96 protein-coding genes, 7 tRNA genes and 1 other RNA gene are annotated in these 115343 nt (G+C 73.2%); 45 read left to right on the top strand and 59 right to left on the bottom strand.

The genetic code is table 11. The features are described 5' to 3' along the window. The first annotated feature begins 50 nt into the window (after positions 1–50). Together D4B81_RS10820 and D4B81_RS10815 are read left to right on the top strand one after the other, a co-directional pair. Positions 51–1355, top strand: coding sequence for a cation:proton antiporter (locus tag D4B81_RS10820; protein WP_122262652.1), 1305 nt, complete (start codon positions 51–53; stop codon positions 1353–1355). Positions 1356–1389: 34 nt separating this feature from the next. Further along, positions 1390–1462: transfer RNA gene (locus tag D4B81_RS10815), tRNA-Arg, on the top strand. Positions 1463–1537: 75 nt separating this feature from the next. On the opposite strand, the gene D4B81_RS10810 is transcribed toward D4B81_RS10815, so the two are convergent. Both D4B81_RS10810 and D4B81_RS10805 read right to left on the bottom strand, forming a co-directional pair. Further along, entirely contained in the window at positions 1538–2500 is a 963-nt protein-coding gene (locus D4B81_RS10810) for a 2-hydroxyacid dehydrogenase (RefSeq protein ID WP_122262757.1), read from the bottom strand. Beyond that, positions 2497–3696: a pyridoxal phosphate-dependent aminotransferase gene (locus tag D4B81_RS10805; protein WP_122262650.1), complete on the bottom strand. Its 1200-nt coding sequence runs from the start codon at positions 3694–3696 to the stop codon at positions 2497–2499. The genes D4B81_RS10810 and D4B81_RS10805 overlap by 4 nt, the downstream gene beginning before the upstream one ends. Positions 3697–3834: 138 nt before the next feature. Here D4B81_RS10805 and D4B81_RS10800 point away from each other — a divergent pair, with 138 nt between their 5' ends. After that, complete coding sequence (locus D4B81_RS10800; protein WP_122262648.1) at positions 3835–5259, top strand: sugar porter family MFS transporter; 1425 nt, start codon at positions 3835–3837, stop codon at positions 5257–5259. 44 nt (positions 5260–5303) lie between these two features. On the opposite strand, the gene D4B81_RS10795 is transcribed toward D4B81_RS10800, so the two are convergent. The 3 genes from D4B81_RS10795 to nirB are packed head-to-tail and all read right to left on the bottom strand — an operon-like array spanning position 5304 to position 10062. Beyond that, positions 5304–6410: a uroporphyrinogen-III synthase gene (locus D4B81_RS10795; RefSeq protein ID WP_122262646.1), complete on the bottom strand. Its 1107-nt coding sequence runs from the start codon at positions 6408–6410 to the stop codon at positions 5304–5306. After that, on the bottom strand, positions 6407–7444 hold the full coding sequence (gene cobA / locus D4B81_RS10790; RefSeq protein ID WP_122262644.1) for a uroporphyrinogen-III C-methyltransferase: 1038 nt from the start codon (positions 7442–7444) through the stop codon (positions 6407–6409). The genes D4B81_RS10795 and cobA overlap by 4 nt, the downstream gene beginning before the upstream one ends. After that, a complete protein-coding gene (nirB, locus tag D4B81_RS10785; protein WP_122262642.1) occupies positions 7444–10062 on the bottom strand; it encodes a nitrite reductase large subunit NirB in 2619 nt (872 codons plus the stop codon). The genes cobA and nirB overlap by 1 nt, the downstream gene beginning before the upstream one ends. 245 nt (positions 10063–10307) lie before the next feature. Between nirB and nirD the strand changes: the two genes are divergently transcribed. Genes nirD through D4B81_RS10765 form a run of 4 tightly spaced genes read left to right on the top strand, consistent with a single transcriptional unit; the run spans position 10308 to position 15964 of the window. Next, positions 10308–10697, top strand: a complete 390-nt coding sequence (nirD, locus tag D4B81_RS10780; RefSeq protein WP_229735270.1) for a nitrite reductase small subunit NirD — start codon at positions 10308–10310, stop codon at positions 10695–10697. 4 nt (positions 10698–10701) lie between these two features. Next, on the top strand, positions 10702–12129 hold the full coding sequence (locus D4B81_RS10775; protein WP_122262638.1) for an MFS transporter: 1428 nt from the start codon (positions 10702–10704) through the stop codon (positions 12127–12129). Between the two features lie 8 nt (positions 12130–12137). Beyond that, positions 12138–14303, top strand: coding sequence for a molybdopterin oxidoreductase family protein (locus tag D4B81_RS10770; RefSeq protein WP_237565943.1), 2166 nt, complete (start codon positions 12138–12140; stop codon positions 14301–14303). Beyond that, positions 14300–15964 (top strand): FAD-dependent oxidoreductase, encoded by a 1665-nt coding sequence (locus D4B81_RS10765; protein WP_237565942.1) that lies wholly within the window; start codon positions 14300–14302, stop codon positions 15962–15964. The genes D4B81_RS10770 and D4B81_RS10765 overlap by 4 nt, the downstream gene beginning before the upstream one ends. Before the next feature lie 24 nt (positions 15965–15988). Here the strand turns inward: D4B81_RS10765 and def are convergent, their stop codons facing one another. Further along, positions 15989–16558 carry a peptide deformylase gene (gene def, locus D4B81_RS10760; protein ID WP_122262636.1) on the bottom strand — a complete coding sequence of 190 codons (570 nt, stop codon included), beginning with the start codon at positions 16556–16558 and terminating at the stop codon, positions 15989–15991. A 10-nt stretch (positions 16559–16568) separates the two neighbouring features. Further along, the gene (locus D4B81_RS10755) at positions 16569–17108 is read right to left on the bottom strand and encodes a CDP-alcohol phosphatidyltransferase family protein (protein WP_161965123.1); all 540 of its coding nucleotides are present in this window, start codon (positions 17106–17108) and stop codon (positions 16569–16571) included. Between the two features lie 68 nt (positions 17109–17176). On the opposite strand from D4B81_RS10755, the gene D4B81_RS10750 reads away from it, so the two are divergent. Genes D4B81_RS10750 through D4B81_RS10730 form a run of 4 tightly spaced genes read left to right on the top strand, consistent with a single transcriptional unit; the run spans position 17177 to position 20509 of the window. Then, a complete protein-coding gene (locus D4B81_RS10750; RefSeq protein ID WP_122262633.1) occupies positions 17177–18145 on the top strand; it encodes a zinc-dependent alcohol dehydrogenase in 969 nt (322 codons plus the stop codon). A 17-nt stretch (positions 18146–18162) separates the two neighbouring features. Continuing rightward, positions 18163–18546, top strand: a complete 384-nt coding sequence (locus D4B81_RS10745) for a 6-pyruvoyl trahydropterin synthase family protein (RefSeq protein ID WP_122262631.1) — start codon at positions 18163–18165, stop codon at positions 18544–18546. Next, complete coding sequence (locus D4B81_RS18130) at positions 18543–19685, top strand: glycosyltransferase family 4 protein (RefSeq protein ID WP_161965122.1); 1143 nt, start codon at positions 18543–18545, stop codon at positions 19683–19685. Before D4B81_RS10745 ends, D4B81_RS18130 begins: the two co-directional genes overlap by 4 nt. Then, positions 19682–20509 (top strand): SAM-dependent methyltransferase, encoded by an 828-nt coding sequence (locus D4B81_RS10730; protein WP_122262629.1) that lies wholly within the window; start codon positions 19682–19684, stop codon positions 20507–20509. The genes D4B81_RS18130 and D4B81_RS10730 overlap by 4 nt, the downstream gene beginning before the upstream one ends. Here D4B81_RS10730 and ribA read toward each other — a convergent pair. The 5 genes from ribA to upp all read right to left on the bottom strand — a co-directional run bounded on the left by ribA (position 20453) and on the right by upp (position 24827). Beyond that, positions 20453–21862: a GTP cyclohydrolase II gene (gene ribA / locus D4B81_RS10725; protein WP_122262627.1), complete on the bottom strand. Its 1410-nt coding sequence runs from the start codon at positions 21860–21862 to the stop codon at positions 20453–20455. The genes D4B81_RS10730 and ribA overlap by 57 nt on opposite strands. Before the next feature lie 25 nt (positions 21863–21887). Continuing rightward, a complete protein-coding gene (locus D4B81_RS10720) occupies positions 21888–22724 on the bottom strand; it encodes a PH domain-containing protein (RefSeq protein ID WP_122262625.1) in 837 nt (278 codons plus the stop codon). Between the two features lie 11 nt (positions 22725–22735). Beyond that, positions 22736–22903, bottom strand: coding sequence for a hypothetical protein (locus tag D4B81_RS18525; protein ID WP_170955480.1), 168 nt, complete (start codon positions 22901–22903; stop codon positions 22736–22738). Positions 22904–22996: 93 nt separating this feature from the next. Next, positions 22997–24178 carry an aminotransferase class I/II-fold pyridoxal phosphate-dependent enzyme gene (locus D4B81_RS10715; protein WP_237565941.1) on the bottom strand — a complete coding sequence of 394 codons (1182 nt, stop codon included), beginning with the start codon at positions 24176–24178 and terminating at the stop codon, positions 22997–22999. A gap of 10 nt (positions 24179–24188) precedes the next feature. Then, positions 24189–24827, bottom strand: a complete 639-nt coding sequence (gene upp, locus D4B81_RS10710) for a uracil phosphoribosyltransferase (RefSeq protein WP_097188680.1) — start codon at positions 24825–24827, stop codon at positions 24189–24191. A 74-nt stretch (positions 24828–24901) separates the two neighbouring features. Here upp and D4B81_RS10705 point away from each other — a divergent pair, with 74 nt between their 5' ends. Both D4B81_RS10705 and D4B81_RS10700 read left to right on the top strand, forming a co-directional pair. Further along, positions 24902–25357 carry a nucleoside deaminase gene (locus D4B81_RS10705; protein WP_122262623.1) on the top strand — a complete coding sequence of 152 codons (456 nt, stop codon included), beginning with the start codon at positions 24902–24904 and terminating at the stop codon, positions 25355–25357. Between the two features lie 268 nt (positions 25358–25625). Beyond that, positions 25626–25712: transfer RNA gene (locus tag D4B81_RS10700), tRNA-Ser, on the top strand. 307 nt (positions 25713–26019) lie between these two features. Here D4B81_RS10700 and D4B81_RS18520 read toward each other — a convergent pair. From D4B81_RS18520 to D4B81_RS10670, 6 genes are all read right to left on the bottom strand, one after another. Further along, positions 26020–26469 carry a DUF4190 domain-containing protein gene (locus D4B81_RS18520; RefSeq protein WP_202613660.1) on the bottom strand — a complete coding sequence of 150 codons (450 nt, stop codon included), beginning with the start codon at positions 26467–26469 and terminating at the stop codon, positions 26020–26022. A gap of 83 nt (positions 26470–26552) precedes the next feature. Then, positions 26553–27719 (bottom strand): RNA polymerase sigma factor, encoded by a 1167-nt coding sequence (locus tag D4B81_RS10690; RefSeq protein ID WP_122262621.1) that lies wholly within the window; start codon positions 27717–27719, stop codon positions 26553–26555. Position 27720: 1 nt separating this feature from the next. After that, complete coding sequence (locus D4B81_RS10685; RefSeq protein ID WP_122262752.1) at positions 27721–28134, bottom strand: YciI family protein; 414 nt, start codon at positions 28132–28134, stop codon at positions 27721–27723. A gap of 115 nt (positions 28135–28249) precedes the next feature. After that, positions 28250–28732: an SRPBCC family protein gene (locus D4B81_RS10680; protein WP_122262619.1), complete on the bottom strand. Its 483-nt coding sequence runs from the start codon at positions 28730–28732 to the stop codon at positions 28250–28252. Position 28733: 1 nt separating this feature from the next. After that, entirely contained in the window at positions 28734–29255 is a 522-nt protein-coding gene (locus D4B81_RS10675) for a LytR C-terminal domain-containing protein (protein WP_161965121.1), read from the bottom strand. Positions 29256–29294: 39 nt separating this feature from the next. Next, a complete protein-coding gene (locus D4B81_RS10670) occupies positions 29295–29597 on the bottom strand; it encodes a type II toxin-antitoxin system VapB family antitoxin (RefSeq protein ID WP_097188955.1) in 303 nt (100 codons plus the stop codon). 18 nt (positions 29598–29615) lie between these two features. On the opposite strand from D4B81_RS10670, the gene D4B81_RS10665 reads away from it, so the two are divergent. Further along, positions 29616–31214, top strand: coding sequence for a helicase HerA-like domain-containing protein (locus D4B81_RS10665; protein ID WP_122262615.1), 1599 nt, complete (start codon positions 29616–29618; stop codon positions 31212–31214). 58 nt (positions 31215–31272) lie between these two features. On the opposite strand, the gene D4B81_RS10660 is transcribed toward D4B81_RS10665, so the two are convergent. Then, positions 31273–31360, bottom strand: a tRNA-Ser gene (locus D4B81_RS10660). Between the two features lie 144 nt (positions 31361–31504). Here D4B81_RS10660 and D4B81_RS10655 point away from each other — a divergent pair. The 3 genes from D4B81_RS10655 (at position 31505) to ffs (ending at position 33758) form a co-directional block, all read left to right on the top strand. After that, the gene (locus D4B81_RS10655) at positions 31505–32938 is read left to right on the top strand and encodes a selenium-binding protein SBP56-related protein (RefSeq protein WP_122262613.1); all 1434 of its coding nucleotides are present in this window, start codon (positions 31505–31507) and stop codon (positions 32936–32938) included. 2 nt (positions 32939–32940) lie between these two features. Continuing rightward, complete coding sequence (locus D4B81_RS10650) at positions 32941–33621, top strand: hypothetical protein (RefSeq protein ID WP_237565940.1); 681 nt, start codon at positions 32941–32943, stop codon at positions 33619–33621. 40 nt (positions 33622–33661) lie between these two features. After that, positions 33662–33758, top strand: an RNA gene (gene ffs, locus D4B81_RS10645) — signal recognition particle sRNA small type. 4 nt (positions 33759–33762) lie between these two features. Here the strand turns inward: ffs and D4B81_RS10640 are convergent. Further along, on the bottom strand, positions 33763–34812 hold the full coding sequence (locus tag D4B81_RS10640) for a zinc-dependent alcohol dehydrogenase family protein (RefSeq protein WP_122262611.1): 1050 nt from the start codon (positions 34810–34812) through the stop codon (positions 33763–33765). A 118-nt stretch (positions 34813–34930) separates the two neighbouring features. On the opposite strand from D4B81_RS10640, the gene D4B81_RS10635 reads away from it, so the two are divergent. The 3 genes from D4B81_RS10635 to D4B81_RS10625 all read left to right on the top strand — a co-directional run bounded on the left by D4B81_RS10635 (position 34931) and on the right by D4B81_RS10625 (position 37700). Then, positions 34931–36169, top strand: a complete 1239-nt coding sequence (locus D4B81_RS10635) for an arginine deiminase (protein ID WP_122262609.1) — start codon at positions 34931–34933, stop codon at positions 36167–36169. Next, a complete protein-coding gene (locus tag D4B81_RS10630; RefSeq protein WP_122262607.1) occupies positions 36170–36550 on the top strand; it encodes a sterol carrier family protein in 381 nt (126 codons plus the stop codon). A 175-nt stretch (positions 36551–36725) separates the two neighbouring features. Then, complete coding sequence (locus D4B81_RS10625) at positions 36726–37700, top strand: hypothetical protein (protein WP_122262605.1); 975 nt, start codon at positions 36726–36728, stop codon at positions 37698–37700. A 99-nt stretch (positions 37701–37799) separates the two neighbouring features. Here D4B81_RS10625 and D4B81_RS10620 read toward each other — a convergent pair whose 3' ends face one another. Beyond that, the gene (locus tag D4B81_RS10620; protein ID WP_122262603.1) at positions 37800–38414 is read right to left on the bottom strand and encodes a winged helix-turn-helix domain-containing protein; all 615 of its coding nucleotides are present in this window, start codon (positions 38412–38414) and stop codon (positions 37800–37802) included. Positions 38415–38485: 71 nt separating this feature from the next. Between D4B81_RS10620 and D4B81_RS10615 the strand changes: the two genes are divergently transcribed. Together D4B81_RS10615 and D4B81_RS18515 are read left to right on the top strand one after the other, a co-directional pair. After that, positions 38486–39823 (top strand): MFS transporter, encoded by a 1338-nt coding sequence (locus tag D4B81_RS10615; protein WP_122262601.1) that lies wholly within the window; start codon positions 38486–38488, stop codon positions 39821–39823. Between the two features lie 65 nt (positions 39824–39888). Next, the gene (locus D4B81_RS18515; protein ID WP_202613659.1) at positions 39889–40197 is read left to right on the top strand and encodes a hypothetical protein; all 309 of its coding nucleotides are present in this window, start codon (positions 39889–39891) and stop codon (positions 40195–40197) included. Positions 40198–40207: 10 nt separating this feature from the next. Here the strand turns inward: D4B81_RS18515 and D4B81_RS10605 are convergent, their stop codons facing one another. Beyond that, on the bottom strand, positions 40208–40939 hold the full coding sequence (locus D4B81_RS10605; RefSeq protein WP_122262600.1) for a DsbA family oxidoreductase: 732 nt from the start codon (positions 40937–40939) through the stop codon (positions 40208–40210). Positions 40940–41021: 82 nt separating this feature from the next. On the opposite strand from D4B81_RS10605, the gene purF reads away from it, so the two are divergent. The 3 genes from purF to purM all read left to right on the top strand — a co-directional run bounded on the left by purF (position 41022) and on the right by purM (position 44874). Next, a complete protein-coding gene (purF, locus tag D4B81_RS10600) occupies positions 41022–42602 on the top strand; it encodes an amidophosphoribosyltransferase (RefSeq protein ID WP_237565939.1) in 1581 nt (526 codons plus the stop codon). A 56-nt stretch (positions 42603–42658) separates the two neighbouring features. Then, on the top strand, positions 42659–43642 hold the full coding sequence (locus D4B81_RS10595; protein ID WP_122262596.1) for a GNAT family N-acetyltransferase: 984 nt from the start codon (positions 42659–42661) through the stop codon (positions 43640–43642). Positions 43643–43734: 92 nt separating this feature from the next. Further along, positions 43735–44874 (top strand): phosphoribosylformylglycinamidine cyclo-ligase, encoded by a 1140-nt coding sequence (gene purM / locus D4B81_RS10590; RefSeq protein WP_122262594.1) that lies wholly within the window; start codon positions 43735–43737, stop codon positions 44872–44874. Here the strand turns inward: purM and D4B81_RS10585 are convergent. The 4 genes from D4B81_RS10585 to D4B81_RS18125 form a co-directional block, all read right to left on the bottom strand. Next, entirely contained in the window at positions 44838–45374 is a 537-nt protein-coding gene (locus tag D4B81_RS10585; protein WP_122262592.1) for a hypothetical protein, read from the bottom strand. The genes purM and D4B81_RS10585 overlap by 37 nt on opposite strands. Beyond that, positions 45371–47137 carry an ABC transporter ATP-binding protein gene (locus tag D4B81_RS10580; protein WP_122262590.1) on the bottom strand — a complete coding sequence of 589 codons (1767 nt, stop codon included), beginning with the start codon at positions 47135–47137 and terminating at the stop codon, positions 45371–45373. The genes D4B81_RS10585 and D4B81_RS10580 overlap by 4 nt, the downstream gene beginning before the upstream one ends. A gap of 53 nt (positions 47138–47190) precedes the next feature. Beyond that, the gene (locus D4B81_RS10575) at positions 47191–47433 is read right to left on the bottom strand and encodes a DUF3073 domain-containing protein (protein ID WP_122262588.1); all 243 of its coding nucleotides are present in this window, start codon (positions 47431–47433) and stop codon (positions 47191–47193) included. 165 nt (positions 47434–47598) lie between these two features. After that, the gene (locus D4B81_RS18125; RefSeq protein WP_161965120.1) at positions 47599–48228 is read right to left on the bottom strand and encodes a copper resistance CopC family protein; all 630 of its coding nucleotides are present in this window, start codon (positions 48226–48228) and stop codon (positions 47599–47601) included. 30 nt (positions 48229–48258) lie between these two features. Between D4B81_RS18125 and D4B81_RS10560 the strand changes: the two genes are divergently transcribed. The 5 genes from D4B81_RS10560 (at position 48259) to D4B81_RS10540 (ending at position 53180) form a co-directional block, all read left to right on the top strand. After that, positions 48259–48900: an IMPACT family protein gene (locus tag D4B81_RS10560; RefSeq protein ID WP_122262750.1), complete on the top strand. Its 642-nt coding sequence runs from the start codon at positions 48259–48261 to the stop codon at positions 48898–48900. Positions 48901–48946: 46 nt separating this feature from the next. Further along, positions 48947–50215, top strand: a complete 1269-nt coding sequence (locus D4B81_RS10555) for a carboxylate--amine ligase (RefSeq protein WP_161965119.1) — start codon at positions 48947–48949, stop codon at positions 50213–50215. After that, the gene (locus D4B81_RS10550; protein WP_122262582.1) at positions 50212–50970 is read left to right on the top strand and encodes an aspartate/glutamate racemase family protein; all 759 of its coding nucleotides are present in this window, start codon (positions 50212–50214) and stop codon (positions 50968–50970) included. The genes D4B81_RS10555 and D4B81_RS10550 overlap by 4 nt, the downstream gene beginning before the upstream one ends. Positions 50971–51119: 149 nt before the next feature. After that, on the top strand, positions 51120–52553 hold the full coding sequence (locus D4B81_RS10545; protein ID WP_202613666.1) for a GntP family permease: 1434 nt from the start codon (positions 51120–51122) through the stop codon (positions 52551–52553). A gap of 99 nt (positions 52554–52652) precedes the next feature. Beyond that, entirely contained in the window at positions 52653–53180 is a 528-nt protein-coding gene (locus D4B81_RS10540; protein WP_122262578.1) for a gluconokinase, read from the top strand. Here the strand turns inward: D4B81_RS10540 and D4B81_RS10535 are convergent. Continuing rightward, on the bottom strand, positions 53177–54406 hold the full coding sequence (locus D4B81_RS10535) for an amidohydrolase family protein (RefSeq protein ID WP_122262576.1): 1230 nt from the start codon (positions 54404–54406) through the stop codon (positions 53177–53179). The genes D4B81_RS10540 and D4B81_RS10535 overlap by 4 nt on opposite strands. Positions 54407–54496: 90 nt before the next feature. On the opposite strand from D4B81_RS10535, the gene D4B81_RS10530 reads away from it, so the two are divergent. Then, positions 54497–56224, top strand: a complete 1728-nt coding sequence (locus tag D4B81_RS10530; RefSeq protein WP_122262574.1) for an alpha-glucosidase — start codon at positions 54497–54499, stop codon at positions 56222–56224. Between the two features lie 16 nt (positions 56225–56240). Here D4B81_RS10530 and D4B81_RS10525 read toward each other — a convergent pair whose 3' ends face one another. Then, positions 56241–57200, bottom strand: coding sequence for a TIGR03885 family FMN-dependent LLM class oxidoreductase (locus tag D4B81_RS10525; protein WP_122262749.1), 960 nt, complete (start codon positions 57198–57200; stop codon positions 56241–56243). Beyond that, on the bottom strand, positions 57197–58876 hold the full coding sequence (locus D4B81_RS10520; RefSeq protein ID WP_122262572.1) for an alpha-amylase family protein: 1680 nt from the start codon (positions 58874–58876) through the stop codon (positions 57197–57199). Before D4B81_RS10520 ends, D4B81_RS10525 begins: the two co-directional genes overlap by 4 nt. Positions 58877–58967: 91 nt before the next feature. On the opposite strand from D4B81_RS10520, the gene D4B81_RS10515 reads away from it, so the two are divergent. Beyond that, on the top strand, positions 58968–61637 hold the full coding sequence (locus tag D4B81_RS10515; protein WP_161965118.1) for an ATP-binding protein: 2670 nt from the start codon (positions 58968–58970) through the stop codon (positions 61635–61637). 182 nt (positions 61638–61819) lie between these two features. Here D4B81_RS10515 and D4B81_RS10510 read toward each other — a convergent pair whose 3' ends face one another. From D4B81_RS10510 to D4B81_RS10480, 7 genes are all read right to left on the bottom strand, one after another. Beyond that, positions 61820–63088 (bottom strand): SPFH domain-containing protein, encoded by a 1269-nt coding sequence (locus D4B81_RS10510; protein ID WP_122262568.1) that lies wholly within the window; start codon positions 63086–63088, stop codon positions 61820–61822. A gap of 77 nt (positions 63089–63165) precedes the next feature. After that, positions 63166–63663 carry an NfeD family protein gene (locus tag D4B81_RS10505; protein ID WP_122262566.1) on the bottom strand — a complete coding sequence of 166 codons (498 nt, stop codon included), beginning with the start codon at positions 63661–63663 and terminating at the stop codon, positions 63166–63168. Positions 63664–63740: 77 nt separating this feature from the next. Beyond that, complete coding sequence (locus tag D4B81_RS10500; RefSeq protein WP_122262564.1) at positions 63741–65189, bottom strand: M16 family metallopeptidase; 1449 nt, start codon at positions 65187–65189, stop codon at positions 63741–63743. Positions 65190–65229: 40 nt separating this feature from the next. Beyond that, positions 65230–66435, bottom strand: coding sequence for a YbfB/YjiJ family MFS transporter (locus D4B81_RS10495; RefSeq protein ID WP_161965117.1), 1206 nt, complete (start codon positions 66433–66435; stop codon positions 65230–65232). A 146-nt stretch (positions 66436–66581) separates the two neighbouring features. After that, complete coding sequence (metX, locus tag D4B81_RS10490) at positions 66582–67835, bottom strand: homoserine O-acetyltransferase MetX (protein WP_122262561.1); 1254 nt, start codon at positions 67833–67835, stop codon at positions 66582–66584. A gap of 2 nt (positions 67836–67837) precedes the next feature. Next, positions 67838–69172, bottom strand: coding sequence for a bifunctional o-acetylhomoserine/o-acetylserine sulfhydrylase (locus D4B81_RS10485; protein ID WP_122262559.1), 1335 nt, complete (start codon positions 69170–69172; stop codon positions 67838–67840). Positions 69173–69499: 327 nt separating this feature from the next. Beyond that, positions 69500–71533, bottom strand: a complete 2034-nt coding sequence (locus D4B81_RS10480; protein WP_122262557.1) for a beta-propeller domain-containing protein — start codon at positions 71531–71533, stop codon at positions 69500–69502. A gap of 130 nt (positions 71534–71663) precedes the next feature. Here D4B81_RS10480 and ald point away from each other — a divergent pair, with 130 nt between their 5' ends. Then, positions 71664–72779, top strand: a complete 1116-nt coding sequence (gene ald, locus D4B81_RS10475; protein ID WP_122262555.1) for an alanine dehydrogenase — start codon at positions 71664–71666, stop codon at positions 72777–72779. Between the two features lie 89 nt (positions 72780–72868). Here ald and D4B81_RS10470 read toward each other — a convergent pair whose 3' ends face one another. The 4 genes from D4B81_RS10470 to D4B81_RS18510 form a co-directional block, all read right to left on the bottom strand. Further along, on the bottom strand, positions 72869–73423 hold the full coding sequence (locus D4B81_RS10470) for a PspC domain-containing protein (protein ID WP_122262553.1): 555 nt from the start codon (positions 73421–73423) through the stop codon (positions 72869–72871). A gap of 160 nt (positions 73424–73583) precedes the next feature. Next, on the bottom strand, positions 73584–74867 hold the full coding sequence (locus tag D4B81_RS10465; protein WP_122262548.1) for a vWA domain-containing protein: 1284 nt from the start codon (positions 74865–74867) through the stop codon (positions 73584–73586). 419 nt (positions 74868–75286) lie between these two features. Further along, positions 75287–76681 carry a dihydrolipoyl dehydrogenase gene (gene lpdA / locus D4B81_RS10460; RefSeq protein WP_122262546.1) on the bottom strand — a complete coding sequence of 465 codons (1395 nt, stop codon included), beginning with the start codon at positions 76679–76681 and terminating at the stop codon, positions 75287–75289. A 92-nt stretch (positions 76682–76773) separates the two neighbouring features. After that, complete coding sequence (locus D4B81_RS18510) at positions 76774–77619, bottom strand: PadR family transcriptional regulator (RefSeq protein WP_202613658.1); 846 nt, start codon at positions 77617–77619, stop codon at positions 76774–76776. A gap of 349 nt (positions 77620–77968) precedes the next feature. Between D4B81_RS18510 and D4B81_RS10450 the strand changes: the two genes are divergently transcribed. The 4 genes from D4B81_RS10450 (at position 77969) to ilvD (ending at position 83084) form a co-directional block, all read left to right on the top strand. Continuing rightward, complete coding sequence (locus D4B81_RS10450) at positions 77969–79789, top strand: acetolactate synthase large subunit (RefSeq protein ID WP_122262544.1); 1821 nt, start codon at positions 77969–77971, stop codon at positions 79787–79789. Positions 79790–79914: 125 nt separating this feature from the next. Continuing rightward, complete coding sequence (gene ilvN / locus D4B81_RS10445) at positions 79915–80250, top strand: acetolactate synthase small subunit (RefSeq protein WP_097188965.1); 336 nt, start codon at positions 79915–79917, stop codon at positions 80248–80250. Positions 80251–80353: 103 nt separating this feature from the next. Beyond that, a complete protein-coding gene (gene ilvC, locus D4B81_RS10440; protein WP_122262542.1) occupies positions 80354–81391 on the top strand; it encodes a ketol-acid reductoisomerase in 1038 nt (345 codons plus the stop codon). Next, positions 81384–83084 (top strand): dihydroxy-acid dehydratase, encoded by a 1701-nt coding sequence (ilvD, locus tag D4B81_RS10435; protein WP_122262539.1) that lies wholly within the window; start codon positions 81384–81386, stop codon positions 83082–83084. The genes ilvC and ilvD overlap by 8 nt, the downstream gene beginning before the upstream one ends. 12 nt (positions 83085–83096) lie before the next feature. Here ilvD and D4B81_RS10430 read toward each other — a convergent pair whose 3' ends face one another. The 3 genes from D4B81_RS10430 to D4B81_RS10420 all read right to left on the bottom strand — a co-directional run bounded on the left by D4B81_RS10430 (position 83097) and on the right by D4B81_RS10420 (position 85592). After that, entirely contained in the window at positions 83097–84305 is a 1209-nt protein-coding gene (locus tag D4B81_RS10430) for an RNA polymerase sigma factor (protein WP_237565938.1), read from the bottom strand. Between the two features lie 26 nt (positions 84306–84331). Beyond that, positions 84332–84724 (bottom strand): YciI family protein, encoded by a 393-nt coding sequence (locus tag D4B81_RS10425; RefSeq protein WP_097188910.1) that lies wholly within the window; start codon positions 84722–84724, stop codon positions 84332–84334. Between the two features lie 103 nt (positions 84725–84827). Then, positions 84828–85592, bottom strand: coding sequence for an NAD-dependent epimerase/dehydratase family protein (locus tag D4B81_RS10420; protein WP_122262535.1), 765 nt, complete (start codon positions 85590–85592; stop codon positions 84828–84830). A gap of 95 nt (positions 85593–85687) precedes the next feature. On the opposite strand from D4B81_RS10420, the gene D4B81_RS10415 reads away from it, so the two are divergent. Beyond that, positions 85688–87574 (top strand): chorismate-binding protein, encoded by a 1887-nt coding sequence (locus D4B81_RS10415; RefSeq protein WP_122262533.1) that lies wholly within the window; start codon positions 85688–85690, stop codon positions 87572–87574. Positions 87575–87729: 155 nt separating this feature from the next. On the opposite strand, the gene D4B81_RS10410 is transcribed toward D4B81_RS10415, so the two are convergent. The 11 genes from D4B81_RS10410 to D4B81_RS10360 form a co-directional block, all read right to left on the bottom strand. Further along, positions 87730–88962, bottom strand: coding sequence for an ABC transporter ATP-binding protein (locus D4B81_RS10410; RefSeq protein ID WP_237565937.1), 1233 nt, complete (start codon positions 88960–88962; stop codon positions 87730–87732). Continuing rightward, positions 88959–90524 (bottom strand): ABC transporter permease, encoded by a 1566-nt coding sequence (locus D4B81_RS10405; RefSeq protein ID WP_237565936.1) that lies wholly within the window; start codon positions 90522–90524, stop codon positions 88959–88961. The genes D4B81_RS10410 and D4B81_RS10405 overlap by 4 nt, the downstream gene beginning before the upstream one ends. 53 nt (positions 90525–90577) lie before the next feature. Beyond that, positions 90578–91723 (bottom strand): iron ABC transporter substrate-binding protein, encoded by a 1146-nt coding sequence (locus D4B81_RS10400; RefSeq protein WP_122262529.1) that lies wholly within the window; start codon positions 91721–91723, stop codon positions 90578–90580. Between the two features lie 108 nt (positions 91724–91831). Next, positions 91832–92854: a glucose-6-phosphate dehydrogenase (coenzyme-F420) gene (fgd, locus tag D4B81_RS10395; RefSeq protein WP_122262527.1), complete on the bottom strand. Its 1023-nt coding sequence runs from the start codon at positions 92852–92854 to the stop codon at positions 91832–91834. A gap of 40 nt (positions 92855–92894) precedes the next feature. Continuing rightward, positions 92895–94082: an acyl-CoA dehydrogenase family protein gene (locus tag D4B81_RS10390; protein WP_122262747.1), complete on the bottom strand. Its 1188-nt coding sequence runs from the start codon at positions 94080–94082 to the stop codon at positions 92895–92897. A 78-nt stretch (positions 94083–94160) separates the two neighbouring features. Then, the gene (locus tag D4B81_RS10385) at positions 94161–95111 is read right to left on the bottom strand and encodes an acetoacetate decarboxylase family protein (RefSeq protein ID WP_122262525.1); all 951 of its coding nucleotides are present in this window, start codon (positions 95109–95111) and stop codon (positions 94161–94163) included. Positions 95112–95215: 104 nt separating this feature from the next. Beyond that, positions 95216–95289 (bottom strand) — tRNA-Phe (locus tag D4B81_RS10380). Between the two features lie 74 nt (positions 95290–95363). Next, entirely contained in the window at positions 95364–95714 is a 351-nt protein-coding gene (locus tag D4B81_RS10375; protein ID WP_122262523.1) for a hypothetical protein, read from the bottom strand. 85 nt (positions 95715–95799) lie between these two features. Beyond that, positions 95800–95873: transfer RNA gene (locus tag D4B81_RS10370), tRNA-Asp, on the bottom strand. Between the two features lie 24 nt (positions 95874–95897). After that, positions 95898–95970, bottom strand: a tRNA-Glu gene (locus D4B81_RS10365). Positions 95971–96089: 119 nt separating this feature from the next. Beyond that, a complete protein-coding gene (locus tag D4B81_RS10360; RefSeq protein ID WP_122262521.1) occupies positions 96090–97166 on the bottom strand; it encodes a PHP domain-containing protein in 1077 nt (358 codons plus the stop codon). Positions 97167–97177: 11 nt separating this feature from the next. Between D4B81_RS10360 and D4B81_RS10355 the strand changes: the two genes are divergently transcribed. Then, on the top strand, positions 97178–97609 hold the full coding sequence (locus D4B81_RS10355; protein WP_122262519.1) for a GNAT family N-acetyltransferase: 432 nt from the start codon (positions 97178–97180) through the stop codon (positions 97607–97609). 82 nt (positions 97610–97691) lie between these two features. Here D4B81_RS10355 and D4B81_RS10350 read toward each other — a convergent pair whose 3' ends face one another. After that, positions 97692–99146, bottom strand: a complete 1455-nt coding sequence (locus D4B81_RS10350) for an NAD(P)/FAD-dependent oxidoreductase (protein WP_122262517.1) — start codon at positions 99144–99146, stop codon at positions 97692–97694. An 84-nt stretch (positions 99147–99230) separates the two neighbouring features. Here D4B81_RS10350 and D4B81_RS10345 point away from each other — a divergent pair, with 84 nt between their 5' ends. Both D4B81_RS10345 and pabB read left to right on the top strand, forming a co-directional pair. After that, positions 99231–100226, top strand: a complete 996-nt coding sequence (locus tag D4B81_RS10345) for a pirin family protein (protein WP_122262515.1) — start codon at positions 99231–99233, stop codon at positions 100224–100226. A gap of 40 nt (positions 100227–100266) precedes the next feature. Continuing rightward, positions 100267–102390, top strand: a complete 2124-nt coding sequence (gene pabB / locus D4B81_RS10340) for an aminodeoxychorismate synthase component I (RefSeq protein ID WP_202613657.1) — start codon at positions 100267–100269, stop codon at positions 102388–102390. Here pabB and D4B81_RS10335 read toward each other — a convergent pair. Further along, on the bottom strand, positions 102387–102749 hold the full coding sequence (locus D4B81_RS10335; RefSeq protein ID WP_122262511.1) for a hypothetical protein: 363 nt from the start codon (positions 102747–102749) through the stop codon (positions 102387–102389). The two genes, pabB and D4B81_RS10335, sit on opposite strands and share 4 nt — an antisense overlap. Before the next feature lie 148 nt (positions 102750–102897). Continuing rightward, positions 102898–103440: a YceI family protein gene (locus D4B81_RS10330; RefSeq protein ID WP_122262509.1), complete on the bottom strand. Its 543-nt coding sequence runs from the start codon at positions 103438–103440 to the stop codon at positions 102898–102900. A 109-nt stretch (positions 103441–103549) separates the two neighbouring features. On the opposite strand from D4B81_RS10330, the gene D4B81_RS10325 reads away from it, so the two are divergent. From D4B81_RS10325 to D4B81_RS10315, 3 genes are all read left to right on the top strand, one after another. Next, a complete protein-coding gene (locus D4B81_RS10325; RefSeq protein WP_237565935.1) occupies positions 103550–104011 on the top strand; it encodes a MarR family winged helix-turn-helix transcriptional regulator in 462 nt (153 codons plus the stop codon). A gap of 96 nt (positions 104012–104107) precedes the next feature. Beyond that, on the top strand, positions 104108–107773 hold the full coding sequence (locus D4B81_RS10320; protein WP_122262507.1) for an ATP-binding protein: 3666 nt from the start codon (positions 104108–104110) through the stop codon (positions 107771–107773). 33 nt (positions 107774–107806) lie between these two features. Next, a tRNA-Lys gene (locus D4B81_RS10315) sits at positions 107807–107879 on the top strand. A gap of 93 nt (positions 107880–107972) precedes the next feature. Here D4B81_RS10315 and D4B81_RS10310 read toward each other — a convergent pair. Both D4B81_RS10310 and D4B81_RS18120 read right to left on the bottom strand, forming a co-directional pair. Beyond that, complete coding sequence (locus D4B81_RS10310; RefSeq protein ID WP_161965116.1) at positions 107973–109007, bottom strand: tyrosine-type recombinase/integrase; 1035 nt, start codon at positions 109005–109007, stop codon at positions 107973–107975. 44 nt (positions 109008–109051) lie between these two features. Beyond that, positions 109052–109225, bottom strand: a complete 174-nt coding sequence (locus D4B81_RS18120) for a helix-turn-helix domain-containing protein (protein WP_161965115.1) — start codon at positions 109223–109225, stop codon at positions 109052–109054. A 511-nt stretch (positions 109226–109736) separates the two neighbouring features. Between D4B81_RS18120 and mobF the strand changes: the two genes are divergently transcribed. After that, a complete protein-coding gene (gene mobF, locus D4B81_RS10305) occupies positions 109737–113567 on the top strand; it encodes a MobF family relaxase (RefSeq protein WP_161965114.1) in 3831 nt (1276 codons plus the stop codon). Positions 113568–115343 lie beyond the last annotated feature (1776 nt).

Here is a 115343-nt window from a genome sequence, read left to right as displayed (position 1 = left end):
CCTCCGGCGGCCCGTTCGTCGGGCCTGCCCGACGGGCCTACGCTTCAGCGGTGTCGTCCGAACTCGTCTACCTCGTCCTGGGCCTGGGTCTGCTCCTCGCCAGCATCCTGCCCCGGGTCGTGGAGGGGCGGGCGATGTCGGTGCCGATGGTCGTCCTCGGCTTCGGCTTCCTCGCCGGCCTGGTGATCCCGGGGCGCGACCCGATGAGCCCGCTGCTGGACGCGCGGGCCACCTCCCACCTCGCCGAGGCGACGGTGATCATCTCGCTCATGGGGGTCGGCCTCGCCCTGGAGCGGCCGCTGAACTGGCGCACGTGGTCGCCGACGTGGCGGATGATCCTCGTCGCGATGCCGCTGACGATCGCCGCCGTCGCGCTGCTGGGGTGGTGGGCGGTCGGGCTGTCGGTGCCGGCCGCGATCCTGCTGGGGGCGGTGCTCGCCCCGACCGACCCCGTGCTCGCCGACGAGGTGCAGGTGGGTGGGCCGGTGACCGAGGGTGCCGTCGAGGGTGCGCAGGACGGGGACGTCGAGAGCGAGGAGGACGAGGTCCGGTTCACCCTCACCAGCGAGGCGGGGCTCAACGACGCCGCGGCCTTCCCGTTCGTCTACCTCGGCCTGTTCCTCATGGGCCGCGGCGCCTGGCAGGAGTGGGGCCTGGAGTGGGTGCTGTGGACCCTGCTGGGCAAGATCGTGATCGGCTGCGTGGTCGGCTGGGTCGCGGGACGTGCGCTCGGCTCCCTCCTCTTCCGGGTCCGCCTCGGCGGCCGGCGGGTCGCCGAGATCGGGACGCCCCTGTTCGCGCTGGCGGTGACGTTCGCGGTCTACGGACTGACCGAGCTGATCCACGGCTACGGGTTCCTCGCCGTCTTCGTCGCGGCGCTCGCCCTGCGCTCGGCCGAGCGCAACCACGGCGTGCACACCGAGCTGCACACCTTCATCGAGCGCTCCGAGATGCTGCTCACGCTCGTCCTGCTCCTGATGATCGGCGCCGCGATGTCCGCCGGCCTGTTCGCCGGTCTGACCTGGGGCGGCGCGGCCCTCGGGCTGCTCCTGGTCCTCGTGGTGCGCCCGGTCGTCGGGTGGGTCTCGCTCCTGGGGTGCACCCAGGCCGACCGGGCCGAACGTGCGGCGATCGCCTGGTTCGGGGTCCGGGGGGTGGGCTCGATCTACTACCTTGCCTACGCGCTGAGCAGCGAGCACGTGGAGGAGGGGCTGGAGCTGTGGTCCGTCGTCGGCTTCACCATCACCGTCTCCGTGGTCATCCACGGCCTGCTGGCGACGCCGGTCATGCGCCGCCTGGACGAGCGCCGGCACCGGGAGACCGGGGCGGCGGCCGAGAGGCCCGCGATTTCGTGATCCCCGCGGCGATCCGATAAGGTTGACCTTCGTTGCGCCCGTAGCTCAACGGATAGAGCATCTGACTACGGATCAGAAGGTTAGGGGTTCGAATCCCTTCGGGCGCGCTCTGTGTTGAGACAGAGGAAGAAGGCCCCCTCCGCGGAGGGGGCCTTCTGCTGTCCCGGGGTATGCCGCCGCCCTCACCGGATCGGCGTCGGCGGTTCCCGCCCCGCGAGCACCGCCACGGCGTTGTCCGCGGCCAGCGTGGCCATCGCCGTCCTGGTCTCGATGGTGGCCGACCCGAGGTGGGGCACCAGCACGGCGTTCTCGCACTCGAGCAGGCCGGGGTGCACCGCCGGCTCGTCCTCGAAGACGTCGAGACCGGCACCGGCGATCTCCCCCGCCTTGAGCGCCTCGACCAGCGCCGCCTCGTCGACGACCGGCCCGCGCGCGGTGTTCACCACGTAGGCGGTCCGCTTCATCGCCGCGAACTCCTCGCTGGAGAGCAGGTGGTGGGTGCTCGAGGTGTACGGGCAGTGCAGGGAGATCACGTCGCTCGTCGCCAGCAGGGTGTCCATGTCGACCCGGTGCGCCCCGAGCTCGAGCTCCAGCTCCCGCGGGGCCTGCGACCGCGAGCTGTAGACGACGTTCATCCCGAACGCCCGGGCCCGCCGAGCGGTCGCCGCCCCGATGCCACCGAGTCCCACGACGCCCAGCGTCTTGTGCTGCAGCCCCGAGCCGAGCAGGTAGAACATCCCCCACTGCCACGGCGTCCCGCTGCGGATGACCCGCTCGCCCTCGCCGAGGCGCCGGCTCGCCATGAGGATGAGCGCCATCGCGATGTCGGCCGTCGCGTCGGTGAGGACCCCGGGGGTGTTGGTCACGACCACCCCGCGCTCACGGCATACCGGGACGTCGATGTTGTTGTGGCCGACCGCGACGTTGGCGACCACCTGCAGCTGCTCGCCCGCCGCGTCGAGCAGCTCCGCGTCCACCTGCTCGGTGAGCAGGGTGAGCAGGGCGTCGGCGCCGCGCACCTGCTCGAGGAGCTGCTCGCGAGGCTGTTGCTCCTCGCTGCCCCAGGCCACCACCTCGTGCCCGTCGCGACGCAGGATGTCCAGGCCCGGCTTGGGGATCCGACCCGTGACGACGACCCGGCTCACCGCGCCGCCTCGATCCACTGCCGCATCCCCGTGAGCCCCTCGCGGATCCGCTCCTGCGACAGCCCCGAGTAGGCGAACCGGATGTAACGGCGGTCCTCGCCCGGCTGCGGCCGGCCGAAGTGGTTGCGCGTGCAGAAGCTGACGCCGGTCTCGTGCAGCGCCCGCTGCGCGAAGTCCGCGAGGTCGCGAGCCCCGACGATCTCGATCGCCTCGGTGACGTCGGGGAAGAGGTAGAACGTCGACTTCGGCACCTCGACCGCCATGCCCGGGGTGCCGTTGACGATCTCGCAGGCCGTGTCCCGGCGCCCCCGCAGGGTGTCGAGCATCTCGCGCACCGGCTCCTGGGTGCCCTGCAGCGCCGCGATGCCGGCCCACTGCACGTAGTGGGTGGTGCACGACTCGTCGTTGGTGTTCATGGTGCCGAAGACCTTGCCCAGCTCCGGCGGCGCGACCGCGCAGCCCAGGCGCGAACCGGTCATCGCGAACTTCTTCGAGAACGTGTAGAGGATCACGGTCCGCTCGGCCATCCCCGGGAGGGTGGCGATCGAGGTCGACTCCCCCTCGTAGCGCATCTCGAAGTAGGCCTCGTCGGAGAGCACCCAGAGGTCGTGCTCGACCGCCAGCTGCGCGACGGCCTCCCGCTCGGCGTCGGTCGACTCCGCCGAGATCGGGTTCTGGAGGTCGTTGTAGATGATCGCGACCGTCCGGTCGGTGATGAGGCTGGCGACCTGGTCGAGGTCGATGGCGAAGCCGGAGTCGGTGGGAAGGTAGCGGTAGGCCTTCCCGACGCCGCCGTGGTACTCGATCTGGGACTCGTAGATCGGGAAGCCGGGGTTGGGGTAGAGCACCTCGTCACCGGGGTTCATCACCGCCTGCACGAACTTGGTGATCACCGGCTTGCCGCCGGTCATCACCGTCACGTTCTCCGGCGTGTATGCCGTGCCGCGACGGCTGCCGATGTCCTCGGCGAGGGCGGCCCGCAGCTCGGGGATGCCGGGGCCGGGGCAGTAGCCGGTGCGGCCGTCGGCGATCGCCCGGTCCATCGCCTCGACGATGTGCGGGGCGAGCGCGAAGTCGAGGTCGCCGAGGTGGAAGGGGTAGACGTCGTTCCCGCGCGCCTTCCAGTCGGCGGCCGCTGCCGCGACCGCGAAGGCGGTCTCCGTCCCGAGGTCATCCAGCCTGCTCGCCAGCCGCATGCGCACCACGTCCTTGTGTCTCGCCGAGAAGGGTCCGCCCCAGGCTAGACCAGCCGCCGGATCGGTGGCGGCGACGCAGGCTCGGGTGCAGACTGTCGGCACGCGGCGACGACGCCGCCCCCTCGGGAGGAGACGGACATGACGGACGACCGGACCCACGTCCAGGTGGGCGAGAAGGACTACGTCCTGAGCCAGGCCATCCTGCTCGCCTCGGTGGCGGCCCTCGGTGGCTTCCTCTTCGGCTTCGACACCGCGGTCATCAACGGCGCGGTCAACGCGATGCGCGAGGACTTCGGGATGGGCTCGGCGCTCACCGGCTTCGTGGTGAGCTCCGCGCTCCTGGGGTGCGTCGCGGGCGCCTACATCGCCGGCCGGCTGGCCGAGCGGATCGGCCGGATCCGGGTCATGGTGCTGGCCTCGGTCCTGTTCACGATCTCGGCGATCGGCTCCGGGCTGGCCTTCGGCGCCTGGGACATGATCTTCTGGCGTGTCGTCGGCGGCATGGGCGTCGGCGCCGCGTCGGTGATCGCCCCGGCCTACATCGCCGAGATCTCGCCGGCCTCGATCCGCGGCCGGCTCGGCTCGCTGCAGCAGATGGCGATCGTCACCGGCATCTTCATCGCGCTCCTGTCCGACTACTTCCTCGCCAGCGTGGCCGGGGGGTCGGGCGAGCCGCTGTGGGGGAGCACCGCGTGGCGCTGGATGTTCTGGGCCGAGATCATCCCGGCGGTCGCCTACGGCGTGCTCGCCCTCACCATCCCCGAGTCACCGCGCTACCTCGTCACCCTGGGCAAGCTGGACGAGGCGAGGCAGGTCCTCGGCCGGGTGATGCTGCGCGGCATACCCGAGCGGATCGCGGAGATCCAGCGCACGGTGCGCACGGAGGCACGGACCTCCCTCAACGACCTGCGCGGCGCCGGCGGCAAGGTGCTGCCGATCGTCTGGATCGGCATCGGGCTGTCGGTCTTCCAGCAGTTCGTCGGGATCAACGTCATCTTCTACTACTCCTCCACGCTGTGGCAGGCCGTCGGCTTCACCGAGGAGGACGCGCTCACCCAGACGGTCATCACCTCGGTGACCAACATCGTGGTGACGATCGTGGCCATCGCGCTGATCGACCGGATCGGTCGCCGGCGGCTGCTGATGATCGGCTCGGCGGGGATGTTCCTGTCCCTGGGGACGATGGCGTGGATCTTCGCGACCGCCGACCGGGTGGCGAACGCGGCCGGCGACATGGTGCCGGTCCTGTCCGACCAGCAGGGCCCGATCGCGCTGGTCGCGGCCAACGCCTTCGTCGTCTTCTTCGGTATGTCGTGGGGCCCGGGCGTCTGGGTGCTCCTGGGCGAGATGTTCAACAACCGGATCCGGGCCACGGCCCTCGGGATCGCGGCGGCCGCCCAGTGGCTGGCCAACTTCGCGATCTCGACCAGCTTCCCGGTCATGGCCGACGTCGGGCTGGGCTTCGCCTACGGCTTCTACACGCTGTGCGCGCTGCTCTCCCTCGGCTTCGTCATCAAGTGGGTGCCGGAGACCAAGGGTCGCGAGCTGGAGGACATGGACTGACGCGAGCCCGCGGTGGTGCGGCGTGAGGTGGGCGCCCACCCACCTCACAGGACCGGCACCCGGTAGCCCCGCTTGACGACGGTCCGGATGAGGCCGGGGGCTGGCAGCGCGCGCCGGACCCGGCTGACGGCCATCTCGACCGCGTGCGCGTCGAGCGGGCTGGGCAGGGCCTGGCCGAGCTCGACCTGGCTCAGCGTGCGTCCCTGTGCCTCGAGCAGCACCCGGAAGAGCGCCACCTGGTTGGGCGTCAGGGTGGCCCCGGTCCCGTCCACGCTGACGTGGCGCCCCCGCAGCTCCACCGCACCCTCGGCGGTGCGGGCGTGCACGACGCGCGCCTCGACCAGGTGCTCGCACAGCAATTTGATGAGCGCGCCGGTCCGGTAGCGCTCGGGGACGAGCGGGTCGACGCCGGCCTCCTGCAGCGGGGCGGCGGTCACCGGACCGACGCAGGCGGTGACGACGTCGCCGCGCAGCGCCTCGAGCAGGGTCTCGACCAGCCCGTGGCGCGCGGCGACGGCGAAGAAGGCCTCGACCGCCGGCGCGCTGGTGAACGTCAACGCGTCCACCGTGCGCGCACAGACCGCCTCGACGAGCCGCAGCACGGCCGCCACGTCCTCGTGGTGCCGCCAGCGGTAGGGCGAGACCGCCAGCACGGTCGCGCCCGCCCGGCGGAGGCGACCGGTGGCCTCCTCGTCGAGGTAGCCGGCGTGCTGGACGACGACGACCGCGTCGCGCACGTCGTGCTGCAGCACCCGGTCGACGAGGGAGGTCATCGTCTCGTGCTCACCCATGCCCTGGTCCTCGAGGCCGACGGCGCGGACCGCACCGCGTGCCTTGGGTCCGCGGACGAGGATGCGGGTCGCCGCCAGCGTGGAGAGCAACGGCTCCAGCAGCCCCTCCTCGTCGGAGAGCTCGAGCCAGCGCCTCATGCCGTAGCCGGTGCTGGCCAGCAGGATGTCGGGTCGGGCCGCGAGCACGGCCCGCGTCTCCGCGACCACGGCGGGGTCGTCCCCGGTGCCGGTCCGGATGGTGGGGGCGTGCAGGACCTCGGCACCGCGGCGCTCGAAGGCGTCGATGTACTCCTGCGAGCGCCGGTCGTTCGTCAGGCCCACCCGGAAGCCGGCCAGCGACGGGGTGGACGGGCGCGTCATACGCAGGCCCCCACGGCGACCGCGAGCTCGGCGACACCGTCGGGCCCGGCGAGCCGCACGACCTCGCCGACGACGACCACGGCCGGTGAGGAGACGCCCGGGGGCCCGCCCCGCGAGCAGACGGCGCCCACGGTCGTGATCCTCGTGCGCTGCCCGGGCAGGAAGCCGCGCTCCACCACCGCCAGGGGCATCGCCGCGTCCATGCCGGCGCGCACGAGGCCCGCCGCGACCTGGGTGAGGGTGTTCACGCCCATGAGGACGACGAGCGTGCCGCCGACGCCGCGCAGGTGCGCATACTCCTCCTCGTCGAAGGGGACGTGACCGGACACGACGGTGAACGACCGGCTCAGCCCCCGGTGCGTGACCGGGATCCCGGCGGCGCCGGGGACCGCCACGGCACTGGTGACCCCGGGTATGACGTGCACGTCCACCCCGGCGGCCCGGCAGGCGGCCACCTCCTCCGACCCCCGGCCGAACACGAACGGGTCGCCGCCCTTGAGCCGCACGACGTGGGCGCCGGCGAGGGCGTGCCCGACCAGGAGCCGCTCGATCTCGCGCTGCGGCACGGCGTGGTGCCCCGGCGTCTTGCCGACGTCGACGAGCTCGGCACCGGGGGCCAGCTCGGCGAGCCGGTCGTGCGGGCCGAGCCGGTCGTAGAGGACGACGTCGGCGGCGGCCAGCGCGTCCCGTCCCGCGACGGTGAGCAGGTCCGCGTGCCCCGGCCCGCCCCCGACCAGCGTGACGCGTCCCCGGTCGCCAGCCGGCGGTGCGGTCGTCACCGGGACCCGCGCCGACCGGGCGGACGACCGGACCAGCTCGCGGTCACGCTCGGGTCCCTCGACCCAGACGACGAGGTCGGCGGCGGGACCGGCAGGGGGCTCGGCAGAGGGACGCAGGAGCGTGACCGCCTCGCTGGCCGGGAGGACGAGGGCGGTGCCGCCGGCGGCCTCGACGCCCGCGCGCACCCGTCGCGTCGCGGCCGGTCCGCCGACGACGAGCACGGTCCGGCCGGCGAGGTCGAGGTCGACGCGCATCAGCGGCCCCCCGGCAGGTCGTCCGCGGGGCGGACGGGGATCGCCGTGCCGGCGATAAGCGTCGCCCGCTCCTGCGGTGTCGCGGGCCGGCGCTGACCGCGCTCGGGGACCAGGACCACCTCCGGGTCGGGCTGGTCGGGGGCGTTGACGAACGAGCGGAAGCGGGCCAGGCGCACCGGGTCGCGCAGAGTCGCGGCCCACTCGTCCTCGTAGCCGGCGACGTGCTGCTCCATCGCCTCCTCCAGCTCGGCGGCCAGCCCCAGGGAGTCCTCGCAGACCACCTCGCGGACGTGGTCGAGGCCGCCGGGCAGCTCCTGCTGCCACCGGGACGTGCGCTGGAGACGGTCCGCGGTGCGCGCGTAGTACATCAGGTAGCGGTCGACGTAGCGGACGAGCGTCTCGTCGTCGAGGTCGGTGGCGAGCAGCTCGGCGTGGGCGGGCTGGAAGCCGCCGTTGCCCCCCACGTAGAGGTTCCAGCCCTGCTCGGTGGCGATGACGCCGACGTCCTTGGACCGGGCCTCCGCGCACTCCCGGGCACAGCCGGAGACCCCCAGCTTGATCTTGTGGGGCGAGCGCAGCCCCCGGTAGCGCTCCTCGAGCAGGATCGCCATCGCGACGGAGTCCTGGACCCCGTAGCGGCACCACGACGACCCGACGCAGGACTTCACCGTGCGCAGGCTCTTGCCGTAGGCCTGCCCCGACTCCATGCCGGCGTCGACGAGCCGCCGCCAGATCTGGGGCAGCTGCTCCAGCCGCGCTCCGAGCAGGTCGATGCGCTGACCTCCGGTGATCTTGGTGTAGAGCCCGAAGTCCCGCGCCACCTCGGCGATGACCATGAGCTTGTCCGGGGTGATCTCGCCGCCGGGGACCCGCGGGACGACCGAGTAGGTCCCGTCCTTCTGCAGGTTGGCCAGGGCCCGGTCGTTGGTGTCCTGCAGGGGGCCGGCGCCGTCGTCGAGGATGTAGTCCCCGGTCTGGGTGGCAAGCACCGAGGCGACGACCGGCTTGCAGATGTCGCAGCCCAGCCCGGTCACGAAGCGGCGCATGACCTCCTCGGCCGTGCGCAGCCCCAGGACCCGCACCGCCTCGAACAGCTCGGCGCGGCTGAGCTCCACGTGCTCGCACAACGCCCGGGAGATGGCCACCCCGGTGCGGGTCAGCTCGGCCTCGAGGGTCCGCTTGACCAGAGGTGTGCACGAGCCGCACTGCGTCCCGGCGCGCGAGCACGCCTTGAGGCTGCCCAGGTCGGTGCACGCCGGGCCCTGCTCGCCCCGGATCCAGCTCGTGATGCACCCGGCGGTCACGTTGTTGCACGAACAGACGATCGCGTCGTCCGGGAGCTCGGCGTCCGGGGGCGCCTGACCGCCGGCGGACAGGTAGGCCGCGGGCTCGGCGTCGAGGGGCCGCCCGACCAGCGGGCGCAGGGCCGAGTAGGGGGAGGCGTCGCCGACGAACATGCCGCCGAGGAGGGTGCGTGCGTCGGGGCTGACGACGACCTTCTGGTACAGGCCGCGGGCGGGGTCGGCGTAGACGACCTCCAGGGACCCCTCCGTGCGGGCGAAGGCGTCGCCGAAGCTCGCCACGTCGATCCCGGCGAGCTTGAGCCGCGTCGCGTCGTCGACGCCGGGGAAGACCGCGCTCCCTCCCCAGATCCGGTCCGCGACGACCTCGGCCATCGCGTTGGCGGGTGCCACCAGTCCGATGCAGCGGCCGTCGACGGCGGCCACCTCCCCGACCGCCCAGACGTGCGCGACGCTCGTCGCGCACGTGCCGTCGACGAGCACGCCCCCGCGCTCGCCGAGCGACAGGCCGGCGGCGCGGGCCAGCTCGTCCCGGGGCCGGATGCCGACGGAGAGCACGACGACGTCGGCGGCGACGACCGTGCCGTCGCCCAGGCGGGCGCCGCGCACGACACCGCCCTCGGTGAGGACCTCCTCGGGCGGCGAGCCGAGGTGCAGCGAGATCCCGGCGTCGCGCACGAGACGGCCCAGCGCCTGGCCGGCACCCTCGTCGAGCTGCGTGCTCATGAGCCACCGGCCGAGGTCGACGACCGCGGCCTCGGCACCGAGCTGAGCCGCACCCCCGGCGGCCTCGAGGCCGAGCAGCCCGCCCCCGACGACGAGCACCCGGGCGGGCCGGCCCTCGCGTGCCGCGATCTCGGCGATCTCCGCGGCCAGGGTGTCCACGTCCTCGAGCGTGCGGTAGACGCGCGCGGCCGAGGCGTTCGTCACGGGAGGCACGAAGGGGAAGGACCCCGTGGCGAGGACCAGCTCGTCGTACCCCACCTCCTCCCCGGAGGCGAGGACGACCGTGCCTGCGGCGGTGTCGATCCCGGCCACGGCCGTCCCGGTCCGCAGCGTGACGGCGGCGTGGTCCCAGACGTCGGGCGCCAGGGTGAGGTCGACCGGACCGGCCAGCCGCCGGGACAGGGCCACGCGGTCGTAGGGCCGGTGCGGCTCCTCGGCGAGGACGCTGACGACCAACGGGCTTTCGACCGCCGGGAGCCGGGAGACGAGCGCCTCGGTGAGCCGGTGGGCCGCGGGGCCGCCGCCCACGACGACGACGCGCCGGGGGTCGTCCTGGCCGGGGCCGGGACGAGAGTTCTGGTCGGGGGTCATGGACTGCTCCTCGGGGGAGGGTGCGCTGACCGTCCGGACGCTAACGGGGTTGCGTGTCCACCGTGTTTCCCCCTCGTAACGCCGCATGACGCAGCGCTCACGGTGGGTCCCCGGAGGCGTGGGCGAGCCGTAACGAGCCGGAACCACGACGGGCGACCGACCGAAACACGACCCGCCTAGCGTCGGCCTCACCGGACGTCACCCGCCTCCACCGGGCGACGTCACACCGACGGAAAGGACCCATCGTGCCGTCCACCACGACGACCTCCCACCACGTCTGGACCACCGTGTGCCGCGCCGCCGACCTCGCCCCGTGCTGGGGCGAGGCGGCGCTGGTCGGCGACGCCCAGGTCGCGATCTTCCTCGTCCCCGAGGACGGCGACCTCCAGGTCCGGGCCGTGTCCAACATCGACCCCGCCACGGGGGCCGCGGTGATGTCCCGCGGGATCGTCGGCTCCCGGGCGGGCCGACCCACCGTCGCCTCGCCGCTGCACAAGGACGTCTACGACCTGGTGACCGGCGAGTGCTACACCACCCCCGCCCTGCACCTGCCGGTCTGGCAGGTCCGCCAGCAGGACGGCGTCGTCGCCGTGGCGCCGCTGGCCCTCGCCGCCGACGCCGCCGCGGCCGGGTGAGACCATGACGACCCTCGTCTCCCCGCCGGGCGGACCGTCCGCCCGCACGCTCGTCCCCCCGGGCCCGCCAGCGGCCGCCCCCGGGCTCACCTCCCTGCCGCGCCGCTGGGTCGACGGCTGGGACCCCGAGGACCCGGCGCAGTGGACCGGTGGCGGCAAGCAGGTCGCCGACCGCAACCTGCGGTGGTCGATCTTCGCCGAGTTCCTCGGGTTCTGCGTCTGGCAGCTGTGGTCGATCGTCGTGGTGTCGCTGCCCGCGGCCGGCTTCGACCTCACCACCGGTCAGCTGTTCTGGCTGATCTCGATGCCGGCGCTCGTCGGCGCGACGTTGCGCATCCCCTACACCTTCGCGGTGTCCCGCTTCGGCGGGCGCAACTGGACCATCGTCTCGACCGGGCTCCTGCTCGTGCCGACGACCGGCCTGGCGCTCGTCGTCCAGCGGCCGGACACCTCCTTCGGCGTGCTGCTGGTCGTCGCGGCCCTCGCGGGCGTCGGCGGCGGCAACTTCGCCAGCTCGATGGCCAACATCACCTTCTTCTACCCCCAGCGCGACAAGGGCTGGGCCCTGGGCCTCAACGCGGCCGGCGGCAACCTCGGGGCGGCCGTCGCCCAGCTGGTCGTGCCGATCGTCATCACCGTCGGCGCGGGCACGGCCCTGGCCCTGCCGCTGGCCGGCTGGGTCTGGGTGCCGCTGATCCTCGTGGCGATGGTCGGCGCCGCCGTCCGCATGGACAACCTCACCACGGCGCGCGCCGACGTCTGGGCCGTGCTCGCGGTCCTGCGCGAGCCGCACCTGTGGGTGATGTCGCTGCTGTACGTGGCCACGTTCGGGTCCTTCATCGGCTTCGCCGGGGTGTTCCCCAAGCTCGTCGCCGACCAGTTCCCCCAGTTCTCGGCGTTCCAGGTCGGGTCGGCGAGCCTGTCGCTGGCCTTCCTGGGCGCTCTCGTCGGCTCGCTCTCGCGTCCGTTCGGCGGCCGTCTGGCGGACCGGTTCGGGGGCACGGTGGTGACCATGGGCTCGCTCTCGGTCCTCGCGCTCGGCGCGCTCGCCGTGAGCCGCACGATCGAGCTGGCCACCTTCCCCGTCTTCCTCGGTCTCTTCCTCGTGATCTTCGCGGCGGCGGGGATCGGCAACGGCTCGACCTACCGGATGGTCCCGACGATCTTCGCCCTGCGGGCGGGCGAGCGTGAGGCCCACCACCGACCCGGTGACGTCGGGGCCCAGCGGGCCGCCTCGGCGGCGCTCGGCCTCATCTCGGCGGTCGGCGCCTACGGCGGCTTCCTCATCCCCCAGGCGCTCGGTCGCTCGCAGACCGTCTACGGCACCTACGAGGTGGGACTGCTCTGGTTCGTCGCGGCGTATGCCGTGATCCTCGCCGTGACCGGCGGGGTCTACCTGCGGATGAGCCGGCGCACCGGTGTCCGGATCTGACGAGAGACATGACCATCACCTCCGCGACCATCACCTCCGCGACCGACACCCACTGCCCCTACTGCGCCCTGCAGTGCGGCATGCGTCTCACCCCTGCGGGGCGCACGGTCGAGGTGGCCCCGCGCGAGTTCCCCACCAACCGGGGCGGGCTGTGCCGCAAGGGGTGGACCGCCGCCGAGGTGCTCACCGTCGGCGACCGGGTCACCCGCCCGCTCGTCCGTGACGCCGACGGCGACCTGGTCGCGGCCACGTGGGAGCGCGCGCTGGCGGTGGTCGCCGACGGCCTGCGGGACGTGCGCCGGCGCCACGGCGCGGACGCGGTCGGTGTCTTCGGCGGCGGCGGACTGACCAACGAGAAGGCCTACCACCTGGGCAAGTTCGCCCGGGTCGCCCTCGGCACCTCCCGCATCGACTACAACGGCCGCTTCTGCATGTCGTCGGCAGCGGCGGCGGCCAACCGGGCGCTGGGTGTGGACCGGGGTCTCCCCTTCCCGGTCACCGACCTCGACGCCGCCTCGACGATCCTGCTCCTCGGTTCCAACCCCGCCGCCACGATGCCGCCGCTGCTCTCGCACCTGCAGGGGGCACGCGAGCGCGGTGGTCTCGTCGTGGTCGACCCCCGCCGGTCGCAGACGGCCGAGCTCACCGCCGAGGGCGGGGGCACGCACCTGGCCCCCGCGCCGGGCACCGACCTCGTCCTGCTCCTCGGGCTCACGCACGTGGTGCTGGCCGAGGGGCTGGCCGACGAGGCCTACCTGGGGGAGCGGACCGAGGGGCTGCGCGAGCTGCGGCTCAGCGTCAACGCGTGGTGGCCCGAGCGCGTCCAGCAGGTCACGGGGGTGCCGGTCGGCCGGATCCGCGACGTCGCCCGACGGCTGGCGGCCGGGAACGGCGTCTACGTCATCACCGGGCGCGGCGTCGAGCAGCACGTCGACGGCACGGACACCGCCACCGCGGCGATCAACCTGGCGCTCGTCCTCGGGCTGGTCGGCCGGCCCGGCTCCGGCTACGGCACCCTCACCGGGCAGGGCAACGGGCAGGGGGGTCGCGAGCACGGCCAGAAGTGCGACCAGCTGCCCGGCTACCGCTCGATCTCCGACCCGGCCGCCCGCAAGCACATGGCCGGCGTGTGGGGCGTCGCCGCCGACGAGCTGCCCGGCCCGGGACTGCCCGCCGTCGAGCTGCTGGCCTCGATGGGCAGACCCGGCGGCGTGCGGGCCCTGCTCGTCCACGGCTCCAACGTCGTCGTCAGCGCTCCCGACGCGGGCGCGGTCCGCGCGGGTCTGGGCGGGCTCGACCTGCTCGTCGTCTGCGACTTCGTCCTCTCCGAGACCGCCGAGCTGGCCGACGTCGTCCTCCCGGTGACCCAGTGGGCCGAGGAGGAGGGGACGACGACCTCGCTGGAGGGGCGGGTGCTGCGCCGCCGGGCCGCCGTGCCGCCACCCGGTGAGGCGCGCAGCGACCTGTGGGTGCTCGCCGAGCTGGCCCGCCTCCTCGACGCCCCGGGGGCGTGGCCCACGGAGCCCGCCCAGGTCTTCGACGAGCTCGCGCGCGCCAGCGCCGGCGGCCCCGCGGACTACTCCGGGCTCTCGCACCGCCTGCTCGACACCGGGGTGGCGGCCTACTGGCCCTGCCCGGCCCACGTCATACCCGAGCCTGGGAGCCGGGTGACGGTGGAGGGTGACGTCGTCGGGACCCCCCGGCTCTTCGCGGACCGCTTCCCGCGGCCGGGCGGGCGGGCCAGGCTGGTGCCGGTCACGCCCGTCGTGCGCGAGCCCCTGGGGCAGCGCGGGGGCCAGCTGACGATGATCACCGGACGGCTGCTCGAGCACTACCAGTCCGGGGCGCAGACCCGTCGGGTGCCCGAGCTGCTCGCCGCGCAGCCGCGGCTCACGGCCGAGCTGCACCCGGCGACCGCGTCCCGGCTGCGGCTGGTCGAGGGGGATGAGGTGTCGGTGCGCAGCCCCCGCGGCAGCGTGCGGGCCCGGCTCCGGCTCAGCCCCGGGATGCGCCTCGACACCGTGTTCCTGCCCTTCCACTACGCCGGGGCCGAGTGCACCAACCTGCTCACCGAGGCGGCGGTGGACCCCGTCTCGCGGATGCCCGAGTTCAAGCGCACCCTCGTCGTCGTCGGGCCTCCCGACGACGAGGCCGACCAGGAGGACCTCCCGTGAACCAGCCCGTCCGGCCCCCGGCGCCCGCCGCCGCCCGCCCCTCGCGCGTCGTCCTCGTCGGCTACGGCCCCGTGGGTGCCCGGTTCGTCGAGGGTCTCCTGCCGGCCGTCGCGGCCGGGTCGATGACCCTGACCGTCCTCGGGGCCGAGGCGGAGGACGCCTACAACCGCGTGCTGGTGGGGGAGTATGCCGTCGGCCGCACCGACCGGCAGCGGCTGGAGATCACCGACACGGCCGCCGCCCGCGCGGCGGGGGTGACGATCCGCACGGCCGAGGCGGCGGTCGCGGTGGACCGCTACCGGCAGAGGGTGCGCACGGGAGCGGGGGACCACGTCCCGTACGACCGGCTGGTGCTCGCCACCGGCTCACGCGCCAACGTGCCCCGGCTGGGCGGTCTCGAGGGGGTCGGCCGCGTCCCCTCGGCCCCGCCCGACGCGACGGGCGACCTCGACCGGGGTCGGGCCGTGCGCCCGCGTGGCGTGGTGACGCTGCGCGACCTGCGCGACGCCGAGACGGTGCGCGAGGTCGTGGGGACCCGCGGTCGGGTCGTGGTCCTGGGCGCCGGCGTCCTCGGGATGGAGATCGCGCTCGCCGTGCGCGACGTGGGCGCGGAGGTGAGCGTCGTCCACACCGGGGAGACCCCGATGGCGGGCACCCTGGACCGGGACGGCGGGCGCATGCTCGCCCGTGCTGCCCGACGGGCCGGGGTCGAGGTGCACGCGCACGCCGTGGCCGAGTCGGTGAGCCTGCGGCAGACCGGCTCGGGGGCGCAGTTCCGGGGGCTGGTGTGCGCCGACGGCACGTTCGTCGGCGGAGACCTGCTCCTCCTCTCCTGCGGGGTGCGGCCGCGCACCGAGCTGGCTGAGGCGGCAGGGCTGGACACGGAGTTCGGCATCCTGGTCGAGCCGGACCTGCGCTGCTGGGGCGACCCTGACGTGTTCGCCGTCGGTGACTGCGCCCAGGTCGCGGCCCCGGGTGACCGGGGTCCCGACGGGCGGGTCGGGGGTGCCCCCTCCGGGCTGCTCGCACCCGGGTGGCGGCAGGCCGAGGCGCTCGCGTCCCGGCTCGTCGCCGAGGCCGAGGGGCGGTCGCCGGTCGACCGCGGGCCCGCCCCCCGCCGCCCGCACGTCGTCATGGTCAAGGCCAGCGGAGTCGACGTCGTCGCCGGCGGCACCGTCGACGTCGACCCGTGGGACGAGGCGGTCGACGGTGCCCGCGAGGTGTCCCAGTGGCTGGACCCGGCCCGCGGTCGCTACGTCAGGACGGTCGCCCGGGACGGCGTGCTCGACGGTTTCGTCGCCGTGGGGGCTCCCCGGGCCGGTGCCGAGCTGACGCTCCTCCTCGAGCGGGGTGCCGAGCTGCCCGAGGACCCGGGCGTCGTGCTGCGTCTCGACTCCGCGCACGAGGCGACGGTCAGCTCCGGGCCGGACGACCCGGCGGCCACCGTGTGCTGGTGCAACGGGGTCCCCGCGGGGACCGTGACCGAGGCTGCTGCCGCCGGTGCGGTGACCGTCGAGGACGTCGGCCGCGCGACCCGCGCCGGCACCGGGTGCGGTGGCTGCCGGGGACGGATCGCCGAGCTGCTGTCGTGCGCGGCCGGCGCGCAGGCCGGCACCACCCACGGGCACGACCACCCGGACCCGGTCCTGGCCCCCGCGTGAGGGACGCCCGGGGCCCAGGGCGGCTCAGACCTTGTCGGCGGTGGTGGTCGACGGGTCCCACTTCAGGACGCCGTCCGCCGCCCAGCCACGGTCCTTGACCGCCTCGCGGGCCTCGGCCTTGACCGGGCCGGTGAGGCGGTCGACGTAGAGGTAGCCGTCGAGGTGGTCGGTCTCGTGCTGGAGGCAGCGGGCGAGCAGACCCTCGCCCTCGATGACGATCTCGTTGCCGTCGAGGTCGGTGCCGGTCACGCGGGCCCGAGGGTGGCGGGCGAGGGGGAACCACTCCCCGGGCACCGACAGGCAACCCTCCCCGTGCTCCTCCTCCTCGAGCGGCGGCGGGGTGCCGAGCCGCTCGAGCACCGGGTTGACGACCACGCCGCGGACGTTCGGCCCGTCCGGCACCGGGCAGTCGTAGACGAAGACCCGCAGCCGCGACCCCACCTGGTTGGCGGCCAGACCGACGCCGTCCGCCGCCTCCATCGTGTCGTACATGTCCGCGACGAGCGTGCGGAGCTCGTCGGTGACCTCCTTGACCTTCTTGGTCGGGGAGTGGAGAGCCTTGTGGCCGATGACGGTGATGGGACGGACTGCCATGGCGCAGATTCTAGGTGCGCTCCAACCACAGGCCGTCCACGAGGAACGACCACGCCACCCAGGCCACGGCGACCACCACCGCGACCTGCACCGCCGCCTCGGGCCAGAACGGCGCCGCGCCGAGGACGAGCGTCCCGGTCAGCGTGCCGCCCGCGACCTTGCGCCACGCCCGGTGCGGCAGCGTCCGCCGCCACGCGGGCCGCCATGCCTGGACCAGGAGGAAGACCGGGTACAGCAGCCCGCCGACCAGGGCCCACGGCGCGACCCCCGCCACGGCCACGGAGGCCACGAGCACCAGGGCACCGTCGACGCCCGAGTCGAGCACCGCACCCCGGTCGGTCACGGTGCCGGTGCGGCGAGCGACATACCCGTCGACGCCGTCCAGCGCCCAGGCGAGGACCCCCACCCCGACCACCACCCAGGTGCGGGTCGGGTCGCCCGCGAGCAGCGAGCGCGCCACGAGCACCGCCAGCGCCACCACGAGCACGCCGCGGCCCAGCGTGACGCGGTCGCCCGGGGGCAGTGCGGGGCGTCGAAGGGCAGGGTCCACGGTCGTCACCCTAGGAGTACGGACCGCACAGGCCTGCGGATGTCGGTCCCAGGCGCCAGAATGGCGCGATGGAGGCCCGCGCGTACTGGACCGAGGCTCCCGGCCGTGGCGTCCTGCGCGCCGAGCGCCTGGAGCCGCCCGGCCCCGGTGAGGCCCTCGTGCGGGCCACCCTCTCGGCCGTGAGCCGCGGCACCGAGCTGCTCGTCCACCGGGGCGGCGTCCCGCCGTCCGTCGCCGCGCGGATGCGGGCCCCGTTCCAGGTCGGCGACCTGCCGGGGCCGGTCAAGTACGGCTACCTCTCCGTCGGTGTCGTGGAGGCGGGGGAGGCGGAGTGGGTGGGTCGGCGCGTCTTCTGCCTGCACCCCCACCAGGACCGGTATGTCGTGCCCGTCACCGCGCTCACGGAGCTGCCCGACGACGTGCCCGACCGGCGCGGCGTCCTCCTCGGCACGCTCGAGACGGCCGTGAATGCCCTGTGGGACGCCCGTCCCCTCTACGGCGACCGGGTGAGCGTCGTCGGCGGCGGCATGGTCGGGCTGTGCGTCACCGCCCTGCTCGGCCGGATGCCCCTGGAGCGGCTCGAGCTCGTCGACCCCGACCCAGCCCGGCGGGCGCTCGCCGCCGGCCTCGGCGCCCACGGGGTGTCCCCCGAGGAGGCGTCGGAGGACCGCGACCTCGTGCTGCACGCGTCGGCGAGCGCCGCCGGCCTGCGGCGCGCCATCGAGCTGCTCGGCGACGAGGGCGAGGTCGTCGAGCTCTCCTGGTACGGCGACGAGGCCGTCACCCTCGACCTGGGGGGCGCCTTCCACGCCCGGAGGCTGTCCGTGCGGGCCAGCCAGGTGAGCACGCTCAGCCCGCACCGCGCCGCGCGACGGGACGCCGCGGGCCGTCGGGCGCTCGCCGTCCGGGCCGCCGCGGACCCCGCGCTCGACGCGCTGCTCGCCGGCCCCACACGCTTCGAGGACCTGCCCGGGCTCATGACCCGGCTGGCCGACGGCGCGCCCGGTGCCTGCCACCTCGTCACCTACGCCCCCTGACCCCGGAGGAGGACATCGTGTTCACGCTCACCGTCCGCGACCACATGATGGTCGCCCACTCGCTGCCCGACCCGTTCTTCGGCCCCGCCCAGGCCCTGCACGGCGCGACCTACGTCGTGGAGGCCGGCTTCGAGCGCGCCGAGCTGGACGAGCACGGGGTGGTGCTGGACATCGGCGCGGCCGGCACGGCCCTGGCCGAGGTGCTCGGGCAGCTGACCTACCGCAACCTCGACGAGGTCGGGGCGTTCGACGGTCGGCTCACGACCACCGAGTTCCTCGCCCGGTGGGTCGCCGAGCGCCTCGCCGAGCGCTTCGAGCGGGAGGACCTGGCCGCGATCACCGTCGTCCTGCGCGAGCACCCCGACGCCTGGGCCTCCTACCGCCTGCGGCTGCGCTGGTGAGGCTGCTCCTCGTCGTGCCCGACCGGCCCTCCGAGGCACCCAGCGGCGGGGACCGGTATGACGTCGCCCTCGCCTCCGCGCTGCGCGGGCGCGGGGTCGACGTCCGCGTCGTCCGGGTGCCCGGCCGGTGGCCGTGGCCGACGCCGGGGGAGCGGCGCGGTCTCGCGGCCGTCCTCGCCGGGGGCCGGGAGCCGGTGCTCGTCGACGGGCTGGTGGCGGCGGCCGCGCCGGGGGAGACGGCTGCCTGCGCGGCGGCGCGGCCCACCGGGGTGCTGCTGCACTCGCGGCTGTCCTCGGGGGCGGGGGCCTCGGGGGCGGAGGCGGCCGAGCTGGACCGCCGGGAGGCGGCGGCGCTGCACGCCGTCGGGCTGGTCGTCGTGCCGAGCCGGTTCGCCGGGCGTGAGCTGGCCGAGGCCTACGGGGTGACCGAGGTGGTCGTGGCGCAACCCGGGACGGACCCGGCCCCGGTGGCCACCGGGTCCGCGGGCCAGGGGCCGCCGCAGCTGCTGACCCTGGGTGCCGTGACACCCGTGAAGAACCACGCGGTCCTCCTCGACGCGCTGGCGCTGGTGCGCGACCTTCCCTGGACCGCCGTCTGCGCCGGTCCGGTGCCCGACCCGGCGCACCTGGCCGAGCTGCGCCGACGGACCGCCACCGCCGGCCTGGCCGACCGGGTGAGCTGGCCGGGACCGCTCTCCGGAGCGGACCTGGCCCGCCTCTGGGAGGGCACCGACCTGCTGGTCCACCCCTCCCGCAGCGAGACCTACGGGCTCGTCGTCGCCGAGGCGCACGCGCGCGGCATACCCACCGTCGTCGGGCGCGGGACCGGCGCGGAGGAGACATTGTCCGGACCCGCCATCCCGGCGGGCCTCCCGGCCGTATCACCTGACATGGACGCCGAGACCCCCGAGGCGAGCCGGTCGGCCTACCCCTCCGCCGAGCTGCCCGGGGACGCGGTCGCCACCGACCGGCCGGAGGTGCTGGCCGAGACCCTGCGAGGGTGGCTGACCGACCCCGCGCTGCGCCGGCGCTGGAGGGACACAGCGCTGGCGCGGCGTGGGGGGCTCCAGGGGTGGGACCGCACCGCCGACACGGTGGCGGACGCCCTGGAGCGGCTCGCGTCCCCGGCCCGGGCGTGACGGAGGTCGGGCGGCCCGGGGCCGCACCCGGGCGGGCCGCACCCGACTGGCTCGCGCTCCGCGGTCCGGCCGACACCGCGGCCCGTGACGAGGGGGCGGGGCACCTCCTCACGGGGCTCGTCGACCACCTGGACGGTCGCGGGGTCAGCACGCTCGAGGTCGTCGACGTCGGAGCGGGACGAGGGGCGAACGAGCGCTACCTACGACCGCGCCTGCCGTTCCGGCAGCGGTGGGTCGTGGTCGACCACGACGCCGAGCACCTGCGGGACCCGGTCCACCGGGACGCGGTCCGGGTGGCCGCCCGGGTCCGTGACCTGCCGACCCGGCTCGCCGGTCTGCCCGCAGCAGCCGAGGCGCGGCTCGTGACCTGTGCCGCGCTGCTCGACGTCCTCCACGAGGAGGACCTCGTGGCCCTGGCACGGTGCGTCCGGGAGGCGGGCGGCCTCGCGCTCCTGGCGCTCTCCGTCGACGGCCCGGTGGTGTGGGACCCGCCCGAGGAGGAGGACGCGGTCGTCCGCGCCGCCTTCGACGGGCACCAGCGCAGGTCGGGACGGCCTGGCCCCGAGGCGCCACGGATCCTCACCGGGCTGCTGCGCGGGACCGGGCTGGAGGTGCGTCCCGCACCGACCCCGTGGCGGCTCGGCCCGGAGGACGACGCACTGCTGGCCCGGTGGCTCGACGAGCGGGTCGCGGCGGTGCTCGAGCACGACCCGGGGCTGCGGCCGGTGGTGGACGGCTGGCACGCCCGCCGGGTGGCGCAGGCGGCCTCAGGCCGGTTGCGCGTGGTCGTCTCCCACGTCGACCTGCTCGTCCTGCCGCGCTGAGGGCGCCGGCCGGAGCACGAGCTCGGTGACGACGTCCTCCCCGGCGAGCCAGCGTCGTGCGGTCGGTCGCAGCGCGTCGGCCATCCGGTCCTGACCACCCACCCGGATGCCCGGGACCCCGTCGCCCACGAGCACCGGCGCCGTCGTCAGGTAGAGCCGGTCGACGACGCCCGCGGTGACGAACGCGGAGACCAGCCGGCCGCCGCCCTCGACGAGGACGCGGTGCAGGCCGTGGTCGGCGAGCAGGCTGAGGACGAGCGCCGGCTCCATCACCCCCTCCGCCGGCCACGTCACCACCCGCACGTGCGGCGCGGGGGGCGGCACCGGGTGCACGCCGGGACCGACCACCCAGGTCGTCGGCGCGGTCCCGTCGGTGAGCAGCGCCGCGTCGGGGGGAAGGGTGCGGCGGGGATCGAGCACGACGCGGACGGGATGGGGTCCGGGGACGTCCCGGACGGTCAGCCGGCAGTCGTCGGCCCGCGCCGTCGCGGCGCCGACGACCACCGCGTCCACGAGCGCCCGCAGCCGGTGCAGGTGCTCGCGGTCCTGGGGGCCGGTGACGAAGCGGGCGTCGCCGGTGCGGCTCGCGATGAACCCGTCCAGGCTCTGGCCCAGCTGGGCCAGGACCAGCGGACCCCGGTGCCGCACGAGATCGCCGTACCGCAGGGACAGCTGGCCCCTGCCGGGCACCTCGCCCGCGAGGAGCGCGGGCCACTCGTCCTCGACGAGCGGATGGTCGTGCCCCATCCGCGCCCGCTTCGTCGCGAGGTAGCGGGCGTTCTCGGGGCGGGTGCGCACGGCGATGCCCTCGCGCCCGACGACGGTGATGCCGAGGTCGCGGAGGGCGCGCTCCTTGGCCGGGTTGGCCGAGAGCAGCCGGACCCGGTGCAGGCCGAGGTCGTGCAGGATCGCCGCGGCGGCGTCGTACCCGCGCGCGTCCGCGGGGTGGCCCAGCGCCAGGTTGGCGTCGACGGTGTCGAGCCCGGTGTCCTGCAGCGCGTAGGCGCGCAGCTTCTCCACCAGACCGATGCCGCGCCCCTCGTGGCCGCGCAGGTAGACCAGCGTCCCGTGCCCCGACGCCGCGATGGTGCGGAGCGCGTGCTGCAGCTGCTCCCCGCAGTCGCACCGGTAGGAGCCCAGGGCGTCGCCGGTGAGGCACTCCGAGTGCAGCCGGACCAGGGGGGTGGCGCCGGGGCGATGGTCGTCGGTGACGCCGACGCTCAGCGCCACGTGCTCGGTGCCCGCCGTGTCCCGGTAAGCCGTCAGGCGGAAGATGCCGTGCCGGGTGGGCAGCGTCGTGTCCGCGCAGCGCTCCACCCCGGTGCGACCGTGGGGCTGGGGCAGCGTCGACATGCCTGCGAGTATCCCGCCTGGCGGGTCAGCGGTGGGGCGTCGGGTCCGGGTCGACGGCGACGGTGCGGCTGCGGGTGGCCGCCCGGGCCCGGCGCGCCTCGTTCTCCACCCACTCCCAGTCCGGGGGGAGCTCGGAGCGCTCCACCGGCTCCCAGCGCCGCTGGTCCTGCCGCGCTCGGCGCAGCGGGTGGACCCGCACGACGTCCGGGTCGAACCGGTCGGTGAACCCGGGCCGCTCGTCCGCGACCTGGGAGGTCTCGAACGGGTCGTGCGAGCGGACGCGGTCGTCGAAGGCCTCCTCCACCGCCAGCTGCCGCCGGTCGTCGCCCCGGCGGTCGTCGCCCCGGTGGTCGTCGCGGAAGAGGATGGCGCAGATGCGGCGGTACTTCTCGTCGGGGTCGGGCAGGAAGTCGATCTCGCGCATCGCCTGGTCCTGCCCCGCCGACTCCAGGACGAACCGGCCGTAGCCGAGCAGCCGGCCCATGATCGACCGGCCGTAGTTCATGTCGGTGACCTTGTTGAGCGGCATCATCGCCACCCGCTGCGTGAAGAGTCCGTAGACCAGCAGCATCCGGCGGTCGGTGGCCACGAACCAGTCGTTCTTCCACTGCATCAGCCGCCACACGGCCCGTCCGAGCACGACGAACCACCCGACCCAGAGCACCGTGCCGAGGCCGGCGGCGCGGGCGTCGAGGTGGGCGCTCACGGCCGCGACCGCAAGGAGGGCGACCAGCAGCGTGGCGAACGGCTCGACGAGCCGGGCCCAGTGCTGCCGGGTCGCCACCACCGGCGTCTCGTCCTCGAGGAGGTAGCGGTCGAGGATGCGGCGGCTGATCCGCAGACTGGGAGCCGGCTCGGGCACGGGAGGACCCGTCAGGAGATCAGCTGGTTGAAGAACCGGCCGATGTTGAGGACGCCCTGGCTGAGGATGTCCCAGACGGCCCGCACGATGTCCGCGGCGCGGTCGGGGTTGGTGATGACCGCGTAGATCAGGAACCCCCACACCAACCAGTGCAGGACCTTCTTGACCGTGGGTGGCATGGGATCCTCCGGGGTGGCGGGCACAGGTCTGTGGCCAGTGTGACAGATGGGACGAGGTATGCCGAGCCTCGCCCGGGCGTGTCCGGGAGGGGCTCATCCCCTCCCGCGCAGGAGCGGGCTGGCCGCCATCCGGTCGAGCGCCTCGGCGACCTCGGCGGTCGACCCGGCGAAGGAGAGACGGACCTTGGTGTGCCCCTGCGCCGTGTCGAAGTCGACGCCCGGGGTGATCGCCACGCCGCAGTCGTCCAGCAGGTCGCGGCACCAGGTCACCGAGTCGTCGGTCAGGTGCCCGACGTCGCACCAGGCGTAGAACGCGCCGTCCGGCGGGGCGTAGTCGCGCAGCCCGACCTCGGGGAGGCGACGGATGAGGAGGTCGCGCGTGGCGGCATACCGGTCGCGGTGCCCGTCCAGCTCGACCCGTGCCTGCTCGGTGAACGCGCCGAGCGCGGCGTGCTGGGAGATGGCCGGCGCGCAGATGTTGAGGTTGCCGGTGAGGACCTCGAGCGGTCGGCGCAGCGCCGCGGGGGCGAGCAGCCAGCCGAGGCGCCAGCCGGTCATCGAGAAGTACTTGCTCACCGACCCGACGACGACCGCCTCGCGGGAGGTCTCCCACGCCGACGCGGTGGGACGGCCGTAGGACAGGCCGTGGTAGATCTCGTCGCTGATCAGCAGCGTCCCGTGCTCCTCGCACCACTCGGTCAGCCCGGCAAGGACAGGGCTGTCGATGATCGTGCCGGTCGGGTTGGCGGGCGAGGCGACGATCAGCCCGGCGGGCGGCTCCGGCAGCGCGTCGAGCATGGCCACCGTGGGCTGGTAGCGGGTGGCCGCGCCGCAGTCCAGCTCCAGCACGCGGCAGCCGAGCGCCTGCAGTGTGTTGCGGTAGGCGGGGTAGCCGGGGCGGGTCATCACCACCGTGTCCCCGACGTCGAACGCCGCCAGGAAGAGGGCGGTGAACGCCCCGGACGAGCCGGGGAAGACGACCACGTCCTCGGGCGACACGTCGACGCCCGCGCTCCGGCGGTGGTGGCGGGCGATCGCCTCGCGCAGCGGGAGGATGCCCGTCGACTCGGTGTAGCCGAGCACCTCGGCGTCGACCACCTCCACCGCGCGCGACCGGGCGGCGGCCGGTGCGGGCGTCGAGGGTTGGCCGGCGCACAGCATGAGGACGTCGCCGTGCGTGCGCTGCCGCTGCGCCGCCGCCTTGAGCACCTCCATCACGTGGAACGGCTCGACCCCCGACCGGCGAGAGGGGCTCATGGAGGTGCGCGGCGGCATACCCGGCACGTCAGACCACGCCGTAGAGCCGGTCGCCCGCGTCCCCCAGACCCGGGACGATGTAGCCCTTGTCGTTGAGCCGCTCGTCGATGGCGCCGGTGACGATGGTGACCGGCGGTGCGATGTCGGACAGCTCGGCCTGCAGCCGCTCGACGCCCTCCGGCGCGGCGAGCAGGGTGATCGCGGTGATGTCGTCCGCGCCCAGCTCGACGAGGAAGCGGATCGCCGCGGCCAGGGTGCCACCGGTGGCCAGCATCGGGTCGAGGACGTAGCACTGCCGCCGCTGCAGGTCCTCCGGCAGCCGGTTGGCGTAGGTGTGCGCCTCGAGCGTCTCCTCGTTGCGGACCATCCCGAGGAAGCCGACCTCGGCCGTCGGGAGCATCCGCATCATGCCGTCGAGCATGCCCAGGCCGGCGCGCAGGATCGGCACGACGAGCGGCTTGGGGCTGGCGAGGTGGATGCCGGTCGTGGGGGCCACGGGTGTCTCGATGTCGAACGGCGCGACGCGCACGTCGCGGGTCGCCTCGTAGGCGAGGAGCGTGACCAGCTCGTCGGTGAGCCGGCGGAAGGTCGGCGTGTCGGTGCGCCGGTCCCGCAGGTAGGTCAGCTTGTGGGCGATCAGCGGGTGGTCGGCAACGTGGACGCGCATGGGACAGACTCTAGGTCGTGAGCCAACCGCGCGACAGGCGCCCCGGCTGGGGCCAGGAGGGGTATGCCGCGTGGATGGGTCTGGCGCTGGACGAGGCCCGGGCGGTGGGGGCCTCCGGCGACGTGCCGGTCGGGGCTGTGGTCGTCAGGGCTGACGGCGAGGTGGTCGGGCGGGGGCGCAACGTGCGGGAGGCGACGGCCGACCCGACCGGGCACGCGGAGGTCGTGGCGCTGCGCGACGCCGGGGCGAGGCTGGGGGAGTGGCGGCTGACCGGCTGCACCCTGGTGGTGACCCTGGAGCCGTGCGCCATGTGCGCGGGCGCGGCGGTGCTCGCGCGCGTCGACCGGGTGGTGCTCGGGGCGTGGGACGCGAAGGCGGGTGCGTGCGGCTCCGTCTGGGACCTGCCGCGGGACCGGCGGGCGCTGCACCGGCCGGAGGTCGTCGGCGGCGTCCGGGAGGAGGAGTGCGCCCAGCTGCTGCTGGACTTCTTCGGGCGGCGGCGCGAGGGCGGGCGCGAGCCACCCGGGTGAGTGGGTGGTGCACGCGCATCCGGCGGCGGGCGGGCAGCGCGCACCCAGGTGAGTGGGTCGTGCCCGTGGGCGGGCAGTGCGCACCCAGGTGAGTGGGTCGTGCACGCGCATCCGGCGGCGGGCGGGCAGCGCGCACCCAGGTGAGTGGGTGGTGCACGCACATCCGGCGGCGGGCGGGCAGCGTGCACCCAGGTGAGTGGGTGGAGCACGCTCTGCGCCCGCTCGCCGGATTTCGGGGGGTCCCGCACGGTCGGGTAACCTGTCCGGCGGTGGCGTGTCCGAGCGGCCTAAGGAGCACGCCTCGAAAGCGTGTGAGGGCGCAAGTCCTCCGTGGGTTCAAATCCCACCGCCACCGCCCTGTGATGTCTCAGGACATCGGAGACAGCCGGACCTGCACTGTGTGGGTCCGGCTGTCTTGGTTGTGTCGTCCGGGACCGTCGTAGGTGCGTGCGGGGTCGAGGGTGAGCTCGCGCAGGAGCTCGCGGCTCGGCGCGCCGTTCGCCGTGCACGTGGTGCGGGCCTGCACCTGCGGTCCACGACGAAGTCCGGTATGCCGACCACGTCCGGCCGGGTGCGCACCTGCTCGCACGAGAGATGGCGTAGCGGTGCATCGCGGAGCGGGGATCCGGTGTCCGTCGGCCAGGTGCTCCCTCGGCGCGGGCTCAGACCACCGGCGCGGCCGACATCGTCACGATCGCGAAGAAGAAGACGACGAAGGTCAGCGTCCCCAGGACCAGCAGCACGGTGCCGATGATCCCCATCACCATGCCGGCGACGAGGGAGGAGCGGTTGCTCACCGGCTGCGGCGAGGCGTCCGCCTCCCTGAGCGCGCTCCGGCCCATCACCCACGCGACCGGTCCGAGGAGGGGCAGGAGGACGAGGCTGAGGATGCCCAGCACCAGGACCGTGGTGCCCCGGGGATGGTTGTTCAGCGCCGGGGTCCCCCAGGCGGCCTGCGGCGCGGCGCCGTAGTCGTACCCGTAGGCCTGCGACGGGGCGCCGTAGCCCGGGGCCTGCGGGGTGGAGGAGCTGGACGGCGTGGCGTAGGGGTCCGTCGGTTCACCGGCGGTCCGGTGCTCGCCCGGCAGGGGCGGCGGCTCGAAACGGTGCATACCTCCAGGGTATGCCGTACCGGCTCCGCGCGACAGGGGGTGCGGCAGGCCTGTGGACGAACGTCCGTCGACCCTCGCTGACCTCAGGATCCTGCCCCGAGCGCGGCGGCGCGGCGGGTGAGGTGGTCGCGCTCGGGGGCGCTCGTGGCGCGGCGCGCGGCCAGGATGAAGAGCTCGCGCGCCCGCTGCCGTTCCCCCGCCCGCTCCCGCAGGTGCGCCTCCACGGCGGCATGCCGGTGGACGTCCTCGGGCACGTCGGCGAGCGCCCGCAGCCCTGCCTGCGGGCCGTCGGCCTCGCCGACGGCGACGGCGCGGTTGAGCCTGGCCACGGGCGTGTCGGAGAGGGCGACCAGCTCGTCGTACCAGGTGACGACCTGCGGCCAGTCCGTCTCCCGGGCGCTCGGGGCGTCGGCGTGCAGCGCCGCTATCGCGGCCTCCGCCTGGTAGGGCCCCAGGCGGTCGAGCGCGAGCGCCCCCTGGAGGACCCCGACCCCCTCTGCGATCAGGGCCGTGTCCCACCGCGCGCGGTCCTGGGAGTCCAGGGGCACGAGGGTCCCGTCCGGGTCGAAGCGGGACGCTCGACGGGCGTGGTGCAGAAGCATCAGGGACAGCAGCCCCTGCGCCTCCGGATCCTCCGTGGTCCGCACGAGCTGACGGCACAGCCGGATCGCCTCGGTGGACAGGTCGGCCGTCCCCGAGTGGCCCTCGTTGAAGATGAGGTAGAGGACGTGGAGGACGCCGCCCAGGTCGCCGGACCGGGTCAGCCGCTCCCCGGCGATCGTGCGCCTCGCCCGGCTGATCCGCTGCGCCATCGTCGTGACCGGGACCATGTAGGCGCGCGCGATCTGGTCGGTGGTGAGCCCGCCCACGGCCCGCAGGGTCAGCGCCACCGCCGAGGGCCGGCTCAGCGACGGGTGGCAGCACATGAGCAGAAGGAGCAGCGTGTCGTCGGACTGCTCCGTGGGCCCGGGGTCCGGCGCGGCGGCGACGCGGACCTCCCGCCGGCGGCGGGCGGCGTCCGTGCGCACGGCGTCGAGGTGCTTGCGCCAGGCCACCGTGACGAGCCAGCCGCGCGGGTCCGCGGGCTGCGCCCCGTCCTCGGCCCAGCGGCGGACGGCCTCCAGCAGCGCCTCCTGGACGGCGTCCTCCGCCGCCGCGAACGGGGCGCCGCGGCGGAGGAGGACGCCGAGGACCTGCGGGGCGAGCTCCTTGAGCAGCTCCTCCGCGGTGGGCCCGGACGCTGCCGCCACGTCAGTCCGTCACCGTGGGCGGCTCGGTGAGGAAGGGCCGCACCTCGATCCACTCGTTGATCGCGCGACCGCCCGGCCCCGGCGCGGAGGAGAGGAAGGCCGCCGCCTCGTGGGCCCGCTCCTCGCTCTCGACGTCGATCACCATCCAGCCGGCGACCAGGTCCTTCGTCTCGGCGAACGGGCCGTCGGTCACCGGCCGCCCCGCCTCCCCGCCGGCCCGGACGAACGTCCCCTCTGGCGACAGCGCCTGGGCGTCGACGAACTCGCCTCGCTCGCGAAGGTCGTCGGCGACCTGGTTCATGAACGCGATGTGGTCCGAGACCTCCTGCGCGGTCCACTCGCCCATCGGCACGGAGCCCTCGGGGGTCGGCTGCGGACCTCCGCGGTAGTGCTTGAGCAGCAGGTACCTGGCCATGTCGGTCTCCTTCGGTGTCGTGGTGACCCTCGTGGCCACCATCACCCCGGAGACGGAGCGGGCGCAAGGTTCTCGACATCCGCGCCCGTGCATCCACGCGCGGGAGAACCTCCGGTCAGCCGCGGTGCAGGGCCTCCGCGGCGGCCGCGATGTCGTCGAGCTCGGTCCGCAGCGACTTCTCGGTGAGCTTGAGGCCGAGCGGTCCCACGACCCGCAGGGCCAGGCGCTGCAGACGGTTGGGGTCGGCGACGTCGGCGGAGAACCGCACCGAGAGCAGGGTCGCCCCCGCCTCCTCGAGCGGCTCCAGCAGCAGCGTGGTGCGGTAGCGCGTGCCGCCGTCGACCGCCTCGGTGGTCGTGCTGCGCAGCGGGTCGTTCTCGACGACGGTCATCTCCTGCGTGTCGGAGGCACCCATCATCCTGCGCGTCTCGCGCCAGCGGGTGCCCAGGGCGTAGGGACCGTCGGTGATGACGTGCAGGTGGGTGACCTGCGAGAGCCGCTCCTGGGCGCGGTCGAGGTCGGTGAGCACCTCCCACACCGCCGCCGGCGGTGCCTGGATGCGGCGGGAGAGCTCGACGCGGTGCTGCGGCTGGTCCATGTCAGCCTTCCTCGGTCTGGGCGGAGTCGTCCGGCGCGGGCAGGTCCTGCCACTGGTCACCGAGCACCAGGTCGACGGTGTCGGACTCGCTGGTCACGGGCACCAGCTCGACCCCGTCGGGCAGGGCGTCCGCCAGCACCTGCGCCGCCGCCGCACCCTCCGCGCCGTGGCGGATGATCGCGACGCCGGGGACGTCGGCGCCCTCCGGGTCGTTGGCCACTCCGTCGACGAGGAAGCCCCGCGCCCGCAGCGCGTCACCGGCCCTGCTGGCCAGCCCGGCGGTGTCGGTGGCGTTGAAGACGTTGACCGACACGTCGGAGGCCTGGAGCGGCGGCGGTGCGACGGTCGCGCTGGCGACCTCCTCGTCCCCGCCGCCCCCGCTCCCGGGCAGGCTGATCCAGCCCTGCACCGAGGCCAGGGCCAGCGCGAAGATCAGCAGCAGCCCGACGAGCAGGCTGGCGATGACCAGGGCGGCGCGACGACGCGCCCGGCGGGCGGCGGTCGACATCCCGGCAGTGCGCACGTATCCCACGTCGGTCGGTCTCCTTTCGGGGGGTCGAGGCTAGCGACCGGCGCCGGCGTCCAGGTCCAGGACACGCCCGTGCACGACCGGACGCCCCTGCAGGGCCGCGCGCAGCGCACGGTGCAGGCCGTCCTCGAGGTAGAGCTGATCATCCCACTTCACCACGTGGCAGAAGATGTCGCCGTAGAAGGTGGAGTCCGGGGAGAGCAGCACGTGCAGGTCGAGCTCGGCGCGCGTGGTCACCAGCTCGTCGAGCCGGATCATCCGCGGGGGGAGGTGGGACCAGTCCTCGAGGTCGTGGGCGGGATAGGGCTTGCCGTCGCCCACGCCCTTGAAGATCATGCGCCGCAGTCTATTGTCATGCTCGTGAGCGAGCAGACCGGGAGCACCCAGATCGACCTCGTCCGCGAGGGGTACACCTTCACCGAGCCCAGCATCGTCCTCGGCGGTGCCGTGGACGGCGAGGAGGTGGTCGCCGACGCCGTCGTCCGGCTGCCCCTGGGGTCGATGAACCGGCACGGCCTCGTCGCCGGCGCCACCGGCACGGGCAAGACGGTCACCCTGCAGGTGCTGGCCGAGCAGCTCTCCGACGCGGGGGTCCCCGTCTTCCTCGCCGACATCAAGGGCGACCTCACGGGTATGGCGACGCCGTCACCCGGCGGGGGGAAGGTCGACGAGCGGATGGGCGCGCTCGCGCAGGAGTGGACCGGCACGGCATACCCGCTCGAGCTGCTGAACCTGGGCGGCCACGGCGTCGGGTCCCCGGTGCGCGCCACGATCACCGACTTCGGTCCCACGCTCCTCTCGAAGGTGCTGCGGCTCAACAAGACCCAGGAGTCCAGCCTGGCGCTGGTCTTCCACTGGGCCGACCGTCAGGGGCTGGCGCTGCTCGACCTCAAGGATCTCCAGTCGGTCATCCAGCACCTGATCTCCGACGAGGGCAAGGACGACCTGAAGAGCCTCGGGGGTCTGGCCACGTCGACCGCGGGTGTCATCCTGCGCGAGCTCGTCGCCCTCTCGGCGGGGGGTGGTGACGACTTCTTCGGCGAGCCCGCGTTCGACACCGCCGACCTCCTGCGGACGACCTCGGACGGGAAGGGGGTCATCACCTGCCTGGAGCTGCCGGGCGTGCAGGACAAGCCGGTCCTCTTCTCGACCTTCCTCATGTGGCTGCTCGCCGACCTGTTCCAGGACCTCCCGGAGGTCGGCAACCCGGACAAGCCCAAGCTGGTCTTCTTCTTCGACGAGGCGCACCTGCTCTTCGACGACGCCTCCGACGCCTTCCTGGACTCTGTCGAGCAGGCCGTGCGACTCATCCGGTCCAAGGGCGTGGGCGTCTTCTTCGTGACGCAGACACCCAAGGACGTGCCGGACGGCGTGCTGGCCCAGCTCGGCAACCGGGTGCAGCACGCGCTGCGTGCGCACACGCCCAACGACGCGAAGGCGCTCAAGGCGACGGTGTCGACCTTCCCGACGAGCGAGTACGACCTCGCCGAGGTGCTGACCTCGCTGCGCACAGGCGAGGCCGTGGTGACCGTGCTGTCGGAGAAGGGGGCGCCCACGCCCGTCGCCCGCACCATGCTGCGCGCGCCGCAGGGTCAGATCGGGCCGTCCGGCCAGCCGGTGCTCGACGGTCTCGTCTCCGCCTCGCCGCTGCGGGCGAAGTATGCCGAGGCCCTGGACCGCGAGTCCGCCTACGAGCTGCTGACCGCGAAGCTGCAGGCGGTCGAGGCGGAGCGCACCGAGGCGCAGGAGCGGGAGCGGATCGAGGCGGAGGAGAAGGCCAGGGTCGAGGCGGAACTGCCGCGCGGGCGGGGCCGGGCGCGTGCCGAGGACAAGGGTGTGGTCGAGCAGGTCGTCGGGTCCAGCGCCTTCCGGTCCATGCTCCGCTCGGCCGGCACGGTCATCGGCCGGGAGATCACCCGGTCGGTCCTCGGGACCGGACGTCGGCGCCGCTGACGCCCCCGAGCAGGATCACGACGAAGCCCCCGGCCGCGTGGACGGGGGCTTCGTGGTGTGGCGGAGGATGGGGGATTTGAACCCCCGAGGGTTTTATCCCAACACGATTTCCAATCGTGCGCACTAGGCCACTATGCGAATCCTCCGCCGGAGACGATACCTGAGGGGGCGTGCTGTCTGGAAATCGCTGGACCGGGGGGAGGGGGGTGCGCCGGCGGGGCGGGCGGTGGCACGATAAGAGTTGCTTTGGAGGACCATAAGCAACCCCGCACGGCACAGAGGAGCGCGACGTGGCGACGACGACCTGGAGACCCGACCCCACCTTCTACCCCTCACCCACGCTGGCCGCGGAGGCGCCCCAGGAGCGGTACGCCTACGTCGCGACGTTCTGGCGCGGGGAGGGGGAGCCGCAGAAGGACGCGCTCGCCGTGGTCTCGGCGGACCCGGCGGCCGAGGACTTCGGCCAGGTGGTGGGGTGGACCGAGATGCCCAACGTCGGCGACGAGCTGCACCACCACGGGTGGAACGCCTGCTCCTCGGCCCTGTGCCCGGGCAGCCCCCACCCGCACGTCGAGCGGCGCTACCTGCTGCTGATGGGGCTGCGCAGCTCCCGCATCCACTTCGTCGACGTCAAGGACGACCCCCGCAACCCGACGGTCGCCAAGGTCATCGAGCCCGAGGAGTACAAGGCCCGCAGCGGCTACTCCCGCCCGCACACCGCCCACTGCGGCCCCGAGGGCATCTACGTCACCAACCTCGGCTCGGCAGAGGGCGACGAGGGCCCCGGCGGGATCGCCCTGCTCGACCACGACACCTTCGAGGTCAAGGGGACCTGGGAGAAGGACCGCGGCGACCAGTACCTCGCGTACGACTTCTGGTGGCACCTCAACCACGACCGGATGATCACCAGCGAGTGGGGCACCCCCCGACAGGTGGAGGACGGTCTGCTGCCCGAGGACCTGCTGGCCGGGAGGTACGGCAACAAGCTGCACGTCTTCGACCTCGTGCGTCGGACCCACCTGCAGACCCTCGAGCTCGGTCCGCAGTACCAGATGGCCCTGGAGCTGCGCCCCGCCCACGACCCCGCGAAGCAGTACGGCTTCGTGGGCGTCGTCATCAGCATCGAGGACCTCTCCGGCTCGATCTGGTGCTGGCAGCGCGACGGCGACGACGGCGACTTCACCATCACCAAGGTCTTCGACATCCCCGCCGAGCCGGTGGGCGACGAGGACGTCGAGAGGCTGCCGGAGATGCTGCGTCCGTTCAGGGCCGTCCCTCCCCTGATCACCGACATCGACCTCTCGGTGGACGACCGCTTCCTCTACGTCTCCTGCTTCGGCACCGGTCAGGCGATCCAGCTGGACGTCACCGACCCGCTCCACCCGAAGCAGGTCGGTGAGATCCGGCTCGGCGGGATCATCACCCGCGCCGCGCACCCCGCCGCCCCTGACGTCGCGCTCGCGGGGGCGCCGCAGATGGTCGAGATCAGCCGGGACGGCCGCCGCGTCTACTGGACCAACTCCCTCTACGGCGCCTGGGACGACCAGTTCTACCCCGACGGCGTCGGCGCCTGGATGGCGAAGGCCGACATCGACCCGGACACCGGGCGGATGACGCTCGACGAGCGCTTCTTCCCGCACGGCGAGGACTTCCGCGGCAACCGGGTGCACCAGACGCACCTCGAGGGTGGCGACGCCTCGAGCGACAGCTACTGCTTCAGCTGAGCGTGCTCCTCGCGCACACCGGTCACGGCGCGGGCGGAGGCGGCGGGCTCGACACCGCCGCGCTGCTCGCCGCGGTCGGGCTGGGGCTGTTCCACGGCGTCAACCCGGCGATGGGCTGGCTCTTCGCGCTGTCCTTCGGGCTCCAGGAGAGGAGCCGGCGCGCCCTGCTGCGCTCCCTCGCCTGGATCGTGCTCGGCCACGAGGCCTCGGTGCTGCCCTCCGCGCTGGTCATCACGCTGTTCGCCAGCCAGGTGTCGCGGGGCGTGGCCATGGCCGTCGTCGCCTCGACCCTCCTCGTCTTCGGGGTGGTCCTCCTGCTGCGGACCCGCCACTTCCGCTGGGTGGGGATGCGCCTCAAACCGTGGCAGCTCGCCTGGTGGTCCTTCCTCATGTCCACCGCCACCGGGGCGGGCCTGATGCTCGCACCGGTGCTGCTGCATACCACCAGCTCCCACGAGCACGCCGTCTCCGGCGCGCTCGCCGGTGACCTGGGCGCCGCCGTCGTCGTCTCCCTCGTCCACGCGGCGGGTATGGCGTCCGCCGCCGGGGCGGTGGCGCTCGTCGTCTACCAGGTGGTGGGTCTGCGGATCCTGCGGACCCACTGGGTGAACCTGGACCGGGTGTGGGCGCTGGCGTTCCTGGTGGCCGGTCTCGGGGTGGCGCTGGCCTGGTGGCGCGGCTGAGCGGCTTGGAGGTCGCGGGGCGCTCGGCCTAGGATGGTCCCCGGACCCCTCGTGCGGTGGTACCTCACTGAACTCCCCCAGGGCAGGAATGCAGCAAGGGCAGGTGAGCTCTTCCAGGTGCGCGAGGGGTTCTTCGTGCCCTCAGGGCCGCAGCATCACCTTGATGGCCCGGCGCTCGTCCATCGCGGCGTAGGCCTCCGCCACCTCCGCGAGCGGCATCGTCACGTCGAAGACGCGGCCGGGGTCGATCTCGCCGGCGAGCACGTCGTCGCGCAGCTGCTCGAGGTAGTGGCGCACCGGCGCCACCCCGCCGGCCAGCCGGACGTTGTGGCGGAAGATCGTCCCGATCGGCACCTCCACGTCGTGCGGCACGCCGACGAACCCGACGGTCCCGCCCGGCCGCACCGAGGCGAAGGCCTGGTCCATCGAGCCGCCCGTGCCCACGCACTCCAGCACCCGGTCCGCGCCGACGCCGTCGGTCATCTCCTTCACCCGCTCCGCGCCCTCGTCGCCGCGCTCGGCCACGACGTCGGTGGCGCCGAACTCCCGTGCCACCGCCTGCCGCGACGCGTGGCGCGACATCGCGACGACGCGACCGGCACCGAGGCGCACCGCCGACAGCACCGCTGACAGACCGACCGCCCCGTCACCCACGACCACGACGGTCTCGCCCTCCTGCACGCCGGCGGACACCGCGCAGTGCCACCCGGTCGCCATCACGTCCGAGAGCGCCAGCATCGAGGCGAGCTGGTCCTCCCCCGGCACCTCCGGCGTGGCGACGAGGGTGCCGTCGGCGTACGGCACGCGGACGACCTCGCCCTGGCAGGCCGGCGTCCACTCGCCGTCGCCGTCCCGGCCGCCCCAGCCCTGGCCGCCCTTGGCGCAGGAGGTCTGCACGCCATACCGGCAGTGCGCGCACTCCCCGCAGGAGTAGCGGAAGGGGGCGATCACGAACTGCCCGGGCCGCACCGTGCGCACCTCGGCGCCGACCTCCTCGACGATGCCGACGAACTCGTGCCCGATCCGCGTGGGCTTGTCGATCTCGTTGATCCCGCGGTAGGGCCACAGGTCGGACCCGCAGACGCAGCTGGCGGTGACGCGGACGATCGCGTCGGTCGGCCGGAGGAGCACCGGGTCGGCGACGTCCTCGAGGCGGACGTCGAAGGGGGCGTGGAGGATGGTCGCGCGCATGCGGCCATCCTGTCAGCGCAGGGCACGGCGGGCCTACCCGGAGTCGTGCGACGATGGGGCACGCTCGGCCGGGCGCCGGACCGGCGGGTCGCCCGACACCCCCCGAAAGGACCCCCGTATGCCGTTCAACGTCGGCTCCGAGGTGGGCCGCCTGCGCCAGGTCATCGTGCACCGGCCCGGCCTGGAGATGCACCGGCTGACGCCGGACAACAAGGAGATGTACCTCTTCGACGAGATCCTGTGGGTCGAGAAGGCGCAGCAGGAGCACGACCACTTCGTCCAGGTGATGCGGGACCGCGGCGTCGTCGTCCACCACTTCGACCAGCTGCTGCGCGAGACCCTGGCCGTCCCCGAGGCCCGCCGTCAGATCCTCGACAACTCCCTCGACGAGCGGCACGTCGGGCCGCTCGGCGCCGAGGAGCTGCGGGCGATGTTCGAGACGATGGACGACGCGGAGCTGGCGCGGCACCTCATCGGCGGCATCACCAAGACCGAGGTGCTCGACCGCATCGAGCACCCCCAGTCGCTGACGATCGAGCAGCTCGACCCGCACGACTCCGTGCTGGCACCGCTGCCCAACCACCTGTTCACGCGCGACACCTCCGCCTGGGTCTACGGCGGCGTCGCCGTCAACGCGATGCACAAGAAGGCACGCCGTCGCGAGACCGTGCACTACGCGGCGATCTACCGCCACCACCCGCTCTTCGCCGGCGCCGGGATGAACTGGTGGACGCAGGGCGTCGACGACGGCCCAGCGACCGCGGAGGGCGGCGACATCCTCGTCCTCGGCGGCGGGGTCGTGCTCGTGGGCCTCTCCGAGCGCACGACCGCCATGGGGGTCGAGCGCCTCGCCCGCGCGATGCTCGCCTCCGGGGAGGTGTCGACCGTCGTGGCGCTGGACATGCCGAAGGCGCGCGCGGTCATGCACCTGGACACGGTGATGACGATGATCGACCGGGAGACGTTCACCCGCTACCTCGGCCTGCCGGACCTGCCGTCGTGGACGATGACCGCCGGGGACGAGCGGGACGGGCGGCTCGAGGTCGTCATCGAGCGGCACGCCCCAGAGGACATGATGAAGGTCATCGGGCACGCGCTGGGCGTCCCGCGGCTGCGCGTCCTGGCCGCCGACCAGGACCCCCGCGCCGCGGCCCGGGAGCAGTGGGACGACGGCTGCAACGTCCTCGCCCTCGAGCCGGGTGTGGTGGTCGGCTACGAGCGCAACACGGTGACCAACGACTACCTGCGCTCCCAGGGGGTCGACGTGCTCGAGATCTCGGGGTCCGAGCTCGGCCGGGGCCGCGGTGGCCCCCGCTGCATGTCCTGCCCCGTCGAGCGCGACCCGCTGGAGGGCTGAGTGCCGCCGCGCCGTCGGGTCGACGTCGCCGCCGGTGAGGAGGCGCTGGGGGTATGGCGTGCGGCCGGCCCGGGCGAGGACGTCCCCCGGGCGACGGTCGCCACCGCGGTCCGCTACTCCCTGGAGGAGCTCGCGACGCTGGCGCCGGGGCGGTCGGTCGAGGTCCGGGTGCCGCCCTACGGCGCGGTGCAGTGCATCGAGGGTCCGCGGCACACCCGCGGCACCCCGACCAACGTCGTGGAGACCGACGCCCGCACGTGGCTGGCACTGGTCACCGGGTCGCTCGCCTGGGCCGAGGCGGAGGCGAGCGGCGCCGTCCGCAGCTCCGGCATCCGCGCCGACCTCGCGGCACACCTGCCCCTGGGGTCAGTCTGCGGCTGAGCGGCCGACCGCGGGATTCGACCGCTTCTCGGAGCGCCATGGCATGCAGGACAGCGGTCGAACTCGGGCGGTCGAATCGGGGTGGTGGCCAGGACGGGGAGTCGCGTAGGCCGTCGAGCCGCCGTGCCTGGGGATAACGTCGGGCGCGGACATCCTGGCGCGGCAGGATCGGGGCATGGTGGGGAACGGGGCGGTCGGGCCGCGCGCGCAGCGGGCGGCTGCGTCGAAGCTGGAGCGGACACGGCGGCACCGGATCGCCCGGCAGCTCGCGCTGGACCACGGCGGCGTCGTGACGCACGGGATGCTCCTCGGGGCGGGGCTGACGCGAGGACAGGTCCAGGTCGAGGTCCAGCACGGCGTGTGGGTCCCCGCCGGCCGCCACACCCTGTGCATCAGCACGACGGAGCCGGTGGGGGAGGGGCTCTGGTGGTGGGCCCTGTGGGAGTCCGGGCAGCGGTCGGTGCTCGACGGCCCCACGGCGTTGCTGGTTGCGGGCCTCACGGGATGGTCGGAGCGGGTCGTGCACGTCAGCGTGCCGAACAACGCGCACGTGCGCAGCCTCCCAGGCGTGCTCCACCACCGGCTGCGGCGGTCCGGAGACATCGTCGAGACGGGTCTGAGACGGACGAAGCCGCACGTCGCAGCGATCCGGGCGGCCCAGTGGGCGGTGTCCGACCGTCAGGCGGCGACGGTCCTCGCGATGACGGTGCAGCAGCGACTCACGACGCCGGAGGCGCTGCTCGCGTGCTGGGAGAGCGTGGGCTACTCGTCCCGACGGCGGGTTCTCGACGAGGTCGTGCGCGACGTCTGCGACGGGGCCCACTCCCTGGGGGAGCTCGACTTCACGGGCGAGTGTCGCCGCCGGGGGATACCGGTGCCTAGCCGGCAGGTGCTGCGGACCGGTCCGCGCGGCCGTGTCTACCTCGACGTCTTCTGGGACGAGCTCGGGGTGCACGTGGAGATCCAGGGAGCGCAGCACTTCCAGGGGACGGCCCAGATCGACGACGCGCTGCGCCTGAACCACGTGGGGATGTCGCGGCGTGACCTCGTGACGCTGCAGATCCCGGTGCTCGGCCTCCGCACGTGCCCCGACGCGTTCATGGACCAGGTGGCACGGGCCCTGGGGACGGCACGTCGCAGGTCGGGTTGAGCGCGGGGCGGTCGGGGTGACCGCTCCTTTTCGACCGCTGCTCTTCGACCGCTGATCGGCACGCCATGGCAGGCCGACGGGCGGTCGAAAAGGCGGGGGTCAGGTGGCGGGTGGAAGGGGGACGGCGTCGACGTACACGCGCACCCGCCGCTCACCCTCGCGCGCGGGCAGGTGCCCCGCCGGCGGGCCTGCTGCCTCGCGACGCTCCTTGGACGCCGTGGTGTGGCGGTCGACGACCTCGAGGAGTTCCTCGGTGAGGGCGGCGAGCTCCTCGCTCGTCATCCAGGTCCCGGTGCTCGACATCGTGCTCGCCTCGCGCCACTCCGGCGACTCCTCGGCCCAGCGCTGCACCACCGCGTCCAGCGTGGCGGCGTGGCTGTCCGTGAGCCAGCGCCCGAAGGTGCGCGTCACCGGGTCGTCGGGCTCGCCGGGCACGTCGTAGGAGAAGCCGAGCGGGCGCCACCAGCGCTCGCGGGACGTGCCCGCGTCGGCGACCTCCTCGACGAAGCCGTACCTCGCGAGCTGGCGCAGGTGGTAGCTCGTCTGCCCGGTGCTCTCGCCCGTCTCCCGGGCGAGGCCGCTCGCCGTGGCCTGTCCGAGGTCGCCGAGGAGGCGGTAGAGCTGCATCCGCAGGGGGTGCGCGAAAGCCTTCATCTCCGAGGCCGTCGCCGGCCGTCCGCGGTGCGCCGGGTTGGGGGGCTTGCGCTCGCTCATGATGCAGAGATACCTTTGCAGAGAGTTCTTTGCATAACTTCTTCTGCACCCAGTCTAGAGGAGAGCTGTCGATGGCCGTCGTCCCCGCCGCGAAGTCAGACGCCGGCCCCGCTGCCGGAACCCCTGCCGCCGCCCATGCCGCCCCCGGCGCAGGACCGGACGCCGCTAACGGGCCGCGCCCCCTCGGCCGTCGCTTCGCGGCCCACCTCTCCGCCGTCGGCCTGGCCAACCTCGCCGACGGCGTCGTCGCGACCGGGGTGCCGCTCGTCGCCATCACGATGACCCGCTCGCCGGAGCTCATCGGCCTGCTCACCGCGGCCGTCTGGCTGCCCTGGCTGCTCCTCGGCATCCCGGCGGGCGTCCTGGTCGACCGCTGGGACCGCCGCCGCACCATGACGGTGGCTCTGAGCGCCCGGGGGCTCCTGCTGCTGGGCGCCGCCGCTCTGGCCGTCGCGGGGGAGCTGTCCATCTGGTGGCTCATCGCGATGGCGCTGGCCTACGGCGTCACCGAGGTCTTCACCGACCTCGCCGCCTCCGCCCAGGTCCCCGCCCTCGTGGGCAGGGACGCGACGGACCTGCGCCGGGCGACCTCCCGCCTCCTCGGGGTCGAGCACGTGGCCAACGGGTTCGTCGGCCCGCCCCTGGCCGGTCTGCTCGTCGCGGTCGGCGCCGCCTGGGTCGTCGGCGTCCCTGCCGTGGTCGTCCTGCTCGCCGCGCTGGTCCTCACCGTGGCACTGCGGGGCAGGTATGTCGCGCCGCACCGCGCGGTACCACCCGTCGGCTCCACCCTGGGCCGGCTGGGGGAGGGGATGACCACCCTGTGGCGGCACCCGGTGCTGCGGCCGCTGATCCTCGGCGGGGGTCTGTGGAACTTCGCCTCGACGGCCTTCGCCGCGGTGATCGTGCTCTGGATGGTCGGCCCCGGGTCGGCGGGCGGCCTCACCCCCCAGGTGTGGGCGCTCGTCGCGGTGGCCATGCCGGTGGGGGCCGTCGTCGGGAGCGCGCTGGCGTCCCGGGTGCTGAACCGGTGGAGCGAGATGCGGGTCCTGGTCGTCTGCTGGGGTGTCGTCGGTGTCCTCAACCTGCTGCCCCTCCTGTGGCCGAACGCCCTCGGGCTGGCGACCTTCCTGCTGCTCGTGGCGCCGCTCGGGGTCATCGGCAACGTGGTGAGCGGCTCCCTCCGGCCCCGCCTCGTGCCCGAGCACCTGCTGGGCAAGGTCGGCGGGGCAGCCCGCGTCATCGGCTACGGCGCGATGCCGCTCGGCGCCGTCGTGGGCGGGCAGGTGGCTGCGCTGCTCGGCATCCCGGTGGTCCTGGCCGGGGTCGCGGCCGTGATGGTGCTCGCGACCGTCTACGTCGCGCTGAGCGTCCCGCAGTCGCTGGTCGACGAGCACCAGCTGGCCCCCTGAGCGGGGTCGGGCCGGGCCCGGCCGTCAGGCGGGCGGACACCGGGGCGTGGGGGATACTGGGGGGCGTGCCCCGCGACGACCACGATCCCCGCGACGCCCGCGACGACCGCGACGCCCGCGACGCCCGCGACGCCCGCGACGACGACCTTGACCTGGTGCCGGTGCGCCGTCGTCCCGACCTCGTCCGCTTCCTCGTCACCGGCGCGGTGATCGGCGGCGTGCTGGGCGGGCTGATCGGCTTCCTCGGCCCTGACGCCCCCAGCAGCTCGCTGCTGCAGGAGATCATCCTGCTCGCCAGCACCGGCGCGATCGTCGTCGGGCTGCTGGCCGCGGTCCTCTACCTGCTGGTCGACCGCCGCAGCCTGGGCAGCTGAACCGCCCGGGTCAGCCGGGCACCTCGCACCCGTCAGGCCCGCACACCCCGCCGTCGGCGCCGGTGTCCCCCGCTCCGGCCACCGTCGTCAGCGCCGGGTGGCTCTCACCCCACGCCTGCTCGATCGCGCCCGCGAAGACCTCCGTGGGCTGCGCGCCGGAGATCCCGTACCGCCCGTCCACCACGAAGAACGGCACCCCGTTCGCCCCGTAGGCGCGCGCCTGCCGCACGTCCGCGGACACCGCGTCGTCGTACTCGTCCGAGCCGAGCACCCGGTCCACCGCCGCCGCGTCGAGGCCCACCCCGCCCGCGAGGCGCCCGAGCACCTCCCGGTCGGTGACGTCGAGGGCCTGCACGAAGTAGGCGTCCAGCAGCGACTCCTTCAGCCGGTCCTGCAGCGCGGGGCCGCCGGTGTCCAGGGCCAGGTGCAGGAGACGGTGCCCGTCGCGGGTGTTGAGGTGCAGGGTCTCCTCGAGGCGGTAGTCGAGCCCCTCCTGCGCCGCGAGCTCGCTCACCCGCTGCTGCATCTGCGAGATCTGCTCCGGACCTCCGCCGTACTTCCTCGCCAACGACACGCTCGACCGCTCCACGGGCGGCACCGGGGCCGAGGGGTCGAGCTCGAAGCTGTGCCACACCACCTCGACGTCGTCGGCGTGCTCGAAGGCCTCGAGAGCCGACTCGAGGCGGCGCTTGCCGATGTAGCACCACGGGCAGGCGATGTCTGACCAGACGTCGATACGCATACCCGCGACAACACTAGGTGACGCGTCCCGCATTCCCGGCGGGACGGCATACCCGCGGGCGGGCCTGTGGGATGATCGGCTCGTGGCACGACCTGACGGACGGCTCTCGCACGACCTCCTGCCCGACGAGCGCCTGCCCCAGGACGCGTGCGGCGTCTTCGGGGTGTGGGCGCCCGGCGAGGAGGTCGCCAAGCTCACCTACTTCGGGCTCTACGCGCTCCAGCACCGCGGTCAGGAGGCCGCCGGGATCGCCACCAGCGACGGTCAGCGGCTGGTCGTCTACAAGGACGTCGGGCTGGTCAGCCAGGTCTTCGACGAGTCCGCCCTGAGCTCGCTGCGGGGGCACCTGTCCGTCGGCCACTGCCGCTACTCCACCACCGGTCGCAACTCCTGGGAGAACGCGCAGCCCACCCTCGGCGGGACCGCCGACGGCACCGTCGCGCTCACCCACAACGGCAACCTCATCAACACCGCCGAGCTGCGCGACCTCCTCGAGGAGGCGCACGGCGGCGACCTGTCCACCTCGCGCGGCGAGGTCGGCCGCGGCAACACCACCGACACGGCGCTCATCACCGGCCTGCTGACCGCGGACGAGGACGTGCCGGTCGAGGCCGCGGCGATGCGGGTGCTGCCGCTGCTGCGCGGCGCCTTCAGCCTGGTCTTCTGCGACGAGACCACCCTGTATGCCGCGCGCGACCCCCAGGGGGTGAGGCCCCTCGTCCTCGGTCGGCTCGAGCGGGGGTGGGTGGTGGCCTCGGAGACCGCCGCGCTCGACATCGTCGGCGCCGCGGTCGTGCGCGAGGTCGAGCCCGGGGAGCTCATCGCCATCGACGAGGACGGCCTGCGCTCGCGCCGCTTCGCCGCCGCCGAGCCGAAGCGGTGCGTCTTCGAGTGGGTCTACCTCGCGCGTCCCGACACGACGATCGCCGGTCAGGAGGTCTACGACGCCCGGGTGGAGATGGGCCGGCGCCTGGCGCGCGAGCACCCCGTCGAGGCCGACCTCGTCATGCCCACCCCGGAGTCCGGCACGCCCGCGGCGATCGGGTATGCCGAGGCCTCCGGCATCCCGTTCGGCCACGGGCTGGTGAAGAACGCCTACGTCGGCCGCACCTTCATCGCGCCGAGCCAGACCATCCGCCAGCTGGGGATCCGGCTCAAGCTCAACCCGCTGCGGGACGTCATCAAGGGCAAGCGCCTCGTCGTCGTCGACGACTCGATCGTGCGCGGCAACACCCAGCGCGCACTGGTGCGGATGCTGCGCGAGGCGGGGGCGGCCGAGGTGCACGTGCGCATCTCCTCGCCGCCGGTGCGCTGGCCGTGCTTCTACGGCATCGACTTCGCCACCCGTGCCGAGCTCATCGCCACCGGCCTGGAGGTCGACTCGATCCGCCACTCGATCGGTGCGGACTCCCTCGGCTACATCAGCGAGGAAGGCATGGTGGAGTCGACCTCCCAGCCGCCCTCGTCGCTGTGCACCGCGTGCTTCACCGGCGTCTACCCGATCGAGCTCCCCGCCGAGGACCGCCTCGGCAAGGACGTGCTCGAGCTGCAGTTCCCGGTGGTGGCCGACGGCGTGGACGTCACCGACGTCGGCACCCTCGACGTCGAGGGGGTCGTGGTGACCGCCGGGGTCGGCGGCGCGGAGGCCGTGCGCCGCCCCTGACGGCAGCCCCGGAAAAGCCGTGGCGGGGCGGGTCGCGGAGGAGGATCGTCGGTGGCATGGAGATCGTGCGGGTCGGTCCGGACAGTGAGCTGGTCGAGGGGCTGGTGGCGTTCGGCCGCGCCGTCGTGGCGGTCGACTCGCCGTGGGCGCACCCGGCGACGCCGGCCCGGTTGCGCGGCCTGCTGGCCCACGGGTGGGACGGTGAGCCCCCGTCCTCCTGGGTGGGCCTCGAGGACGGCGAGGTGGTGGCCGCCGGGGGGCTGTGGGCGAGCAGCTACGACAACCTGCAATCGGGGTGGCTGGACCTGGCGGTCCTCCCCGGGCACCGGCGGCGGGGTCTGGGGAGCGCCCTCCTGCGTCACCTCGAGCAGGAGGCGGCGAGCCGGGGGCGCACCGTCCTCGGCACGAACTTCTGGGAGTCGGCGGCGTGGCACTCCTTCGTGACGGCGGCCGGGTACGTGCAGGGGTCCACGTCGGCGGTGCGTCGGCAGCGGCTCGACCGGCTTCCCGAGGGCTGGCGGGACCGCGTCGCGCAGGCCCGCTCCGGGCCGGCGGCGGCCTACGACCTGGTCCGGGTGCGGGGCGCCGTCCCTGAGGACATGATCGAGGCGTTCGCCGAGCTGTGGGCAGCCATCAACGACGCGCCGAACGACGACCTCGTCGTCGAGGACGAGGTCTTCCCGGTCGAGCGGATCCGGGGCTACGAGCGGGCGCAGCTGCCGACGAGCCGGCTCTACCACCTCATCGCCGTCCACCGCCCCGACGGACAGCTGGCCGGTCACACGATCGTCGCCGTCGACACCGAGCGCCCGTCGCTCGGCTCGCAGCACGACACGACGGTGGCCCCCGCCCACCGCGGCCACCGCCTGGGCCTCGTCCTCAAGGGCGAGATGATGTCGTGGCTGCTCGCCGACGAGCCGGCCCTGCGCGAGGTCGAGACGCAGAACGCCGAGTCCAACGCCCACATGATCGCGGTGAACGACGCCCTGGGCTACGAGGTGGTCGGCCGGCGGCCGGAGTACCAGAAGATCGTCCGGTAGCACCTCCCCCTGACCCGCGCCCCGGCGCACCGGCCGGCGCCGGTGCGCCACGGCATACCCTGGTGCCACCCCGCCCCCGACGAGAGGTCCGCATGTCCACGCCCCGCAGCGAGCCGATCACCTACGCCGGAGCCGGTGTCGACGTCCACGCCGGCGACCGGGCCGTGGAGCTGATGAAGGACGCGGTGCGACGGGCGCAGCGACCGGAGGTGCTGGGCGGGCTGGGCGGGTTCGCCGGGATGTTCGACGCCTCCGCGCTGACGGGGATGCGCCGGCCCGTGCTGGCCACCTCCACCGACGGCGTCGGCACCAAGGTCGCGATCGCGCAGGCGATGGACGTGCACGACACGATCGGGCAGGACCTCGTCGGGATGGTCGTCGACGACATCGTCGTCAGCGGCGCCGAGCCGCTGTTCATGACCGACTACATCGCCTGCGGCCGGGTCGTCCCCGAGCGCATCGCGGCGATCGTCTCCGGGATCGCACGCGGCTGCGAGCTCGCGGGCGTCGCGCTGGTCGGCGGGGAGACCGCCGAGCACCCCGGGCTCCTCGACCCGGACGAGTATGACGTCGCCGGCGCCGCCACGGGGGTGGTCGAGCACGACCAGATCCTCGGGCCGCACCGGGTGGAGCGCGGGGACGTGGTGCTGGCGCTGCCGTCCTCCGGGCTGCACTCCAACGGCTACTCCCTCGTCCGCCGGGTCGTCGCCGCCGCCGGGTGGGCATGGGACCGGCACGTCGACGAGCTCGGCCGCACCCTCGGGGAGGAGTGCCTGGAGCCGACGCGCATCTACACCCGCTCCCTGCTCGAGGTCGTCCGGGCCGACCTCGGGCTGCACGCGCTGTCGCACGTCACGGGCGGCGGCCTGGCCGCCAACCTCGCCCGCGTCCTGCCCACCGGGGAGCTGGCCGTCATCGAGCGGGTGTGGTCACCGCCGCCGGTCTTCGGGCTGGTCCAGCGGCTCGGGCGGGTGCCGCTGGACGATCTCGAGCAGACGCTCAACATGGGGGTGGGCTTCGTCGCCGTCGTCGCGGCGGGGACGGCCTCCCGCGTGCAGGAGGTGCTCGCGGCCCGGGGGACGGACTCCTGGGTGGTCGGCGTCGTCGCCGACCCCTCCACGGCTCGGCAGCACGGCGTCCCGGTCGTGCAGGGCGCCAAGGGTGTCGACGGTGGTGCGGTCCAGCTGGTCGGGGACTACCCCGTCTCGGCCGGGGTGACCAGGACCCAGTAGCTCACGGGGCCCCGGGACCCGACGTTGGCGGTCCAGCGGCGCTCCGAGGCGTCGCCGGTGAGCGCACGCCGCACCTGCTCGTTCGTCGGCTCGGCGAGGACCACCGAGCGGGCCGGCGTCCGCAGGTCGACCTGGACCCCGGTCGCGGAGGTGTTCACGGGGACGTCCTCGAAGGTCCACGACGTCCGGTCGGTGCTGTCGGGCTCCTGCTGGTCGCCACCCGCCCAGAGGGTCACGGCGGTCCCGGCGGCCGGGGCGGCCTGGCAGCCTGCCGCCTCCACCTCGGTCCAGGTCGATGCGGCGGAGAGAGGCCGGTCGCACACCCGCAGCTCGTAGGTGACGTCCGCGACGCCCATCATCCGGCTCCAGGACACGGTCGCGACCACGACGACGAGCGCGAACATCAGGGCCAGCACCCACGCGCGGTTGCGGCGGACCCTCCCCTTGACCGAGGACTCCGGGTGGGTCCAGGCCGCCTCCATGCGGTGGCGTGAGGTCATGCGCCCGTCCTCTCGGTCGTGAGGTCGCCGGTCTGCACGGCCCACAGGTCGGCGTAGGGGCCGGGCCGGTCCACGAGCTCGTCGTGGGTGCCGGCGTCGACGACGCGGCCGGCGTCCAGGACCCAGATGCGGTCGGCGTGCCGGACGGTGGAGAGCCGGTGGGCGACCATCACCGTGGTCCGGCCGCGGCTGACCTCGGCCAGCGAGCGCTGGATGGCCGCCTCGGTCTCGTTGTCGACGGCCGAGGTCGCCTCGTCGAGGATGAGGACCGCGGGGTCGCGCAGGATGGCGCGCGCCAGCGCCAGCCGCTGCCGCTGCCCGCCGGAGAGGGTCACCCCGCGCTCGCCGACGTGGGTGTCGTAGCCGTCCGCCATCGCCTCCACGAACGAGGACGCCTCGGCCTGGCGGGCGGCCAGCTCGATCTCCTCCCGGGAGGCGGTCGGCCGGCCGTAGGCGATGTTCTCGGCCACCGACCCCTCGAAGAGGAAGACGTCCTGGGCGACGTAGCCGACGCGGCCGCGCAGCGCCTCCCAGGTCAGCTCGCGCAGGTCCACGTCGTCGACGAGCACCCGCCCGGAACGGGGGTCGGCGAAGCGGAGGAGCAGCCGGAGCAGGGTCGACTTGCCGGCCCCGGTCGGTCCGACGATCGCGTGCACCTCACCCGCCGGCACGACGAGCGACACGTCGTGCAGGACGTCGGGCCCGTCGGCGTACCCCGCGCGCACCGCCCGCAGCTCCAGGCGACCCTGGACCGCCGGCAACGACCGCGTCCCGGGCAGGGTGACCGGCCGCTCGTCCAGCAGGGCGAGGATCCGCCGCACCGAGGCCATCGCGCGCTGGTAGAGGTCGAGCACCTCGCCGACGGAGGTGAGCGGCCACAGCAGGCGCTGCGTCATGAAGACGAGCACCGAGTAGAGGCCGACCTCGAGCGTGCCGTCCAGCGCCATCCACCCGCCCAGCAGCAGCGTCATCGTGAAGCCGGCGAGGATCGCCATCCGGATCAGCGGGACGAAGGCGGCCGAGGCGCGGATGGCGTCGGCGTTGGCCACCCGGTAGGCCTCCGAGGCCGCTCCCACCCGCACGAGCTCGCGGTCCTCGGCGGTGAAGGACTTGATCGTCGCCATACCGCCGAGGTTGGCCGCGACCAGCCCGCTGATCCGGCCCACCGCCTGGCGCACCACGGTGTAGCGGGGCTGCAGCCGCCGCTGGAACCACAGCGAGCCGACGACGATCACCGGGATCGGCAGGAAGGCCAGCAGGGTGAGCGTCCAGGAGCTCGCCGCGAAGACGGCGCCGACGAGCACGATGTTCAGCGCGAGCGTCCACAGCTTGTCGACGCCGGTGTCCAGGAACCGCTCGAGCTGGTTGACGTCGTCGTTGACCACCGACAGGGTGGCCCCGGTCGGGCGGGACTCGTGCCAGGCCATGTCCAGCCCCTGCACGTGCGCGTAGGCCTCGACCCGCAGGTCGTGCTCGACCTGCTGGGCGAGGTTGCGCCACGCGAGCGAGGACAGGTAGTCGAACGTCGACTCGAGCACCCAGACGACGGCGTTGATGACCGCGAGCCAGATGAGCTGGTCACGGCGGTCGGGCACGTCCAGGACGCTCGCGACGAAGGAGTCCGCACCGCGGACCACGACGTCGATGGCAGCCCCGATGAGCAGCTCCGGCACGACGTCCATGACCTTGCGGACGGTGGAGAGCACGAAGGCCATCACGACGCGGGCGCGGTACTGCCGGTACCGCGCCCAGAGCTGGACCATCGGGTGGGAGCGAGGTGCGGGACCGGCCGGAGCGGCGTCCGCGTCGGCGGGTCTCAGCGTGGGGCGCTCCCGGCCCAGGACCCGTAGTCGTCCTCGTCGTCCGCCGCCGCGTAGGCGGCGTAGGGGTCGTCGTCGTCCTCGTCCTCGTCGTCGTCCTCAGCGGTGAGGTCGTCGTCGACGACGCTCGACCCGTGAAGCTCCTTCTCGAGAGCGGTGAGGTCGGTGCTCGGTCCGCTGTTGTACTTCAGCTTCCGGGCAACCTTGATCTGCTTTGCCTTGGCTCGGCCGCGCCCCATGGCGTGACCCCCTTGTGTCGAGTCTGCCGGACGGCATCGCTGGCTGACAGGTCAGGTCGCGGAGCCGCACCGGGAATTGTGTGCTTTCGTGCGTCTCAGGCTACATGAGGCCGGGCCGTGCTCCCGCATCGACGCGGGCCACCTGCGGGTATGCCCCCGGAGGGGTCACGCCCTCCCGCGGGCCCAGGTCCGACCCAGGAGGGCGAGCAGCCCGAGCACGCCCAGCGCGAGCACGACCCACGCCCACACCGGCAGGCCGGCCCCGTCGTCGAGGCCCTCCGACGTCGTGCCGGTCGCGGGTGCCGGGGTCGAGGAGGTGGTGGGCTCGGGGGTCGCGGCAGCGCTCGTCGGGGCAGGCGTCGCCGCGGTGGTCGCCTCCTCCGGGGCCGTGGCGGGAGCCCCCGAGGAGGTGCCGTCCGGGGAGTCGTCGTCGTCCTCGGTGACCGTGAAGGACAGTTCCCCGGAGATCGGGTGACCGTCCTCGCTGGTGACGCGCCACAGCACGGTGTAGGCGCCCGCGGCGAGGTCCGCCAGGTCCTGCTCGACCTCCTCCCCGTCCACCCGGGGCCCGCCGTCGACCAGCGACGCCCCGGTCGCGTCCTGGAGCGCGACCTGGGCACCCAGCTCGGAGATCCGCCCGCTGAAGGTGAGCACGATCTCGTCGGGCGCGTCGTCGAGGGTGGCCCCGTCCTGGGGGTCGGAGGCGATGAGCTCGTCGTGGGCCTGTGCCGCCGGCGTCGCGAGGAGGAACAGGGACAGGAGGGCCAGCACGGCCACGCGCAGGAGACGGCTCACCCCTCGAGTGTAGGAAGCGATACTCGACCCATGGCCCCCGGACCCACCACCTACCGCACCGTGGCAGGCCCCGTGGTCGCCTCGGTGGAGGAGCGGCGCTCGGTCTTCGAGGCCTGGCTCCGTCGCGCCGACGACGAGGCCGCGGCTCGCGCCGTCGTGGAGGAGGCGCGCGCCACCCACCACGACGCCGGGCACCACTGCTCCGCGTTCGTGCTCGGCCCGTCCGGCGCGACCGTGCGCAGCAACGACGACGGGGAGCCGGCCGGGACCGCGGGTGCGCCCATGCTGGAGGCGTTGACCTCCGCCGGGCTCACCGACGTCGTCGCGGTCGTGACCAGGTGGTTCGGCGGCACCCTGCTGGGCACCGGAGGGCTGGCGCGCGCGTACGCCGACGCGGTCCGCACCGCGGTCACCCGGGCCCGGGTCCTGACCCGGGTGCTGGTCGAGGAGACCGACGTGAGGGTCGAGCACGTCCTGGCCGGTCGGCTGGAGCACGACCTCCGGGCGCGCGGGCTGACCCTCTCCGACGTCCGGTATGCCGAGCACGTCACCCTGCGCGTGCAGGTCCCCGTGGCCGGCGGCCCGGACCTCGAGGCGCTGCTCGGCGAGCTGAGCGGCGGTCGCGCCGCGCTCGTGCCCGGCTCGGTGGCCCGCACCTGGCGCGACGCCTGAGCAGCGTCCCGGGGCCGGGGCAGGCCCGGCTGGTACCTTGCGCGACATGTCGATGCCGGTCCCCCCGCACGCCTCCACGACCCCGTTCGTGCCGGTGGTGCTCGGGGGTGACCTGCCGACCTACACCCTCGCGCGCGCCTTCCACGAGGAGCTCGGAGCCCGCACCACGGTGCTGAGCCGCGGCATACCCGCCGCCGTGCGGGGGTCCTCGATCGTCGACAACCTGGTCGTGCCCGGCCTCGACGACCCGGACGAGGTGGTCCGCGCGGTGCACGGCGTCGCCGACGCCAACCCGGGCGCCACGGTCCTCCTCCTCGGGACCATGGACTGGTGGATCGAGCGGATCGGTAGCCTCCGCCACCGCCTCGACGAGCGGGTCGCGGTGCCCTACCCCGAGCTGGGGCTGATCGAGCGGATGAGCGACAAGGAGCAGTTCGCGGCGCTCTGCGCCGAGCTGCGGGTGGCCCACCCCCGCACCGTGGTCCTGGGGCCGGACGTCGCGGAGCCTGAGGTCGGTGGCCTGCTGACGGACCTCCGCCCGCCCTACGTCGTCAAGGCCGCCGACCCGCCAGCCTTCCACAACCTCATCTACCCGGGCAAGCAGAAGGTCGGGTTCGCCGCCGACCTCCCCGAGCTGCTGCGGCTGCGCCGCACCATGAGCGGGGCCGGGTATGCCGGTGCGCTCGTCGTGCAGGAGCGCATCCCCGGCGGCGACGAGCAGATGCGGCTCCTCACGACCTACTCGGACCGGACCGGGAAGGTGCGCTGGGGGCGGGTCGGGCACGTCCTGCTCGAGGACCACGACCCTGCCTGGATCGGCAACCCGCTGGCCGTCATGCACGGCACGAGCGCGACGGCCCTGGCCGAGGCCACCCGGCTGCTCGAGCACGTGGGGTGGACCGGCTACGCCAACTTCGACCTCAAGGTCGACCCGCGCGACGGGCGGGAGCACTTCTTCGAGCTCAACCCCCGTCTCGGGCGTTCGCACGGCTACCTCACCGCGGCCGGTCACCCGGTCGTCACGCCGTACGTCCGCGAGCACGTCGAGGGGCGCGACCCCTACGACGACGTCACCACGGGCGCCGAGACCGACGACTGGCTCTACGCCATCGTCCCGGTGCCGCTGCTGCGCCGCTACGTCACCGACCCGGCGACCCGGGAGCGTCTGAGCCGGGTCCGCCGCGAGGGACGGGTGATGCGGCCCTTCGTCTACCCGCCGGACCGGGGGCGCCACCGGCGGCTCGCGCAGCTGAAGAACGACGTCCTGTTCGTCAAGGACTTCGCGACCCACTACCGACGACCGGCGACCTCGTGAGCGCCGGGCGGCTCCTGCCGGACACCTGGCGACGGCCGGTCCTCGGTGTCCTCGGCGGGATGGGCCCGGCGGCCACCGTGTCCTTCCTGGACGCCCTCACCCGGGCCACCCCCGCGGGCCGCGACCAGGAGCACATCGACGCGGTCGTCCTCAACCACGTGTCCACCCCCGACCGCACCGCCCGGCTGCGCGACCCCGCCCAGCCCGACCCCACGCCATACCTGACCGGGGACCTGGAGCTGCTGGCCCGCCTGGGGGTCGACCTCGCGGTGATCGTCTGCAACACCTCGCACGCGTTCCTCGACCTCGACGCGGTGCCGGTGCGGCTGCTCAGCATCGTCGAGGTCGGGGCGGAGGCCGCGGTCGCGCGCGCCCGGCAGGTCGGGGAGGAAGCCGGGGGCGGGTGCGTCGTGACCCTGCTCGCCACCGACGGCACCCTCGGCAGCGGGCTCTACCAGGACGCGCTGGCGCGGCGCGGCGCCACGGTCCGGGTGCCGGCGCCGCACGACCAGCGACGGGTCATGGGGGTCATCTACGAGGGCGTGAAGGCCGGTGTCCCCGTCCCCACGGCCGACTTCGCGGCCCTGGTGGAGGAGCTCAGGGGCGGCGCCGGCACGGTCCTGCTCGGGTGCACCGAGCTGTCCGTGCTCTTCGACCACGCCGCGACCGAGGGGACGGCCCTGCCCGGGTATGTCGTCGACGCGCAGGACGAGCTCGTGGGCCGGGTGGTGGCCGAGCTGGCGCCCCGCGGCTGAGGCTCGCCCGCCAGCCGCCAGCCGCCAGCCGCCAGCCGCCAGCCGCCAGCCGCCGCCTCAGCCGGGCGCGCGGCGCGTGGCGACGCGACGGACGGGCCGGTCCGGTCTACGTTGGGCGGACCCGAACCAGGAGGTCCGTCGTGGAACCCATGGAGCCGGTGCACTCAGCGGGAGTGCTCCTCCTCATCGCCGCCGTCGCCGTCGCGGTGCTGCTCTTCCTCATCATCAAGCTGCGGTGGCACGCGTTCGTCGCGCTGCTGGTCATCAGCCTGCTCACCGGCATCGCGGCGGGGATCCCGCTCGGTGAGCTCGCAGGCGTCGCGACGGGATTCTTCGGGACCACCCTGGGCTCGGTCGCGCTGCTCGTCGGTCTCGGCGCGATGATCGGCCGCCTGCTCGAGGTCACGGGCGGTGCGCAGGTGCTCGCCGACACGCTCATCAACAGGTTCGGGGAGAAGCGGGCCGGGTTCGCGCTCGGGATCGCGGCGCTGCTCTTCGGGCTGCCGATCTTCTTCGACGCCGGCCTCGTCGTCTTCCTGCCCATCATCTTCTCGGTGGCCCGCAGGTTCGGCGGCTCGGTGCTGATCTACGCCATCCCCGCGGCCGGGGCGTTCGCGGCGATGCACGCCATCGTCCCGCCGCACCCCGGTCCGGTCACCGCCGCGACCGAGCTGCAGGGGTCGGTCGGCCTGACGATGCTCGTGGGCATCCCGGTCGCCTTCGCGTCCTGGTACGTCGGCGTCTACCTCTTCACCCAGGTCTACGCGGGCAAGGTGATGGTGCCGATCAACGACAGCTTCCTGCGTGGTGGGGTCTCCGGCGAGCCGTCCGACCTCGACGACCCGGACGACGACGCCCGCGCCGAGCGGATCCGGCGGCGCGAGGAGGAGGTCACGCCCCCCGCCTTCGGCCTGGTGCTCGGGCTGCTCCTGCTCCCGCTGCTGCTCATCGCCTTCAACACGGGCATCTCCACGCTGCGTCAGGCGGGGGTGGCCCCGGAGGACAACCTGGTCCTCGACGCGCTGGTGTTCATCGGGCAGACCCCGGTCGCGCTGCTCATCACCCTCCTCGTCGCGATCTACACCCTGGGGATGCGGGCGGGCTCGCCGGCCACGATCGAGACCATCCTCAACGACGCCCTCGGCCCGATCTGCGCGATCATCCTCATCACCGGCGCGGGCGGCATGTTCGGCGGCGTGCTGCGCTACTCCGGCATCGGCGCCGCCCTCTCCGACGGCCTCGCCGACCTGGGCCTGCCGCTCATCGTCAGCGCCTTCGTCATCTCCACGCTGCTGCGGGTCGCGCAGGGGTCGGCGACGGTGGCGCTGACGACCACGGCGGGCCTGCTGTCCACCGCCGTCATCGCGGCCGACCTGTCCGACCTCAAGGTGGTCTGCCTGGTGCTCGCCATCGCCGCGGGTGCGACGGTGCTCTCCCACGTCAACGACTCCGGCTTCTGGCTGGTGAGCCGGTTCTTCGGGATGGACGTCAAGACCACGCTGCGGACCTGGACGGTGATGGAGACCACACTGGGCCTGGCGATCTTCGTCATCGCCGTCCTGCTGTGGTTCGTCTTCCCCTGACCCGTCGGGCCGGCCGCAACACCTGGCAACCGGGTCCCCGGTGTGGCGGGGCTGCCTAGGCTGGGGTGGAACCGCCCGTCCCGCTCGAGAGGAGACCGCGTGAGCCCGGTCGTCGACCCCGTCGCCGGGGTGCCGCTGCACCTCATCGTCATGGGGGTGTCGGGCACCGGGAAGAGCACCATCGCCCGGGCCCTCAACGACCGGCTGGGCTGGGAGTTCGCCGAGGGCGACGACTACCACCCGCAGGCCAACGTGGAGAAGATGGCGAGCGGCCGGCCGCTCGTGGACGAGGACCGCTGGCCGTGGCTGCGCACGCTCACCGCCTGGACGGCGGAGCGCGACGCCCGCGGCGAGAGCACGGTGCTCACCTGCTCGGCGCTCAAGCACACCTACCGCGAGCTGCTCCGCGAGGGCGGGGCCGGCACCTACTTCGTCCACCTGGTCGGTGACAAGGGCCTGCTCCTGGAGCGCATGGGCTCGCGTGAGCACTTCATGCCGTCCTCGCTGCTGGAGTCGCAGCTGGACACCCTGGAGGACCTCGACGCCGACGAGCGCGGCATGACCGTGGACGTGGCCAACCCGCCGGAGCGCATCGCGCGGATGGTGCTCGCGCAGCTCGACCTCTAGACCAGCTCCAGACCCTCGGCGACGACCCGCCCCCGGTGCAGGACCGTGCGGTCCGGAGACCGGTCCATCACCGCCGCCGTGGGTGTCTCGCCGGCGAGCAGCACCAGGTCCGCACGGTCGCCGACCGCCACCCCCGGGCGGTCGCCCACGCCGTCCAGCCGCCCGAGCGACCGGTCCATGATGGTGGCGCCGCCCCGGGTGGCCACGGCCAGGCAGTGCTCGACGAGCTCGTCGCGGCGGAAACCGTGCGTGAACGCCAGCTGCCAGGTGCGGTCGAGCATGTCGGCGTTGCCGTAGGGTGACCAGTAGTCCCGCTGCCCGTCCTCGCCGAGGCCCACCCGCACCCCCTGCCCGGCGAGCAGCTCCAGCGGGAGGGTCTGCCGACCGCCGGGGGCCACGGTGGCGGTCGCGACGTCCGCCTCGGCGAGCCGCTCGACGAGGTCCCGGGTCTGACGCTCCGTCCCGTCCCACAACCCGTACCCGTGCGAGATCAGCACGTTGCCCTGCATGCCCAGCGCGACCGTGCGCTCCAGGACGAGGTCGGCGGAGAACCGTCCCAGCTCGCCGGGCTCGTGCAGGTGCACGTCCACGGGCACGCCATACCGCTCCGCGAGGCCGAAGACGATGTCGAGGTGCCGGACCGGGTCGCGGTCCAGGCTGCACGGGTCGATGCCGCCGACGACGTCGGCGCCCGCGCGGAGGGCGTCCTCGAGCACCTGTGCCGATCCCTCCTCGCGGAGCAGCCCGGCCTGCGGGAAGGCGATGACCTGCACCTCCGCGCGCTCGCGGTGGGCCTCGCGCGCCGCGAGCACGGCCTCGAGGCGCTCCAGCCCGGCATCGACGTCCACCTGGGCGAAGGAGCGCACGCGGGTGGTGCCACGGGCCACCATCAGACCGAGGGTGCGCTCGACCCGCTCGACGATGCCGACCTCGGCCGTGCGCCAGTGCGCCCGGTCGTTCAGCATCAGCTCCCAGACCCCCGTGCCACCGGTGTGCGGCCGGAACGGCAGCCCCAGACGGGTCGAGTCCAGGTGGACGTGCACGTCCGCGAACGCCGGGAGCAGCAGACGGCCCCGTCCCCGCAGGTCGGCGGTATGCCGTTCCGCCACCTCGGCGGAGGCGCTGCCGGTCCCCCCGGCGGCCGGGCGGACCTCGGCCACCACCTCTCCCTCGAGCCGCACGTCGGACAGGTCGCCGCCCCAGGGGCGCACGTCACGGATCCACATGCCCCCACCCTAGGAACGGGCGGGCCCGGTGCCGTGGCCGGGTGGCCGCCACCTACGGGTGACGGGCGCGCACCGCATACCCTGCTGGGCATGCTCTCCGACGACCTGCCCCGGGACTGGTGGAAGCGCGCCGTCGTCTACCACGTCTACCCCCGCAGCTTCTCCGACAGCGACGGTGACGGCGTGGGAGACCTGCGCGGCGTGATCTCGCGGCTCGCCCACCTGCAGCGCCTTGGCGTGGACGTCCTGTGGCTGGGGCCGGTCTACCGCTCCCCGCAGGACGACAACGGCTACGACATCAGCGACTACCAGGACGTGGACCCGCTCTTCGGCACGCTCGCGGACCTGGACGAGCTGATCGCCCGGGCGCACGAGCACGGGATCCGGGTGCTCATGGACCTCGTCGTCAACCACACCTCCGACGAGCACGCGTGGTTCGTCGACTCGCGTTCGTCGCGCACCAGCGACCGCCGCGACTGGTACGTCTGGCGCCCCCCGCGGGAGGGGCACGTCGGCGGCGAGCCCGGGGCCGAACCCAACAACTGGGGCTCGTTCTTCTCGGGCTCGGCCTGGGAGTGGGACGCGGCGACGGGGGAGTACTACCTGCACCTGTTCAGCCGCAAGCAGCCGGACCTCGACTGGGAGAACCCGTCCGTGCGCGAGGCGGTCTTCACGATGATGCGCTGGTGGCTGGACCGGGGTGTCGACGGCTTCCGGATGGACGTCATCAACCTCATCGACAAGCCGGAGGGGTTGCCCGACGGCGAGCTGCGGCCCGGCGACCTGTGGGGGCAGATGTTCCCGCTCGTCGCCACCGGACCGCGGGTGCACGACCACCTGCAGCAGATGCACCGGGAGGTCTTCGCCGACCACCCCCGGGCCTTCCTCACCGTCGGCGAGATGCCCGGGGTGACGGCCGAGGAGGCGCGCCTGTTCACCGACCCGGCGCGGGACGAGGTGGACATGGTGTTCCAGTTCGAGCACGTGGACCTCGGCGGGGGACCGGGCGGGAAGTTCGACAGGGTCCCCATGGGGATGCCGCAGCTGAGGGAGAACCTCATGCACTGGCAGGTCGAGCTGGCCGAGGTCGGGTGGAACTCCCTGTACTGGAACAACCACGACCAGCCTCGCGTCGTGTCGCGCTTCGGCGACGACGACCCCGCGTGGCGGGAGCGCTCGGCCAGGACTCTGGCCACCGTGCTGCACACGCTGCGCGGGACGCCCTACGTCTACCAGGGGGAGGAGCTGGGTATGACGAACGTCCCCTTCTCCTCGCCCGCCGACTTCCGCGACATCGAGTCGCTCAACTACGTCCGCGAGCAGACGGCGGCCGGGGTGCCGTTCGAGGACCTGCTGCCCGGGCTGCGGGCGGTGGGCCGCGACAACGCGCGCACCCCGGTGCAGTGGAGCGGTGCGCCGCACGCCGGTTTCACGACGGGGGAGCCGTGGATCCCGGTGGCGCCCGGACACGCGGAGGTCAACGCCGAGTCGCAGGTCGGCGTCGAGGGGTCGGTCCTGGAGCACTACCGGGCGCTCATCGCCCTGCGGCACGACGAGCGCGCCGTGTCGCACGGCACGGTCACCCCGCTGGCCATGGACCACCCTGACCTGTGGGCGTTCGCACGCGGGCACGAGGGCACGCGCCTGCTCACCCTGGCGTCCTTCACCCGGGAACCGGTACGGGTGCCGGCCGACCTGCTCGCGGGCTGGCAGGACGCCGAGGTCCTCGTGCCGACCTCGCAGGAGGCGGCGCGGTCGGTGCTCGCCGACGGCGTGCTGCCTGGCTGGGAGTCGGTCGTGCTGCGTCTGCGCGGCTGAGCGCGCACGGCACACCTCAGCCGCGCAGCGCCGGCAGCACCTGCTCCCCGAAGGCGTCGATGAACCGCTCCTGCTCCTGACCGACGTGGTGCAGGTAGATGTCGTCGAAGCCCAGGTCGGCGTACTCCTGGATCCACGCCCGGTGCTGCCCGAGGTCGGCGGAGACGCGGACCACCTCGCGCACCGCCTCGGCACTGACGTGCTCGGCCATCAGGTCGAAGGCCCCCGGGACGGGGGTGTCCCAGTTGACCGGCTCGCCGAACACCCCGGCGCGCCACTGGTCGTGCGCGACCGCCTCGGCCTCCTCGTCGGTCGGTGCCCAGGACAGGTGCACCTGCAGCGCCGCGCGGCCGGTCCCGCCGGCGTCCCGGTATGCCGCGAGCAGCTCGCGCAGGGTGTCGTGCGGCTGGTTGAGGGTGACCAGGCCGTCCGCCCAGCGGGCCACCCGGGCCGCCGACTCGACGGACGCGGCGGGCCCGACGAGCAGGGGCACCGGGTCGGCCCGCTCCCAGACGCGGGCGCGGTCGAGCGTGACGAGCCCGTCGTGGGTGACCTCCTCGCCCTCGAGGAGCCGCCGGATGACGTCGACGCACTCCTCCAGGCGGCGGGTACGGACCTCCTTGACCGGCCAGCGGTCACCGGTGACGTGCTCGTTCATGTCCTCACCGCTGCCGAGCGCCACCCAGAAGCGGCCGGGGAACATCTGGCCGAGGGTGGCGATCTTCTGGGCGTGGACCGCCGGGTGGTAGCGCTGGCCGGGGGCCGACACGCAGCCGAGGTCGAGGTCGGTGGTGGCCAGGGCCGCCCCGAGCCAGGACCAGGTGTAGCCGGAGTGCCCCTGGCTCGTCGTCCAGGGCGAGAGGTGGTCGGAGCACATGGCCATGTCGAAACCGGCGCGCTCCGCGTGCTGGACGTCGAGGAGCAGCTGCCGGGGCGAGATCTGCTCGTGCGAGGCGTGGAAGCCGAGGCGCATCACGGCACCGCCAGGTCGCCGGCGCGGCGGACGCGGAGCCATCGCACGCCATACCCCTCGAGGGGGGAGACGATCTCCGGCGCCGGGTCGACCACCTCGTGGGTGCGCAGGTCCACGACCCGCGGGTCGTCGCCGAAGCCCTCGCAGGAGACGGTCACGGTGACCGGGTCCGGGCCGAGGTTGTGCAGCGCGATCACCGCCGTCTGCTCCAGGGAGAGCCGGTGCGCGAGCACCGCCGGGCCGCCGTCGTGCTCGAGGACGGTGAGGTCGCCCCAGCCGAGCTCGGGGCAGGCGTGCCGGATCTTGATCAGCTCACGGACCCAGGACAGGAGCGAGGACGGGTCGTGGAGCTGGTCCATGACGTTGACGTGCTCGGGCCCGTAGCCGTCGCCGACGACGGCCTGGACGAGCCGGGAGGGGGCGGCCGAGGAGAAGCCGCCGTTCTTCGTCGCGCTCCACTGCATGGGCGTGCGGACCGCCATCCGGCCCTCGGCCGCGAGGTCCTCGCCCATCCCGATCTCCTCGCCGTAGAAGAGCGTGGGGGTCCCGGGGAGGGAGAACAGGAGCGAGTAGGCCATCCGGACCCGTCTCGGGTCACCGCCCATCATCGTCGGGAGCCGGCGCTTGAGGCCGCGCCCGTAGACCTGCATCTCCTTCTCGGGGCCGAACGCGTCGAAGACCTCCTGGCGCTCGGCGTCGCTGAGCTTGTCCAGGGTGAGCTCGTCGTGGTTGCGCAGGAACGTCGCCCACTGGTTCGTGCGGTGCAGCACCGGACGTTCCTGCAGGGCGGTGACGAGCGGCCCGGCGTCCTGGCGGGCCATCGACAGGTAGGTCGCCTGCATCCCGATGAAGTCGAACTGCATGTGGAACTCGTCGGCGGACTCCCCGCCGAAGAACGCCAGCTGGTCCTGGTGCGCCAGGTTGACCTCCCCGAGCGTCATCGCGTCGCCGCGCCGCAGCTGGATGAAGTCGCGCAGCGTGCGCATGAAGGCGTGCGGGTCGACCGCGTCCTCCGCGCCCTCCTTGGCGGGCTCCTGGGCGAAGAACGGCACGCCGTCCACCCGGAAGCCGTCGAAGCCGAGCTCCAACCAGAAGCCGACCGCCCGGAGCAGCTCGGCCACCACCTCGGGGTGGTCGAGGTTGAGGTCGGGCTGGTGCTTGTAGAAGTGGTGGAGGTACCACTCGCCGGTCTTGTCGTCCTTGGTCCAGATCGCGTCCTCCTTGTCGGGGAAGACAACCTGGTCGGTGGTGTCGCCGGGCTCGTCGGCCCGCCACACGTAGTAGTCCCGGTAGGGGTTCTTGGCCGGGTCCTGCTCCGCGCGCGACCGGCGGAACCAGGGGTGCCGGTCGCTGGTGTGGTTGACCACGAGGTCGGCGACGACCCGCATCCCGCGGTCGTGCGCGAGGCGCAGCAGCTCGACCATCCGGCCCAGGTCACCGAGCCGCTCGTCGACGCCCAGGTAGTCCTGGACGTCGTAGCCGTCGTCCCGGTCGGGGCTGGGGTAGAAGGGCATGAGCCACAGGCAGGTGATGCCCAGGTCGGCCAGGTAGTCGATGCGCTGGGCCAGTCCCTCGAGGTCGCCGACCCCGTCGCCGTCGGCGTCGAGGAAGGTCTCGACGTCGAGGCAGTAGATGACCGCGCTCTTCCACCACAGGTCGCTGGTGTCGGTGATCCGCATGGACCCACCCTTTCCGATGCGCCTTCCGTTCACAACCGCAGGATCAGCCGGACGGCTGCCCACGGGGGTGGTGGTGGCCTATCGTGGGGCGATGGGGACAGCGTCCTCCTCGCCGGCCGGCGGTCGGCTCCCGGAAGGTGTCGTGACCTTCCTGTTCACCGACATCGAGGGGTCGACGCTGCTGCTCCGTCGGCTGGGTGACGACTACGCCGGCGTGCTCGGGACGCACCAGCACCTGCTGCGCGAGGTGTTCGAACGGCACCACGGGGTGGAGATCGACACCCAGGGCGACTCGTTCTTCGTCGTCTTCCCCTCGGCCCGGGAGTCCGTCACCGCGGCGCGGGAGGCGCAGGAGTCGCTGCACCGCCAGGCCTGGCCCGAGGGGGTGGTCGTCCGCGTGCGGATGGGGCTGCACACCGGCGAGCCGCTGGTCGTCGACGGCCAGTACGTCGGCATCGACGTCCACCGTGCCGCCCGGATCGCCGCCGCGGGGCACGGCGGTCAGGTGCTCCTCTCGGCCCGCACCGTGGAGCTCTCGGGGGCGGCCCCGGTCAAGGACCTCGGCGAGCACCGGCTCAAGGACCTGGACGGGCCCGAGCACCTCTACCAGCTCCGGATCGACGGGCTTGCGGACACCTTCCCCCCGCTGGCGTCCCTGGGTACCCCCACGAACGTCCCGCACCATCTCGGCGGTCTCGTCGGGAGGGTCGGCGAGCGGCGCGAGCTGCACGCGATGCTCGGGGACCCGGCCGTCCGGCTGGTCACGCTGACCGGGACGGGCGGTGTCGGCAAGACCAGGCTGGCGGCGGCCGTCGCGCTGGAGACGTCCGAGCTGTTCCCCGACGGCAGCTACCTGGTGGACCTCACGTCGCTGAGCGCGGCCGAGCAGCTGCCCGCGGCGATCGCGACCGCGCTGGAGCTGCCCGCCGAGCCGGGCGCGGCGATGGGGACCAGGCTTCAGCACCACCTGGCCCACCGCCGGATGCTGCTGCTGCTCGACAACTTCGAACGGGTCCTCCCGGCGGCCGTGACCGTGTCGCACCTGCTCGAGGCCAGCACCCTGCTCACGGTGCTGGTGACCAGCCGGGTGAGCCTCGGCGTCCACGGTGAGTACGAGTTCCCTGTCGACACGCTCTCGCTGCCGTCGGGGACGTCCCTCGCCGAGGTGAGGGAGAGCGAGGCCGTGACGCTCTTCGTGCGACGCGCGACCCAGGCCCGACCCGCGTTCGAGCTGACCCAGGAGAACGCCGCCGCGGTGGCCGAGGTGTGCCGCCTGCTCGACGGTCTGCCCCTGGCCATCGAGCTCGCCGCCGCCCGGACCAAGCTGTTCACCCCCCAGGCGCTGGTGCGGCGTCTCGACGACCGGCTGTCGGTGCTCAGCGGTGGCGCCGCCGACGCACCCTCGCGGCACCGGACCCTGAGGGCGGCGATCGACTGGAGCTTCGAGCTGCTGTCCCCCGACGAGCGTGGCTTCTTCTCCGACCTGTCGGTCTTCGTCGCCGGTGCGGGTCTCGAGGCGATCGAGGCGGTGGCGCCGGTGACGGACGGCGATCCCGCCCAGCTGCTGGAGTCCCTGGTCAACCACAGCCTCGTCCGGCAACGCGAGGTGCACGGCGAGGTCCGCTTCACGATGCTGGACGTGCTGCGCCAGTACGCCCTGGAGGTCGCGGGCGCCGACCCGCATCGGCTGCGCTCGGTCCGGGTCAGGCATGCGGACTACTTCCTCGACCTCATCACGAGGGTCGGGCACGCCGACCAGGGCGGTCTCACGCAGGAGGAGCGCGTGCTCGGCGAGGAGCGCGACAACCTGCGCTCGGCGCTGCAGTTCTGCCTCGACGAGGCGGCCCGCGGCGACAGCTCCGCGGGGGACCGGGCCGTCGCCCTGGCGGGGAGGATGGCCCGGCACTGGTACGTGCACGGTCAGGCCCGTGAGGGCATCAGGCTGCTGGACGAGGCGCTGGCCTCCGCACCCCACCCGCCCGCCGAGGACGAGGCACGGGCCCTGCACATGCTGGGCGTGCTCCTCCAGCACGCCGGTCAGGCCGACCGGGCGGTGCAGGTGCTGGACCGGGCGCTGGACCTCTTCCGTGCCACCGGGGACCGGGAGCGGGAGGCGTCCAGCCTGAACAGCCTGGGCGCCGCGCTCCGCTGCGTGTGCCGTCCCCGCGAGGCGGAGGAGCGGCTGCGCGAGTCGGCGGTGCTCCAGCGGGAGCTGGACCGCCCGGGCGGGCTGATCAACGTCAACAACAACCTGGGGATCCTGCTCGTGGACCAGGGCCGCACCGACCAGGCGCGCAGGCTGTTCGCCGACAACCTGGTCCTGGACCGCGGACGTGACGACGTGTGGGGTGCGGCGTGCTCGATGCTCAACCTCGCCCTGACGTACGTCCTGGACGGCGACGTGGGGACGGCCGGCCCACTGCTCGACGAGGCCCTCCGCTCCTTCCTCGCGGAGGACGACCCCGACGGGGCTGCCGAGACCATCGAGACGTGCGTGGGCGTGGCGGTCACGCGGGGGCTGTGGGCCGCGGGAGTGCGTCTCGCCGCGGTCGCCGACGCCGCGCGGCGTCGCGAGGGACTCGTCAGCGACGGGCCCGACCGGGTGTTCATCGACCGGTGGACCGACCGCTGCCGGGAGGAGCTCACGCCCCAGGCGTTCGCCCGGGCCTGGGCGGAGGGCTCGCAGATGACCCTGGCGCAGGCGGCCGCCTTCGCCCGGCGCACGGTCCTGCCACACCCGACGGGGCCGCCACCCACGTGAGTGGCGCGTGCGCGCCATACCGGGGGGACGGCGTGCGCGGCCACCCAGGTGAGTGGCGCGTGCACGCCATACCGACAGGGTCGTGCCGATGCCACCCACGTGAGTGGCGCGCGCACCGCGCTCGGGACAAGGACGGGCACGCCCCACCCGGCTGGGTGAGGCGTGCCCGGAGCGTGCGGTGGTCAGCCCTGGCGGTTGGGGCGGTTGTGCTCCCAGGAGGAGGTCTCGCCCTCGGCCCGCTGCCAGGAGTGCTGCGGGTCGTACGGGGCGGCCTCGGGAGCGGACTCGGTCTCGGGCAGCGGCTCGAGCCCGGTCTGCTGGCCGGCCTCGCCCTGGTGCTGGGCGGCCCGGGCCTTCTGGGCCGCCGCGTCGACGGCCGCCGAGGAGTCCTGGCGGCCACGGGTGGAGGACTCGGCGTCGCGGGTGGCGTCCTCGGCCTCGGCCCTCGCGCGGCGCAGCGCCTCGCGGGGGTCCTCCAGGGTGGGGGTGTCCATGTCGTCGTAGGTCACCTGGCCGGCATCGGCGCGCAGCCCGATGGAGGGCCCGTCGAGCCCGCTCTCGACGTTGCTGCCGCCGCCGAGCGCCTTGCCGATGCCCGAGAGCGCGGCGGTGAGCTCGGTGGGGACGACCCACATCTGGTTGGACTCGCCCTTGGCGATCTCCGGCAGCATCTGGAGGTACTGGTAGGCCAGCAGCTTGCTGTCGGGGTTGCCCTTGTGGATGGCGTCGAAGACCTGCAGGATCGCGCGGGCCTCACCCTGCGCCTCGAGGATGGCCGACTGGGCCGTACCCTCGGCGCGCAGGATCTGGGCCTGCTTGTCACCCTCGGCGGTGAGGATCTGCGACTGCTTGACGCCCTCCGCGTTGAGGATGGTCGCGCGACGGTCGCGCTCGGCGCGCATCTGCTTCTCCATCGAGTCCTGCACGGAGGCGGGCGGGTCGATGGCCTTGAGCTCGACGCGGTTGACGCGGATGCCCCAGCGGCCGGTGGCCTCGTCGAGGACGCCGCGCAGCTGGCCGTTGATCATGTCGCGGCTGGTCAGCGTCTGCTCGAGGTCGAGGGAGCCGATGACGTTGCGCAGCGTGGTGACGGTGAGCTGCTCGATGCCCTGGATGTAGTTGGCGATCTCGTACGTCGCGGCCCGGGGGTCGGTCGGCTGGAAGTAGATGACGGTGTCGATGGAGACGACCAGGTTGTCGCTGGTGATCACCGGCTGCGGCGGGAAGCTGACGACCTGCTCGCGCAGGTCGACCACCGAGCGGGGCCGGTCGATGAAGGGGATCAGGAAGTGCAGACCGGCGTCGAGCGTCCGGTCGTACTTGCCCAGCCGCTCCACGATGACGCTCGTGGCCTGCGGCACGATGCGGATCGCGCGGGCGATGGCGGTGATGATGAACAGCGCCACGAGGGCGACGACGAACCAGACGATCAGGCTCACGGGATCTGGCATTGAGATCTCTCCTTCAGTTGGGCAGTCAGGTCAGGTGCGGGTATGACGCGGGCCGGGTCGGATCGGCTGCACGCGCGTCAGCGGGGGGCGGGGGGCTCCGTGTCGAAGGGCTTGTCCTCGGGGGTGGCCGCGGCGACGACGGCGGTGGCCCCGTCGATCTTGACCACCGTGACGAGGTCGCCGGGGGAGAACTGCTGACCCTCGAGCTCGGCCCTGGCGGTCCACTGCTCGCCGCGCAGCTTGACCAGCCCCGCGCGGTCGGTGACCGGCTCCAGGACCGTGGCGGTCTGACCGATGTGACCCTCGATGCCCATCGGGGCGCCGCGACCCTCGAGGTGCATGTACTTCATGGCCACGGGGCGCAGGGCGAAGACGAACAGGCCGGCGGCGACCGCGAAGACCAGCACCTGGACGACGAGCGGCAGGCCGGCTCCCGCGACGACGGCGGCGACGAGGGCGCCCAGCGCGAGCATGAGGAAGATGAGGTCGAGGGTGGTCATCTCGACGATGCCGAGCGCGAGCGCAGCGCCGACCCACCACAGCCACTGCGGGCTGTTCGCCAACCAGTCGGGCATCCGTGCCCTCCTTCCCCTCGAGGTCCCCCGATCCTACGTGGTGGGTCTGACACCCGGCTGGGCGCACCTGGTACCCGTCAGTGCAGGCTGTCCTCCGGGACCTGGAAGGAGACGTCGGCGGTCCGCTCGTCCAGCACGTCGAAGAGCGCAGCCGTGTCCTTCAGATGGCGGTCGCACAGGTGGAACGAGCGACCGTCACGCAGGTGCACCTCCCGGTCCCGGCTCGTGCGGGCCACCGCGACCACGTCCTCCCAGGCGGCGGCCCAGGTGTAGGCCCTCGCCGTGAGCGAGATGCCGTCGGGGCCCACCACCGCCCGCAGGTCTGACGGCGCGAGGAGGGCGACGGCGCGGCGCCGGAACGCGCGGCCCTCGACCGGGCTGTCCGACGGCGGGTCGGGAACGACCGGCAGACCGGGCAGCGACTCGGGCGTCGCCTCCGGCCCCTCCGTCGGCATGAGCATCAGCGACCCCTCCACCGCGACCCCGGCCCACCGCCGCACCTGGTCCGGGGTGACGCCCCGCAGGTCGTCGAGGACGTCCTCTGGGGCCTGCGGCGTCTCGCCGACAAGGAGCGCCGACGCAGCGGTGAGAAGGTGGTCGGGAACGGCGCGGGGGTCGTGCACGGCCTCGGCGAAGGCACCCACCGCGTGCTCCAGCTCCTCCTCCGACGGGCCGTGGTCCGCAAGTTCCCGCAGGCTGGCCCAGAGCTGCTCGGCCAGTGCCCGTTCCTGTCCCTCCCGGCCGTCCGGCATGTGGGCGACGAGCACACGGTCCCCCAGGTGCAGGACGTCGCCCTCCACGGAGTAGGACATCCCGCGCCGGTGCCGGAGCTCCTGCGTGACGCGGTCCTCCAGGATGGCGCCGAGGAGCCAGGCACGGTCGTCCCGGGGTAGGACGTAGGACAGGATCGGGAACGGCGCCGGGCTGCCGACCACACCGGGCAGCTCGAGCTGCAGAGGCTCGGGGACGACGCGCACGTTGCGGGTGCCGGCGGGCAGCCGGACGTCGAGGTTGCCAGGAACCTCCCCCGAGAAGACCAGCACGGCGTTGTCACGCGAGACGTGACGAGAGGCGTACTCCCGGAGATGCTGCTCGGTGAGGGTGGTCACCGGCGCCGGGCCGCCACCGATCAGGCCGGGACCCTGGGAGCCGAACCGCACGCCGGCGCTCAGACCGATCGCAGGGTGCGCGGACACCCCCGCCTCGACGTCGACGACGTCGAGCTCCCTGGCCAGGTGCTCCAGGGGCAGGTCCCGGAGCGCCTCCGCGATCGCGTTGAGGTGATCGGCCACCGCCCCGGGACGTCCGGTGGCGTGGAAGACGGTGGTGCTGGGAGTCACGGTCGCGTTGTGGTCCAGATGGGTCCGCGGCAGCCGGGTGTGCGCCAGGTGTTCGAGGACGTGGCTGATCTGCGTGGTCCGGGCGGTCTCGTCGAGGGCACCGGCACGGATCATCAGGGCGCCGAAGAGGGGAGCCGCTCCGTCCATCGTCAGGACCGGGATGCCGTGGTGCTCGCTGCGTCGCATGGGGCGGAACTGTAGTCGGGCCGTGACGGAGGACCTCGGGTCAGGCGGCGGCACGCCCCGTGGGCGGCTCCCGCTGGGGCAGGGCCACGACCGCGCCGACGACGAGCAGGGCGGCCGAGAGGACGAGCCCGGCGCCGAGGCTGCCGACCACGTCGGAGAACCATCCCGTCAGCCAGGGCCCGACGGTCTGCCCCACGCCGAAGGCCACCGTCGCGAAGGCCAGGCCCGACGTCCACAGCACCGGCGGCAGCACCCGCCGCACGCCGACGGTCATCGCGGTGACGACCGACAGGAACGTCCCGCCCACCACCGCGGCGGAGAGGAAGAACGCCCAGGTCTGCGGGACGAGCACGGGCAGCACGGTCCCGGCGGCGAGGACGACCATGAGCAGCTGCATGGACCGGACCCCCCCGAGCCGCCCGATCACCGGTCCCCAGACGAACCACCCGGCCGATGCGGCCACGCCCACCACCACCCAGAAGGCAGCAACCGTGCGCAGCCCCACGCCCTGCTCCTGGAGGAAGGCGATGACGAAGGTGAGGTAGGCGATGTAGCCCAGACCGAAGAAGGTGTAGCCGGCGGACAGCCAGCCGACGCGCCCCCTCTCCCAGGTGCGGTGCTCCTCCGCCTCAGGGGGCGCGGGGTCGACGGTGGCGCGCACCGTCACCGCCGCGACCAGCGTCGCCAGCGTTCCCAGGACGGCGAGCGCGACCCAGCCGAGCTGCCAGGCCTGCATCCCGGCAGCGCCCTCGGGTGCTCGGTCGAGGAGCCAGGGCACGAGCAGCCCGGCGACCGTCATCCCGCCTCCCGCCCCGCCGTAGTACAGGCCGAGCAGGAGGGCCGAGCGGGACGGCGCCCCGGCCTCACCCGCGGCCGCGACGAGGGCGGCGCCGAGGAGGAAGGCCCAGGCGCCCCCCACGCCGGCGGCGGTCCGCGCGAGCAGCAGCACGGCATACTCCTCGGTCAGCGCGGTGAGCAGGAGCGCAGCGGTGCACACCCACGCCCCCAGCACGAAGCTGCGGGCGGTGCCGACGCGCCGGGCCATCGGCGCGGTGACGAGGGCACCGACGAGGTAGCCGGCGGCGTTCGCGGTGTTCAGGGCGCCCGCCTGCGACCACGTCCAGCCGAGGTCGGCGCGCATCTCCGGCAGCAGCAGCGCGTAGGCGAAGCGCGCCAGACCCAGCGACAGCAGCGGCCCGGCCGAGAGCGCCAGCGCGACGAGGAGACGGTCGGCGCGGCTGCTCACCCGGTCAGTGTGCACCGCCGCATGCCCCCGTGCCCGGCCGGACCTGTGCACGCCATCCGGGCTTGAGCGCGGGACATATCGCGCGCCCATGTCGCCGTGCCGTGCACAGGTCGCCCCCGGGTGCACGGGTCGGGCGAGGGGCGGGGTCAGTATGCCGCCGCTGTCGGCCGGATCTGGCGCACCGTCCCCGTGCGCGCCGCGGTGCGCGGCTGCGGGTGAGCCGACGGTGGTCGGGGCGGCTGGTTCCCCCGCGGGACGGGCGACGAGTCGAGCGCGCGCCGGATGATCGCGAACACCTGATCGGTCTCGATGAGGAAGGCGTCGTGCCCGTAGGGGGACTCGATGACCGCCAGCTCGCGACAGGCGGGCGAGGACGCCACGACCGCGCCGTCGGCGGGCGGGAACAGCCGGTCGCTCGACACCACGCCGACCGTCAGCTCGGCGGTGATCCGGCGCAGCGCCGCCTCGACCCCGCCGCGACCCCGCCCGACGTCGTGGGAGTTCATCGCCTCGGTGAGCGCGAGGTAGGAGTTGGCGTCGAAGCGCCGCACCAGCTTGCTGCCGTGGTGCTCGAGGTAGGACTGCACGGCATACCTGCCCCCGCGCAGCGGGTCCTCGCCCTCCTGGCCGCCCCGGCCGAACCGCAGGCACAGCTCCTCCGCGGACCGGTAGGTGGCGTGCGCGATCTGCCGGGCGATCGCCAGGCCCTGCCGCGGCCCCGGCCCCGGGTAGTAGTCGCCGCCGTGGAAGGCGGGGTCGAGCCGGATGGCGTGCAGCTGCGGCACCGACCACCCGATCTGGTCGGCGGTGGCGGCCGCGCCCGCGGCGAGCACCACGCACCGGCGCACCCTTCCGGGGAAGGTCACCGCCCACTCGAGCGACCGCATACCCCCGACCGAGCCGCCGACCACGAGCGCGAAGCTGTGGATGCCGAGCCGGTCCGCGAGCAGCGCCTCCGCGCGGACCTGGTCCCGGACGGTGATCGCCGGGAAGGAGGACCCGTAGGGCCGTCCGTCCGGCGCCGGGGAGGAGGGGCCGGTGGTCCCGCCGCAGCCGCCGAGGACCGAGGGCGCGACGACGAACCACCGGTCCGTGTCCAGGGGCCGGCCCGGACCGACGAGACCCGGCCACCACCCGGGGGTCGGGTGGTCCGGCCCGCGCTCGCCGACGACGTGGCTGTCACCGGTGAGCGCGTGCAGGACGAGCACCGCGTTGTCCCCGGCCTCGTTGAGCCGGCCCCAGGTCTGGTAGCCGACGCGCACCCCCTCGAGGAGCTGACCCGACTCCAGGACGAGGTCACCGACCGCCTGGCTGCGGCGGCGCGACGGCGGCGGGGTATGCCGTGCGGGCCGGTCGCCGCCGCCGACCTGCGGCTCCGGACAGGCGGGCTGGACGGCCATGCTCAGGCCGCCTCGGTCTCGGCGGTGACCTGCGCGGCCGCCGCGAAGCCGGTGCCCAGGTCGGCGAGGATGTCCTCGACCCCCTCGATCCCGACGGCGAGCCGCACCAGTCCCGGCGTCACGCCCGCCGCCCGCTGCGCCTCCTCGGTCAGCTGGCTGTGCGTCGTCGAGGCCGGGTGGATGACGAGCGAGCGCACGTCGCCGATGTTGGCGACGTGGCTGTGCAGCTCCAGCGCCGAGACGAAGGCCTTGCCGGCCTCCAGGCCGCCCGCGATCTCGAAGGCGAGGACGGCTCCGGCCCCGCCGGGCAGGTACTTCTGTGCCAGCGCGTGCGAGGGGTGGTCGGGCAGGCCGGCGTAGACGACCCTCTCGACCTGGTCGTGCGCGGCGAGCCACTCCGCGACCCTGCCCGCGTTCGCGACGTGCCGCTCGATGCGCAGCGACAGCGTCTCGATGCCCTGGGCCACGAGGAAGGCGTTGAAGGGGGAGATGGCCGGGCCGAGGTCGCGCAGCAGCTGCACGCGCGCCTTGAGGATGTAGGAGAGGTTGACGCCGAAGATCCCGTCCTTGCCGAGCGCCTCCGCGTAGACGAGGCCGTTGTAGCTGGGGTCGGGCTCGGTGAAGCCGGGGAACCGGTCGTTCTGGCCGTAGTCGAAGTTGCCGCTGTCGACGATCACGCCGGCGATCGCGGTGCCGTGGCCGCCGAGGTACTTCGTCGCCGAGTGCACGACCACGTCCGCGCCGTGCTCGATCGGGCGGGTCAGGTAGGGGGTCGGGATGGTGTTGTCGACGATGAGCGGGACGCCGATCTCGTGCGCGACCGCTGCCACCGCCTCGGTGTCGAGCACCTCGCTGCTGGGGTTGGCGAGGGACTCGCCGAAGAAGGCCTTGGTGTTCTCCCGTGCCGCGGCCCGCCAGGACTGCGGGTCGGTCGGGTCCTCCACGAAGGTCACCTCGATGCCGAGCCGCGGCAGGGTGTGCGCGAAGAGGTTCTGGGTGCCCCCGTAGAGGCTCGGGCTGGCGACGATCTGGTCGCCCGCCCCCGCGAGGTTGAGGATGGCGAGCGTGATGGCGGAGGAACCGGACGCGACGAGCAGCGCTCCGACCCCGCCCTCGAGGTCGGCGATCCGGTTCTCCACGACCTCCTGGGTCGGGTTGGTGATGCGCGTGTAGATGGGGCCGAGCTCGGCGAGCGCGAACCGGTTGGCGGCCTGGTCGGCGTCGTCGAAGACGTAGGAGGTGGTCTGGTAGATCGGCAGCGCCCGGGCGCCGGTGTGCGTGTCGGGGGTCTGGCCGGCGTGGATCTGGCGGGTGGTGAAGTCGGTGTAGGTGCTCATGGCTGCGCGTCCTTCGAGGGAGGGCTGGTGGGGTCTGCAGGGGAGGTGTTCCTCTGCTGAGCCCGCCTCGGCAGCGCAGGTATTGGGGATCCGGTCACCCGGGTGCGTCGCGTCGTCGCGAGAGCAGCTGCGAGGGAGGGCTCAGCAGCTGCGCATTCGGCGACGAGCGGTGGTCATGGGGAAGTTCTAGCAGCGCTCGATGGTCGAAGTCAATTCGGCTGGATGGGCCAGGGGGTACCTGATATCGAAGAATCGACGTCATCGCGCAGGTTCGACCGCAGGTTCATCCTCACGCACGGCGATCCGTCCCGCGATCGGCGGCCAGGGTCACGGCAGGTCGACGACCCACCCGCCCTCGAGCGTCGCCAGGTCGAAGCGGGACAGCCCCTGCCAGCCGAGCGTCCACAGGTCCTCGCCGATGACTATCGTGCGCATCGGTCCCTCGGTCCAGTCGGGTTGCTCCTTGGGCCCGGTGGGGACCCGGCCGCTCTCGCGGAGGGTGCCCTCGCCGACGTCCAGCGCCACCACGCCGCCGAAGGCGCCCGACTCGGCGGGGTCGATCCCGTCCCAGGCGACGTCGGACCACATGGTCAGCGGGAGGAAGACCTGCCCGGTCGCGGGCCAGGAGGTGAACGCGCGGTGGTCGTTCTCCACCGGCGAGTAGCCGTTCGGCCAGGTCAGCACCGCCGTCTGGCGCGGAGCCCCCAGGTCGCGGATGTCGAAGAGCGAGGCCTGCAGGCCCTTGGTCTGCCCGGTGCTCTCGTCGGCGTCCTGCCCGACGCCGAGCAACCAGCCCTCACCGACGGGGTGCAGGTAGGCCGAGTAGCCGGGGATCTTCAGCTCGCCGGCCACCGCCGGGGCGGCGGGGTCGCTGGTGTCGACGAGGTAGAGCGGGTCGGTCTGCCGGAAGGTCACGACCGCGGCGAGGTCGGGGGAGAGGTAGCGGACCGCCCGGATCTGCTCGGTGACCCCGAGACCGTCGACCCGGCCCGTCTCGACCAGCTCGTCATCCTCCTCGCGGAGCATGACGAGCGCGCTCTCGGACTGCTGGGAGGCCCCGGGGGGGTCCATGGTCGTCGCCACCCGCAGGACCCCGTCCTGCTCGTCCAGCGCCCACTGGCTGAGCAGGTGTCCCTCGACGCTGCCCGAGGCGACGTAGGTCGTGGCGCCGGGGTCGGAGATGTCGAAGGTGTGCAGGTCGGTCCGGTTGACCGGCTCGGTGGGCCAGATGGCGTCGACCGCCGGACCCACCCAGCGCCACAGGTCCCACCCGCTCGTCGCCACGACCACCCGGTCGGAGGACGCGTAGACCGTGTCCCCGGAGGCGACGAGACCGCTGCCCGAGGTGGGCCTCGGCGACCCCGAGGCGACGTCGAAGCTCAGGACCGACATCGTCGACAGGCCTGCGGGGTCGCGAGGCCTGGAGATCTCGTCGCAGGCGAGGAGCTGCTCGGTGGAGAGCACCCCGCCGTCGGCGTCGAGGACCTGCACATGGGGCACCCAGTCGTCGATGGTCGTCGAGCGGACGAGGTCACGGTTGGCCTCCTCCGCCGCGGACTCCGCGCCCAGCGAGTTGTCCCGCGGCGTCGTCTGCTCCACCCCCACCGGCTCGGTCACCATGACCATCCGCACCGTGTCGCCGACCATCCGGGCCGACCGGTAGGACCCCTCGATGCGGACCGAGCCCAGGGTCCGGGGCGAGCTCGGGTCGGAGAGGTCGACGGTCATCACGACCGTCCGGGCGGCACCGAACGGGAGGAACCGCCCGTCCACCGGTTGCGCGGAGCCCCACTCCTGACCGAGCACGACGAGCGTGCTCCCGTGCAGGAGCAGCTCGGAGGGCGAGACCTGGTCGCGGCGGCCGGGCATCTGCACCTCGGAGACCACCGCCTCGGTGTCGACGTCGACGACGCGCACGCGCCCCCCGGTCGTGGTGACGATGATCCGGCCGTCGGTCTTCACGAGGTCGGCCTCGTCGATCCCCTCCTCCTGGACGTTGGTGCTCGAGTGCTCCCGGGGCACCGGCGAGTCACCACCGGCCGCCTCGCCCCCGCTGTCCCCACCGCCGGAGTTGTCCTCGACGGCCACTCCCGACCCGTCCCGGCCCATCCCGAAGCCGCCGATCCCGTAGGGAGTCACCAGCTCCAGGGCGTTGGCCTGGTAGTAGGTGAGCAGCCCGCCGCAGTCGTCGAAGTCCGCCAGGTAGCCCACCGGCAGTGCGGTCACCGCGGCCCGCGCGGCCGAGGAGTCCCACGGCCCGGTCGTCACCCCGCCCCCCGGCGGCTCCGGTGTGGCCGAGCATCCGCCGAGCGCGAGGGCTGCGGAGAGCGGGACGAGGACGAGGCTGGTGGAACGAGGCATCAGGGCCTCCTGCCGTGCGGGTGGACGACGTTGTCCGCGGTGTGACGTCCCGGGGGACGCCTCCGTTCCCTCACGGTATAGCGTCGGACGGTCCTCACACCGGGGTGAGGCATGGACGAGGGAGTCTGCGGTGAAGGTCGGCGTTCCACGCGAGGTCAAGGTCCACGAGTACCGGGTGGCGCTCACGCCGCTCGGCGTCCACGAGCTCGTCGAGCACGGTCACGAGGTAGTCGTCGAGGCGGGCGCCGGGGAGGGTTCGCAGGTGGCCGACGAGGAGTATGTCGCGGCCGGCGCCACGATCCTGCCGACCGCCGACGAGGTGTGGGGCGCGGCCGACATGGTGCTCAAGGTCAAGGAACCGGTGGCCGAGGAGTACCACCGGATGCGCGAGGGGCTCACCCTGTTCACCTTCCTCCACCTGGCGGCGGACCGGCCGCTCACCGAGGCCCTCCTGTCCACGAAGGTCACCGCGCTGGCCTACGAGACCGTGCAGCTGCCCTCGGGCGGGCTCCCCCTGCTCTACCCCATGTCGGAGGTCGCCGGCTGCCTGGCGCCGCAGGTCGGGGCGCACGCGCTGATGCGGGCGCAGGGCGGGCGTGGCGTCCTCATGGGTGGCGTCGGCGGGGTGGCGAACGCCAAGGTCGTCATCCTCGGTGCCGGTGTCTCCGGCCAGAACGCCGCCAACATCGCGCTCGGCATGGGGGCGGACGTGACGTTGCTCGACACCGACCTCGACAAGCTCCGGATGTCGTTCTGGCGCTACGACAACCGGGTGCAGGGGCTGGCCTCCTCACGGCTGGCGATCCAGCAGCAGGTCAGCGAGGCAGATCTCGTCATCGGCGCCGTCCTCGTGCCCGGGGCGGCGGCCCCCAGGCTGGTGAGCAACGACCTCGTCTCGATGATGAAGCCCGGTTCGGTCGTCGTGGACATCGCCGTCGACCAGGGCGGGTGCTTCGAGGACACGAGACCCACGACGCACGCGGACCCGACGTACGAGGTGCACGACACCATCTTCTACTGCGTGGCCAACATGCCCGGCGCGGTGCCGCGGACCTCGACCTACGCGCTCACCAACGCCACCATGCCCTACGTCGTGGCGCTGGCCGACCGCGGCTGGGCCGACGCCTGCCGGGCGGACCGGAGCCTCGCGCTCGGGCTGAGCAGCCACGACGGGAAGCTCACCAACGGTCCCGTCGGTGCCGCGCACGACCTGCCGGTCACGGACCTCGAGGAGGTCCTGGCCTGAGACGCACGAGACGCACGACGGCGCCGGTGGGCCCACCCCGTGCGGGGGGTCCACCGGCGCCGGACGGTCGCGGCCCGGGGCCGCGTCCGTCAGCCGTGGGTGTGGGTGGAGAAGTGTCCCTTCTTCTTCAGCACCACGAAGGCCACGACGGCCGTGAGGATCATGAGGGGCCAGCTGTCGAAGACCCAGCTGACGATGCCGAGGGCGGCGAACAGGCCCAGCGCGAGGATGACGAGGGAGCGGGGTCGGCCACCCCTGACGGCCTGCTCGGCGTGGGTGCGTCCACCCTGGTCGGGCAGGACGGCCCAGGCGAGCAGGTAGGCGCCGATGCCGACCCCGAAGAACAGGGCCAGCGCGACCGCGGCCACCCGGACCGCGGTGGGGGAGACGTCGAGCCTCCGGGCGACGCCCGCGCAGACGCCGCCGACGACGCCGTTGACGGAGTCGCGGCGCAGGGGGGCCTTCTGCAGGACGGCGAAGCCGCGGTCCAGGGTCGAGGATCCACCGGGTCCGGCGGGGCCGACGGGGTTCCCGGTCGGCGTGGGGCCGACGGTGGGAGTCGGGCCGAGGACGGGTGGGCGCTGGACGCCCCAGACGTCGTCGACGGTGCCGGGGGCGGTGGTGGGGGGCGTGTGCTCGTTCATGTCTCTACTGTCCTCCCGGGAGGGGGTGGCCGGGCAGCCAGCGGGCTCCCGGACCGGGGCGGGGGACAACCCCCGTCCGGGGCGGTGGGACGGCCCCGAACCCGTCCCACCGCCGGCCGCCCCGACCGGGTGCCGGTCGGGGCGGTCGTCGACGTGCCCCTCAGTTCGGCGGCACCTCGCACAGGACCTCCGCCGTGTTGCCCGCGGCGTCGGTCACCGTCATCATCGCGTCACCCTTGAGCCGCAGCTTCCGGTCGACGGCCCCGGTGAAGGGCACGGCCTGCGGAGTGGCACCGGGCGCTTGGGTGATCTTGAACGTCGTCCCGGAGGGGTAGCCCCCGAAGACCTCTGACGACCCGGTGTCGTGGGCGAAGATGTCCACCGACGGGTCGACGTTGTCGCTCGCGAAGACCTGGAAGAAGCCGTCCGGGTTGCCGCCCTGGGGCATCCGTCCGGCCGGGTTCGGCCCCTGCCCGCAGGAGACGGTGGGCGGGGTGACGTCGTTGACGTCGATCGACACGGTCTGGGTGAAGCCGTCGCCGCCCGGTTCGCCGTTGAGCGTGAAGGCCACCTCGCAGGAGAGCGTCTCGCCCTGCGGGGCGTCGGCAGCGAGCGTCAGCGTCTCCTGGAACTCGGCGTCGGTGCCGCTCGTGACCGTCTGGGTCGCCGGCTCGAGCGTGGCGGTGAGGCCGGGGTCGCAGGTGGCCGTGGCGCCGACCTCGACCGGCAGCGCCGAGAGGCCGTCGAGGATCGCCTGGGAGAGCTGGTCGGCGCTGACTCCGGTGGTGAGGGCCCCACCGGTGGTGCCGGTGATCCGGGTGGCCTGCCCGGTGAGGTCGAGGCGGTTGGCCCCGACGCTGACGGCGAGCACCCTGGCCCCGACGTCCGCGAGCGAGGCGGTGGCGTCGGCCTCGGTGTGGCCGCCGCTCGGGTCGTGGCCCGGCGCGTCACCGAACCACACGACGATGCGCGAGGAGCCGTCCCGGAATGACACCGCGTCACCCCCGTCGCCGATCTCCCACAGCGCGTTGAGCTGCGCCTCCGGCTCGTCGCCGCCACCGCACAGGCCGATGCCGTTCACGGCCGCCACCGTCGTCGCCGTGCTGGCGCTCAGGTCGCTGTGCAGGACGAACGGGTCGGGCTCCGGGAAGTCGCAGTAGCTCGCCACGGCCCACTGGGCGTCGGGCTGCGCCGCCGCGACGGTGCCGATGATGGCCGCCATGTTGGTCTTGACGTTGTCGATGGCACCGAACATGCTGCCGGTGCGGTCGACCATGAGCACGATGTCGGGTCTGGGCGGGATCTCCGGGGTGGTGACGGTCTTGGTGATGGTGACCGAGGCGCCCGGGTCGAGGGCGTCGGTGTAGCTGATCGGGGTCGACGTCGGCGGAGGCCGCGCTCGTCCCGAGGGCGAATGTCGCCGCGGTCGCGACGGCGACCGCACGCAGGGACAGGTTCATGGTTCTCCTTGCTGAGCGGCACGGCCGCAGGCCGCGCCGGATGAGGTGCTTCTCCCGAGACGCCTGGCCCGCAGACCGGCGGAACGTCCGCCCCTCGCGCGCACGTCCCCGAGCTGTTCCCCTGTCGTGGCGCGCGTCCCTTCCGGGCGGCAACGGCACGACTGTAGACCCGCACGGTGCTTCCTGACCAGGGTCCACGTGCGAGGGCTCGACCTCTCACGCAGCTCACCCGCAGGTCGCTGACCTGCGACGATGGCTGCATGGATACCGCCTGGCGGATCCGGTGTCAAGAGGCACAACTACGGGGGCCAGGCTGGCGCGCGCGAGGTGAGGCGCGGCATACCCCGGACGACGAAGGACCCCCGCGCCCTCGGGGAGGGGGCGGGGGTCCGGACCGTCCGGCTCAGTAGTTGATCATGTGCCCGGCGATGCCGTGGACCGCTTCCTTGACGGCCTCGCCCAGCGTCGGGTGGGCGAAGACCACTCGCGAGAGCTCGTCGGCGGTGAGGTCCCAGGTCTGGGCGACGTTGATCGCCGGCAGGAGCTCGGTGACGTCCGGCCCGATGAGGTGGGCGCCGAGGATCTCGTTGTGCTCCGCGTCGGCGACGATCTTGGCGAACCCGACCGCGTCGCCGAGGCCCTGGGCCTTGCCGTTGGCCGTGAACGGGAAGGTGGCGACCTTGACCTCGTGCCCGGCGTCCTTGGCCTGCTGCTCGCTCAGACCCATGGAGCCGATCTGCGGGTGGCAGTAGGTGGCGCGGGGGATGAATCGGTAGTCGATCGGCATCGTCTCGGCACCGGCCAGCGTCTCGGCCGCGACGATGCCCATCGCCTCGGCGACGTGCGCGAGCATCAGCTTGGCGGTGACGTCGCCGATGGCGTAGACGCCGTCCACGTTGGTACGCATGTAGTCGTCGATGGCGATCGCGCCACGGTCGGTCAGCTCGACGCCGGTCGTCTCCAGGCCGAAGCCCTCGACGCGGGGTGCGAAGCCGATCGCCGAGAGCAGCCGGTCGGCCTCCAGCACCTCGGTCGTGCCGTCCTTGCTGACGGTGACCTTCACCCCCGACCCGGTGTCCTCGACGGACTCCACCTTCGTGCCGGTGCGCACCGCGACGCCGAACTTCTTGTAGTGCTTGGCGAGCTCCTTGGAGATGTCGGCGTCCTCGGCGGGGACCATGCGGTCCATGAACTCCACGATGGTGACGTCGACGCCGAAGTTGGCCATGACGTAGGCGAACTCGACGCCGATCGCGCCGGAGCCGGCGATGATGATCGAGCCGGGGAGCTCCTCGTCGAGGATCTGCTCCTCGTAGGTCACGACGTTCTTGCTGACCTCCACCCCGGGGAGCATCCGGGTCACCGAGCCGGTGGCGAGGATGAGGTTGTCGAACTCCAGCTGCTGGGTCTTGCCGTCGTTGAGGGCCACGTCCATCGAGGTGGGGCCGGTGAGGGTGCCCCAGCCGTCGATCTCGGTGATCTTGTTCTTCTTCATGAGGAAGTGGACGCCCTTGACGATGCCGGCCGAGACCTGGCGGCTGCGCGCGAAGGTGGGGCCGTAGGACATGGTCGCGTCGCCCTCGATGCCGTACTTCTTCTTCTCGTGCGTCAGCGTGTGGGCGAGCTCGGCGTTCTTCAGCAGCGCCTTGCTGGGGATGCAGCCGACGTTGAGGCAGACACCGCCCCAGTACTTCTTCTCGACGACGGCCACCTTCTTGCCCAGCTGGCTCGCGCGGATCGCCGCGACATACCCGCCGGGTCCGGCGCCCAGGACAACAACGTCATAGTGATCGGCCATAGGGGCCAGTATTGCCGACCCGCGGGGGCTCCGCCCCGGTGGACCCCCACGGGTCGGCAGCTGGTCCCGGCTGAAGCCGGTATGGCGTGGGCTCAGTCCTCGACGATCTCGCCGTCGGTGATCTCCTCGCCCTCCTCACCGGTCCAGCCGGTGGCCTCGTCCTCGTCCTTGGCGACCTCGGCCTCGGCGAGCATCCGGTAGAGGTCGCGACGGGCACGGTCGAGAACCTGGGCGGCCTCGGCGGTGAGCTCGTCGTCACCGGCCTGACCGACGGCCTGGGTGGCCATGGCCACCCCGCCGAGGGCCTTCCACAGGGTGCCACCGGTGCGACGGGAGCCGCCGCCGTGGCGCCCCGGCCCGCCGAAGCCGCGCCCGGGCCCGCCGTGGTGGGCGTGCCCGCGCGCTCCGCGCCGCTCGGCGCGGTCCGACCACGGGTCCTCCGGCTCCTGGCCCGTCTGCCCGCCCCACAGCAGGGAGGGGCCGTTGCCGGCAGCCTCGCGACCCGCGTCGGTCAGCTGGTAGGCCTTGCGGCCCTCCGTCTCCACCTGCTCGACCAGGCCCTCGTCCTCCAGCTGGGCCAGGGCGGGGTAGATGGCGCCCGAGCTGGGCGTCCACGCCCCGTCGGTGGCCTCGGCGATGCCCTGCATGAGCTGGTAGCCGTTGGAGGGGCCGCGCTCGGCGAGCAGCTCGAGGATCGCGCTGCGCACGTCTCCGCGGCGTGCGCGACGACCTCCCGGTCGCGGACCTCGCCGCTCTCCGGACCAGCCCGGTCCGGAGCTGCCCAGGTTGAACCCGCCCACGCCGGGCCAGCCGCCGCTGGTCCCGAACGGACCCTGCGGCCCGAAGATGCCTCCGGGACCGAGGGGGCCCCGGGGACCGAACGGACCTTCCGGCCCGAAGAACTGCTCGGGGTCGAAGCCCCTGCCGCGCTGCGTCATGTGTCTCTCCTTCGATGGTGCGGCACAGACCGTCCCGGTGCCGCGATGAAGTCAAGACTGACATGATGTGTAGCGATACGTCAACGATATATCGACAAGCGCATAGTTGTGCGCTTCCTCACATATTCATGCAATTCTTCCCGAAGGGGTTGACGTCGGGGCCACCGTCGGCCAGAGTGACGTCCATGCAGCACCTCGCCCTCGTACTTATTACCCCGGGACGCGCCACGGCCTAAGTCCACGCCGAGACGCGTCCTCCCCTCGTTTGCCCCACCGGGCCGAGGGGTTTTTTGTTGCCCGACCCTCACCAAGCCTCCCCACCACCCCCCCACACGGCAGGACCACACACATGACCGCCACCCACGTCAGCAGCGAGAGCATCGCCGACGGCGCCACGACCGTCGCACCGGGGACCACCGGCGGCGTCGTGGTCGGCGCCGACCGCAGGACGGGCGCCCAGGCGCTCGTCGGAACCCTCGAGCGGCTCGGGGTCGAGCACATCTTCGGCCTGCCCGGGGGCGCCGTCCTCCCGCTCTACGACGCGCTCTACAGCTCTGACCGGATCCGCCACATCCTGGTGCGGCACGAGCAGGGGGGCGGGCACGCCGCCCAGGGGTACGCAGCAGCGACGGGCAGGGTGGGCGTGTGCATGGCCACCTCCGGGCCGGGAGCCACCAACCTCGTCACCCCGCTCGCCGACGCCAACATGGACTCGGTGCCGATCGTCGCCATCACCGGCAACGTCGCGAGCACGGCCATGGGCTCCGACGCCTTCCAGGAGGCCGACATCCGGTCGATCTCCATGCCGGTCACCAAGCACTCCTTCCTCGTGACCAACCCCGACGAGATCGCGGCGACCATCGCCTCCGCCTTCCACCTGGCCGCCACGGGCCGCCCCGGTCCGGTGCTCGTCGACGTGACCAAGGACGCGCTCACCGCGCTCGCCGACGAGTCGCTGCTCCAGCTCCCGATGCCCGGTTTCCGTCCGCACAGCACCCCCGCCCCGCAGGCGGTCAGGGACGCGGTCGAGCTGATGATGAAGGCCCGCCGGCCGGTGCTCTACGTCGGCGGCGGCTGCCTGAGGGCGAACGCCTCGGAGGAGGTGCTGCGCCTGGCCGAGCTGACCGGCATACCCGTCGTCACGACGCTCATGGCCCGCGGCGTCTTCCCCGACAGCCACCCGCAGCACATGGGGATGCCGGGCATGCACGGCAGCGTCGCCGGCGTCGCCACGCTGCAGAAGTCGGACCTCATCATCAGCCTGGGCGCGCGCTTCGACGACCGGGTGACCGGTGCCAAGCACACCTTCGCCCCCGGGGCCACGATCATCCACGCCGACATCGACCCGGCCGAGATCGGCAAGAACTTCCCCACCGAGGTCGGGCTGGTCGGCGACGCCCGGGACACCATCCGGCAGCTGGTCCTCGAGTGGACGCACCGCACGGCCGCCGGGGCCATGCCCGACTACGACGCCTGGGTCGAGCGCTGCCTCGGCTGGAAGCGGCGCTACCCGCTGGGCTACGAGACGCCCTCGGACGGTGCGCTCGCCCCGCAGCTGGTCATCGAGCGGCTCGGGAAGATCTCCGGGCCGGACACCGTCTTCGCCGCGGGCGTCGGGCAGCACCAGATGTGGGCCAGCCAGTTCATCACCTACGACCGTCCGCGCCACTGGCTCAACTCCGGCGGGCTGGGGACGATGGGGTATGCGGTGCCCGCCGCCATGGGCGCCAAGGTCGCCCTGCCGGACACCACCGTCTGGGCGATCGACGGCGACGGCTGCTTCCAGATGACCAACCAGGAGCTGGCGACCTGCTCGGTCGAGGGCATCCCCATCAAGGTCGCCATCATCAACAACGCCGCCCTCGGCATGGTCCGCCAGTGGCAGGCGCTCTTCTACGCCGAGCGCTTCAGCGCCTCCCAGCTGCCCTCGATGCAGATCCCGGACTTCGCCACCCTCGCCCAGGCCTACGGCTGCGTCGGCCTGCGCTGCGACCGGCCCGAGGACGTCGACCGGACCATCGAGGCCGCGATGGAGGTGGACGACCAGCCCGTCGTCGTCGACTTCCGGGTGAGCAAGGACGCGATGGTCTGGCCGATGGTCCCCGCCGGCACCAGCAACGACGACATCCAGCACGCGCGGGACGTCCGCCCGGAGTACGGGGAGGACTGATGACCCTGCTCTCCCCCTATCCCCCGCCGGCGCCGGAGGTACCCACCCCGCCCACGGCATACCGGTCCAGCACCCGACCCACCACCCGACCCACCGCCGCAGACCCAGCACAGAGAGGCACCACCATGACCACTCCCTCACCCGGCCGCCAGGCCCTGTCCGTCCTCGTCGAGAACAACCCGGGCGTCCTCGCCCGCGTCTCGGTCCTCTTCGCCCGCCGCAACTTCAACATCGACCACCTCGTCGTCGGCCCGACCGAGGACAGCAAGGTCTCCCGGATGACGATCGTCGTCAACGTCAGCGCCGAGCAGCTGCACAAGGTCACCAGCCAGCTCGACAAGCTCGTCGAGGTCATCCACATCGAGGAGCTGGCCGACGCGGACGCCATCCGGACGCGCCTGTGGGCGATCAACGACAACGGCCCCCGGCCGGTCGGGGCGATGGCCGCCGCCGCCTTCTAGACCCGCTCGAGGGGCTCCGCCCCCCGAGTTCCCCCCCGAACGGGGCTGCGCCCCGGAGCGCCCCCCGAGTCCTGACACGAACGAACGAGCACAGGAGTTGCCCATGGCCACGATGTACTACGACGACGACGCCGACCTGTCCCTCATCCAGCAGCGCACGGTCGCGGTGCTCGGCTACGGCAGCCAGGGGCACGCGCACGCGCTGTCGCTGCGCGACTCGGGGGTGGACGTGCGCGTCGGGCTCGCCGAGGGGTCGCAGAGCCGGGCCAGGGCGGAGGCGGAGGGCCTGCGCGTGGTGACCCCCGCCGAGGCGTGCGCCGAGGCGGACGTCATCATGATGCTCGTCCCGGACCACGTGCAGCGCCACGTCTACGCCGAGGCCGTCGAGCCGCACCTGTCGGCCGGCAAGGCGCTGTTCTTCAGCCACGGGTTCAACATCCGGTTCGGCTACATCACGCCCCCGGCCGACGTCGACGTGTGCATGGTGGCGCCGAAGGGCCCCGGTCACCTCGTCCGGCGCGAGTACGTCGACGGCCGCGGCGTGCCGGTGCTCGTCGCGGTGGAGCAGGACGCGACCGGCCACGCCAAGGCGCTGGCGCTGTCCTACGCCTCGGCCATCGGCGGCCTGCGCGCCGGCGGGATCGAGACGACGTTCACCGAGGAGACCGAGACCGACCTGTTCGGCGAGCAGGCCGTGCTGTGCGGCGGCATGAGCCAGCTGGTGCAGTACGGGTTCGAGACCCTCACCGAGGCCGGCTACCAGCCCGAGGTCGCCTACTTCGAGTGTCTGCACGAGCTCAAGCTCATCGTGGACCTCATGTACGAGGGCGGGATCGCCAAGCAGCGCTGGTCGGTCTCGGACACCGCGGAGTACGGCGACTACGTCTCCGGCCCGCGCGTCATCGACGAGCGCGTCAAGGACAACATGCGGGCCGTCCTGGAGGACGTGCGCAACGGCGCCTTCGCACGTCGCTTCATCGAGGACCAGGACGCCGGGGCACCGGAGTTCACCGCGCTCCGCGAGAAGGGGGCGGCTCACCCGATCGAGGCCACCGGAAAGGAGCTGCGCGGGATGATGGCCTGGGTCAAGGGTCACGAGGCCGACAGCGACTACGTCGAGGGGTCGGCCGCCCGTGGCTGAGATCGACGTCAAGCCGCGCTCCCGCGACGTCACCGACGGGCTGGAGAAGACCGCGGCGCGCGGGATGCTGCGCGCGGTCGGCATGGGCGACGACGACTGGGTCAAGCCCCAGATCGGGGTGGCGAGCAGCTGGAACGAGATCACCCCCTGCAACCTGTCCCTCGACCGGCTGGCCAAGGCCGTCAAGGACGGGGTGCACGCCGCCGGGGGCTACCCCCTGGAGTTCGGCACGATCTCGGTCTCCGACGGCATCTCGATGGGCCACGAGGGCATGCACTACTCCCTCGTGAGCCGGGAGATCATCGCCGACTCGGTCGAGACGGTCATGTCGGCCGAACGCCTCGACGGGTCGGTGCTGCTCGCCGGCTGCGACAAGTCGCTGCCCGGGATGCTCATGGCGGCGGCCCGTCTGGACCTGGCCTCGGTCTTCGTCTACGCCGGCTCGATCCTGCCCGGACGCGCCCGGCTCTCCGACGGCTCCGAGCGCGAGGTGACGATCATCGACGCCTTCGAGGCCGTCGGCGCGTGCGCCGCCGGGCTGATGTCGCGCGAGGACGTCGACGCCATCGAGCGGGCGATCTGCCCGGGCGAGGGGGCCTGCGGGGGGTTCTACACCGCCAACACGATGGCGGCCGCGGCCGAGGCGCTGGGTATGTCGTTGCCCGGCTCCGCGGCGCCACCCGCCACCGACCGGCGCCGGGACGGGCATGCCCGCAAGTCCGGCGAGGCCGTCGTGCGGATGCTCGAGCAGGGCATCACCGCCCGACAGATCCTCACCCGGGAGGCGTTCGAGAACGCCATCGCGGTGACGATGGCCTTCGGCGGCTCGACCAACGCGGTGCTGCACCTGCTGGCGATCGCCCGCGAGGCCGAGGTGCCGCTGACCCTGGACGACTTCCGGCGGATCGGTCGGAAGGTGCCGCACCTGGCGGACGTCAAGCCGTTCGGCCGCCACGTCATGGTCGACATCGAACGGATCGGCGGCATCCCGGTCGTCATGCAGGCGCTGCTGGACGCTGACCTGCTGCACGGTGACGTGCTCACGGTGACCGGCCGCACCCTGCGCGAGAACCTGGCCGACCTCGGCGCCCCGCCGCTGGACGGCACCGTGCTGCGCACCCTGGACAACCCCATCCACGCCACGGGCGGCCTGACGATCCTCGAGGGCAGCCTCGCCCCCGGCGGGGCGGTGGTGAAGTCCGCGGGCTTCGACTCCGAGGTGTTCCGCGGGACCGCCCGGGTCTTCGACGGCGAGCGCGGGGCCATGGACGCCCTCGAGGACGGGACGATCGGGGCGGGCGACGTGGTCGTCATCCGCTACGAGGGCCCCAAGGGCGGACCCGGGATGCGCGAGATGCTCGCGATCACGGGGGCCATCAAGGGCGCCGGCCTGGGCAAGGAGGTCCTCCTCGTCACCGACGGCCGCTTCTCCGGCGGCACCACCGGGTTGTGCGTGGGCCACGTCGCCCCGGAGGCGACCGAAGGCGGCCCTGTCGCGCTCGTCCAGGACGGGGACGCGATCGTGCTCGACGTGGCGAACGGCCGGCTGGACCTCGAGGTGGACGAGGCCGAGCTGACCCGCCGTCGGGAGGCCTGGTCCCCGCCCGAGCCCCCGGCGCGGGCCCGCCGCGGCGTGCTGGCCAAGTACGTCCGCCTCGTCGGTCCGGCGTCGGAGGGCGCGGTCACGTCCTGAGCGGCGGACGCCTCAGAGGTCGGCGGCGAGCCGGTTGAGGTAGCGCTGCTCGGGGATGCTCCTGGTCAGGCTGGCGGCGCGGAGGAGGTCGGCGCGCGCCTCCACCGCCAGCCCGGCCCCGGCCAGCATGTGACCCCGGGCGGCCAGGAGGCGGTGGCTGCCCGGCGGCATACCCTCGAGGACCGCGAGCCCGGCGAGGGGGCCGTGCACCTCCGCCGTGGCCACCGCCCGGCCCAGGCTGACGGCCGGGGTGGGGTCGACCCGCTCGAGCATGTCGTAGAGGACCAGGATCTGGGCCCAGTCGGTGTCCCGGGCGTCGGCGGCGTCGGCGTGGACGGCGGCGATGGAGGCCTGGAGCTGGAAGGACCCCACGTAGCCCACCGGGAGCGCCCGCTCGAGAACCTGCACCCCCTCGACGATCAGGTCGCGGCCCCAGAGCCGGCGGTCCTGCCGGTCGAGGGGCACGAGGTCGCCGGAGGCGGTGAACCGGGCGGCGCGGCGGGCCTGGGTGAGCAGCAGCAGCGCCAGCAGGCCGGCGTTCTCCGGGTCGCCCGGGCACCGGCGGCACAGCTCCCGGGCGAGGTGGACGGCGGTGGTCGTCAGCGTGCCGTCGCTGGACCCCGGACGGCTCCGGGCGGCGTGCCCGGTCGTGTAGATCAGCGAGACCGCCTGACGCACGGCCGGGAGGCGACCGGCCAGCGTGCGCGCGTCCGGGTGCGCGAAGCGCGCGCCCGCCTCGCGCAGCGTCGCCTTGGCGCGGGTGATCCGTCGGGTGGTGGTGGCCTCCGGCACGAAGAACGCGTCGGCGATCTCCCGGGTCGTGAGCCCGCCCACGGCGCGCAGCATCAGCGCGACCTGCGAGGAGGGGGAGAGGCTGGAATGGGTGCACAGGACGAGGAGGTCCAGGGTGTCGTCGCCCCGCCCGGCGTCGTGGTCCTCCGTGCCGGCGCGGGGCGAGGGGGCGACCCCCTCGTCGACCCGGTCGAGCCGGGCCGCCCGCTCCTCCCGTCCCCGTCGCGCCGTGTCCGCACGGACCTGGTCGACGACCCGCCGCGAGGCCACCCGGACCAGCCAGCCAGCGGGGTTGTGCGGCACCCCGTCGCGCGGCCACTGCTCGGCGGCGGCCAGGAGCGCCAGCTGGAGGGCGTCCTCGCAGTCGTCGAAGCTGCCGTGCCGGCGCAGCAGCGCGGCGAGGACGTGCGGCGCCTCCCGGCGCCACACGACCTCGAGCGCCTCGGGTGCCGTGCTCAGCTGCCGTTCCCCCCGCCGTCCATGACGGGCCGCAGCTCGACCGTCTCACCGGGCCCGGAGAACAGCCGGGCGATCTCCTCGGCCCGCTCGTGCGACTCGACGTCGACGAGGAAGAACCCGGCGAAGTGCTCCTTGCCCTCGGCGTACGGCCCGTCGACGACGACCCGCTCGCCGTCCTTCCAGCGGAAGAGCCGCGACGTGCTGGGGGCGCCGAGCGGCTCCGCGTGGACGAACTCGCCCCGGGCCATGACCTCGGCGAAGCCCTCCTCGAAGTTGCGGTCGAGCTGCTCCCGCTCCGCCGGGGGGACCTCCTGGTGCTCGGGCAGGAACTGGGCCGTGGGGTGGCCCCAGGGCTGGGGGTTGGAGTGGATGAGGATGACGTACTTCATACCTGTCCCTTCGGTGCGCGGATCGTGGGTGGGGGGCTCGTGGCCTCCACCAGCATGTCGGGGCCGACCTGCCGTTCCGGACACGGCGGTCGCCCGGGGTCGGTCAGGCCTCGGGCCACCCAGGTGGCGGCCGGTGCCCGCCGGGCCGCACGCTCTCCTCCTGCCCCGCGGCGTCGTGCCACCGGTCGCGGGGGCGGTAGCCGAGGTCGACCATCGTGTCGGTCATGTCCCACCGCCGGTTGGCGTTGTCGGAGGTCGCGTAGTAGATCCCGAACCGCACCGGGGCCTCGACCGCGCAACGGAAGACCTCGACGGTGTCGCGCTCGCTGAGCCACATCGCCTGGAGCAGCTCCTCCCGGGCGGCGCCGTGGTCGCCGGTGGACCACCCGACGCGCAGCACGAGGACCTCCAGCCCGAACGCGTCGTGGTAGTAGCGACCCAGCGTCTCGCCGACCACCTTCGACACCCCGTAGGGGGAGTCCGGCCGCGGGGGCATCGAGCCGTACACCGGCCACTGCTCGTCTCGGTCGTACATCCCCATGGCGTGGTTGGAGGAGGCCAGCACGACCCTGCGCACCCCCGCCTGCCGGGCCGCCTCGAGCACGGTGCGGGTGCCGACGATGTTGAGGTCCAGCACCGTCTCCCAGTCCGCCTGCGGTGAGGCCGCGCCGGCGAGGTGGACGACCGTCTCCACGCCGTCGAGGACCCGGGTGCAGGCGGCGAGGTCACGCACGTCCAGCGGCGCCACGCCCGCGTCCGGCCCGGCTCCGGGGTCGACGTCGGTGAGCATCAGGTCGTACCGGTCGGCCAGACCCTGGGCCAGGGTCCGGCCGATGATGCCGGCCGCGCCGGTGATGAGGACCTTCACCCCGCGACGGTATGACGCGCGCGCCCCCTCCGCATCCCGCGGGCCGTGCGCGGCAGGCGCCAGCGCGCCGGTCGCAGGATGAAACACTGTCGCCCATGCCCCACCACCTCCTCGACCAGATCCTCGCCGACCCCTCGGGTCAGTCGTGGGCGATCCTGTGGCGGGAGGGGCAGGACCGGGTCGAGCTGGTCCTGGGCGAGGTGGAGGACCTCGACCGGTTGCGCGACCTGCCACGCCCGGGCGAGGGTGCCCCGGTGCTGGCGCTCGTCCCCTTCCGCCAGATCACCGAGCGGGGCTTCGACGCGCACGACGACGGGACCCCCCTGCGCGTGCTCCGCCCGGCCGGCCCGACGGCATACCAGCGGATCGGCCTGGAGGACCTCCTGGCCGCGCTGCCGACCGCGCCCGTCGAGGTGACCGGCGAACGGTTCAGCGTGAGCGACGACGACTACGCGCGCACCGTCGAGCGGGTGATCGAGGAGGAGATCGGCAACGGCGAGGGGGCCAACTTCGTCATCCGCCGGGACGTGCTCGCGCACACCGACGCCGACCCCGCGACGGCCGCCCTCACCTGGCTGCGCACCCTGCTGGCCGACGAGCGCGGCGCCTACTGGACGTTCGCCGTGCACACCCCCGGCCACACGCTCGTCGGCGCCACGCCCGAGCGGCACGTCAGCGTGCGCGACGGCCGGGTCTGGATGAACCCCATCTCGGGGACCTTCCGCCACCCGCTCGACGACCCGGACGGAGCCCAGCTGCGCGAGTCCTTCTCAGAGTTCGTCAAGGACACCAAGGAGACCGAGGAGCTCTTCATGGTGGTCGACGAGGAGATGAAGATGATGGCGCAGATCTGCTCCCACGGCGGCCGGATCACCGGGCCGGCGCTGAAGCAGATGGCGCACCTGACGCACACGGAGTACCTCCTCGACGGGGCCAGCGAGGCCGACGTCCGCGACGTGCTGCGGGCGACGATGTTCGCGCCGACCGTGACCGGCTCGCCGATGGAGAACGCGTGCACCGTCATCAGGCGGCACGAGCCGGACGGGCGAGGCTACTACTCCGGCGTGCTCGCGCTGCTGGACCTCGACGAGGAGGGCGGGGAGCGCCTCGACGCGCCGATCCTCATCCGCACCGCCCACGTCGACGGGTCCGGGACCATCACGGTCAGCGCCGGGGCCACGCTCGTGCGGCACAGCGACCCCCGCTCGGAGGTCGCCGAGACGGCGGCCAAGGCGCGCGGGATGCTCGCCGCGCTGGGGCTGCGCCCCCGCCGCGACCTCGGGTATGCCGTGCAGCTCGCCTCGCTCCCCGGCGTCGCCGAGGACCTCGCCGCGCGCAACGAGTCGCTGTCGCCGTTCTGGTTGAGCCCGCAGGAGAGCCGGCCCGACCCGCTGCTCGTCGGGCGACGCGTGCTCGTGGTCGACGCCGAGGACACCTGGACCCAGATGCTGGCGCACATGGTGCGGCACGTCGGGATGGTCGCCGACGTGCGGCGCTGGGAGCGGGTGTCGGAGGCGGACGTCGCGGACCCCGCCTGGGACCTCGTGCTCCTCGGGCCGGGGCCGGGCGACCCGACCGACCTGGCGGAGGAGCGGATCGTGCGGCTGCGTGCGCTCGTCGCGGCCCGGCTCGACAGCGGCCTGCCGACCCTCGCGGTGTGCCTCTCGCACCAGGTGCTCGCCGCGCTGGCGGGGCTGGAGATCACCAAGCTCGCCCGCCCCAACCAGGGGGTGCAGCTGCCCGTGGACCTCTGGGGCGACGTGCGGCGCATCGGGTTCTACAACACCTTCGTCGCGAGGCCGCCGGTCGGCGAGCTGTCGGTGGCGGGCCGGCCGCTGGAGGTCGCCGTGCACGAGCCGGACGACGCGGTGGTGGCCCTGCGCGGCCCGGGCGTCGCCACGATCCAGGGGCACGCCGAGTCGGTCCTCTCCCGCGACGGGCTCGTGGCGCTGCACGGGCTGCTGCTGCACGCGCTGGCGTAGCGGCCGACAGGGCCGGCAGCAGTGGTCTGCCGGCATCCAGGAGCGAGGGGGCCGGAACCGGGGCCACGCTCCGCGGCGCACCGTGGTGGATCGGTGTCGCCCCAGCAGCACCGACCCACCCCAGACGTGCGGAGGCCGGCGGTGCGGGGGTGGGCTCAGAGGCCGCCAGGGGGGACGGCGCGGCATACCCCCTCGACCCAGGCCAGCATGCGCTCGCCGGGGCGCGGCGGGTGGGCGCCGGTGCGGGCCCGGGCCGTCCGGCCGCCCGGGAGCTCGAGGGTGACGAGGGCGTCGTGGCCGTGGAAGTCGACGGAGCGGACGACCGTCCGCACGGCGCCGGCGCCCGCGTCGGCGGAGAGGCCGTCGCCCCGGTCGGGGACCAGGTGCACCTGCTCGGGACGGAGCACGACGTGCGAGGCGGCCGGGCCGCCGTCGAGGACGCTGACCGGACCCAGCGGCGTGTCGAGCCGGTCGCCGTGGCCCTGGGTGACCTCGAGCAGCTCGGCCTCGCCGACGAAGGTCGCGACCCAGGCGTCGACCGGCGTCGTGTAGACCTCCTCGGGCGTGCCGACCTGGCGCAGGCGCCCGTCGCACATGACGGCGACGCGGTCGGCCATCGACAGCGCCTCGCCCTGGTCGTGGGTGACGAGGATGGCGGTGGCGCCGGCCTCGCGCAGGGCCGTGCGCACGTCGGCCCGCAGCTCCGTGCGCAGCGAGGCGTCGAGGGCGCTGAACGGCTCGTCGAGGAGCACCAGCGGGGGGTGCGGGGCCAGCGCGCGGGCGAGCGCGACCCGCTGCTGCTGCCCGCCGGAGAGCTCGTGCGGCATCCGCGACCCCATCCCGGCGAGGCCGACCATCTCCAGGCACTCCTCGATGCGGGCCGCGCGGGCACCGGCCCTGACGACGCCCCCGCCCGTGCCGCCCGTGGCGTCCCGGCCCTGGCGCCCCCCGCGCAGCGCCCGTCCCGCGCGTGCGCCGAAGCCGTCCGCGGCGAGGCCGAAGCCGACGTTCTCGCTGACCGACAGGTGGGGGAAGAGCGCGCCCTCCTGGGGGACGACCGCGACGTGGCGACGGTGCGGGGGAAGGTGGATCCCCGGCAGCGCGACGGCCCGCCCGCCCAGCGCCACCCGGCCCGAGTCGATGCGCTCGAAGCCGGCCATGCACCGCAGCAGGGTCGTCTTGCCGCAGCCCGAGGGGCCGAGCACCGCGACGAACTCGCCGGCGTCCAGGGTCAGGCTCACCTGCTCGAGCGCGGCGACCGCACCGAAGGCCTTGCTCACCCCGACCACCTCCACGGCGTGCGGCACGTGGGTGGACCGCGCGTCGGTGGTGGCGGTGGGCATCGGCGCTCCGTCGCTCTCGGTGCTGAACAGGCTGGTCAGCCTCATGCTTTCACGCCCTCCAGGAGGTCGGTGGCGCCTGTCTCGTCGATCCGCACCGGCCGCAGCGGCTCGCGCTCCCCGGCGGCGGGCAGGATGCCGCTGCGCCGGACGATGAGCCAGGTCGGCACCGCGGCCAGCGCCACGAGGACGAGGGCGTAGGGCGCCGCCTCGGCGTAGCGACCGATCGCGGTCGCGCTCCACAGCCGGGTGGCCAGGGTGTCCATGCCGGTCGGGCGCAGCAGCAGCGTCGCCGGCAGCTCCTTCATCGCGGTGAGGAAGACGAGAGCCGCGCCCGCGCCGATGCCGGGCAGCGTCAGCGGCAGGGTGACCCGGCGGAACACCTCGGCGGGCGAGCGACCCAGCGCCGAGGCGGCCTCCTCCAGCGACGGCGGGGCCTGGGCCGCGGCCGAGGCCACCGCGCCCACGCCGAGCGGGAGGAACAGCGTGGCGTAACCCAGCGCGAGCAGCCACGTCGTCTGGTACAGCGGCAGCGCCACCGTCACCCCGAAGAAGACGAGCGAGAGCCCGACGACGACACCCGGCAGGCTGTGCGCCAGGTAGGCGGCGCGCTCCAGCGCCCGGCTCAGCCGGCCGGGGTGCCGGGCGGCGAGGATGCCGACGGGCAGCGCGAGCAGCATCGTCAGCAGCGCGCCGAGCAGCGAGGCCGTGAGGGAGCCGGCGGCCGCGTCCCAGAGCCGTCCCACCGCGTCGGCGCCCGACGTGCCGCTCGTCATCCACCGCACCAGGGACAGGGCCGGCACGCCCAGGGCCGCGAGGAGGACCGCCGCGAGAGCGGCGGACCCGGCCCAGCGCCATACCCCGAGGTCGGCGGCCCGGGCGGGGCGGGTGACGTGGGTCCCGGAGAAGCGCGCCCCGGCCCGGCGGGTGCGCCCCTCGACGGTGAGCACGAGGACCGTGACGAGCACGAGGAGGGTGGCGAGGGTGAGCGCGCCCTGGCGGTTGAAGCCGGCGCTGAACGCGGTGAAGACGGCGCGCGTGAAGGTGTCGAGGCGCAGGATCGAGACGGCACCGAAGTCGGCGAGCACGTAGAGGACCGCGAGGAGGGCGCCGCCGGCGATGGCCGGCCGCACCTGGGGGAGGGTGACGGTGAGGAGGGTATGCAGCGGGCCGCGTCCGAGGGAGCGCGCCACCTCCTCCTGGGCCGGGTCGACCCGCACCAGCGCCACCGCGACGGGCAGGTAGACGTAGGGGTAGGTGTAGAGCGTGAGGACGACCGAGGCCGCGACGAACCCCTCGAAGCGGGTGCCCGGGTCGGTCGTCCACAGGTCGGCCACCGAGACCCAGGTGAAGGCGGCGACATAGCTGGGGACGGCCAGCGGCAGGGCCATCAGCACCGCGAGGGCACGCCGGCCGGGGGTGTTGCTGCGGGTGACCAGCCAGGCGGCGCCGACGCCGATGAGGAGGCAGGCCGCGGTGACGACGACCGCGAGGAGCAGCGAGGTGGTGGCCAGCCGGGCTGTCCGCTCGGTGGCCACGGTCTCCAGCCACGCACCCAGACCCCCCTGGCCGGTCCGGAGGACCAGGTAGACCAGGGGGATCAGCGCCACCGCCGTGGCCACGAGGGCCCCGGCGGTGAGCGCAGGGTGCGGGCGTCGGGTGCTCAGAGCAGACCGGCCTCGGTGATCATCTCGATCGTCCGCTGGAGGTCGTCGAGGTCGTTGAGGTCGATCTCGGGCGTCTCCAGCTCGTCGAGGGCGGGGAGGCCGGCGGGGGTGCCGACCCCCTCGATCATCGGGTACTCGTGGGTCTCCTCGACGAAGTAGGTCTGGCCCGCCTCGGAGAGCAGGTAGTCGACGAGGGCCTGGCCCTCGGCGTCGGCCTGCTCGCCGACCAGCCCGATGCCGGAGATGTTGACGAGCGCCCCGGCGTCGCCGGCGGGGAAGAAGTGCAGGGCCGCGTTCAGGTCGTCGGCGGGGACGCCCTGCTCGTCGGCGAGCTCGTAGAGGTAGTAGTGGTTGACCAGACCCGCGTCGATGGCGCCGGAGTCGACGTCGGCGACGATCATGCCGTTGCGCTCGCGAACCTGGGGGTCGTTGGCGGCCAGTCCGTCCAGCCACTGCGCCGCGGCGTCGTCACCCTCGAGGACGCGCAGAGCGGTGACGAAGGACTGGAAGGAGGCGTTGGTCGGGGCGATCCCGACCCGGCCGGTCCACGCGGGCTCGGTGAGCTCGGCGACGGTCTCGGGGAGCTCGTCCTCGCTCACCGCCTCCTTGTTGTAGACGAGGACGCGGGAGCGCCCGGTCAGCCCGACCCAGTCGCCCTGCGCGGACTCGTAGGTGTCGGGGACGAGGTCGAGCGTCTCGGCGGGCAGCTCGCCGAGCAGCCCTTCCCGGGCGACGGCGCCGAGCGCGCCGGCGTCCTGGGCCAGGAAGACCTCGGCGGGGGAGTTGTCGCCCTCCTCGAGCAGCTGCGCGGCCATCGCGGCGGTGTCGCCGTAGCGGACCTCGACCGCGATCCCGGTCTCGTCGGTGAACGCGTCCAGCACCGGCTGGACGAGCTCCTCGTTACGCCCGGAGTAGAGGACGAGGGTGCCGTCACCCTCGGCGGCGGCCGGTGCCGGCGAGCTGGCGTCGCCGGTGCCGGCGGCGTCGTCGGAGGTCTCGGTCGTGTCGTCGGAGGTCTCGTCGACCGCGGCGTCCTCGGTCGCGGTGCCGGCCGGGGCCTCCTCCTCGACGCTGCAGGCGGCCAGGCCCAGGACGAGGGTGGTGGAGGCGGCGAGGCCGACGAGGCGGGTGATCGGGGTCATGAACGGTGCATCCTTGTCGCGCGGGGACTTAGGGTCGGCTAACTTCACCACAGCAACGACCCTCTGCGCAAAATACGTGACCCGGGTCACGACGTCCGGCGTGCGGGGTCAGGGCAGGGCGCTGCCCAACGAGCGCAGCGGATCGGCGAGGTCCTCGGCGAACTGCTCCAGGAAACGACGCTGGTCGTGCCCCGGCGCGTGCAGGACGAGGTGGTTGAAGCCCGCCTCGACGTAGGGCCGGACCTGGTCCACGACCTCGGCCGGGTCGCTGGCCACGATCCACCGTCGCGCGACCTGCTCGATCGGCAGCGCGTCCGCGGCGCGCTCCATCTCCACGGGATCGCTGATGCTGTGCTTCTGCTCGGCGGTCAGCGACAGCGGCGCCCAGAACCGGGTGTTCTCCAGCGCGGCGTCGTGGTCGCGGTCGTAGGACACCTTGATCTCGATCATCCGGTCGATCGGCCGCTCCGGGTCCGCGGACGCGGCGCGTCCCTCCTGCACGGCGGGCAGCAGCTGCTCGGTGTACAGCTCCATGCCCTTGCCGCTGGTGCAGATGAAGCCCTCGCCCACCCGCCCGGCGTACTTCGCCATCGTGGGCCCGCCGGCGGCGACGTAGACCGGCACCCGCTCGGCGGGCACGTCATACAGGGTGGCGTCCTGGGTGCGGTAGAAGTCACCCTCGAAGGTGGTCCGCTCCCCGTCCCAGAGCGCCCTGATCAGCCGCACCGACTCGCGCAGCCTGGCGAAGCGCTCCTTGAAGTCTGGCCAGTCCGTGCGGGCGCCGGTGGCGATCTCGTTGAGCGCCTCCCCGGAGCCGACACCCATCACCACCCTGCCGGGGTGGAGGCAGCCCATCGTCGCGAACGCCTGGGCGAGGACGGCCGGGTTGTAGCGGTAGGTCGGGGTGAGCACCGAGGTCCCCAGCACCAGGGAGCTCGTGCGCTCGCCGACCGCCGTCATCCAGGCGATCGCGAACGGCGCGTGCCCGCCCTCGTGCCGCCACGGCTGGAAGTGGTCGCTGACGAAGGCGGTCTGCATCCCCGCCTCCTCCGCGGCGACGCCGAGCTCGACGAGCTCACGCGGGCCGAACTGCTCCGCGGAGGCCTTGTAGCCGAGGGTGAGGGGGGTCATGGGTGCTCCTTCTGGGGGTGGCGCGGGGTAGGCCGGGACGTCACCGGAACGCCTGCACGCCGGTGAGCGCCTGGCCGATGGTCAGCGCGTGCATCTCGCTCGTGCCCTCGTAGGTGAGGACCGACTCGAGGTTGTTGGCGTGCCGCATGACGGGATAGTCGAGGGTGATGCCGTTGGCGCCCAGGATGGTGCGCGTGGTCCGGGCGATCTCCAGCGCCTCGCGGACGTTGTTGAGCTTGCCGAGGCTGACCTGGGCCGGCGCGAGGCCGCGGGCGTCCTTGGCCCGGCCGAGGTGCAGGGCCAGGAGGAGGGCCTTGCCGTACTCCAGCGTCATGTCCGCGAGCTTGGCCTGGGTGAGCTGGAAGCCGCTGATCGGCCGGTCGAACTGCACGCGGCTGCCCGCGTAGTCGAGAGCGGTGAGGAGGCAGTCGCGTGCGGCGCCCACCGCCCCGAAGACGATGCCGAAGCGGGCCTCGTTGAGGCAGCCGAGCGGTCCCTTCAGGCCCTGGGCGCCGGGCAGCTCCGCCGAGGCCGGCAGCCGGAGGCCCTCGAGCACGAGCTCGCTGGTCACCGAGGCGCGCAGCGACATCTTGTGCCGCACGTCGGTGGCCGTGAAGCCAGAGGTGCCGGCGGGGACGACGAAGCCTCGGATCCCGTCGTCGGTCTGCGCCCACACGACGGCCACGTCGGCGACGGAGCCGTTGGTGATCCACATCTTGGTCCCGTCCAGGACCCAGTCACCGCCGTCGCGGCGCGCGGTCGTGCGCATCCCGGCGGGGTCCGAGCCGTGGTCGGGCTCGGTGAGGCCGAAGCAGCCGATGGCCTCACCGGTCGCCATCCGCGGCAGCCACTCGCGGCGGTGGTCCTCGCTGCCGTAGGCGTGCAGCGCGTGCATCGCGAGCGAGCCCTGCACGCTGACGAGCGAGCGGACGCCGGAGTCAGCCGCCTCCAGCTCCAGGCAGGCCAGCCCGTAGGCCGTCGCGCTCGTCCCCGCGGAGCCGTAGCCCTCAAGGTGCATGCCCAGGACACCGACCCGGCCCAGCTCGAGGGCGAGCTCGCGGGCAGGCAGCTCGCCCGCCTCGTACCAGCCGGCGACGTGGGGGCGGACGGTGTCGGTGACGACGTCGCGCACGGTGTCCCGGATCGCCTTCTCCTCATCGTCGAGGAGGTGGTCGACGTCGAGGAGGTCGTCGGGCGCGACCGGTGGCCGCAGTCTGCGGGTCGTCATCGGGTCGTCCTCCTGGCACATGGTCACCTGCTCGGCACGGGCCGTTGCGGCCCGTCCCGAGTAGGTAACCACGGCCGGTCAGCCGACGGGGGAGGGGGCTCCCACCGCCCGCACGTCCAGCGGCACCGCGTACTGGTCCAGCGGCGGGGTGTCGGGGTAGTCGACCGTGTACCGACCGAACCGGGGTTCCACGGCGGGCACGAACCCTGCGTAGGGCTGGGCCGCCCCCACGTCGACCGGTGGGCCGAGGACCAGCCGGGCGTCGACGTGGTTGACGGTCACCAGCGCCGCCGGGTCGGTCTCGAGCTCACGGAGCCGCTCGGCCACCGGGTGCAGGCCCGGCAGGGAGAGGTCCCCGTTGCCGCCGCGGAGCATCGTCTGGCGGTGCCCGAAGAAGCGCCCCATGGTCTCCACGAGCCGGCCGTCCAGCTCGGAGTACATGATCACCGGGGCATGGTCCGGGTGCACGTGACCGTGCAGCGAGGCGTGCAGCACCAGGATGCCGTGGTCGCCCTCGGTGACCGTGACGCAGCGCCGGGTCGGGCTGTCGTGGAAGGCGAGGTCGGCGACGAAGGCCGGGAAGCCGTAGGCGGTGCGGCCGGACTCCGCGGCCACGGCGGTGGTGACCGGCATGTGCAGGACGAACCCCCGCAGGGGATGCCCGTAGGGGGCCAGGCCGGGGATCTCCGGGTCGGCGGCGAGGACGACCCCGACCACGACCTCGGCGTACGGCGGCAGGAGCAGGGTCGTGCCCGCCTCGTCGCGCGTCGTGACGTCGCGGTAGCGCATCGCGGCGACGAACACGAGACCGCGCCCGTCGAACCAGCGGGCGGGGTGCAGCTCGTCGCTGGGCACCAGCTCCCGGACCTTCTCGTAGGAGGCGGTGTGGATCGTCTGGAAGGCGTCGACCCGGTGGATCGCCGTGCGTCCGCGCACCACCCTGACCCCGGCCCCGTGGTCCTCCTCCCAGCGGAAGAAGTCGGCGTCGACGGTGCTCGTCGGCGGGGTGGGCAGGTCGGTGGTGGTCATGGGACCATTCTACTACCGCAAGTAGTAGGCTGACCAGGGTATGGACGGGCTCCGGGCATGCGAAAGCCGCGGGGGCTCAGGGGCGGCCCCGCGGCTTGTCGCTGTGGCCAGGGGCGGGGTCGAACCGCCGACCTTCCGATTTTCAGTCGGACGCTCGTACCAACTGAGCTACCTGGCCCTGCACAGAAGTGTCCCGGTCGGGACCGGAACGCAGATCACTATACCCGACACCCCGGCCCGGGCCACGGCTCCTCAGGCGGAGGTCGCGTCGAGGTGCTGCAGCAGGTCGTGGGCGGCCAGCTCGACCTCCTTGTGCCGCCACTGGGCCGCCCTGAAGACGCAGGCGATGAGGGCCGAGCGGTGGACGCGTCGGAAGTCGCCGTAGGCGAAGGCGTACCTGGCCTTGGTGTCGTCCGCGGCGCCGGCGGTCAGGCCGAGGTGCCAGACGGCATACTCCGCGAAGGTGTGCCGGCCGAGGTAGGCGTTCTGGCTCTCGGCATCCGGTTGCACGTCCGACCACTCGCTGTCCAGGACGTACTGGCGGGCGTCGATCAGCTCGCGGCAGCGCGCGACCCCCGCGTCGTTGAGCTCGTAGGTGGCCATGCCCCATGCTGGCGCGTCCGGCCGACCCCCCGCACGACGAAGCGGCGTGGCCCGGACCTGACGGTCCGGACCACGCCGCTGACGGCGACCCCGACGGGACTCGAACCCGCGACCTCCGCCGTGACAGGGCGGCGCGCTAACCAACTGCGCTACGGGGCCTCGTGAACAGGACGAGACCTGGTGCATCCCCAACGGGATTCGAACCCGTGTTACCGCCGTGAAAGGGCGGGGTCCTAGGCCACTAGACGATGGGGACCTGTCCTGCTCGGTCCCTCGCTCGTAGCCCTGCTCGGATCCGCTGAGGACAGTGAGTGAATATACGTGATGGAGGGCGCGGGCACCAAAACGGCGGCCCGGCCCCGACGTCCACGCTGGTCAGGAGCCTGGTGGCCCGCCGGACGCCCAGTCCACCAGCTGCTGGACCGGCCAGGTGTTGACCACCCGCTCGAGGGGCACGCCGTAGCGCTGCGCGCGCTCGCACCCGTAGTCCAGGAAGTCCAGCTGCCCCGGCGCGTGCGCGTCGGTGCTCAGCGCGAAGAGGCAGCCGGTCTCGATCGCCAGGGTGAGCAGCTCGCCCGGGGGGTCCTGCCGCTCCGGGCGTGAGTTGATCTCCACCGCAGTGCCGGTCTCGGCGCAGGCCTCGAAGACCGCGCGGGCGTCGAAGGTGCTCGGCGGCCGCGCCCGCCCGCCCGAGCGGGCCCCCCGGTCACCCGCGCGCGGCATCACCCGGCGTCCGGTGCAGTGGCCCAGCACGTTGGTCAGCGGGTTGCGCACCGCCGCGACCATCCTCCGGGTCATCGCCGGGGACTCCATCGTCAGCTTGGAGTGCACGGACGCGACGCGGACGTCGAGCGCGGCGAGCAGGTCGGGTTCCTGGTCGAGGGCGCCGTCGTCGAGGATGTCGACCTCGATCGCTCTGAGCAGCGTGAACGACGGCCCGGTGTGCGCGTTGATCGCGTCGACGACCCCGATCTGGCGGCGCAGGCGGTCGGCGGTGAGCCCGTGGGCGACCGTCAGCCGGGGGGAGTGGTCGGTGAGCGCGAGGTAGTCGTGCCCGAGCTCCATCGCCGAGGCCACCATCTCCTCGATGGGCGACCCGCCGTCGGACCAGTCGGAGTGGCTGTGCAGGTCGCCGCGCAGCGCCGCACGCACCGTCCCGCCGCCCTCGACGAGAGGACCGGTCACGTCCGCCTCCAGCTCGGCGAGCTTGTCCGGCACGCGACCGGCGGCGGCCTGCTCGATGACGGCGGACGTCGAGGTCCCGATGCCGGCGAGCTCGGTGAGGGTGCCTGCCCGGACGCGGCGGCGGACCTCGTCCTCGCCGAGAGGCAGGATCACCTTCGCGGCGTTGCGGTAGGCCTCGACGCGGCGGGACTCCGCGCGGCTGCGCTCGAGCAGGAAGGCGATGCGGCGCAGGGCGTCGACCGGCTCGGGCACGGCGGGCTGGCTCATAGGCTCAGGGTATGCCGCACGTCCGCGCCGCCCGCCTGCCCGAGATGGACCCGCTCACGCTCTACACGCTGCTCCGGCTGCGCGTCGACGTGTTCGTCGTCGAGCAGCAGTGCCCCTACCCGGAGCTCGACGGCGTCGACGCGGAGCCCGGGACGCAGCACCTGTGGGTCGAGGTCGACGGGTCGCCGGTCGCCACGCTGCGCACCTACGTCGACGCGGACGGAGGCGCGCACCTCGGCCGGGTCGCGACCGCCGCGGCGCACCGCGGACAGGGGTATGCCGCCGCGCTCGTGGAGGAGGCGCTGCGCCGGTGCGGGGAGCGCCCCGTCCGCATCGGGGCGCAGACCTACCTCGAGGGGTGGTACGGCCGGTTCGGCTTCGTGCGGGACGGCGCGGACTACCTGGACGACGGCATACCCCACCTGCCGATGCGTCGCGGATGACTGTGCGTGGCTGTCGTGTCACGACGGTCGTCCGGGCGACGCCTGGGACACGACAGCCGCGCACCGCCATGGCGTGCGGAGGTCAGGACGCGGAGCCCGGGGGCATCGTCTCCGGTGCCGGGTCCGGCTGGGCCCCGGGCACCTTGCGCAGGGACGAGCGCAGGAAGTCCTCCCCGAGGTACTCCAGCGCGAGGCGGGCGAGGACCTGCTGCTCGGTGACCGTGCGCTCGGAGCGGTCCTGCCCGACGAAGCTCACCGCCCAGTGCATGAGCGTCTGGATCTGGCTCTTGAAGCCGATGATGTAGAACAGGTGGACCGCCAGCCAGGCCACCCAGGCCGGGTAGCCCGTCAGCTCGATCCTGTCCCGCTTCATGACCGCCCGGAACCGGGAGATGGTGGCCATCGACCCCTTGTCGAAGTAGCGGAACGGCTGGCCGGTCTCCTCGCCGCGCAGCCGGCGCAGGATCTGGTCGGCCGCGTGGCGCCCGCCCTGGATCGCGCCCTGGGCGACGCCTGGCACGCCGTCGATCGCGGTGAGGTCGCCGACGGCGTACACCTCGGGGTGGCCCGGCAGGCTGAGGTCGGGGTTGACCGAGATCCGCCCGGACCGGTCCAGGGTCGCCCCGGTCTGCGCGGCGAGCTGGCGGGTGAGGGGGTTGGCCTGGACGCCCGCCGCCCAGACCTTGGTGGTGGCCTCGATGCGCTCCTGGGAGCCGTCGCGCTCCTCGACGACCAGGCCCTCCGCGTCGACGTCGACGACCTTGGCGCCGAGGCGCACCTCGATGCCGAGCTTGGTGAGGTCCCGGGCGGTCCGCTCGGACAGCCGGGGGCCGAAGCTCGTGAGCACGGTGTCGGCCGCGTCCAGGAGGACGATACGGGCCCGGCTCGGGTCGATGTGCCGGAACTCCCGCGCCAGCGTCCGCTTGCTCAGCTCGGCCAGCTGCCCGGCCATCTCCACGCCGGTCGGTCCGGCGCCGACCACGACGAAGGTGAGCAGCCGGTCGATGACCTCGTCCCGCCCGGAGGCGGCGGCGACCTCGGCCATCTCGAAGGCGCCGTAGATCCGGCCGCGCAGCTCCAGGGCGTCGTCGATGGTCTTCATGCCCGGGGCGAACTCGGCGAAGCTGTCGTTGCCGAACCACGACTGGTCGGCACCGGCCGCGACGATGAGGCTGTCGTAGGAGTAGGTGGTGGCCTGGCCGACGGCGGTGGCGATGACCTGGCGGGCTGCGAGGTCGATCTCGGTCACCTCGCCCAGGAGCACGCTGGCGTTGGCCTGGCGCGCGAGGACGTCGCGGGTGGTGGGCGCGATGACGCCCTCGGAGAGGATGCCCGTGGCGACCTGGTAGAGCAGCGGCTGGAAGAGGTGGTGGCTGGTCCGGCCCAGCATGGTGACGGCCACCTCGGGGGCGTCGAGCGCCTTCGTGGCGAAGAGCCCGCCGAAGCCGGAGCCGATGATCACGACGCGGTGCGGGGAGCCTGGCTCGGGAGTGGTGGACGGTGCGGCCGCGGGGGTCGTGTCGGGCTGGGCGCTCATACCTTCGTCAGCGTAGTGACGGGTGCGATGCTTCCGCACGACGAAGTTACGTAGGTCACCGCTCGGGTGCGCCAGACTGGGTTCATGAGCGACCTGCAGCGCCACCCTGACGAGCACACCAGCGGGAGGGACGCCACCCACCCGGGGTCCAGCGTCATCCCGCCGCGCGAGGTGCCGCTGGGCGGGCCCCGGGCGATGACCGTCCGTCGCACGCTGCCCGCGCGGGGGCGGACGATGATCGGTGCGTACTGCTTCGTGGACCACTACGGGCCCGACGACGTGGCGGCCACGGGCGGCATGGTGGTCCCTCCCCACCCGCACACCGCCCTGCAGACGGTGAGCTGGCTCTTCAGCGGGGAGGTCGAGCACCGCGACAGCACCGGCGTCGTCGCCCGGGTCGTCCCGGGGGAGCTCAACCTCATGACGGCCGGCCGCGGCGTCTGCCACAGCGAGGTGTCGGTCACCACCCCCGGCGCCGAGCGCATCCTCCACGGTGTCCAGCTGTGGACCGCGCTGCCCCTGGACGCCGTGGACGTCGCGCCGACCTTCGAGCACCACGAGCCGGAGCCGGTGGTGCTCGACGGCGCCCGGGTCCGCGTGTTCCTGGGCGAGCTGCGGCTGCCCGGCGGGAGGCGGACCTCCTCACCGGTGCGGACGTTCACACCCCTGCTGGGGGCCGAGGTGAGGATGGAGCCGGGGGCGGAGCTGACGCTCGACCTCGACCCAGGCTTCGAGCACGGGCTCCTCCTCGACCGGGGGACGCTCAGCGTGAACGGCGGGTGCATGCTGCCGGTGAGCCACCTCCTGCACGAGGCGCCGGGACCGACGTCGATGACGCTCGCGGCCGGCGAGGACGGGGCCGACCTCATCCTGCTCGGCGGGCCGCCCTTCGGCGAGGAGGTCGTCATGTGGTGGAACTTCATCGGCCGCACGCACGAGGACGTCGTGGCGGCCCGCGAGCAGTGGCAGTCCGAGCTCGGGCACGACCCGGACGGTCGGTTCGGGTCCTTCGACTACCCCGGCGGGGAGTCGCTCCCCGCACCCACCCTGCCTCCGGTGCGGCTGCGCCCCCGGGCGTAGCGCGCGCCGTGGCCGCCGTCCGCCGGTAGTCTGTCGCGCCGTGACCCCGCCGGCGCCCGTGCTGCTGGTCGACAACGTCGACAGCTTCACCTACAACGTGGCCGACCTGCTGCACCGGGTCCTGGGGCGACCTCCGGTCGTGTGGCGCAACGACCATCCCGCGACGACCGAGGACCTGCGGGCCTTCGCCGCGATCGTCGTGGGCCCGGGCCCCGGTCGGCCGCAGGTCGCTGCCGACATGGGTCTGTCGGACCTCGCCCTGCGCCAGCGCGAGGTCCCGGTCCTCGGGGTCTGCCTGGGCCACCAGGGCCTCGCCCACCTCGCGGGCGCGGACGTGGTGGAGATGAGGGTCCCCCGGCACGGGATCGTCAGCCCCGTCGAGCACGACGGCACCGGCATCTTCGAGGGCGTCCCCAGCCCGCTGCGGGTGGTGCGCTACCACTCCCTCGAGGTCGTCCGGGAGGGAGGCGGGAGCACGGGCACGGCCCTGCGCGTCACGGCGCGCGCCACCGACGACGGCGGGGTCATGGCGCTCGCGGACCCCGGCGCCCCGCGCTGGGGGGTGCAGTTCCACCCCGAGTCGGTCCTGTCCGAGCACGGGGAGCTCATCGTGGCCAACTTCCTGCGGCTCGCCGGCGTGGAGCCCTCCGCGGCGGCGGAGGGCGAGGACGACGGGACGGTCGCGGTCGGTGACGCGCTGGCTCCCCACGCGCACCCGGTCGCACCCCACGCACGACCCGTCTCCGTGCAGGTATGCCGTCTGGCCGGCCCCGTCGACGACTGGCACCTGCGCGAGGTGCTCGTCGGGGGCTCCCCGTCGTCCGTGTGGCTCGACGCCTCGGACGGCTCCGGGTGGTCGCTGGTGGCCGACGGCGCCGGCCCGCTCTCCTCCGAGCTGGAGCACCGGGTCGGGGCGCAGGTCCCGCTGCTCGACCGGCTCGACGACGAGCTGGACCGGTTCCGGCTCGTCGGCGAGGCGCCGAGCACCCCTTTCCCCTGGCGGCCGGGCTTCGTCGGCTGGCTCGGCTACGAGCTCAAGGCCGAGACCGGAGGGGCGGGGGCGCACCGGTCGCCGTGGCCGGACGCGTGGCTGGTCTTCGCGGACCGCGGCGTCGTGGTCGACCACGCCACCGGTGACGCGTGGGCGGTGTGGCTCGAGGACGACGAGGTGGCCCCGACCCAGCGCGCGTGGCTGGAGGGCGTGCGCCGGGCGGTGGCCACCTCCCAGCCGGCCTCGCCGCCAGCCCCCCGGCCCCGACCCCCCGGCCCCGTGCCCCCCGGGGCGCCTGACGGCCCGGGCCTCCCTGTCGCCGCGTCACTCCTGACCCCCCGGGACACGCGGACGGCATACCTGGAGAAGGTCCGCGCCTGCCAGGACCAGATCGCCCGCGGCGAGTCCTACGAGATCTGCCTGACGACCACGTGGGAGGCGCGCGGGACGGGGCTCGGCGAGGAGGGGCTCTACCGGGCGATGCGGGAGAGCAGCCCGGTGCCTCGGGGCTGCTGGATCCGCACGCCGGCGGTCAGCGTGCTGGGCTGCTCCCCCGAGCGATTCGTCTCCGTCGACGCCGCCGGGGCGGTGGAGGCGCGGCCGATCAAGGGCACCCGTCCGCGCGGCTCGACCGCCGAGGAGGACGCCTTTCTGGCGGCGGATCTGGCTGCGGCGCAGAAGGACCGGGCCGAGAACCTGATGATCGTCGACCTTCTCCGCAACGACCTGCACCGGGTCTGCCGCGCCGGCAGCGTGCACGTGCCCGAGATCTTCGCGGTCGAGAGCTACGCCAGCGTGCACCAGCTCGTCTCCACGGTGCGGGGCCGGCTGGCGACCGGCATGGGACCGACGGACGTGCTGCGCGCCTGCTTCCCGGGCGGCTCGATGACCGGGGCGCCGAAGGTGCGCACGATGGAGATCCTGGACGCGCTGGAGGGCACTGCCCGGGGCATCTACTCCGGCGCGGTCGGGTGGGTCGGGCTGGACGGGTCGATGGACACGTCGATCGTCATCCGGACCCTCACCTGGGCGGGGGGCGACCTCACCCTCGGGGTCGGGGGCGCGGTCACCGCGCTCTCGGACCCCGACGGGGAGTATGCCGAGACGCTCACCAAGGCACGGTCCGTGCTACGCGCCGTCGAGCGGGCGGCGGCGGACACGGCCGTGTCCTAGTCGGGCTGGTCGAGACCCAGGACCAGCAGCCGGACCGGCCCGGCGCGTCGGCTCTGCGGCTGCAGGACGACGACGACCCCGGGCGTCTGCAGCGAGCCCGGCGCGTGGGCGTCCGCCGCGTCGTCGACGCGGTCCACCTGGGTGGCCAGGACGCGGCCGCCCCTGAGCAGCGCGCGGCTGAGGCCGACGAGTGCCCCGGGCTGCAGCGAGCGGGCGAGCAGCACCGTGCCGTCGGCCCACCGCACGCGCGCCACGCCCTCCAGCGGTCCGGGGGTGAGGGAGCGCACGGGGACCTGGCGCGCGACGAGCGGTGCGAGCGTGCGCGCCAGCAGGTCCTCGAGCCCCGGGCCGAACGGCATACCGCCCAGTCTGGCCCACGTGCGTCGGGACCTCCCGCCGACGGGGTCGGTGCCCGGGCCGTCGCAGCACGACACCCCCGGCGCTGTTCGCGCCGGGGGTGTCGTGCTACCCAGGTCGGGGGGACGGGATCCCCCGGGAGAGAGGGGGTCAGGCGGACTTGATCGCCGAGACCTCGAACTCGAGGGTGACCTTCTCGGAGACGAGGAAGCCCCCGGTCTCCAGGGCCGCGTTCCAGGTGAGCCCGAAGTCCTTGCGGTTCACGGTGGTGGCGCCCTCGAAGCCGACGCGGGTGTTGCCGAAGGGGTCCTGGGCGGAGCCGGCGTACTCGAAGTCGACGGTGACCGGCTGGGTGACGTCCTTGATGGTGAGGTCGCCGGTGACGCGCAGGGTGTCGTCGTCGACCGCGGTGATCTCGGTGGAGCGGAAGCTGATGGTGGGGTAGGTCTCGCAGTCGAAGAAGTCAGCAGACCTCAGGTGCGCGTCGCGGTCGGCCTGACGGGTGTCGACGCTGATGGAGGCCACGTCGATCTCGATGTGCGCACCCTCCAGGTTCGGGCCCGTGGTCGCGGTGCCGGCGACCTCGTTGAAGGCGCCGCGGACCTTGGTGACCATTGCGTGGCGGGCGGAGAAGCCGAGGCGGCTGTGGGCCGGGTCGATGGTGTAGGTGCCGTTGAGCTCGGTGACCGACATGGCATGATCCTTCCGGGAGATGGGGGTGGGTCCGGACCGGGTTGGTTGAACCATCACGTACCTTACCGGGGTTTTCCGTGACGTGTCAAGCAAGTGCTATCGTCGGGGTATGAGCGACACCGACACCCCGTGGCTGGACGAGCAGGAGATGACGCTGTGGCGTCTGTGGCTGCGGGTCCAGACCGAGCTGCCGGCCGCTCTGGGGCGCGGGCTGGCCCAGGACAGCGAGCTGTCGATGCAGGACTTCGAGACCCTGGTGCGGCTGTCCGAGGCGCCCGAGGGCCGGCTGCGGATCTCGGCCCTCGCGGAGGGGATGCACTGGGAGCGCTCGCGGCTCTCGCACCACCTGCGGCGGATGTCCGGGCGGGGGCTGGTGGTCAAGCAGGACTGCCTCGAGGACGGGCGGGGGTCGTTCGTCGAGCTGACCGACGCCGGCCGGGCCGCCCTCGACTCGGCCGCCCCCGGTCACGTCCGGATCGTGCGGGCGCTCTTCTTCGAGGGACTGCAGGAGGACGAGCGGCAGGCCCTCACCCATTTTCTCGAGCGGGTGCTGGGGCGCGTCCAGACCTGACGCGGCCGCGGTCGGCTGACCGCGCGGGCATGTCGGCACCAGGTACGAGGGTCCTGCCCCTCGACAGCAGGGCGGTCGCGGGCGGATCATCACCTCATGAGTGGACACGGCTCCGAGGCGGAGCTGGAGGCCCTCGACCGTGCGATCGACGCCCTGGAGCAGCAGCGGGCGGCGCTGGGCGACGCGGTCGTGGACACGGCGCTGGCCCCGCTGAGGGAGCGGCGGCGCCGGCTCGCGTCCCGGACGGGTGACCGGCGCAAGCTCGTCACCGTCCTCTTCAGCGACCTGGTCGGCTCCACGCCGCTGACCGAGGCGATCGGGGACGAGGCCATGCGCGAGGTGATGCGGCGCTACTTCGGCCTCTGGCGCGAGGTGATCGAGACCCACGGCGGGCAGGTGGAGAAGTTCATCGGCGACGCGGTGGTGGGCGTCTTCGGGATGGAACGGGCCCGTGAGGACGATCCCCACCGTGCGGTGCGGGCAGCCGTCGCGGTCCGCCCCGCACTCGAGCGGCTGTCCCGGGACGTGCTGGTGCAGCACGGGCACCCGCTCCGGACCCGGGTCGGCATCGACACCGGCGAGGTGGTGCTGGGGCGCTTCGACGAGCTCGGTGACGGCGACCTCGTCGTCGTGGGAGGGACCGTCAACCGGGCGGCACGGCTGCAGACCGCGGCGCCGCCGGACGGCATACTCCTGTCGGCGGCGACCGCCCGGCACGTGCGGGGCTCCTTCGGTCTGCGCGAGCACGGTGAGCTCGACCTGCGCGGGCTGGACCGGCCGGTCCGGACTTTCCTCGTCCACTCCGCCGCCGACGAGGGGTTCTGGAGCACGGCGCGGGGCCTCGAGGGGATCTCCACCCGGACCGTCGGCCGGGACCTCGAGCTGCAGCTGCTCACCCGCCTGTTCGAGGACGTGCTGGAGGAGCGCAGCTCCACCGTGGTCACGGTGCTGGGTGACGCCGGGATCGGCAAGTCACGTCTGCTCGCCGACCTCGAGAGCTGGCTGGCGGGGCTGAGCGAGCCGGTGTGGCTGCTGCGGGGACGGGCCGACGCGGTCGGCGACCGGGCCCCCCACGCCCTGCTCCGCTCGGCGTTCGCGGAGCGCTTCGCGATCAGGGACACGGACACCCCCGCGGAGGTGCTGTCGCGCTGGCACGAGGGGATGGCCGCGATGGGTGCCGGGACGGTGCCGGGCGCCGAGGACCTCCTGGGCTGGCTCGGCTTCACCGTGCCGACGGGGGCCGCGCCGCCGGACCCCGCGACCCTGCAGCGCCGGGCCTGGGCGGCCTTCGACGCGGCTGTCCGGGCGATGTCCGTGGAGGCCCCGGTCGTGCTGCTCCTGGAGGATGTGCACTGGGCCGACCGGCCGGTGCTCGACCTGCTGGTCGACCTGCAGGCGGCGCCCCGGCCCGTGCCGCTCCTCGTCGTCGCCACCTCCCGCCCGACCCTGCTGGAGGACCACCCGCACTGGGGGGAGGGCCTGCCCGGCCAGCGGACGATCCGGCTGCAGCCGCTGTCGCGGCGGGAGACGGGGATGCTGGTCACCGAGGTGCTGCAGCGTGCCGACGCGGTGCCCGACTGGGTCCGCGAGCTGGCCGTGGAGGCTGCCGAGGGCAACCCGTTCTTCGTCGAGGAGATCATCGCCTGGCTCGTCGACACCGGGAGCATCCGGACAGGACCGGGGTCCTGGACCGTGCTGCCCGAGCAGGTCAGCACGGCCGCCGCTCCAGGCACCCTGCGGGCCCTGCTCGAGGCCCGGCTGGACGTCCTGACGCCCTCGGAGCGGGACCTCGTGGACCGGGCGAGCGTGATCGGCCGGGTCTTCTGGGACACGGCGATCGAGCACCTCGCGCCGGACCGGCCCGCGCCCACCCGCGAGACCTACGAGGCGCTGCGGCGGCGGGAGGTCGTGCACCGACGTCCCTCGTCCGCGTTCGCCCAGGCCGAGGAGTTCGCCTTCCGGCACGCGCTCCTGCGGGACGTGGCCTACGACTGCCTGCTGACGCCCGAGCGGCAGCGCTACCACGCCCGCGCCGCCGACTGGCTGCGGGAGATGGCTGCGGCCAGCGGGCGCCCGGACGAGCACGCCGCCTCGGTCGCCCACCACCTGCTGCAGGCCGGTCAGGACGACGCTGCGGCCGGCTGGCTCCTGCAGGCCGCCCGTCATGCGGCACGCACCTACGCCAACGACGAGGCGCTGGGCCTGCTCACCAGGGCGGTCGAGGTGACGAGAGACGAGGAACTGCTCTTCGAGGTGCTGCTGGAGCAGGAGAGTCTCCTGGACAGGACCGGGCTGCGTGAGGAGCAGCGGGGTGTCCTCGACCGGCTCGACGGCGTGGCGGGGGAGGAGCCCGGGCGTCGGGCCCGGGTGCTCCTGGCGCGGGGGCGGTGGGCCTTCTTCCACGCCGAGTATGCCGACGCCGCGCGGGTCGCGGAGGAGGCCGCGCGGCTGGCGAGGGAGGCGGGCCTGCGCGAGGAGGAGGTCGAGGCGAGCGTGATGCGTGGCCGTGCGCTCGCCTTCGCGGGGGAGCACGCCGCGGCGCGCAGGCAGCTGGAGACCACGTTGCCGATGGCCCGTGACGGCGGGACCCCCCGGCTGGTGGGGGAGACGCTGCGCCTGCTCGGCGTGGTGGCCACGAACCTGCACGAGGAGAAGGTCGCTGTCGAGCTGCTCGAACGCTCCGCGGAGGCGTTCGAGGACGCTGGTGACGACGAGGGTCTGGCCCTGGTCAGCGGGCAGCTCGGAGCGGTCCTGATGCTCTCCGGGCGGATGGCGGAGGCGAAGCGGCACTCCGAGCGGGCGCTGGCAGTCTTCACCGCGAGCGGGCACCTGCTGCGGCAGGGCATCATCCTGGGCAACGTCACGAGCATCGCCCTGGACACGGGTTCGCTGGACGAGGGGCTGGCCCTCGCGCGGCGGTCCCTCGAGCTCAGCGAGACCGTCGACGACGTCGAGGGCGTGGTGTCGTCGCTGCAGCGGCTGGGCGAGGTGGAGCGGTTGACCGGGTCCCTCGGGGAGGCGCGCGCCCACCTGGTGCGGGCGGTGGACCTTGGGCGGCAGCACGGGCTGCACTACTTCGTGGCGCACGCCCTGTGCTCCCTCAGCGCCCTCGCCCTGGACCAGGATGACCCGGCGCAGGCCCTGGGGAGCGCCCGGGAGGCCCGGGTCGCCGCGGAGCTCAGCGAGGTGCCCGTTGCACTGGCACAGTCCGCGGCCGCGCTCGGACTGGCGGCCCTCGCCGTCGGGGACGCCCCGGTGGCCGTCGCCGCCCTCGCGGACGCGGGTGAGCGGACAAGGGCACTGGGGCTGCGCCTGGAGACGGTGGAGGTGCACGCGATGCTGGCCGAGGCTCAGCTGCTCGCGGGACGGCCCGACCTGGCTGGCAGCCTCGCCCGGCGTGCCCTCGTCGCCATGGGCCCTGACGGACCCCCGCCGTTCGGTGAGCTGCACCCGGGACGAGGGGTCGTCGCGTGCCAGCGCGTGCTGAGCGCTCTCCAGGACCCGTGGGCGGGGTATGTCGGGGCGGTGGCCGGTCGGGTGCTCGCCCGCAGGTCGTCCCTGGTGTCCGACAGCGCGGTGCGAGAGCGCTTCCTGTCGGGCGCGGACTGCCGTGCTCTGGCGGCGGTGACGAGCCAGTCCGGGTTGACCTGTGACGCCGCGGAACAGGGCGACGCGACTGGCCAGGGCGTCGGCCCCTCGCACCCGCAGGAGTCGGTCGCCGCAGCCGGCGGGCCGCCGCCGCAGGGTGGGAGTCTGCGATGATGTCTGCCGGAGCGGGACCTCCCCGGATCCGAGGGGCCTCTAGCTCAATGGGCAGAGCTGCGGACTTTTAATCCGTAGGTTGTGGGTTCGAGTCCCACGGGGCCCACCTTCAGATCGTCGCAGGTCAAACGGCTTTTCGTCCCGCTGGAGGATGTCTCACGGCAGCCGAGCCGGGTTAAGTAGGCCGTCACGTAGGCCGTCACAGCCGGCTATCCAGGTAGCCGTCGAGTTTCGCGGCCGCGCCGTCGAGCGCGTCGGGCAGCAGGTGGGTGTAGAGGTTCAGCGTCGTCGCCGGCGTGCTGTGACCCAGGATGCGCTGGACTTCCACGGGTGTCGCGCCCGCCTGGATGAGCAGGCTCGCGCAGGTATGGCGCAGGTCGTGGAACCGGATGCCGCCGCCCATGCTCGCGACGGCTTCGCTCCACCCGGACCACCGCTTCCAGTTCGAGGCTCGCAACCTGTCCCCCTCCGGCGAGGTGAACAGCAAGGCAGACGCCCGACGCCCTTCCGTCTGCTCACCCAGCTCGTCGAGCAGCCTTCCGGGGATTGGCACACGGCGTTGACCGTGCCGTGACTTCGGCGCCTTGATCTCGATGCGGCCGGAGACCTCGACCTGTGCCCGCTGGACCCGGAGGCGGCGAGCAGCGAGGTCGACGTCACCGACCTGCAGGGCGGCCACCTCCCCCCAGCGCAGCCCGCAGTACGCCGCGACCCGCACGAGCGTCCCGTGGTGGTGGACCTCGTCCGCCAACGCCTCGACCTGCTCGACGCTGAGGACGTGGTCGCCGAGCTGGGCCGGAAGTCTGGGCAGCCGGACCCCGTGCGCCGGGTTGACCGCCAGCCGCCGTTCTGCGACGGCCTGGTCGAGGATCAGGCTCAGCGTCCTGTGCACCTTGCGCGTCGTCGCCGGGGACCGTCGTGCTGCGAGGTTGGAGACGAACTCCTGGATCCGTGGCACCGTTAGCTTCTCGACCGGCACGTGGCCGAAGGCCGGTTGCAGATGCGTCCGCCAGTGCTGGCGGTATCCCTGGACGGTGCGGGAGGCCGCCGTACCGGTCAGGTTGGCGAAGTAGCGCTCGGCAACCTCGGAGACGGACACCCGGCTCGAGGAGACGACGCCCGCCCGCCTGGCCCGGGCCCGTTCGCGCTCGAAGTCGAGCGCCTCTCGCCTGGTGAAGAAGGTGCGGCTCCGCTCGCGCCGCCCACCGGCGGGTTCGGTCTCGTACCAACGCACGCGCCAGACCACTCTTCCGGTGATCGGTGACTGGCGACGGTCGATCACCTCCGGCCTTCCTCCTGCTGCTCGACCCACTCCATGACGCGCTCGGGGCGGTAGCGGATCTGTTTGCCGAACCGCATGGCAGGCGGGCCCTCGCCCTTGGCGATCCAGGCGCGGACCGTCGCCGGACTGACCCGAAGCAGCTCCGCGACCTCCTGGACGGTCAGGAACATCGGGTCCGCGTGGCCTGCCCCCAGTCCGTCGGTCTGCGCTGAGCCCCTCGTCGCGGCCTGCACTGCGGGCCACCCGCTCCTGCGTTGGCTGTGCTCGACTGCCATGGTCCCCACTTCCTTCGCTCCGCAAGCACTGCTTGTGCCTGTTACCCCCCAAAGCGGACGAGGAGGCACTGGGGACTCATCCAGAGGCAGATTTCTCGGAACTCGCGCGCTCGCGCCTGCCGCGGGAGAGATGAGCCACGAGACCCAGCATGACCCCGAACGCAGATCCCGGGCCTCCTTTGTCCACAGGCTGAGCAGCATGCTCGTCCTCGGCCTGCGATCCGGACAGCCCCACGTCGTCCAAGGCATGCCTGCACAGGCGCAGGCCGTGCACGACCTGCGCCCCAGTCCTCACCTCGACCCAGCGACGGCAACCAACGTCTCGCCCGCTCAAGAAGGAACACACCTACTGCACTCGGTTCGCGGGTGAGACCCAGGAGTGCGCTCCTCCGCTTATGGGGTGGAGATGATGACGATGCACAAGCTCTCGGCCGGGTCCGGGTACACCTACCTGACGCGTCAGGTCGCGGTGCACGATTCAACGGAGAAGCGCCAGGTCGGCCTAGCCTCGTACTACGAGGAGAAGGGCGAAGCACCCGGGCGTTGGCTCGGCACCGGCCTGCCCGGCCTCGACCTGAAGGTCGGTGACGTGGTGAGCGAGGAGCAGATGAAGCTGCTTTTCGGTCAGGGTCGTCACCCCCGCTCCGGAGAGCCGGAGGCCGCTTCCGAGGGCTGGGGTGCGTTGGGGCGGGCGTTCCCGACGTTCGACGCCACGTCTCTGCGGCAGGTGACGGCGCGGGCGTTCAGCGAGCACAACACCGCCCGCGGGCTGGCGTGGAACGCGCCGATCCCGGGGGAGGAGCGGGCGCGGATCCGGACCCGGGTCGCCCGGGAGGCGTTCGAGCAGCGGCACGGCCGCGGCCCGGTGGACGAGGCCGAGCTGACGAAGTTCATGGCGCGGGCGTCGCGGCCGGCGCAGGTGCCGGTGGCCGGGTTCGACCTGACGTTGTCGCCGGTGAAGTCGGTCTCGACCCTGTGGGCCCTTGCCCCACCGGAGATCGCCGAGCAGGTGGAGGCCGCCCACGCGGATGCGGTCCGCGCCACGGTGGCGCTGATGGAGGCGGAGGTGGCGTTCACCCGGGTGGGGAAGGGCGGTATCCGTCAGGTCCCCGTGACCGGGCTGGTAGCGGCGGCTTTCGACCACCGTGACTCGCGCACCGGGGACCCGGATCTGCACACCCATGTTGTCGTCTCCAACAAGGTCCAGTCCCTGCCCGAGGAGGGCGGCCGGTGGTTGACGCTGGACGGGCGGATGTTGTTCAAGGCCAAGGTGATGGCGTCTGAGCACTACAACACCCACCTCGAGGCTGGCCTCGTCGAGCGCCTCGGGGTCCGCTTCGTCGACCGCCCGGGCGACGAGGGTAAGCGGCCGGTGCGGGAGATCGAGGGGGTCGACCCGGCCCTGCTGACCGCGTGGTCGTCCCGTCGGCAGGCGATCGAGACCCGGCAGCGCGAGCTCACCTCCACCTTCCTTTGCGACCACGGCCGCACCCCCACAACCATCGAGGCGCTGGCCCTGGCCCAGCAGGCGAACCTGGAGACCCGCCCCGAAAAGCACGAGCCCCGCTCCGAGGCTGAGCAACGCGCCGCGTGGGGTGAGCAGGCGACCGCCGTGCTCTCCCGTGGCGGGCGCTGCCCGGAGGAGATGGTCGCATCGGCCGTGGGGGCGCGGTGGGGGCGCGACCGGGTACGCGGTGGGGAGGCTGGCATCGTCGCAGGTGGGTGGGTGGGGGCGCTCCCGGGACACCTCCGGCGACGCGGGGGTGGTGGGGACGTGCGCCCTCAGGTCGTCGCCGCCCGGGTGCTGTCGGTGCTGGAGGGGTCGCGGGCGACGTGGCAGGTGTGGCACGTGCGCGCCGAGACCCTGCGGCAGCTCCGGACCGCCCAGGTCCCCCTGGACAAGCTCGAGGCGTACCAACGTGACGTCGAGCGGTGGGTCCTGCAGGGGTTCTCGGTGCCGGTCGGGGTACCGCCGGAGCTGGGCGAGCCGCAGGTGCTGCGCCGCCCGGACGGGCAGCCCGCCCACGTCGTGCACGGCAGCCAGACCTACACCTCGAAGGCGATCCTCGCCGCCGAGGACGAACTCCTCGCGCTGGGGTTGCGGCGCGACGGCCGCCAAGCCACCGAGCACGTGGTCGAGACCGTCCTGGCTGCAAAGAGTGGAGACGGTCCAGGCCTGGACTGGTCGCAGACTGCAATGGTGCTCAACCTCGCCACCAGCGGATGCCGGGTCCAGGTCGCCCTCGCCCCGGCCGGAGCGGGTAAGACCTCCGCGCTGCGGGTGCTCGCTCGGGCGTGGGAGGCCTCCGGCGGCACCGTCCTGGGCCTGGCCCCGACCGCGGTCGCGGCCGACGAGCTGGGCCGCGCCACCGGCATTCGCGCCGACACTCTGGCCAAGTACCTCCATCAGACCACCGCGGCAGGTGCATCACCGGAGACGGGGACGACGTCCACCGTGGGCGCAGTGGTTAGCCCGGGGACGTTAGTGCTCATCGACGAGGCAGGCATGGCCGGCACCCGCGACCTGGCCCAGGTGGTCCGGCACGTCGTCGACGCCGGCGCCAGCGTGCGGCTGGTCGGGGACGACCAGCAACTGGCGGCCGTCGCCGCCGGCGGGATCTTCCGTGACCTGGCCGAGCAGGGCCACGGGAACGGCACCACTGCGACGCTGACCGAGCTGCACCGGTTTACCGACCCCGCCGAAGGAGCCGCCACCCTCGCCATCCGTGACGGCGATCCCACTGCCCTGGACCACTACCTCGACCACGACCGGGTCCACACGGGGGACACGGGCACCGTGGCGGAGGCGGCGTACGCCGCTTGGGCCGCTGACCAGCAGGCTGGTCTGTCCAGCCTGCTGCTGGCCGCGACCCGCGACACCGTGCGCGACCTGAACCAGCGTGCCCGGCAGGACCGCCTCGACACCACCGGAGAACACCCCGGCTCTGAGGTGACCCTGGCGGATGGCACCCGCGCCAGCGCCGGTGACATGCTGATCACCCGCCGCAACGACCGTCGCCTCCGGAGCGTCGACGGGTCGTGGGTCAAGAACGGCGACCGGTGGCACCTCCTGACGGCCCACCCCGACGGGGCTCTCACCGTCAGCCGCCAAGACAGGGCGACACGGCGCGGACACGCCGGGGCAGGTGCCACCCGTCGAGTCACGCTGCCCGCGGGGTATGTGGCCCAGCACGTGCAGCTGGGGTACGCGTCCACGATCCACGGCGCCCAGGGCGTCACCGTGGACAGCACCCACACCGTCCTGACCGGGACCGAGACCCGGCAAGCCCTGTACGTCGCCCTCTCCCGCGGACGGGAGAGCAACCACCTTTACCTCGCCACGCCCAACGCCTCCCTCGACAGCATCGATCCTCACCTGCAGGACACGGTGGCTGACCCGCGGCAGGTGCTGACCGACATCCTGGACCGCGACGGCCGTGCCCACTCGGCCACCACCGTCGAGCACGGCGACGCCCCTGAGTTGCTGCGGCAGGCGGTGCTGGCCTACCAGGACGCCCTGACCGTGCTGGCTCAGCACCATCTCGGGCAGGAGCGGATGACCGCCCTCGACGACGCGCTCGAGACGTGGCTGCCCGGCCTCACTCAGGCACCGGCCTACCCGCACCTGCGAGGCCAGCTCGCCGTCCGCTGGGTCGAGGGGACCCGGCCCGAGACGGTGGTGCAGGAGGCCACCTTGTACCGCGGCAAGCGCACCCTCACCGAGGCCTACGACCCCGCCGCCGCCCTCACCTGGCGCCTCAGCGCCCTCACCCCCCTGCCGCACGGGGACGCCCCGCTGCCGTGGCTGCCCGACATCCCACCCGCCCTACGACGCGACCCAGGCACGGGCACCTACCTAGACCGGCTCAGCGGCCGGATCGACGACCTCAAGCACCGGGTCACGGACCAGGCCCAGCAGGCCGGCGCCGCCAACCGCGCGCCGTGGCAGCGACCCCTGCCGGCGCACGTCGACGACCACCTGCTCGGCGACCTCGCCGTCTGGCGCGCCGCCCTCGGCATCCCACCCAGCGACACAGACCCCACCGGACCGCCCATGAAAGACCCCGACGTCGCCAGGCACCAAGCCAGGCTGGTCCGGCGACTCAACGCGCCGTCCCCGGTTCTCCGCAGGCCGAAGCCAGGCGCTGTGGGCGAGCGCCTCCGAACCAGCCAGCGACGAGCAGAACATCACCCCTTCGAAGGTCCCTCGCGTGAGGTATCCGGCCCAAGCCGATGACCGATCCGCAGAGGGACGGCGTCCCCTCGCTCAACGCTGCCGAGTGCTCGATACATCGCTGTACCGCGGATGAGCGCACCCTCATCAGGGATATGCCGGTGATCGGCGCTCGTGGAGGGTCGGTACATCGCTGTCACGCCGAAGACAGGGCGGTTGGCGACGAGTCGTCCGTAGACCGCGCACACGCCAAGTACCGGATGCCAGCAACGACAGCCATCTATAGATGCAGTTCCGCGGGAGATCCTGGGGGCGCTTGCCTCCGAGTCGGACCGTTGCCTGCGAGGTGAGGTTGCAGTCGGTTCGAGTGCACGCCTCGAACGGCGCCCGCAGTGGTGAAGAGACGGGTCAGGTGATGTTGGTCAGAAGCAGCGCTACGCAGGTGTGCATCTCCGAAAGAATCTTGTCTGCCTCGGCGCGCTGGGGATGCGTTCCGGCTCGATGCATGTACTTATTTCGCGGCTTAACTATTGACTTCTGGAAGCCTTCGCATGCGCCGGCCAAGTGAGCACGATTAGAAGCAATTGTGCTTAGGTATCCGCCAAGAGACTGCTTACTTGGCCAGCCCTTCGCTGTGCACAACTCATGCATGGTGGTATCGAGAGTGCGCGTTGTATGTAGGACACTCAACAGCCAACCGCGCTCCGTAGCCAGTCGTCCGGCATGCACAATTCTGTTTGCCTCACCGGTAATCGCAGTCAGTTGTGGGGATCCCTTGAGCAGAGGGTGTCCGTCGATGAGAACGCGTAGGGTATCAACCCTTTTCTTGTAACTCATTAGGGTCCCCCTTCATTTCGGCGCCGGCTTTCAGGTACGTAGCCAGCGAATGCAGCTGCTCGCAGCGGTTTCTCTACGTCGAAGGTTCGCGAGGTGCTCACAATCGGGACGAAGGCATGGTGAAGGGCCAGAACCGCGTCACCGTGGTTAAGCAGTTGCCCGTATTTGGCCACGAGATCAGTCGGAGGCTTCTCATGCGGCTGGCTTTCGCGTCTGTCAGAGGAGGAATGCCCGACTGGTGGCCTCGCGGACGGGGAGTCGGGGGTCCCAAGCACCGTGTACGCCAGGGTCGGCTCAGGGGTCAGACCGTAGTCAGCTTCTATCGCGGTAAGAGTAGCCGCAGAAACCAGTGCCATCTGTTGCTGTCTGGAACGCTTGGGCGGTGCGTCGAGAGTGAAGTATCCCTTCGATGCGAAGGAAACGTAGGGGGTTCGCCTATGCGCCTTCTGGCGGCCAGCCATGCTCAAGCTAGCGGTGGTGACCCTACCCTCGTCGCGGCGGGAACGCTCGTCCCTCAGGGAGCGATCGAGAGACCATGCAGCACTAAAACGCTCGACGTGAGCGGGACGCAGGCTCTCAACGGCTTGTTGCCATGCCGCCCCCGTGGGCTCATCAGCTAAACGGCCGGGTTTGCTCACCGTGGCGGGCAACACGGCATCGAAGAGGTCGCCAGCGATTATATCGACGTCTGCAGACTCCTCTACGACAGCCACAAAGACTGCATTTTCTGGAAGGGCGAGTCGATTTAGCAGGTAACGTCCAAAAGTGTGGCGACCCCGCCCCAGTGTCTCAGCGCCTTGTACGACGAACACCGCGTAGAGGGCGCCTTGATACGACGCAAGAATCTCCGGTGGGCGCAACACGAGAGGGTGGTCCGGGTACAGGGCGAGCGTCGCGCGCGATGGGAGAACTCCAGCCGCCAGTCGCACTAAGCCTCGATCCACCGACGGACTTCGTTGAGCAGGGCGTTGGAGATCGGATAGTCGATTCTCGGGAGTGGGC

Source organism: Ornithinimicrobium cerasi, from assembly GCF_003702705.1.
Classification (GTDB): Bacteria; Actinomycetota; Actinomycetes; order Actinomycetales; family Dermatophilaceae; genus Ornithinicoccus; species Ornithinicoccus cerasi.
This window is presented reverse-complemented; position numbering and strand designations above follow the sequence as displayed.

Coding starts and splice junctions, on each gene's coding strand:
- D4B81_RS10670 (WP_097188955.1), bottom strand. CDS start 29,597: ATGATCTTCAAGGGCGTGGGCGACGGCAAGCCCTATCCCGCCCACGAC.
- D4B81_RS10360 (WP_122262521.1), bottom strand. CDS start 97,166: ATGAGCCAGCCCGCCGTGCCCGAGCCGGTCGACGCCCTGCGCCGCATC.
- D4B81_RS18120 (WP_161965115.1), bottom strand. CDS start 109,225: ATGTTCCTGACCGTCCAGGAGGTCGCGGAGCTGCTTCGGGTCAGTCCG.
- purM (WP_122262594.1), top strand. CDS start 43,735: ATGTCCACGCCCCGCAGCGAGCCGATCACCTACGCCGGAGCCGGTGTC.
- D4B81_RS10330 (WP_122262509.1), bottom strand. CDS start 103,440: ATGTCGGTCACCGAGCTCAACGGCACCTACACCATCGACCCGGCCCAC.
- D4B81_RS10555 (WP_161965119.1), top strand. CDS start 48,947: ATGTCGATGCCGGTCCCCCCGCACGCCTCCACGACCCCGTTCGTGCCG.
- D4B81_RS10355 (WP_122262519.1), top strand. CDS start 97,178: ATGCCGCACGTCCGCGCCGCCCGCCTGCCCGAGATGGACCCGCTCACG.
- D4B81_RS10615 (WP_122262601.1), top strand. CDS start 38,486: ATGGCCGTCGTCCCCGCCGCGAAGTCAGACGCCGGCCCCGCTGCCGGA.
- D4B81_RS10580 (WP_122262590.1), bottom strand. CDS start 47,137: ATGGTCCAGCTCTGGGCGCGGTACCGGCAGTACCGCGCCCGCGTCGTG.
- ribA (WP_122262627.1), bottom strand. CDS start 21,862: ATGTCGACGCTGCCCCAGCCCCACGGTCGCACCGGGGTGGAGCGCTGC.
- D4B81_RS10665 (WP_122262615.1), top strand. CDS start 29,616: ATGCTCGTGAGCGAGCAGACCGGGAGCACCCAGATCGACCTCGTCCGC.
- D4B81_RS10415 (WP_122262533.1), top strand. CDS start 85,688: ATGCCCCACCACCTCCTCGACCAGATCCTCGCCGACCCCTCGGGTCAG.
- D4B81_RS10575 (WP_122262588.1), bottom strand. CDS start 47,433: ATGGGGCGCGGCCGAGCCAAGGCAAAGCAGATCAAGGTTGCCCGGAAG.
- D4B81_RS10680 (WP_122262619.1), bottom strand. CDS start 28,732: ATGGACCAGCCGCAGCACCGCGTCGAGCTCTCCCGCCGCATCCAGGCA.
- D4B81_RS10545 (WP_202613666.1), top strand. CDS start 51,120: ATGGAGCCGGTGCACTCAGCGGGAGTGCTCCTCCTCATCGCCGCCGTC.
- D4B81_RS10505 (WP_122262566.1), bottom strand. CDS start 63,663: ATGCCCGACTGGTTGGCGAACAGCCCGCAGTGGCTGTGGTGGGTCGGC.
- D4B81_RS18525 (WP_170955480.1), bottom strand. CDS start 22,903: ATGCCACCCACGGTCAAGAAGGTCCTGCACTGGTTGGTGTGGGGGTTC.
- D4B81_RS10705 (WP_122262623.1), top strand. CDS start 24,902: ATGGGTCTGGCGCTGGACGAGGCCCGGGCGGTGGGGGCCTCCGGCGAC.
- D4B81_RS10805 (WP_122262650.1), bottom strand. CDS start 3,696: ATGCGGCTGGCGAGCAGGCTGGATGACCTCGGGACGGAGACCGCCTTC.
- D4B81_RS10470 (WP_122262553.1), bottom strand. CDS start 73,423: ATGAACGAGCACACGCCCCCCACCACCGCCCCCGGCACCGTCGACGAC.
- nirB (WP_122262642.1), bottom strand. CDS start 10,062: ATGACCCCCGACCAGAACTCTCGTCCCGGCCCCGGCCAGGACGACCCC.
- D4B81_RS10385 (WP_122262525.1), bottom strand. CDS start 95,111: ATGACCACCACCGACCTGCCCACCCCGCCGACGAGCACCGTCGACGCC.
- D4B81_RS10515 (WP_161965118.1), top strand. CDS start 58,968: ATGGGGACAGCGTCCTCCTCGCCGGCCGGCGGTCGGCTCCCGGAAGGT.
- def (WP_122262636.1), bottom strand. CDS start 16,558: ATGGCAGTCCGTCCCATCACCGTCATCGGCCACAAGGCTCTCCACTCC.
- D4B81_RS10560 (WP_122262750.1), top strand. CDS start 48,259: ATGGCCCCCGGACCCACCACCTACCGCACCGTGGCAGGCCCCGTGGTC.
- D4B81_RS10530 (WP_122262574.1), top strand. CDS start 54,497: ATGCTCTCCGACGACCTGCCCCGGGACTGGTGGAAGCGCGCCGTCGTC.
- cobA (WP_122262644.1), bottom strand. CDS start 7,444: ATGCGCGTCGACCTCGACCTCGCCGGCCGGACCGTGCTCGTCGTCGGC.
- D4B81_RS18520 (WP_202613660.1), bottom strand. CDS start 26,469: ATGCACCGTTTCGAGCCGCCGCCCCTGCCGGGCGAGCACCGGACCGCC.
- D4B81_RS10510 (WP_122262568.1), bottom strand. CDS start 63,088: ATGCCAGATCCCGTGAGCCTGATCGTCTGGTTCGTCGTCGCCCTCGTG.
- D4B81_RS10520 (WP_122262572.1), bottom strand. CDS start 58,876: ATGCGGATCACCGACACCAGCGACCTGTGGTGGAAGAGCGCGGTCATC.
- fgd (WP_122262527.1), bottom strand. CDS start 92,854: ATGACCCCCCTCACCCTCGGCTACAAGGCCTCCGCGGAGCAGTTCGGC.
- D4B81_RS10485 (WP_122262559.1), bottom strand. CDS start 69,172: ATGAGCACCTACACCGACTTCACCACCCGCCAGATCCACGCCGGCCAG.
- D4B81_RS10450 (WP_122262544.1), top strand. CDS start 77,969: ATGACCGCCACCCACGTCAGCAGCGAGAGCATCGCCGACGGCGCCACG.
- D4B81_RS10800 (WP_122262648.1), top strand. CDS start 3,835: ATGACGGACGACCGGACCCACGTCCAGGTGGGCGAGAAGGACTACGTC.
- lpdA (WP_122262546.1), bottom strand. CDS start 76,681: ATGGCCGATCACTATGACGTTGTTGTCCTGGGCGCCGGACCCGGCGGG.
- D4B81_RS10500 (WP_122262564.1), bottom strand. CDS start 65,189: ATGCGACGCAGCGAGCACCACGGCATCCCGGTCCTGACGATGGACGGA.
- D4B81_RS10425 (WP_097188910.1), bottom strand. CDS start 84,724: ATGAAGTACGTCATCCTCATCCACTCCAACCCCCAGCCCTGGGGCCAC.
- D4B81_RS10535 (WP_122262576.1), bottom strand. CDS start 54,406: ATGTGGATCCGTGACGTGCGCCCCTGGGGCGGCGACCTGTCCGACGTG.
- D4B81_RS10750 (WP_122262633.1), top strand. CDS start 17,177: ATGGAGGCCCGCGCGTACTGGACCGAGGCTCCCGGCCGTGGCGTCCTG.
- D4B81_RS10390 (WP_122262747.1), bottom strand. CDS start 94,082: ATGACGACCCGCAGACTGCGGCCACCGGTCGCGCCCGACGACCTCCTC.
- D4B81_RS10325 (WP_237565935.1), top strand. CDS start 103,550: ATGAGCGACACCGACACCCCGTGGCTGGACGAGCAGGAGATGACGCTG.
- D4B81_RS10715 (WP_237565941.1), bottom strand. CDS start 24,178: ATGCCGCCGCGCACCTCCATGAGCCCCTCTCGCCGGTCGGGGGTCGAG.
- D4B81_RS10320 (WP_122262507.1), top strand. CDS start 104,108: ATGAGTGGACACGGCTCCGAGGCGGAGCTGGAGGCCCTCGACCGTGCG.
- D4B81_RS10400 (WP_122262529.1), bottom strand. CDS start 91,723: ATGACCCCGATCACCCGCCTCGTCGGCCTCGCCGCCTCCACCACCCTC.
- D4B81_RS10595 (WP_122262596.1), top strand. CDS start 42,659: ATGGAGATCGTGCGGGTCGGTCCGGACAGTGAGCTGGTCGAGGGGCTG.
- ilvN (WP_097188965.1), top strand. CDS start 79,915: ATGACCACTCCCTCACCCGGCCGCCAGGCCCTGTCCGTCCTCGTCGAG.
- ilvC (WP_122262542.1), top strand. CDS start 80,354: ATGGCCACGATGTACTACGACGACGACGCCGACCTGTCCCTCATCCAG.
- D4B81_RS10410 (WP_237565937.1), bottom strand. CDS start 88,962: ATGAGGCTGACCAGCCTGTTCAGCACCGAGAGCGACGGAGCGCCGATG.
- D4B81_RS18510 (WP_202613658.1), bottom strand. CDS start 77,619: ATGACGCAGCGCGGCAGGGGCTTCGACCCCGAGCAGTTCTTCGGGCCG.
- D4B81_RS10335 (WP_122262511.1), bottom strand. CDS start 102,749: ATGCCGTTCGGCCCGGGGCTCGAGGACCTGCTGGCGCGCACGCTCGCA.
- D4B81_RS10605 (WP_122262600.1), bottom strand. CDS start 40,939: ATGCGTATCGACGTCTGGTCAGACATCGCCTGCCCGTGGTGCTACATC.
- D4B81_RS10775 (WP_122262638.1), top strand. CDS start 10,702: ATGACGACCCTCGTCTCCCCGCCGGGCGGACCGTCCGCCCGCACGCTC.
- D4B81_RS10685 (WP_122262752.1), bottom strand. CDS start 28,134: ATGGCCAGGTACCTGCTGCTCAAGCACTACCGCGGAGGTCCGCAGCCG.
- D4B81_RS10770 (WP_237565943.1), top strand. CDS start 12,138: ATGACCATCACCTCCGCGACCATCACCTCCGCGACCGACACCCACTGC.
- D4B81_RS10350 (WP_122262517.1), bottom strand. CDS start 99,146: ATGAGCGCCCAGCCCGACACGACCCCCGCGGCCGCACCGTCCACCACT.
- D4B81_RS10635 (WP_122262609.1), top strand. CDS start 34,931: ATGCCGTTCAACGTCGGCTCCGAGGTGGGCCGCCTGCGCCAGGTCATC.
- D4B81_RS10625 (WP_122262605.1), top strand. CDS start 36,726: ATGGTGGGGAACGGGGCGGTCGGGCCGCGCGCGCAGCGGGCGGCTGCG.
- mobF (WP_161965114.1), top strand. CDS start 109,737: ATGATGACGATGCACAAGCTCTCGGCCGGGTCCGGGTACACCTACCTG.
- D4B81_RS10585 (WP_122262592.1), bottom strand. CDS start 45,374: ATGACCTCACGCCACCGCATGGAGGCGGCCTGGACCCACCCGGAGTCC.
- D4B81_RS10480 (WP_122262557.1), bottom strand. CDS start 71,533: ATGCCTCGTTCCACCAGCCTCGTCCTCGTCCCGCTCTCCGCAGCCCTC.
- D4B81_RS10795 (WP_122262646.1), bottom strand. CDS start 6,410: ATGACGCGCCCGTCCACCCCGTCGCTGGCCGGCTTCCGGGTGGGCCTG.
- metX (WP_122262561.1), bottom strand. CDS start 67,835: ATGGCCGTCCAGCCCGCCTGTCCGGAGCCGCAGGTCGGCGGCGGCGAC.
- D4B81_RS10620 (WP_122262603.1), bottom strand. CDS start 38,414: ATGAGCGAGCGCAAGCCCCCCAACCCGGCGCACCGCGGACGGCCGGCG.
- D4B81_RS10640 (WP_122262611.1), bottom strand. CDS start 34,812: ATGCGCGCGACCATCCTCCACGCCCCCTTCGACGTCCGCCTCGAGGAC.
- D4B81_RS10375 (WP_122262523.1), bottom strand. CDS start 95,714: ATGGCCACCTACGAGCTCAACGACGCGGGGGTCGCGCGCTGCCGCGAG.
- upp (WP_097188680.1), bottom strand. CDS start 24,827: ATGCGCGTCCACGTTGCCGACCACCCGCTGATCGCCCACAAGCTGACC.
- D4B81_RS10345 (WP_122262515.1), top strand. CDS start 99,231: ATGAGCGACCTGCAGCGCCACCCTGACGAGCACACCAGCGGGAGGGAC.